A 112,550-nucleotide genomic window follows, 5' to 3' on the forward strand; every position below is an offset into this window, starting at 1 on the left:
AGCCAGAGGAATCGGCCCCTTCCGCGTACGCGGAAGGGGCCGATTCCTCTGGCTCGGCGTCGGGCCCGGTCCCCTTCGGGGCTTCCCGACGACGGCCGGCTCAGCCCGCCGGCCGCGCCACCTCAGCCGTTCTGCCGCATCACCGACCGAAGAGCCTGGCGAAGAAGCCCTTCTGCTCGCCGCCGGCTGCGCGGGCCGCCTCCACCTCGGCGGCGGAGTGCTTGCCGTCGCACCACTGTCCGGCGGGGACGGTGCGCTTGACGGAGTCGATGTGCTGGCCGCAGCCGGCCCAGGTGGTCTTGCCGCAGACCTTGCAGTTCACAGGACGGCACATGGTGGGGATTCCTTCCGATCAGGTGTCACGGCGGCCGGCCGGCCGCCGTGTGAGGTGTTCGGTGGGCGGCGTTGTGGGGGCGCCGCCCGCGTGGCGCCGCAGGGGTCCGGCGGCACCGTGGGCTCGGTCAGGAGAGGGTGAGGAAGAGCTTCTCGAGCTCCTCGACGGTGAGCTTCTCCTCCTTCTCGGCCCTCTCCGGATCGGCGATGCAGTGCTGCATGGCCGAGGAGACGATCGCGAAGCCGGCCCGGTCCAACGCGGTGGAGACGGCGGCGAGCTGGGTGACCACGTCACGGCAGCTGCCCTCGCCCTCGACCTCGCGGATGACGGCGTCGAGCTGCCCGCGGGCGCGCTTGAGGCGGTTGAGGATCTTGCGCTGGGTGGCGTCGTCGGCGGCGCGCATGGCGGCTCCTTGGGTATGTGCGAGATGCGTGCGGGGGGCGGAGGAGACTGATCGGATACCCGGCAGGGTATAACGACGACGGCCGGACGGTCAGCCGAGCAGGGCCAGGCCCTCCCGGACGAGCACGAACGCGCCCATCACCAGGACGAACCAGCCGAAGCCCTTCTTCAGCGCCTGCTGCGGCACCCGGTGGGTGAGCGGGGCACCGACCAGCGCGCCGACCACCGCCGCGCCGGTCACGGGCAGCACCCAGGACCAGTCCAGCGACGTCCCGGTGAGGTGTCCGCCGAGTCCGGCCGCGGAGTTCATGGCGATCACCATGAGGGACGTCGCCACGGCCCGCCCCATGGGCAGCTTCGCCAGCAGCACCAGCGCCGGGACCACCATGAACCCGCCGCCGGCGCCGACGGTGCCGACGGCCACGCCGATTCCCAGACCCTGCAGCAGGGACTGCCGCAGCGGCGTCGGCGCAGTGGCCGGGTCCACCGGCTTCCGTCCGCGGATCATGCCGATCGCGGAGGCCACCATCATCACGGCGAACAGCACCATGAGCAGCGCACCGGGCAGCCGCGCGCCCACCAGGCCGCCGAGCAGCGCACCGGCCATGGAGGACACCCCGAAGACCGCCCCCACACGCCACTGGACGGCGCCGCGCCGGGCGTGCGGCAGCAGCGCCACCGCCGAGGTCACGGCCACCACGAACAGGGATCCGGCGATCGCCTGCTCCGGCGGCAGCCCGGCCACGTAGGCCAGCAGCGGGACGGTGAGGATGGAACCGCCGCCGCCGAGCAGCCCCACGAAGAGGCCGACGACCACCGCGAGGATCAGCACGAGCCACAGCACGGCCGCGGCCTCCTTCCTCCCGGGCTCCGGTCTCCGGCCGACGGCCGGCGTCCACGACGGGCCCCTCCCCCGCCTCCTCCATGATCATCACCTCGGTCAGCCCTCATCCAAAGCCTGCCACGCGGCATAGCTGCCCTCGAGCTCGACCACGTCGAACCCGGCACGGCGCAGGGCCTGGGCGGCCACCACGTTGCGCAGGCCGGACTGGCAGAAGGTCACCAGTCGCCGGCCCTTCGGCAGCCGGTCCCGGTGGAACAGGACCTTGCCGGCGTTCAGCTGCATGGCGTCGGCCACGGTGCCCGCGGAGAACTCAGTCTTGTTGCGCACGTCCACGAGCACGGCGTCCGCCCCCGACTCCGGCCCGCCGACCTGTCCCGCCTCGATTTGCGTCCTCAGCTCGGCGGCGGTCACGGTCGGCACCGGCTCGAGCTCGAGCCCGCCCAGCGACGTCACGAACGCCGCGGCGGCGTCCACGCCCACGCGGATCATGTGGTCGCGCATACCCTCCGCGTCCTCACGGTCCGCGGCGAGCAGCACGATGTCCGCGTCGTCGTCCTCCGGGTCGTACGCCCAGCCGGCGTGGGTGGCGACCTTGCCCCGGGACGGGAAGGCCAGCGCGCCCGGGACGGTGCCGGCGAGGATCTCGTCCACACCGCGGGTGTCCGCGAACACCACCCCGGACGCCAGCGCCTCCTCCACGCCCTCGGCGTCCAGTTCCTCGAGCTCCTTCAGCTCGCCGAGGATGGCCGGGCCGAGCCGGTTCTGGCGCTTCATGCGGGCGAAGTAGGCGTGGGCGTCCGGCTGGCCGTCCAGCAGCTCGTCGATGAAGCCCCGCTCGTCGCCCTCGGCCAGGTACCCGGCCCACCAGGCGTTCCTGCGCTCGTAGCCGACCGTGGTGGACGGCAGCGCGCCGAGGGCCTTGCCGCAGGCGGAGCCGGCGCCGTGGGCCGGGAACACCTGGACGTGGTCCGGGAGGGTCAGGAACTTCTCCTGCAGGGAGCGGAACAGCTGCTCGGCGCCCTCGAAGCGGGTGTCCACGCCACCGGCGGACTCGTCCAGCAGGTCCGGGCGGCCGAGGTCGCCGGCGAACACGAAGTCGCCGGTGAGCATGTAGCCGGGCTCGTCGGCGAAGGCGCCGTCGGTGACCAGGAAGGACAGGTGCTCCGGGGTGTGGCCCGGGGTGTGTACGGCCTGGACGGTGATGTTGCCGAGCTTCACCTGGTCCCCGTCGCGCAGCAGGTTCCCCTCGAAGCCGTAGGTCCAGTCCTCGCCGCCCTCGCCGGAGAGGTGGATCTGGGCGCCGGTGGCGTGGGCCAGCTCCCGGGTGCCGGAGAGGTAGTCGGCGTGGATGTGGGTCTCGGTCACGTGGGTGATCCGCATGCCCTGTCGGGCGGCGAGGTCCAGGTAGACCTGCACGTCCCGGCGGGGGTCGACGACGATCGCCTCCCCCTTCGCCTGACAGCCGATCACGTAGCTCGCCTGGGCGAGGTCCTCGTCGTAGATGCGCTCGAGCAGCATGGCTTCCCCTTTCCGTGGGGTGGTCTCTGGCCGCCGTCTGCGGCCTTGACTGTTCCCCGAGGCTTCCCGACGACGGCTCCTCACCTTTTCGCGATACCCCCGGGGGTATATGGTCGCCACACTACACCCATACCCCCTGGGGTATACAAGGGGCAGTGTCGGAGTTCACACCGAAGGCGACGAGAGGCCCCGAGGAGCGAGCCCAGACGCGACGACGGCCGCCCACCGGAAGGTGAGCGGCCGTCGTCGGGAAGCAGCGCGGGCGGGATCAGCCGCCGGAGCCGAGCGAGATCTCGCGGCCCACGGTCATGGACGCGCCGGTGTTGAGGTTCTGGCAGGTCACGTCCGAGGCGCCTGCGGTGCAGAGGAACTCGTTGAGGCGGGCGGACTGGCCCGGCACGAGGGTATGGGTGTCCAGGCCTTCCGCGCCGCCCATGTAGCCGGACGGCGTGAACAGGGCGGCCGGGCCGCTGTTGAGGACGCGGGCGCGCATGAACTCGCCCTCCGGGGAGGTCTCGCACTCCACGTAGAACTTGTACATGTCGCACAGGACGCCGTCCTGCGTCTCGAAGTACAGGTAGTCGTTGCCGTCGGCCGTGGACGCCTGGATGGTCGGCTCAGAGGTCGTCGGCGGCTCCGGCTCCGCGGCCGGTGCCGTGGTCGGGGCGGGAGCCGACGTGGTCGGGGCGGGAGCCGACGTGGTCGGGTCAGGCGCGGGCTTCGTCGAGGGGGCGGGAGCCTGGGTCGTCGGGGCGGGCTTCGTCGACGGCGCGGGCTTCGTCGTCGGGGCGGGCGCCTTCGAGGTCGGCGCAGGCGCCTGCGTGGTCGGCTCCGGTGCCTGGGTCGAGGGAGCGGGTGCCGCAGAGGACGACGGGGCCGGGGCGGCCGTCGGTGCGGAGGAGGACTGCGGGGCGGCCGTGGACGACGGCGCCGCGGAGGACTCGGCGGCGGACGGCGAGCCGGACTCGGTCTCCTCCGCGGTGGACGACTCCGACTCGGACGGGCTCGGGGAGGACTCCTCGGACGCCGACTCGCTCGGCGTGCCCTCGGTGGACTCGCTCGGCGTCGACCCGGTGGACTCGGACGCCGACGGACTCGAGGAGGCGGACGGGGACGTGGTCTCGGACGGGGTCTGCTCGGCCGCACCGCAGCCGGTGAGCAGCAGTGCGGCGGCGAGGACAGTGCCGCTGGACACGGAGCCGATGGTCGCAGAACGCAGGGTCATGGGGTCCTCACATGGGTCGGGGAAGACGGAACCGGGCGAAGGAGCTGGACGGAGCTGGACGAGGCGGGCGGAGCCGGCGGCGCGGGCGGAGCGGGCGGCAGAACGCAGGGACCGAGTTCAGGGCCCGATCAGCACTGTACGCGGTGGACGCCGGATGCGCCGATGATGCGCAGACGGTGGACAGGACGGCACCGTGCCGACGCACCCATGGCCCTGACCCGCCCGCCGCCGCAGCCCGCCAAGCCGCAGCCCGCCGCCGCAGCCCGCCGGGCCGCAGCATGCGGGCCGCAGCCTGCCGAGCCGCAACCCGCCAAGCCCACCTGCGGCGGTCAGAGCAGCGGCCGCAGCGGGGCGATGAGCGCCTCGACGACCTGGGCTCCCTTGTGGCGCTCGCGCCAGCGGTGCGGGTCCACGACCTCGCAGTGCTGACGGTCCGACTCGAAGATCTCCTCCATGCGGGCGGCGAAGTCCTTGTCCACCACCTCGAGGTTGGTCTCGTAGTTGTACCCCAGGGACAGGCGGTCGATGTTCGCGGTGCCCACCGTGGACCACTGGCCGTCGATCGTCGCGGTCTTCGCGTGGATCATGCCCGCCTTGTAGAGCAGGATCGTGATGCCGGCCTCGAGCATCTCCGCGGTGAACCCGCGCGAGGCCCAGTCCGCCACGATGTGGTTGGAGTCCATCGGCACCATCACCTGCACGTCCGCCCCGCGCTGGGCCGCCGCCTTCAGTGCGGTGAGGACCTGCTGGTCCGGGATGAAGTAGGGAGTGGAGATGCGGATGCGGCTCGTCGCCCGCTCGATGGCGTTCAGGTAGGTGCCGCGGATCGGATAGACCAGCTGGACGGGCAGATTCGAGGCGACGGTGACGCGCTGGTCCCAGGAGCCCGGCGCGAACCACTCCATCTGATCGTCCTCGCCGTGCGCGGCGTTCCACACCGTGGCGATCGAGTGGTCCAGGCCCCAGACGGCGGGACCGACCTCCTTCACGTGGGTGTCTCGCCAGAGGTGGGCGTAGTCGTCTCCGATGTTGAAGCCGCCGATGTAGCCGACTCGCCCGTCGATCACGAGGATCTTCGAGTGGTTGAACCCGGTGTGCCGGACGACGCCACGCCAGTACGGGCGCGTGAACGCCGGCATCCGGAAGACGCGCACGTCCTCGTGGAACTGCTGGTAGAAGGAATGCGGCACCACCAGGTTGGCGAAGCCGTCGTAGATGACCCAGACGTCCACGCCCCGCTCGGCGGCCCGGTTGCAGGCCTCGAGGAACCGCTGGCCGGTCCGGTCTCCCTTCCAGATGAAGGTCTCGAGCTTGACCGAGCGCTCGGCGGCGTCGATCTCCCGGATCATGTCGTCGTAGAGGTCCTCGCCGGAGGTGAAGATCGTCAGCTCCGAGTCGCCGACCGTGGCCGAGAAGGTGCCGGGCCGTTCGGCGGGGCGGGCCTTCCTTCCCGAGCGCTTGACCATGTCCACGGCTGTGAGGCCCGCGGCCACGGCGGTGGGGACCACCGTCACCGCGGCGAGCGCCCCGAGGGCGGCCTTTCGCAGGACCGGACGCAGCCTTTCCGCAGAGCCGAGGACGTCGAGGGGAGAGAGACGAGCCATGGTCCGAGTCTAGTGAGCCGCTTCCCCGCCTCGGCGGCGACATCGCGCAGAGCTGACTGGGGGTATCCGTGCCGGTCAGGCCTCGCGCTGCTGGCCGGAGGTCCAGGTGGCACCGGCCTCGGAGCGGAGCCGCACGAGCTCCACGGCGGCCGCCTCGAGGGAGGCGGACCACTCGGACTCGGGCTCCCACTGGCGGACCGGCTGGGCGCGGCCGTCGCCGGGGACCACCATGACGGCCAACGAGTGGGCCACGATCTTGGGGTCCCGCTCATGGCGTCGGGCCGCGTAGACGCGCAGCGCCACATGCATGGCGCGCGGGGAGGTGTGCACCAGCAGGGCGTCCACGGTGACCACGTTGCCGACCTCGATGTTCTCCAGGAACCGCACGCCGCCGGCGAAGGCGGCCACCACGTTCTCGGACCCGGACCAGCGGGCGGCGCAGATGGCTGCGGCCTCGTCGATCCAGCGCATGATCGCAGAGGCCCGGATGGTGGAGCCGATGGTGGTCTCGTCGGCCCCGGCGATGAAGCAGAGCTTCACGAGCTCGTCGTTCGGGCCGGCCTCCTCCGGGAACGGCAGGGCGTTCATGCCCTGCTCGATGGTGGTGCGCAGGACCTTGGCACTGTTCGCCTGCTCGTCCCGCATCCGCTGCGCCTCGGTCTCCGGGATCCAGGCGGGGGCGTCCACCAGGTGCCCGCCCTCTTCGGCCGCGTAGACCAGGAGGCACTCGGTGCAGACCATCGGTCCGCCGTCCGCGCCGGGCAGGCTGGGCATGATCAGCCGCGCCTGGACGTGGACGTACGGTCCCTCCGTGTGGACCACGCGGGCCTGGACGACGGCGCGGGTGTCCACGGGCACCGGGTTCTCGAACTGCATGTTGCCCACGTAGGAGGCGCGGACATAGGTGCCGGCCCAGCTCGCGGCGACCGCGTAGCCGGCCTTGTCGATCCACGTGATGACGGTGCCGGCGCCCACCGTGCCCGACGGGTGGGTGTACCCCTCCGCTGTGAACTCGAGGGAGAGGGCACCGCGCACTTGCATGCCTGGAAATCTATCACCCCGGCGGCTGAAGCTGTGCTGTACATCACCTTGCCTCAGCGGAGGCGGCTTCCCGACGACGACGGCCCCCCTGCGGCGTCCGGCGCGCCTCGGACACGGGTCGGGTTCGCGGCGCATCCGCGCCACAATGGTGGGCATGACCACCCCCGGAGAGCACCCCAAGTCCCCGATGGAGCCCGTGAACCTTCCGCCCGTCAAGGACACCCCGCTGCGCCGCCTGCAGGCACGCGTGGACGAGGCCGTGGAGGCCCACGGCCCCGGTCCGGTGTCCGCCGCCGCCGTCCGCATGCTCGCCGGTCGCACGACGGTCGAGGACGTGACCTCCGGCCTGGTGGGGACCCTCACCGGGGACGGCGAACACTTCAGCACCGAGGCCACCGGCGCCCTGGTGCTCACCGGCGTGTGGCACCGCACGGCCCTGGCCGCCGTGCGCGAGGCCCTCGGCCACGAGGACGCCGAGGTCCGCGCGGCGGCGCTCACGGTGCTGGGTGTGCGTGCCGAGGAGCTGCGCGCGGACCACGCCGTGGACCGTGCGCTGGTGGGCGAGGTCCATGACCGCTGTGGGGATGCCTCCCCGGAGGTCCGCGCCGCCGCCGCGACGGCCCTGGGCGAGCTGGCCGAGGGCCGGGACCTGGAGCTGGTGGTGCCGACGCTCACCACCCTGGTGATGGACGTGGACCCGGAGCTGGCGAACGCCGGCGAGCTGGCCCTCACCCGGGTGGCCGACCGCCTGGACCGCCCGGACCTGCGCGCCTCCACCGACTACTGAGGCCCCCGTCCGATGCAGTGCCCTCACTTCGACGCCGGCCGGTGCCGCTCGTGCGCCCTGATGGGCGTGCCCTACGCGGACCAGCTGACCCGCGCCGACGCCGAGGTCCGCGGCCTGCTGTCAGCGCACCTGAGGCAGGCCGAGACGGTCGGCGGCGGCGCCCTGCCGGCGACCCGCTGGGAGGCCCCGTTCGCCTCCGCCGAGTCCGGCTTCCGCAACAAGGCCAAGCTCGTGGTGACCGGCACGTCTGCCCGGCCGAGGCTCGGCATCCTGGACCCTGGCCAGCACCCCAGGCACCATGACGGCACCGGTCACGACCTGCGCGACTGCGGCCTCTACGCACCGGGCATGCAGACCGTGTTCGACGCCGTGGCGCGCTCCATCTCCCGGGCCGGCCTGACGCCCTATCACGTGGGCGCCCGCACCGGGGAGCTGAAGAACGTGATCGTCACCCTCTCCCCGGACGCCGAGTGCATGGTCCGCTTCGTCCTGCGCTCCACCGCCGAGCTGGAAGCCCTCCGTGCCGAGGTGCCCACGCTGCGGGGCGAGCTGGCGGCCGCGGGCGTGCCGGCCGTCGTCGTGACGGCGAACCTGCTGCCGGCGCACGTGGCGCTGCCCGAGGGCGAGGAGGAGATCCCCCTCGCCGGAGACCGGACGCTGACCATGCGCCTCAACGGGATCGGCCTGCGCCTGCGCCCGCAGGGGTTCTTCCAGACGAACACCGCCGTGGCCTCCGCGCTCTACGCCGACGCCGCGCAGTGGGTGGACGAGGCCTCCTCCGGCGAGCACGGCGTGGCGGTGCGCCGGGTGTGGGACCTGTACTGCGGCGTGGGCGGGTTCGCGTTCCATCTGGCGAGCGAGGACCGCGAGGTGTGGGGCCAGGAGGTCTCCGCCGAGGCGGTCGCCGCCGCGCAGGAGACGGCCGCGGCCCTCGGCCTGGCCCACCGCGTGACGTTCGACGTCGGCGACGCCACCGCAGCACTTTCGTTCGGGAAACCGTCGAGTCCGGACACGCTTTCGTTCGGGAAAGAGTCGGATTCTGGAGCACTTTCGTTCGGGAAAGAGTCGAGTCCGGACACGCTTTCGCGCACGACGCCGCAGACGGCCCCGGACGAAGCCCCCGACCCCCGCCGAGGCGACGGGCACACGCAGGCGCCGGACGTCGTCGTGGTCAACCCGCCGCGACGCGGGATCGGCGCGGAGCTGTCCGAGGCGCTCGAGGCCTCGGGCGTGCCCCTGGTGCTCTACTCCAGCTGCAACGCGAAGACCCTCGCGCAGGACCTGGCGCGGATGCCGTCCTACCGGCTCGAGCGGGCACGGGTGTTCGACATGTTCCCGCAGACCGCGCACGCCGAGACGCTCGTGCTGCTGCGCCGCCGCTGAGCCCGGTCAGGCAGGACCGGTCCCTCCCTGCCGCCGAACCAGAAGAAACGGCTGCTTCAGGGCCTCGCGAAGGGGCCGATTCTTCTGGTTCGGCGTGGGAGCGGGCGCGGGCGCCGGAGCGAGCTCAGCCCGGTTCGGCACGGGCAGGGGCTCAGCCCAGCAGCCGGCCGATCGCCTGCACGGCCGCCGGCCCGGTCGGCTCGCCGTCCACCCACGGCACCTGCACCAGGGGCACGTGGGGCACCTGCCGCACGAGGTCCGCCACATGCCCGTCCTCCGCTCGCGCCCGGGCCGCCAGCACCTCTCCGACATCCTCCGGCGAGCGCCGGTTCACCACCAGCGCGGCCACGGCGATCCGGTCCTCGGCGAGCCGACGGCACAGCTGCACGGTCTCCAGCACGGGCATTCGCTCGGCGGTCAGCACCGGCACGAACGCGCACCGCCGCCCGTCGGTCAGCAGCGCCTCCATGTCCGCGAAGATCCGGCGCCGCTCGGTGAGGACCTCACGGATCCGCAGGTCGCGGCGCTCCTGCGCAGTCCGGGGCCCCTCGAGGCCGCGTCGACCGTCCAGACCGCGCATCGCGTCCGCGAACCGCTCGGTCCTGTCCCGCCGCGCGAGCAGTCCGTCCGCCCAGGCGCCCATGAGCGTGGGCAGCTCGAGCAGGCGCGCGGTGTGCCCGGTGGGCGCCGTGTCGAACACGACCACGTCGAACCGCTCCCGCGCCTCCAGGGCGATCCGGGAGATCCGCTCCAGCAGCGCCGCCTCATGCGTGCCGGGGGACGCCGCGGCCAGCCGGAAGTAGCGGTCGACCTCCCGGTGCAGGTGCTCAGGCATCAGGCCGCGCACCGTGTCCTTCACCGCGTCCAGGTGCCGCGCCGCAACGGCGTCCGGGGCCACCTCCAGCCCGACGACGGCTCCCCCGCCCTCCGTGGTCAGCAGTTCCGTCTCACTGTCCCCCACCTGGGTGTCCCACAGGTGGCCGAGGTTGTGGGCCGGGTCGGTGGAGACCACCAGCACCCGTCGTCCCGCGGCGGCGAGGGCCGCGGCGGCCGCGGAGGCGACCGTCGTCTTGCCGACGCCTCCCTTGCCGCCGAAGAAGACGACCTCCCGGGAGGCGAGGTGCGCGGACAGGTGGGTGTCCGTCGTCGTGCTTCCCATGCCGGTGCACTCCTTCCCTCCGCCGAGCCAGAAGCTTCGGCTGGTTCACGGCCGCCCGAAGCAGCCGATTCCTCTGGTTCGGCGGATGCCCGGTTCGGCGGATGCTCGGTTCGGCGGACGCTCGGTTCGGCGGATGCCTGGTTCGGCGGACGCTCGGTGCGGCCGCTAGCGCCCGGACCGGTCAGCAGCAGCTCACGGTGTCCAGCGGAGAGCGCTCCATGCCCATCCGCCGGTGCCACTCATGGAAGCGCTCGTAGACCACGGGCAGCAGCTCGACCGTGTAGTAGGCGGCGGGGTTGGGCACGCCGAGGGCGTCCGAGAAGACCATCATCATGAACAGGTCCTCCTCGTCCCTCCTCGCGCGGGCGAAGGTCTGCCGGTACGGACCGGCATAGAACTCCTCCAGCCCGGCCGCGAGGGCCCTCAGGCGTGCCCCGAACCCCAAGCCTGTGCTCCGCCTGCCAGGTCAGTCCCGGCGGGCGCCGGCGGGTTCGAAGGCGTCCTCGGCGTCCACGGCCTCGTCCTCCTCCGGGGTGACCGCCGGGCCCTTGCGGGCGGCGTTCATGGCGCCGAACGCGGTCACCAGCACCCAGAGGGCGCTGACGAGGATGACCACGTCCAGGACCAGCAGCAGCCAGTTCTGCTCGTTCCAGAACTGCACCATCTGCACGAAGAGCGCGTACACGGACACGAACGCCACGAACACCAGCGGGATCAGCACCGGCCACACCGGCCGGCGCAGCCGCAGCAGGATCACGGACACGATGGACAGGGTCAGCGCCGCCATCAGCTGGTTGGTGGTGCCGAACAGCGGCCAGATCACCATGCCGCCGGAGCCGTCCGCACCGGCGCCGAAGGCCAGGCCCATGGTCACGGCCATGACGATCAGGGTGGAGGCCAGCGTGCCGAGCTTCACCCCGGCGATCTGGCCGATCTCCGCCACCACGAAGCGCTGCAGGCGGACACCGGTGTCCATGGTGGTCGCGGCGAAGAGGACGGCCATGGTGGCGAGGATCGTGGAGGACAGGCCGGTGGGGATGCCCAGGCCCGTGTTGAGGATCTGGCCGCCGGCGGTCACGAACGCCCCGACGCCACCCTCGCCGAAGGCCGAGTAGACCTCCTCCCAGTCGGCGAGGGTGCGGAAGCCAGCGGTGACGGCGATGATCGTGCCCAGCGAGAGGAGTCCTTCGCCCACGGCGCCGAAGTAGCCGACGAACCGGGCGTCGGTCTCCTTGTCGATCTGCTTCGAGGAGGTGCCGGAGGAGACGATGCCGTGGAAGCCGGAGATCGCGCCGCACGCGATGGTGACGAACAGCAGCGGCAGGATGCCGGGGGTGCCTTCCGGGACGTTCTCGTTGTAGAACGGGGCGACCACGGTGGGCGAGGAGACGATGATCGCCGCATAGAGGATGCCCAGACCGATGAACAGCTGCAGGCCGTTGATGTAGTCGCGCGGCTGCAGGAGCATCCACACCGGCAGGAGCGAGGCGATGCCGGCGTAGATGAAGAGGACGACGATCCAGAACGCACCCGCGGACAGGCCGAGGATCGTCTCGGGCAGCACGATCGGGAACCGGTCTCCGAGCAGCATGAGGCCGTAGAGGGCGACCACGCCGACCACGGAGACCAGCGGCAGGTTCCACTTGAAGCGGTAGATCGCCTGGCCGATCAGCAGCGCCACCACGATCGCGCCCCAGGTGGGGATCACGGCGGTCGGGGTGGAGACGAGCAGTCCGGAGATCACCACGGCGAACGCGGCGTTCACCATGAGCAGCAGCAGGAAGATCACGACCAGGAACAGGTTGCGGCCGTGCTTGCCGATGTACTTGCCGGAGAGCGTGCCGATCGACTGCGCCTTGTTGCGGCCGGAGGCCCAGAGCGCGCCGAGGTCGTGCATGCCGGCGAAGAAGACCGTGCCGAGGGTGACCCAGAGGAAGGCCGGACCCCATCCCCAGATCACCGCCACCGCCGGTCCGACGATGGGCGCCGCGCCGGCCACGGAGGTGAAGTGGTGCCCCCAGAGGACCAGCTTGTTGGTGGGGACGAAGTCCACGCCGTCCTCATAGCGGTGGGACGGCATGGTGTAGTCCGGGTCGAGCCGGTAGACCTTCTTGGCCAGGAAGCGTGAGTAGAGCAGGTAGCCGGCGACGATCATCGCGATGCCGACCAGGGCCAGGACGAGGGAGTTCATGGCGGGGACTCCTCTTGGTGTGGGGAATGCGAGGACAACGGTGATCGCCACCACAGTACGGGACGACCACCCCCTTCGGGTGACACGTCTCACCGCAGCGCACCGGGAAAGGGGTGACACCGCCCCGTTGCCCCGTTCTACGCTGGTGCGGATGCAGACCGCAGGGCCCGACGACGGCCCCTCCCCTCCGACGTGAAGGCACGCCTGACGCCCATGCAGACCCAGAAGCTCACCCCGGCCCCGATCCAGGACCGCAACGCCCGCCGCCATCGACTGCGCCGCTACCGCGCGGTGATCTTCGACATGGACGGCGTCATCACGGACACCGCCTCGGTCCACGCGAAGGCATGGAAGGAGCTGTTCGACCAGGCCCTGCCGTCCGTGGGCGCCCTGCCGGAGAACGCGGACGCCGTGGCCGCAGACCCGAGCGCGCTGCGCGAGTTCGACCTCAACGACGACTACCTGCACCACGTGGACGGCCGCCCCCGCGAGGACGGCGTCCGCTCCTTCTTCGCCTCCCGCGGCCTGACCGTGCCGGAGGCCGACGCCCCGGACGCCCGCCCGGACCTGACCGTGCAGGCCCTGGCCGAACGCAAGCAGGGCTTCTTCGAGGCCGTGCTGGCCCGGGACGGCGCCCGCGTGTTCCCGGAGGCCGTGGAGCTGCTGGAGAACCTGCACCGCAAGGGTGTGCCGGTGGCGCTGGTGACCTCCTCGAAGAACTCCCGCGCCGTGCTCACCGCCGGCGCGGTGCTGGACCACTTCCCCGTGATCGTGGACGGCCACACCGCCGTGGAGAGGAACCTGCCCGGCAAGCCCCACCCGGCGATGTTCTGGGAGGCCGCCCGCATCCTCGGCGTGGACCCGGCGGACGCCATGGTGCTCGAGGACGCGGTCTCCGGTGTGAAGGCCGCCGCGGACGGCCGCTTCGGCCTGGTGGTCGGTGTGGACCGCGAGCCCGAGCTCGGCAAGGCCCGCCTGAAGGACGCCGGCGCGCACATCGTGGTGGAGGACTTCGGCGCCCTGGAGCTGGAGAAGCGCACCGCGGCCCCGTTCGACGCCGCCTGGGTGCTGCGCTGGGACCACTTCGACCCGGCCTCAGAGGGCACCCGCGAGGTGCTCTGCACCCTGGCCAACGGCTACTGGGGCACGCGCGGCTCCATCCCGGGCACCCGGATCTCCTCCGTGCACTACCCCGGCTCCTACATGGCCGGCGTGTTCAACCGCCTGACCTCCCAGGTGCAGGGCAAGTCCGTGGACACCGAGCACATGGTGAACATCCAGGACTGGACCCCGCTGGTGGTCACCCCGGAGGGCGGCAAGCCGCTGCTCCCGGGCGAGGAGAACCTGGTGGACTTCCTCCAGGAGATGGACCTGCGCCGCGGCGTCCTGTCCCGGACCATGGTGTTCGAGGACGAGCAGGGCCGCCGCACCACCGTGCACACCCGCCAGTTCCAGTCCCTGGCCAACCGCCACATCGCCGCCCTCGAGTTCACCGTGACCGCGGAGAACTGGTCCGGCGAGGTGTGTGTCCGCTCGATGATCGACGGCCGCGTGGCCAACCTGAACGTCTCGGACGACCGCACCCTGGCCAACCGCCACCTGCGCCCTGTCCAGGCCCGCGAGGTGGACGGGGAGACCGTGCTGCTGGAGACCCGCACCAGCCAGTCGGACATCCGCATCGCCATGGCCACCCGCACCCGGCAGGTGGCCCCGGTGGGCCACACCCAGCCGATCCGCCGCGCACTGGACGACTGCTCGGACATGGTGGCCGGCCAGGACATCGAGCTGCACGTGGAGCAGGGCGTCCCGCTGGTGTTGGAGAAGGTCGCCTCCGTGGCCAACACCCATGACCACGCGCAGTCCTCCGCCTCCGAGTCCGCGATCAAGACCCTGCAGCGCTCCCCGGGCTTCCGGAACCTGCTGACGGTGCACGAGCAGCGCTGGGGCCAGAACTGGGACCGCTTCGCCGTGCGCATCGACCTGGCGGAGCAGTACTCCCATCAGCGCCGTTCCACCGCGCAGCTGGCCCCGGGCGAGGAGTTCGTGAACCCGGAGTTCTCCGCTGGCGTCTCCCGTTCGGTCGGCTCCGCCGCGCAGATGGGCAAGGACGGCGCCTCCCTGCGCCAGCAGCTGGCCCTGAACCTGCACACCTTCCACGTGCTGCAGTGCGCCTACGGCAAGCGCCGTGATCTGGACGCCACCGTGGGCGCCCGCGGCCTGCACGGCGAGGGCTACCGGGGCCACATCTTCTGGGACGAGATCTACATCTTCCCCATGCTGACGCTGCGCCGCCCGGAGATCACCCGTGGCCTGCTGATGTACCGCTACCGCCGCCTGAACGAGGCCCGTGCCAACGCCCGCGCCGAGGGCTGGGCCGGTGCCATGTACCCGTGGCAGGGCGGCTCGGACGGCCGCGAGGAGACCCCCACCGAGCTGTGGAACCCCCGGTCCCAGATGTGGATGCCGGACAACTCCCACAACCAGCGGCACGTCTCCCTGGACGTGGCCTACTCGGTGCTGAGGTACATCGAGGTCACCCAGGACCAGTCCTTCATCCAGGACTACGCCGCGGAGATGCTGGTGGAGATCTCCCGCTTCTTCACGTCCATGACGCTGAAGAACGAGGAGACCGGCCGCTATGAGATCCACGGCGTGATGGGCCCGGACGAGTTCCACGACGGCTATCCGGAGACCCCCGGGTCCGGCCTGCGCAACAACGCCTACACCAACGTGCTGACCTCCTGGCTCCTGACCCGCACCGCGGAGCTCGTGCGCTGGCTGGACACCCTGGACGAGCCGCTCACCGAGATGATGGAGATCACCGAGGAGGAGATCGAGCACTGGGAGCACATCGCCTCCCGCCTGACCGTCCCGTTCTTCACCGAGGGCGAGGAGGCCGGCATCCTGGCCCAGTTCGAGGGCTACCAGGACCTGCTCGAGTTCGACTGGGACGGCTACCGCGCCACGTACGGCAACATCGGCCGCATGGACCTGATCCTGCAGGCCGAGGGGGACGCCACCAACCGGTACAAGCTCTCCAAGCAGGCCGACGCCCTCATGCTGACCTACCTGTTCAGCCCCGAGGAGCTGGACGACATCCTCCAGACCATGGGCTACGAGCTGCCGCGGGAGGCCTTCGCCCGAACGGTGGAGTACTACGCGGCCCGCTCCACCCACGGCTCCACGCTGTCCCGCCTGGTGCACGCCTGGGTCACGGCCCGCACGGACCCGGACACCTCCTGGGACCTGTTCACCGAGGCGCTGGAGTCCGACCTCTCGGACACCCAGGGCGGCACCACCCGTGAGGGCATCCACCTGGGGCTGATGGCCGGCACGGTGGACACCGTGATCCGCTGCTATGCGGGCCTGGAGACCCGCGACGAGGTGGTCAAGGTCAACCCGGTGCTGCCGCGTCAGCTGCCGGGCGCCACGTTCACCATCCGCTACCGCGAGCAGCCGATCAAGATCCACATGGCCCAGCAGCAGGTCACGGTCACCGCGCAGCAGGGCATGATCCGCCCGGTGGACATGATCGTGGCCGGCGAGGAGCTCACCCTGCAGCCCGGCGGCGAGGTGACCGTCCCGCTCCACGGCTGAGCCGCGCCGCAGACCTGTGAAGGCTCCCGACGCCCCGGTGCGTCGGGAGCCTTCCGGTGGGGGCCGTCGTCGGGAATCCGGTGGTGCTTCCCGACGACGGCCGCCCGCCTTCCGGGGGAACTCGCCTCAGCGGGTGGGCAGCTCCGCGCTGACCACCCAGCGGAGGCCGAGCTCGGAGTCCAGGTCCGGGCCGGCGGTCAGACGGCCGCCGAAGACGGCGACGCGCTCGTGCATGCCGGCCAGGCCGAAGCCAGAGGGAACGCAGCGGCGAGGGCGACGCCCCGGCTCCCCCTCAGTCCTCTCGCCGGACTCGGCGGACTGGTCCAGCGGGCTGGAGACCTCCAGGTCCAGGTGCCCGTCGTGCAGGGCGGAGTGCAGCACCACCAGGCCGCCGGCGGTGGCGTGCTTGAGGATGTTGGTGGTGGCCTCCTGGACCAGGCGCAGCACCGTGAACTCCAGGGACGGCGGCAGGTCCTCCAGGTCACGCAGGTCCCGCTCCACCCGGAAGCCGGCGTCCTCGAGCCGGCCTGCGAACTCCTCGATCCGCGCGCAGAGGTCCTGGACGCCGTCCGCGCCCACGGTGGCCGCATTGCGGTCCGTGCCGCGCAGCGCGGTGAGCATGCGGCGCAGGTCCACCAGGGACTGGCGGGCGGCGCTCTCGATCGCCTGCTCCGAGCCGCGGCGGCGGTCCGGGTCCTCGGTGGTCTGCAGCATGGCGGCCTGCATGGAGATGATGGTGAGGCCGTGGGCCACCACGTCATGCAGCTCCGCGGCGATGCGCTGGCGCTCCGCCTCGGCGGCCTCGCGCTCCCGCTGGGCCGCGGTCTCGAGGGCGGCCTGCTGTGCGCGGGCGCGCAGGCGAGCCCGGCGGATGATCAGCGCCGGGACGGTGGTGCAGACGGCGAGGCCGGTGAGGATCACCATGTCCACGCCCTCCGGGTCCCACGGGGACACCGCGAGGCCGACCGCCAGCAGGGCCAGGTAGGCGATGCCGATGCCCACGGCGAAGCGCCGGCGAGAATAACGGGCCACCACGGGAGCCACGAACACGGCGCCGGCGATGGGGGCGAAGACGTCCACGAGGTTGTTGTCCAGCCGGGTGGACAGTGCGACGAACAGCGCCATGTAGAGCAGCGTCATCAGGGCGCCGACGCTCGGCTGGAGCATCACCAGGATGGTCAGCAGCGCCGGCGCCCAGTTGACGACCATGTCCGCGTAGGGGCTGATCACCGGCTCCAGATCGGCCGGGTCGACCTCGAGTTCCTTCGCCAGGTCAGTGCTGTCCATGCCGATGCCCCAGACCTCTTCCAGGACGGTGGTCAGCAGGTCGACGCCCATCAGCAGCAGGCACACCGTGATGACGGTGATGCGGATCCAGCGGCGGACCGGCTCGGCCTGCAGCCAGTGGGGCAGCCGGGACGCCGGGGCCGGATCCGCACTCATGCGAAGGAGACGGGACGTGCCGCTGTGGGCGGGTGGGGCGGTCATCCGATCTCGACCAGGCCGGCGCGGGCGGCGCGGATGAGGACCTGCACGCGGTCCCGGACACCCCACTTCTCCATCACATGGCCCAGGTGGGACTTCACGGTGGCCTCGGCGAGGAACAGGGCGGAGGCGATCTCCGCGTTGGAGGAGCCGTGGGCGAGCTCGCGGACCACGTCCAGCTCGCGGGCGGTGAGGCGCTCGAAGTCCTGCAGCGGCTCGGCCGGGTCTGCTGAGGCGGAGGCCTCCGGGCCGGCGGAGGTGACGGCGTCGATGAGGTCCCGTGCCACCCCGGCGGAGAACACGGCGTCCCCGGCATGGGCCTTGCGGACGGCGTCCACCACCTCGGTGGGCGGGGCGTCCTTCACCAGGTAGCCGGCGGCGCCGGCGCGCAGGGCGGGGACCAGGTACTGCTCGGAGGAGAACGTGGTGATGGCCAGGACCTTGGTGTCCGGCAGCTCGGCGGTGACGGCCTCGGTGGCGGCCACGCCGTCCATCACCGGCATCTGCATGTCCATGAGGATCACGTCAGGGCGGTGGGTGCGGGCCGCCTCGAGGCCCGCCTTGCCGTCCGCGGCGCCGGGCACCGTCCGCATGTCCTCCGCGAGCGAGACGAAGTGCTCCAGGGCCGTGCGCATGAGCTCCTGGTCGTCCACCACCATCACCGTGATCATGGGCTCCAGCCTAGGTGGGCTGCGGGCGGGTGCGGCACCGACGAAAGTGGGGAGTCGGCGTGGTCCGGAGCGGCCCGGGGTGTGCAGACGCCCTTCTGTGGCGCAAGCCGTTCACCCCGCGGCCAGCGGCAGCAGCAGCGCGGTGGCGGCGGCCATGACGGCCAGGGTGATCAGCACGGTCGGCCCGGCCACGGCCACCAGGTTCCGGCGCGTCGGCAGCAGGCCCGGAGTGCCCTCGCGGTGCTCGGCGCCCGCCAGGCGTGAGGCCAGCTCGATGCGCGCCGGGCACGTGATGACCGCCCAGCTCGCCGCCGAGGAGTGCATGGCCGTCAGCCACAGCGGCGAGACGCCGATCGCGTGCGCGGTGCTCGCCTGCAGCGGCGCGAACATCGCGTTCGCGCCCGTGGTGGACGCGGTCACGTAGCCGCTCAGGCCCGCCACGAACGGGGACAGCCACAGGAACACCCCGCCCAGGGCGCCGAGCCCGCGGGCCATCTCCTCCGCGAGCCCGCCGCCGGTCAGGGCATAGCCGAAGGCGATGTACAGGGCCGTGGGGATGGCGGTGGCCACCCACAGCCGCACGGTCTCCCGCCCCACCAGCCGTCGCCGGTCCGCGTCCAGGCGCAGCACCGCAACCCCGATCGCTGCGCCCAGCAGCGCCCACGTGGCCGGCGAGCGCAGGAACGGCCCCAGCGCCCCCAGCGGGAGGGCGGCCTTCGCCGCGGTGCCGGCGATCGTGCCGGCCATCAGCACCAGGTAGGGAGTCAGCTCGCGCAGCGGCAGCCCCGGCGTCCCGACGACGGTCTCTCCCCCTCCGTCGCCGTCCTCGCCCGGATGCCCCGCGGCGGTGGAGGCGCCGTTCCGCGCGGCGCGGGCAGACCGCCGCCCGAGCAGGGTCCGCCAGGCCAGCGCCATGACCAGGCCGGCCGTGGCGCCGGCAGGCGGGGTGCCCAGCAGGGCGTTCGCCCCGAGGAGCAGGCCCGCGTAGACCAGGGTGGAGGCCACCGCCACGGGGAGCCACCGCGTCAGGAGGGCGGACAGCGGAAGGAGGGGGCCGTCGTCGTGACGGTCCGCGCGGGAGCCGCGCACGATCAGCGCCGTCACCACGCCTGCGGCCACCGCGGGGATGACGTTGAAGACCGCCGTGGCCATGCCGAACTGCCGGAAGTCCAGGCCCGTGAGCTGCGCACCGAGCAGGGCCCCCGGCGCCATGGAGCCCCACGGGTTCACGGACAGGCCGACCAGGGCCAGGCACGCGGCGCGGAACGGGGTGAAGCCGAGGGTGATCAGCAGTGGAAGGCACACGATCACGCCCACACCGAAGCCGGTCACGGACTCCAGGAACGGCACCACCCCGTGGACCATCATCAGCGCGGTGGCCAGGCCGGGCCCGGTGCCGCCGGAGAGCCATCGGCCGAGCGCCGCGTGCCCGCCTCCGCGCTCCATGACGCGGGCCAGGGTGATGCCGCCGGCCATGATCGCCAGGACCTCCACGAGGATCGGCCAACCGCGGGCGAACGGGGCGGCGAGCTCGGCGGCGGGTGTGCCGAGGGCCGTGGCGCCGAGGACGAGCGCGCTGACCGTGCCGGCTGCAGGGGCCACCCAGCCGGGCAGCGGGCGGGTGAGCAGGATCAGCGTGAGCAGGACGGGCAGGCAGGCCAGCAGGGCGAGCATGGGTGGTCCTCCTCTAAGGTTGCGGGGCGGATGCGGGCGACGATGACGACGAGAAATAGGCAGACCTGCGCCGGCTTCCACGTCAGGCCAGTCTGCCGAGGGTCTGCCGCACCCTCTGTGCGAATTCTGGGCATCCTGCCTTCCGAAGTGCATCGTCAAGCTGGGCGTGCCCGGGCTTCTTCGACCAGTAGTCGAACTGGATCTTGACGAGGGGCAGTGATCCCCAGCGGTCCGTGTTCACCACTGAGGGGTGCGATGCCTGCACCGCACCCCTGCAGGAGGTTCGCGCCTCAGCTCCAATCCTGGTCGCTTTCACGCAGAGCGGTGAACGCCGCACGACGCTCCTTTGCCCGTTCCTCTCGCAGAGCGAAGACGTCACCGCGCTTGAAACGGGTATGGCTCCCCACCTTGAAGCTGGCGATGCGCCCTTCGCCGACCCACTTCATGAGGGTCGGGCGAGATACGCCCAACATCTCCGCGGCAACAGTGCTGGTCAGCTCTTCCGGGACGCGTCCGACCGACGCTTCACCGGTCTCGGCCACGGCGGCGAGCGTCCCCAGCAACATCTTCTGGATGCGGTCCGGAAGTTCGATCTCGCTGCCGTCCGGCCCACGGAGGACCAGAGTGGCCCCTTGGGGTCGAGGAGTCTCCACCGCCAGCTGGACGTCCACGTCGTCAATGGTGATGTTGTCTCGCGTCAGCATGCCGGTCATGCGAGACCTCCTTCCTGCTGTCGGCGCACCACCCTAACGGGTTTTCACTTGTAACTGCAACACGGGCGCGGGTGTCCCGCTCTCCGTCTCGGTCCCTGGACCCTGCTGTCGACGGCGGCCTACCGTGGCGGCATGCGCGAGCCTCAGACTTTCCCTGCACCGGACTCCGGTCTCCCCGCCCTGGCCGCCCTCGCCGCGGCGCCGGTCCCGGTGGTGGCCGCACCGATGGCCGGCGGGCCGTCCACGCCCGAGCTGGTCGCGGCCGTGATCCGTGCCGGCGGTTCCGGCATGCTCGCCGGCGGCATGAAGACGCCGGACGCCGTCCGCGCCGAGGTGGAACAGGCGCGGGCGCTGCTCGGACAGGCGGCGCAGCCGTCGTCAGCAGGGCGGTCTGGGGCGGGCCCTTCCTCCCCTGACATGCGTCCCGACGACGGCGCCGACCTCCGCCTCGGCGTGAACCTCTTCGTCCCGGACGCCGTGAACACCCGTGTGCCCGCCCGGGACGGGCGCGCCGCCGCGGCCCGGCGGCGTGAGGTGGCGGCCTTTGCCGAGCGGCTGCGTCCGGTGGCGGCGAGGCTCGGCGCTGCGGTGCCCACCGCGGAGGAGGCGACCCCGGACCCGGAGTCGGAGCAGGCGCAGTTCGAGCAGTTCCTGGCGCTGGCCGAGGAGCAGGCCTGGCCGTGGGTGACCTTCACCTTCGGTCTGCCCGGCCCGGAGGTCTTCGCGCGGCTCGTCGACGCCGGAGTGGCCCCCGGCGTCACGGTGACGGACGAGGCGGAGGCGCGGGCCGCCGTCGGGAACGGGGCGCGGCTGCTGGTGGTGCAGGGGCCGGACGCCGGCGGGCACCGAGGCACGCTCGACCCGGCAGCCGAGCCGGGGACCGCACCCCTGGAGGAGGTGGTCCGTGAGGTTCGGGCGGCGTGCCCGTCGGTGCCGCTCATCGCGGCCGGAGGGATCGCCGCGGCAGACCAGGCACGGGCGGCTCTGGAGGCCGGGGCGGATGCCGTGCAGGCCGGCACGGCGTTCCTGCGCACCCCGGAGGCGGGGACGTCGGCGGCGCACCGGGCGGGGCTGGCCCGGGCGGCCGAACGCGACGGTCTCCTGCACGGAAGCGATCCAGAACCCGACTCTTTCCCGAACGAAAGCGCTCCGGGGTGGGCGGACACCACAGTGACCCGGGCGTTCACCGGCCGGTGGGCCCGCGGGCTGACCGTGCCCTTCATGGCCGAGTTCGCGGACGCACCGGCGGCCTACCCGGAGGTCAACGTCCTCACCGGCGCCCTGCGCAAGGCCGCCGCGGCGGCGATGGACCTGGACGCCGTGCACCTCTGGGCCGGCACCGGCGCACAGAAGGCACGGCAGGTCCCGGCCGCCGAGGTGGTGCGGTCGCTCGCGCCCTGAGCACGGTGGGGACGGGCCGGTCACCGCGGGCGGACCCGTTCTGCCGGCGAGGGGCCAGTATTCCGACGGTTTCCCGAACGAAAGCGCTCCAGAACTCGACGGTCTCCCGAACGAAAATGCTTCGGAACTCGACGGTTTCGCGAACGAAAGCGCAGTGGGGGTGGGATCAGACCGTGGTCTGACGTGCCGGCCCCGCAGTCGCTCCTACGCTGGACACCATGAACCCGCTGCGCCGCATCGACGCATTCCACCGCGAGCACCCGTTCGCCTCGGATGCGATCGTGGCGTGCACGATGCTGGTGTTCCAGGTGGTCATGCCCTACCTGATGTTCGCGCCCGGCGGCGGCATGTTCGGCGTGCCGGACCCCCCCAGCCCGCTCGTGATGATCGATGCCCTCGTGGACGCCGCGCTCGTGGGCACCTGGGCGTTCCGCCGCCGTGCCCCGGTGGCGGCGATCCGCTGCGCCGTCGCCCTGTGTCTGGTGATGCTGCTGATCGGCCCTGACTTCAGCCTCTCCCTGATCGTGGTGCCCATGTACGTGCACCACGCCGCCGCCACCTTCAGCCGCCGCGGCTCCCTCACCGTCCTGGCCATCGCCCTGGCCGGCGCCGTGGCCCGCGGTGTGAAAACCGGCTGGTTCTCCCGGATGACGGTGATCGGTGGAGTCCAGCCCGGCAGCGAGGCGCCGCTCGTCGCCCTGGCCATGGGCATCCCCTGTGCGGCCGTGGTCCTGGCGGCCTGGGCCTACGGGGACGTGGTCCGCACACGCCTGATCGCCGTGCGCGCCACGGAGGACCGGGCCCACCGGCTGGAGGTGCAGGCCCAGCAGGAACGTGAGCTGGCCGCCGCGGACGAGCGCAACCGCATCGCCCGGGAGATGCATGACATCGTCTCCCACTCGCTGCAGGTGATGATCTCCCAGGCCGACGGCGCCCGCTACGCCGCCGCCACGAAGCCCGAGCTGGCCGTGCAGACCCTGGAGACCATCTCCGGCACAGGCCGTTCCGCCCTGGCGGAGATGCGCTCCCTCCTCGGGGTCCTCCGTGCCCCCTCCCTTCCCGACGACGCCGCCGGCACCTCCGCCGCGGACGGCACCTCCTCGTCCCCCTCACCGCGAGGCGCTGCGCGGCATGTCTTCGCCACGGCCGGGGCCTTCCCGGGCCCCTCCTCCCGCGGCCCCGAGGCGGGCCCGGACGCGGACGGCCAGGGTGAGGGGCCGTCGTCGGGACGCCGCCGCACGGGCGCGCTGCTGCGGCCCCAGCCGACCCTGGCGGACCTGGACGAGCTGGCCGAGACCTTGCGGCTGTCCGGGCTGGAGGTGGCCGTGCGCACCACGGGCGAGTGGCGCCGGGAGCTGCCGGCCGGCGGCGAGCTGGCCGCCTACCGCATCGCGCAGGAGGCCCTGACGAACACCCTGCGCCACGGCGGACCGGACGCCCGCGCCGCCGTCACCCTGGCCTGGACCGCCGAGGGGCTCGAGCTGACCGTGGACGACGACGGCCACGGCGCCGCCGCCTCGCCCGGCACCGCCGGCACAGGCAACGGCCTGCGCGGCATGGCCGAACGGGCCCGCCTCTTCGGCGGCACCCTCGAGGCCGGCCCGCCCTCCACCGGCGTGGGCTGGCGGGTCACCGCGCGCCTGCCCTACGAGGCGCAGTGACGTCGGCGTCTGGCCGCTCTACGAAGATGACCGCGAGGACGGCGCACACCGTGAGAAGTGTGTAAAACTGGCATCGACGACAGAGGGGCCCACGGGAAGTCCCGCTGAGACGACAGAGGGGAGTTTGCCGTGCTCAAGGTGGAGATCGTCCCTTGGGACGTCCATGAGACCCTGACGGGTGCGGTGGAGGCCGGGCGGAGCCTCGACGAGGCAGCCGCCGCCGCCGTCGACGGCGGTGAGGACGTGGCCGGGGCCTTCGGGACGGCCGCTGCAGCGCAGGCGGCTTTCGCCGAGTTCTGGGCCGCGCGCGACCGATTGGGGTCCTTTGCTGCGGAGACGATCTACCACCAGATCGACCAGGTCTCGCGGGCAGCTGCCTCGTTCATCTCGATGGATCAGGACATGTCCACGAAGGCCGAGCAGACCGTCAGCACTGCTGAAGCCGCCTCGATCACCGACAGCTGGGCGCGACGATGAGCATCCCGCCGCTGCACACACTGCCCGAGATCGACGTCGAGACCTCCGCCCTCCGCAACGGTGCCGATGCCATGGACACCGAGAGCCGCCACGTGAAGGAACGGTTCGAGGAGGCACAGGATTCCTGGAAGGGCTTGCACAGTTCCTATCACCACGAAGGTACGCAGGAACAGGTCTGGGTAGGACTGGACCTCCTCGAGGCACCGCTCGATGAATGGCATGCCGCCCTGAAGGATGCAGCAATCGCCACCACGACACTTGCCGACGCCGTGGACGGGCTCCTGGTGCGCCGCACCTTCCTCCTTCTGCAGGCAGGCCCACTCGAGTTGGCACGCACCGCGGCACTGAGCTCCGGCGATCCAGAGCAGATCTCCTCCGTGACGGCCAGGGTCACGGACTACAACGAGGATGTCATCGTCCTGGAGACCGACTGGACCGCAGTCCAGCAGGACTACGCCGCCACTCTGCAGGGCATCTCCGGTGGAGAGAACGCGGACCTGCCTGCCGGCAGGGGGGGGCTTCCGCCAATGTCTGAACTGGTCCGGACTCGCCGATTCTGTCGACGTCGCGATGCGAACGCGGGATCCCGCGTGGATCGCCGCGGAATTGGCCGCGATGAATGCAGCGCAGCTCCGCAGGTGGCTCACTGAGAATCCCGACCTGGCCGAAAAACTCGTGGACAACCGCCTCCCCGAGCACCCCGCTCCCGGTTCGCCCGAGGCACGGATGAAACAGGCCATCGAAGCCCATGATCCCCACCACTTGCGACAGGGCGTTGACGAGGTGGCAGGCGCTTGGGAGTCCCTCTTGGCGGCCGACCGGCAACGACTGCTGCTGACGTACCCCTACGTGTTCGGCAATCTCAACGGGGTCTCCATCGAAGAGCGGGCAATCGTCAACGAGATCACCGTGGCTGGTCTTCGACATAAAGTCGAAGACCAGCTCGAACCATATAAGCATGAGCCCTCGTGGTCGGAGCTGTATCCCGGCCCCGGAAACGTCCACAAGCTTCAATCGCACAAAAGTGAGTGGCACACCGAACGCCTCCGGCTCGAAGCTCAGAAGGATGGCCTCGACGATGCGTGGAGGGCGTATCAGAACGACCGCGACCGTTACGCAGACGACCGCCGAACCACGGGCGATGAATATCGCGTGCTGAGCGCCTCGCTGGAGGGTGAGGGGCAGATCTCCACGATCCGCGGCAGACTCTCCGCAGAGACCAAAAACGTCGTGGCGTTCACCCCGGGAACCCACACCGATATGGGCTCCGTCGGCAACTACAACGAGGTCGTCAACGCCATGGGTCAGGGCCGTCCAGACACGGTGGAAATCTACTGGGCGGATGGCCAGTTCCCCGGGAAAACGGATCCTCACACCGGAGAGGACACCTTCGGCTCCCTCATCTCGGACAACGCCACCCCGGACTTCGCGGAGCGGGACGCGGCAAGCCAGTCGGCCTTCGACCGTGCTATCGACCGCGAGGCCGTCAATGCGACGCAGACGTGGGTTGCGCACTCGGCTGGCGCGTCCAAGCAGGGCACCGCGGAGCGAGAAGGTCTGACGGCGGACAAGGTCCTCTACATGGCACCGGCGGGGACCGGCCACGACGTTGCCTCCACGGCGGATGTAGCCAGCCCCCACGCCCACCGTGCCATGATTCAGTCTCGTACAGACAAGATCGCCATCGCCCAGGACCTGGGCGGAGGAGCCAACGGCGGTGGACTCTTCACCGGCGGGCACCCTGACCGATTGATGGGTGCCGTCCGACTCGAGGCCGGACTCATGGAGGACGGACGACGAGTCCAAGACCAAGAGACCTGGGGGCACAATGCGGTTCTCGCCAAAGAATCAACCGCAGTGAAGAATGCGACTGCTTTCATCTACGGCGAGGATGTCACCCTCTACGCCGGGGACAACGGCCTCTTCCACGATGCCCTCGAGGACCAGGGCATCAAAAACCAGAGTGACTTCAAAAAGGTTCCCTATGACCGCGTTTTCCACTGAGAAACCCTTAGCCTGGATCGGCAGCATCACACTCATCGGAGGACTCGCCATGGGCTGCAGCTCAACAGAACCGCCTACTCCAGCCGACACCGACGGGTCCGCGCCGGCATCGTCGCAGACTCCGGCCCCCTGGCCCCCGCCTGAGGCGGACCGCTCCGAGCAGGAGAATGAAAAGTTCTCCGCCCGGCAGCTGCAGACGGTGGAGAAGGACCTGCCCGACCTGGCCCGTTCCATGGGAGCCAAGACGATCTACACCTTGCGCGAAGAGACGTGCCAGCTCACCGCCGGCCCGCTCCAACGGCCACGACTGACCAGAATCAAGGGCATCGTCGAGGTGGACGTCCGTGACGAGGAGGTCGCGCGCAAGGTAGGCGCCTCCGTCCGCACCCAGGCCGAAAGACAAGGCTGGATCACCCGCCCCGAAGAAGACTGGGGCAGCGGAGCCGGCCCCGCCTTCTACCAGGGCTACCACCCCGACCTCGAACTCACCTTGACCCTCACGTATCGCGACGACGGTGAACGCCCGCGCACAATCTTGCACGCGACCGGCCAGTGCTTGGAGATGCCGAAGGGACACCTGATGACCGTCTCCCGCCTGGACCGCCGGGCTATCGTCCACGCCGACGGCGACGGAGTCGACACCCACCAGGTCCCCGACGCGCAACAGGGCCCAGTCCCACTGCCGGAGTCCACCCAGACCCCGGCGCCCACCGGACCCGAAGGCGTCACCGCGGAAGAGCCCCACGACCCCGACGCCCCCACGCCCTCCCCGACGTCCACCAAGGGCTTCCTCGACGACGCCGTCCGACGCCCCTGAGATACTCGGCACTATGAGCAGCAAAGAGGGGACCATGGCCGCCCCAACACCCCTCCCACCGATCCATGTGGCTCTCGTGGACGACCAGCAGCTGATCCGCTCCGGGCTGGCCATGCTCATCGGCTCGCAGCCGGACCTGGAGGTGGTGGCCGAAGCCTCCACCGGCCGGGAGGCCGTGGGCTCGCCGGCCGTCGCCCGGGCGGATGTGGTGCTCATGGACGTGCGTATGCCGCAGATGGACGGCATCGCGGCCACCGAGGCGCTGCTGGCCAAGCCGGACGCCCCACGGGTGGTGGTGCTGACGACCTTCGACCTGGACGAGTACGCCCTGGACGCCATCCAGGCCGGCGCCTCCGGATTCCTGCTCAAAGACGCGCCGCCGGAGGAACTACTCGCCGCGATCCGGACCGTGCACCGGGGCGACGCCGTGATCGCTCCGTCCACCACCCGCCGGCTGCTGGAGCACATGGCACCGCGGCTGCAGGCCGAGCACGCGGTGGACGAGCACGGGGCCGTGGAGCGGCAGGCGATCGAGACCCTCACCCCGCGCGAGCGCGAGGTTCTCGTGCTCATGGCGCAGGGGGCGTCCAACATGGAGATCGCCGCGGAGCTGGTGCTCTCCGAGGCCACCGTGAAGACCCACGTGGGCCGTGTGCTCGCGAAGCTGCAGGCCCGGGACCGCGTACAGGCCGTGGTCAGCGCCTACCGCGCCGGGCTCGTGCGCCCCTGAGCGCGGCGGCCGCCCCGTCCGTCAGCCGCAGCCGGCGCCGCCTCCTCGCCGCGTCCCGGCTTCCTACTTCAGAACGACCCCCGGCGCGCAGAGTTCATCCTGACGAGGGTGCCGCGCTGCCGGCGCAGCGGAGCAGACTGGTCTGCACGAGCCCGGCACCACGCCGAGAGACCGGCACCGCGCCGGCAGAACCGAAGGAGGACCCATGAGGAGCACCGCGCAGCGGCCCGCACCGCAGGCACCGGCCGATGCGGCAGACCACGGCACCATCGCGTGCTTCACCGGTCTGGTCGCGGCGGCGGTCGCCTTGATGGTGCTGACCTTCGTGGTCCCGGTGCCGGCCACGGCGCGCATGGTGGTGGCCATCGTGCTGGCCGTGGGCGTCGGGGCGGTCACCGCCCGCATCTCCGCCCGGCTCGATGCGCGTCAGGCCGGCGGCCGCAGCCCGCGCAGGTAGGTCCGCAGCATCCAGTCTTCCTGACCCGGCAACAGCCAGCGCTCCTGGGACATCAGCGGCCGGGACACCGTGAGCAGGCCGAGGAAGAACCGCTCCCCCGTGAGGTCCTCGGAGACCTGCCGGTCCGCGCGGGCGCGCGCCAGGGCGTCCTCCATGCGCTGTGTCAGGGTCCGCTCGGCGGCCTCGATCATCTCCTCGCTGGGAAGGTCCTTGCAGTTCAGCGAGTCCAGGGAGGCGGCCGCCACCGACAGGTTCACCTTCACCAGCTCGGTGGCGAAGCGGTGCCACCGCGCCGTGGCGCGGTCGGGGTCCGAGGCGACCGGGCCGTCGTCGGGACGCCCCGACTCCTCCAGGTAGTCCGCCACGATCGCGTCCACCCGCTCGATGATCCGCCCCAGCAGCGCCGTCAACAGGTGCCGGCGGGTGTGGAAGTGCCGGTACAGGGTGCCCACGCCCAGTCCGGCCTCCTGGGCCACCGCACGCAGGGACACCGTGGGGCCGTGCACGTTCAACAGCGCTTCGGCCGCCTCCAACAGGTCCTGACGGTTCGCGCGGGCATCGGATCTCATGCCCACGATTCTCCCAGACTCCGCGCTCCTGCCCCGGTTCCCTGCGGGGTCATCCCAGCGGATGACCCGAACCGGTCCGGAATGCCTCCCCACGGGGGATCCACCCACCGGGGCCGGGGCGCCACAGTGGACACCATGAGCCACTCAAGCACCCTCCCCCGACCCGCCGACGCACCCGCCCGCCCCGCCGTCTCGGCACACGGCCTGACCAAGACCTACGGCCGCGGAGACACCGAGGTCCACGCCCTGCGCGGTGTGGACGTCGAGTTCGCCGCCGGCCAGTTCACCGCCATCATGGGCCCCTCCGGGTCCGGCAAGTCCACCCTCATGCACTGCCTCGCCGGCCTGGACGTGCCGACCTCCGGCACCATCGCCCTCGGGGACACCGTGATCACCGGCCTCGACGACGGCCAGCTCACCCGCCTGCGCCGCGACCGGGTGGGCTTCGTGTTCCAGGCCTTCAACCTCGTCCCCACCCTCACCGCGGAACAGAACATCCTGCTTCCGCTCGAGCTCGCCGGGACCTCCCCGGACCGGGCGTGGATGGAGGAGATCGTGGACACCCTCGGCCTCACCGAACGGCTCAAGCACCGCCCCTCCGAGCTCTCCGGCGGCCAGCAGCAGCGCGTGGCCGTGGCCCGTGCCCTGCTCACCCGCCCGGACGTGGTGTTCGGCGACGAGCCGACCGGCAACCTGGACACCGCCACCGGCACCGAGGTCCTCGCCCTGCTCCGGCGTTCCGTGAGGCAGATGGGACAGACCGTCATCATGGTCACCCACGACCCCGTGGCCGCCTCCTCTGCGGACCGCGTGGTCCTGCTGGCCGACGGCCGCCTCGCCGGCGAGCTGCTCGAGCCGACCCCGGATGCCGTGGCCGCCGCCCTGGCCCAGCTGCAGTGACGAGGTGCCCCCGATGCTGAAGATCGCACTCTCCCAGCTGCGGACCCACCCGCGGCGCTACGTGTCCGTGGTGCTGGCCATCCTGATCGGCACCCTGTTCCTGGCCGCGTCCTTCGTGGTCTCCTCCTCCGCGCAGGCCACCCTGCGCTCCAGCCTCGGCGCCACCTACGCCAACGCGGACCTGGTGGCCGTCCCCGGCGGCACCGGCGTCTCCCATCAGGACTCTCCGGACGTCGCGCTCTCCCGCCTCACCGGCACCGCCGCGAAGCCCGGCGAGCTCGCGAAGGTCGACGGCGTGGCCGAGGCCTACGCCGCCGAGACCGACTACGTGCAGGTCTCCGACACCCCGAAGACCGACGACTCCGGCTCCGTCGCGCCGGACGGCGGGGAGTTCTCCGCCCTGTCCCCGCTGCCCGAGCAGGTCGACCTGGCCGGCATGACTCTGGCCGAGGGCCGCACCCCGGAGGCCGGCACGCGCCAGGTGGTGGTGGACACCACCACGGCGGACCGCCTCGGTCTGACGCTCGGCTCCGAGTTCTCCGTGGAGTCCGGCGGGCCGGAGTCGCAGTCCGTGCAGGTCACCGTGGTGGGCCTGGCCGAGCCCTCGGCCGACCCGCGCCTGTCCGCCCTGCCGCAGACCTGGGGCCCGCAGTCCCTGGTGGAGGAGGTGCGCCACACGGACGCCGAGGGGACCTCCCCTGATCCGTCGGCCTCCGCCGTGCTGTTCCGCCTCGACGACGGCGCGGACGCCGGCGCCGTCCAGCAGCGCCTGCAGTCCCTGCTGGACGGGCAGAAGGTCGACGCCACCGTCTCCACCCCGGACGAGGCCGTACGCGCCCAGCTGGCGGACAGCTCCGGCGGCACGGACGTGTTCGCCTGGGTGCTCGGCGGCTTCGCGGCCCTGGCCCTGCTGGTGACCGCCCTGGTCATCGCCAACACGTTCCAGGTGCTGGTGGCCCAGCGCACCCGTGAGCTGGCCCTGCTGCGCACCCTCGGCGCCTCCACGCGCCAGGTCCGCCTCTCCGTGCTGCTCGAAGGCCTCCTGGTCGGCCTGATCGGCTCCGTGCTGGGCACGCTGCTGGCCGTGGGCCTGGCCGCCGTAGCGATCCCCCTGCTGCGCGGCCCGCTGAACCTTTCGACCCTGACCTTCGGCGCGGACCCCGTCCGCCTGCTGATCGCGGCGGGCGTGGGCGTGCTGGTGGCCGTGCTGGCCTCCCTGACCCCGGCCTTCGCGGCCACCCGGGTCTCCCCGCTGCAGGCGCTGCAGCCGGTCCCGGAGGTCACCGTCCGCTCCCGCGGCGGCGCGGTGCGCACGGTCCTCGGCGCGGTCCTGTTCTTCGGCGGCACGGCCCTGATGCTCTGGGGCGCCTTCGGCCAGTCGCCCGTCCCCGCGATCGGCGGCGGCATGCTGTCCTTCATCGGCATGCTGATGCTCGCCACGGTGTTCGTGCCGCCGGCGGTCTCCGCCGCAGGCCTGCTGGCCCGCCCAGCCGGCGTGCCCGGCCGTCTGGCCGCCGTCAACGCGGTCCGCCACCGCAGCCGGACGGCCTCCACGGCCGCGGCCCTGCTGATCGGCACCACCCTGGTGACCCTGTTCCTGGTGGGCGGTCGCACCGCCCAGGTGTCCACGGACGCCGCCCTGGACACCGAGTACCCCGTGGACCTCTCCGTCACCCTCGCCGCGGACGCGGACGCCGAGGCCGTGGCGAAGCGGGTCGGGGACCTCACCGACGTCCAGGCCGTCACCGTGGCCACCCCGGTGGGCACCACCGAGAACGGCTCCCCCGCCTACGCCGTGGACGCCGACGGCCTGCGCCAGGTGATCTCCGGCCTGCCCGGGGACGGCATGTCCCGCCTCGGAGACGAGGGCACCGTGCTCGCGCCCAGCTGGGTCGAGGACGACGTCACCGTGACGGTCGCCGGCAAGGAGGCCACCCTCCACCCGGTCGGCGCCAACAGCCTCGAGTCCGAGGTCTACATGACCGACACCGAGGCGACGGCCCTGGGCTGGGACGGCAAGGCCGTCACCGGCGAGGCGTCGGACGGCGCCGAGGCCACGATGGCCCCACGCCTGCTGGTCGCCACCGCGGACGACGTCCCGGTCACCGGCCTGCAGGACCTCACCCAGGAGGTCGCCCGCGCCGCGGACGTGGACCCGGGCTCGGTGACCGGCGGCGCCCCGATGCGCGCGCTGTACGCCCAGATCATCGACACCATGCTGTGGATCGTGGTGGCCCTGCTGGCCGTCTCCGTGGTGATCGCGCTGATCGGCGTGGCGAATACGCTGAGCCTCTCGGCGATCGAGCGGACCCGCGAGAACTCCCTGCTGCGCGCCCTCGGCCTGACCAAGGGCGGGCTGCGCACCATGATCGCCCTGGAGGCCGTGCTGATCGCGGCCGTGGCCGCGGCGCTGGGCTGCGCGCTCGGCGTGCTCTACGGCTGGGCCGGCTCGCAGCTGCTGCTCGGGGAGCTGATGGACAACCTCGGCCGCGGCTCCGTGGTGGCGCCGGCCGTGCCGTGGCTCGAGCTGCTGCTGATCGTCGGCGTCGCCGCACTGGCCGGCCTGCTGGCCTCGGTGATGCCGTCCCGCCGGGCCACGCGAATGTCGCCGGTCGAGGGACTGGCCTCCGTCTGACGGGCGGACGGTCGGCGGACGGCGAGGGGCCGTCGTCGGGAAGCGGAATTCCCGACGACGGCCCCTCGCCCGTGTCTGCCCGGGTCAGCCGGCACTGCCGCGGGTGAAGATGGCCTCGCGGATGTCGTCGTCGTCCTCGAGGCCGGCGCCGAGGGCCGAGCCGATCGTGGCCAGGCCGCCGATGAACCAGGCGAGCTTGCAGTACTGCCAGAACGTGGCCGGGTCCCCGGTGACCTCCTCGAAGACCGTGTCGTCCACGAACATCAGCGCGCCGGCCAGAGAGAGCAGCGTCAGGGCGGCATGCAGGACGAGGACGCCGATCAGCACCGTGATGACCGTGGCGATGTTGAAGACCATCACCTGCTCGCGCTCGCCCTTGCGGCGCGGCTTCTCCCACAGCTTCGCGCCCACGATCATCGAGATCGTCACGGACAGGATTGCGAGGCTGCCGACCAGCGCCATCTGGATGCCGCTGTACTCCGCGGACAGCATCCACAGGTCCGTGGTCATCAGGGTCAGCAGGCCCGCGGCGAGCGCGGCGGACAGGGACTTCGAGAGCGTCGCCGCCAGCATCCAGGGGCGGTTCGCGCGGATCGTCTGCCAGAGCAGGCCCAGGTTCGCCGCGCCCACGCGCCAGGCGTAGAGCAGGGGGACCTCGCGGCCGCGGTCCTCCACGTCCGTGGCCAGCTGACGGGCCGCCCGGGACGCCGCGCGCCGCTCGGACTCGGTGGGGGCGTCGTCGTCCTCGTCGTTGTCCAGGCCGAGGATCTTGCCCACCACCCGGGCCACCGCCGCCTCGACCGGCTCCTCCACGAGCTCCAGTGCCAGCACGCCCACCGCGTGCGCCGGGGACACCTGGCTGCGCAGCGTGTGCTTGCCCTGCTCCAGTGGCTCGTTGCGGACCGCCACCGCCAGGTCCCAGCCCTCGTCCAGCATCCGGTCGCGGACGATCTCTAGCAGGTCGAGGGAGTCGCCTTCCTCGTCATCCAGGTGGTGCGGGAGTGCCGAGACCTGCCACTCCAGGTCCGGGTAGGTGGCGTGCAGGTCGGCCTTCAGGACCTCCAGGCCCAGGTCCGGGATCGCCGGGTCCACGAGCACGCCCAGGCTGACCAAGGTGCCCGTCGCCGTACCGGCGGCCGGCCCATCCCCGACGGTCGGCCGCTCCCCGGGCGACGCCGATCCGCCCGCCGCCGCGGAGCCGCCGGAGGCGGCCTGACGGGGCGAGGACGGGGCGGGCCGGGAGCCGGAGGGGCGGGGGCCGTCGTCGGGAAGGGGGTGCTGAGGATGCTCGGTCACGGCGACCATCCTCCCAGGTCCGCAGGTCCACGCACTGACGGCGGACTCCCGAGCAGACGCACTGTGGGCTCCTTCTGGCTGGGCGTTGTCCTTCCAGGCGACGTCTCCCCCTGCAGGCGGAGGTGCCCGGCCCGGCTCCTGCCTAGGGTGGAGGTCATGTCCGTCCCCACCGCAGCCTCCCCGCGACCGGACGACGCCTCCGCCGCGGACAGCACGTCCCCGGCGGCCGCGCCGGCACCCGACCGCCCGACCCGCACCCTGCCGGAGCGCTGGCTGCGCAAGGACATGATCATCGCGGCGGTCCTGGCGATCGCCTCGGTGGAGATGGCCTACCTGGGCCAGTGGGCCGGCATGGACGCCGTGTACCGGTCCTCCGTCCATGTGGTGGCTGCCACCGGCGCCGCCGCCGCGCTGCTGCTGGGGTTCCGCCGCCGCGCCCCCATGACGGTGGCCGTGCTCTACGCGGCCGCCTACATCGCCCTGGCCTCGTCGGTGGGCGTGGAGATGTACGCCTCCCAGGTGCTGCTGTTCATGAGCTTCTACACGGTGGGCGCCTGGTGCCCGGACCGGCGCCGCGCCTTCTGGGTCCGCCTGGCGATCGTGGCGGCGATGGCGTCCTGGCTGCTGATCGCCTCCGTGCTCGGCTTCTCCTCGGGCACGGCCGGCGAGCGCGGCGTCAACGCGTACTTCGCGTTCCTGCTGATCCAGTGGACGATCGATGCCGCGTACTTCTCCGGTGCGTGGATGTTCGGCGACCGCGCCTGGCAGCAGGCGATGGAACGGCAGGAGCTGGAGCGGGCCCACGCGGAGATCCGCGCCCAGCAGGAGCAGCTGGCCGAGCAGGCGGTGTCCCTGGAGCGGGTGCGCATCGCTCGCGAGCTGCACGACGTGGTGGCCCACCACGTCACCGCCATGGGCGTGCAGGCCGGCGCCGCCCGCATGCTCCAGGCGAAGGACCCGGAGGCCGCCGCCGGCCACCTGAAGGGCGTGGAGGACTCCTCCCGCCAGGCGGTGCGGGAGCTCCAGTCCCTCGTCCACACCCTCAGGGACGACGACGGCGCCGTCGCCTCGGTGCCCCGTCTGTCCGACCTCGACACGCTCGCTGAGAAGGCCCGCTCCACGGGCACGCAGCAGGTGGTCCTCGAACGGATCGGGCCGGCCCCTGGTCCCCGGCACCCACCTGGGTCTGCGCGGCATGCGCGAGCGCATGGACTCCGTGGGCGGCACGGTGGACGCCGGCCCCAAGCCCACCGGAGGATGGCTGGTGCGCGCCACCGTGCCGACCGTCGGGGCCGTCACCCCTGCACCCGCCGCACCCGCTGCACCCGCCGCATCCGCTGAGGAGACCCGATGAGCATCCGCGTCCTGCTGGTGGACGACCAGCCCCTGATCCGCCTCGGCTTCGCGGCGATCCTCGGCTCGGAGGACGGCCTCGAGGTGGTCGGCGAGGCCGGCGACGGCCGCGAGGCCCTCGAGAAGGTCGCGGAGCTGGACCCTGACGTGGTCTGCATGGACGTGCAGATGCCGGTGATGGACGGCATCGAGGCCACCCGGGCCCTTGCGGAGTCCGGCGCCCGCGCCGCGATCCTCATCCTCACGACCTTCGACCGGGACGACTTCCTCTTCGACACCCTCACCGCCGGCGCCTCCGGCTTCCTGCTGAAGTCCGCCGGACCGGAGGAGCTGATCGAGGCCGTCCGCGTGCTCGGCCGCGGCGACGCCCTGCTGGACCCCCAGGTCACCCGCCGCGTGCTGAGCCGCCTCGCCACCGGCGCCCAGGGCGCGGGATCCGGCGCCGCCGGCTCGGGAGCGGACGCCGAGCCCCCGGCCCCCGCCACCGTCCCGGCCGATCCGGAGCCGGCCGACGAGCCCGGCGAGGCGACGGCGGAGACGAGTGCCGTCGTCGGGAAGGCGGGGCTGACCGCCCGGGAGACGGAGATCCTGCGACTGATGGCGCGCGGGCTGTCCAACGCGGAGATCGCCGAGGAGCTGTTCGTGGGCGAGTCCACCGTGAAGACCCACGTCTCCAACGTGCTGATGAAGCTGCAGGCCCGGGACCGTGTGCACGCGGTGATCTGGGCGTTCGAGCACGGCCTCGCCGGCTGACCCGGAGCCGCCCCCACAGCCGGGGCGCCGCCCTGCCCTGGCCCGGCTCCTCCCCCGGCAGGAGGAGGCCGCCCCTGCAGGCCGACGCCGTGGATCTCCTCCGCCGGGCGGATCCGTAGGGTGGCCTGCGGCACATAACGTGGCAGACATGATCAGCGTCAGAGACCTCAACAAGTCCTACGGCGGCACCCACGTCCTCCACGACCTGTCCTTCGACATCAAGCCCGGCATGATGACAGGTTTCGTGGGCGGCAACGGTGCCGGCAAGACCACCACCATGCGCATCCTGCTGGGCGTGCTCTCGCACGACTCTGGCGAGATCCTCGTGGACGGCTCCCCCATCACGGCGGCCTACCGCGCCGGCATCGGCTACATGCCGGAGGAGCGCGGCCTCTACCCGAAGATGCCGGTGATCGACCAGCTCGTCTACCTGGGCCGCCTGCACGGCTCCTCCGCGAAGGCCGCCAAAGCCCGCGCCACTGACCTGCTCGAGCGCCTGGACCTGAACCACCGTGCCAAGGACAAGCTCGAGGAGCTCTCCCTCGGCAACCAGCAGCGCGCCCAGGTGGCCGCCGCCCTGGTGCACGAACCGAACGCCCTGGTGCTGGACGAGCCGTTCTCCGGCCTGGACCCGCACGCGGTGGACACCACCCTGCAGGTGCTGCGCGAGACCGCGGACACCGGCGTCCCGGTGCTGTTCTCCTCCCACCAGCTGGACGTGGTGGAGCGGCTCTGCGACGAGCTCGTCATCCTCGCCGACGGCCGCGTGGTGGCCAACGGCACCCGCCAGGAGCTCATCGAGCAGCACGCCGAGACCGAATGGGAGCTGATCGCCGGCACGGACACCGGCTGGGTCCGTTCCCAGCCCGGCGTGGAGGTCACCAGCTTCGACGGCGGCCACGTCCGCTTCCGGGCCGACGACGCGGAGGCCGCCAACGCGGTGCTGCGCGAGGCGAGCGCCCGCGGCACCGTCACCCGCTTCGGCACCGTCCGCCACTCCCTGCACGAGATCTTCACGGAGGTCACCCGATGAACGCCTCGACCCAGAACCAGATCCTCACCCACGACGACCGACCCGCGGCAGGCGGAACCGGCACCTCGGGCGCCGGCACGCAGGCCGGCCGCACCCCCTTCTGGACCGCCGTCGGCCTCGTGGCCGGCCGCGAGATGAAGGTCAAGATGATGTCCAAGGCGTTCGTCGTGACCACCGCGATCATGCTCGGCCTGCTCCTGCTGGCCGTGCTGGTGGCCCCGCGCCTGGGCGAGTTCTTCGGCGGCGACGACGCCGGCGAGAAGGTGGCCGTGACCGCGGAAACCTCGCAGGCGGTGGGCGCCCTCGGCGACGCCTACGACCCGCAGACCGTGGACTCCGTGGACGCCGCGAAGGAGGCCGTGCGCGCCGGCGACGTCGAGGCCGCGGTCATCCCGGACGAGGCCGGACCGGCGGGCATCGCCGTGCTGGGCCTGGACTCGGCGCCGACGGCCCTGGTCGAGGCGCTCTCGGTCTCCCCGTCCGTGGAGCTGCTGGACCCTAACGCCCCGAATCCGGGCCTGCAGTATCTGATCGCCTTCGGCTTCGGGATCGTGTTCTTCATGATCGCCATCACCTACGGCCAGCAGATCGCGGTCTCGGTGATCGAGGAGAAGCAGTCCCGCGTGGTGGAGATCCTGCTCGCGGCGATCCCAGCGAAGGCCATGATGGCCGGCAAGGTGATCGGCAACTCCGCGATGGCCCTGTTCCAGGTGGCGCTGATCGCCGGCGTGCTCCTGCTGGGCATGCAGGTCAACGACGCCGTCCTGCCGCTCGACGGCCTGGGCGCCCCGATCCTGTGGTTCGTGCTGCTGTTCACGATCGGGTTCGTGATGATCGCCTCGCTGTACGCGGCGGCCGCCTCCCTGGTCTCCCGCCAGGAGGACATCGGCTCCACCTCGATGCCCGTGATGATGCTGATCATGCTCCCGTACTTCGCGGTGATCTTCTTCAACGACAACCCCGAGGCCCTGCGGATCATGGCCCTGATCCCGTTCTCCGCCCCGGTGGCCACGCCGCTGCGCGTGTTCATGGACCAGGGCGAGATATGGGAGCACCTGCTCTCCCTCGGCATCCTGATCGCGGCCACCGCCCTGGCGATCTGGTTCGCGGCGAAGATCTACGAGCGCTCCATCCTGCGCACCGGCAAGGCCCTGAAGTGGTCCGAGGCGCTGCGCGCGAAGAAGGACTGATCCCCCGGCGCTGATAATCGACGGTTCGTCACCGGATCGCAGAGATTCTCCGCGATCCGGTGACGAACCGTCGATCCGCGCGCACGGCCGGAGGCGCGGCCCGGACCTACAGTGGTCTGCATGAGCACCGCCACCGCCACCCGCTCGCGAGCCGCGGAGGACCGCTCGGCCCGGCTCGCGGTCAGCGTCTTCCCCCTGCTCGTGCTGGCTGCCGCCGTGATCGGCTTCCTGGCACCGGAGGCCACCAAGCAGCTGATCCCGCAGGTCAACCTGTTCCTGGGGATCATCATGTTCGGCATGGGCCTGACCCTGACCTGGCCGGATTTCGCCCTGGTCTTCAAGCGCCCGCTGCCGATCCTGCTCGGCGTGGTGGCGCAGTACGCGATCATGCCGCTGCTGGGCCTGGGCGTGGCCCTGATCCTGGAGCTGCCGCCGGAACTGGCGGCGGGCGTGATCCTCGTGGGCTCGGCCCCGGGCGGCACCGCCTCGAACGTGGTCGCCTACCTGTCCCGCGCGGACACCGCACTCTCGGTGACCATGACCTCCGTCTCCACGCTCCTGGCGCCCCTGCTGACCCCGCTGCTCACCCTGTGGCTGGCCGGCCAGTACATGGACGTGGACGCCGGCGCCATGGCGATGTCGATCGTGAACATCGTGCTGCTGCCCGTGCTCGGCGGACTGGTCGTCCGCATGCTGCTGCGCCGCGCAGTGGAGATCGTCCTGCCGGCGCTGCCGTGGATCTCGGTCCTCTTCATCTCCCTGGTGGCCGCCGCGGTGGTGGGCAACTCGGCCGAGACGGTGCTCTCCGCCGGCTTCCTGGTGCTGCTCGCGGTGGTCCTGCACAACGGCCTCGGCTACGCACTGGGCTACGCCGGCGCCCACCTCTGCGGCCTGCCGCGCCCCTCGGCCCGCACGGTGTCCATCGAGGTCGGCATGCAGAACTCCGGCCTCGCCGCCGGCCTGGCCGCCCAGTACCTCTCCCCCGCCGCCGCCCTGCCGGCCGCCGTGTTCTCCATCTGGCACAACCTCTCCGGCGCCCTGCTGGCCATGGTGTTCCGCCGCTCGGACCGGCCGGTGCAGGAGGACTGAGCGCTCCCCCACCGACCGCCGCGCCGGTGCCGCCCTCACGACGACGGCACTCGCCCTGGCCCTCTGCCTCGCCTCGTGCACGGCGCCGGCCCCGGAGGAGAACTCCGCGTCCGCCCGCCGGGCTCCGCCGTCCGAGGACCCTGTCAGCCGGAGATGCCGAACCCCTTGAGCAGCTTCCTCGCCTGCTTGGTGCCGGCCTGCTGGAGCTGCAGCAGCTGGGAGTAGATGCCGCCGGACTCGGCGAGCTCGGCCGGGGTGCCGACCTCGTCCACGTGGCCGCCCCGGAGGGTGACGATCCGGTCCACGGAGGCGATGGTGGACAGCCGGTGGGCGACGATCAGGCTGGACCGGCCGACCATCAGCTCGTCCAGGGCGGCCTGCACGAGGCGCTCGGACTTCGTGTCCAGGGAGGACGTCGCCTCGTCCAGGATCAGGATGGGCGCGTCCTTGAGCACCGCGCGGGCCACGGCGATGCGCTGCCGCTGGCCGCCGGACAGCCGGAGCCCGCGCTCGCCGATCAGCTGCTCGTAGCCGTCCGGGAACCGCTCCACGAACCCCTCCGCGAACGCGGCCTTCGCCGCAGCCCGCACCCGCGCGTCGCCCGCCACCGGGTCTGCGTAGGCGATGTTCTCCCGGACGGTGCCGGAGAACAGGCTCGGCTCCTGGAAAACCGCCGCGATCCCGCCGCGCAGCGCGGGCAGTCCGAGCTCGTCCACGCCCTGCCCGAACACCTCGATCCGCCCGGACCGCACCGGGTACAGGCCCATGAGCAGGTGGGTGATGGTGGACTTGCCACCGCCGGACTCGCCGACCAGCGCCACCTTCTCGCCCTGCCGCACCTCGAAGTCGACCCCGGCGAGCACGTCGCGCTCGGCGGAGCCGTCGTAGGAGAAGTGCACGTCCGCGAACCGCACCGCCGGCACGTCCTGCCCGGCCCTCTCGGCGAGATCCCGCAGCGGCCCGGCGCCGGGGTCCTCGGCGTCGCCCGCCCCGCCCTCGGCGGCGGGCCGCTCGGCCACCTGGATCCGTCCGGCCTCCGGCTGCGCCTCCGCCTTCTCCCCGGCCGAGCCCCCGACGACGGACGCCTCACCGGAGGAGGCGACCGGGCCCTCGTCGTGCCCCTCGCCGTCCGCACGGACAGCCGTGCCGTCCCGGCCGTCCTCCCGCTCCTCCGCGAGGACGTCGAAGTAGTCCTTGGAGCCGGCGACGGCGCGCTGGGCGGAGTCGACGAGGTAGGACATGTTCATGATCGGCTGGCGTGCCATGGTCATCAGCTGGATGAGGACGACCATGTCTCCGACGGAGAAGTGGCCCTGTGCGGTGCGCAGGAACACCAGCAGGTAGAGCACGCCGAACACCAGGTTGAGTGCCAGGCGGCGGGCGGCGTCCATGGAGTGCCACCAGTTCGACTGCTTGCGCGTGATGCCGACGGTCGCCCGGAAGCGCTCCGTGAAGCCGGCGAGTTCCGTGCCCTGGCGGTTGTAGGAGCGCACCACGGGCATCTGGGAGACGACCTCGGCGAAGCGGCCGGAGGCGATGTCGATCTCCGTGTTCTTCTCGCCCTCCCAGACCTGCCACTTCTTGGAGGTCTTGGCGGTCAGCCACATGTAGACCGGGAAGACGATCGCCAGCAGCACGGCCAGCGGCCACCAGTAGAACGCGGAGATCGCCAGCACCGCCGCGGTGGTGATGAGCATGGTGAACGCGTTGTTCGCGAAGAAGTTCAGGAACTGCGTCAGCTCCGTGATGGAGCGGTTCAGGCGGCTGGTGACGCGGCCGGTGATGGCGGTGTCGAAGTACTTCTGCGGCAGGTGCAGCAGGTGCTCGAAGTAGCGGGTGGAGAGGATGGTGCGCATGCGGGCGGCCATGACGTCGCCCCAGTAGCCGCCCACGCTGATCACGGCCGTGGTGAGGACCTCCACCGCGAAGAACGCCGCGGCCAGCCAGGCGACCGCCGGCAGGGTCTCCTCCACCGTGGCCCGGCCGGTGACGGCGTCCACGATCTCGTCCGTGGCCGCGCCGATCAGGAACGGGGTGGCCAGGGACAGCACCGCCATGAGCACCGCGGACACCGCGACCCCCAGGTAGAGCGGACGCAGCTGCGGGGCGAAGCGGAGGATGCGCAGGAGGGAGGTCACCGGGCCAGCGTAGTGCCGGCAGGACGACCGCTCAGAACAGCGGGTCCTCCGCGATGCCGCGCAGCACGGACTGCAGCAGCGGGGCCAGGCCGTGGCCGTCCGGAGCCACCAGGGCGGCGGGATCGAGCCAGGTCAGGTCCGCGATCTCGGCGGCCTTCACCGGGACCTCGTGCTCGGCGAGCGGGCGGGCGAGGGCGAAGACGTCGCCCACCACGCGGAAGCCGGCCTCGTTGGCGGCGGCCGCTTCGTGGACGCCCAGGCAGGTCAGTTCGTCCGGGCGCAGGCGGATGCCGGTCTCCTCGGCCACCTCGCGCACGGCGGTGTCCAGGGGCGTCTCGCCCGGCTCGGGCTTGCCGCCGGGGAACATGTACATCCGGGTGCCGTCCTTGCGCACGGAGAGGGCACGGCCGTCCGGGCGCAGGAGCACCACGGCGGAGACGCGGATCGTCTGCACGTCCGGTCCGGCGGGGTCCTGGGTGTCGTTCACGTCAGCGGCGGGCATGCCGTCCATTCAACACCCGCGGGGATCAGAAACGTAGAAGTGGGACGAGGACCGGGCAGCGGGGGTCCATTCAACACCCGCGGGGATCAGAACAGGGTGAAGGTGATCTTCACCGCGATGCCGATCATCAGCACGCCCACCACGGAGTCCACGATCCGCCACATCTTCGGCGAGTTCATGAACGGGGCGATCTTGGTGCCGCCCCAGCCCAACAGGACGATCCACAGCGTGGAGGCGAGGATGGCACCGCCGGCGAACAGCCAGCGGCCGTCTCCGTAGGCCTGGGAGACGGTGCCGAGCATGACGACCATGTCCAGGATCGCGTGCGGGTTCAGCAGGGACACGGACAGGGCGAGCATGATCGCCTTGCCCAGCGGGGTCTGCGGGGTGTCGAGGGCGACCGTCCGGACCTTCGGCGTGGCCTGCACGGCCACCGAGCCGCTGCCGGAGGGCTTGACGACGACGGACGGGCGGGCGGGCTCGGCCGGCTCACCGGAGCGCGGGGCCCGGTGGACGGTGCCGTCCTCGGTGAGGTGTCCGGAGCGGTGGGCGGCGAGCATCTCGCTGTCGATGACCGGCAGCTGGCCCGTCAGGGTGACCACATCGGTGAGGGAGGGCGCGTGCTCCGGGTCGTTCTGCTGGGCCTCGGCGGCCGCGGAGGCGAGGGTGGTCTGTCCCTTCCAGGCCGACCTCAGGGAGGCGAAGGCGAACCAGAGCAGGTAGGCGATGCCGGCCACGGTCATCGCGGGGATGAGCCACGGCACAGCGTCGGCGACGACTCCCACGCCGGCGACTCCGGCGGCGAGCAGGATCATGTCACCGGCCAGGCAGATGCCGAGCGAGAGCAGCACGCGGTCTCGTCGGACGACCTGGCGCAGCAGGAACAGAGTCTGCGCGCCCACGGCGACGACGAGGGCGAGGTTGGTCAGGAACCCGGTGGCGAAGATGGTCACGGGAAGAGAGTAGGAGCGCCTCGGCAACCGCCTCCAGCGCAGAATCCTTCAGGTTCTGAAGCTGTCCTTCAGACCTTGGCGTAGGCTGTGCTCGTGTGAACTCCGACCACCTGCGCGCCCTCGCCGCCGCCGTCGACGAAGGCACCTTCGACGCCGCCGCCGCCTCCCTCCGCATCTCCGGCTCCGCCCTCTCTCAGCGCATCCGCGCCCTGGAGAAGCAGGTCGGCCAGGTCCTGCTGACGCGCACCGTGCCGGTGCAGGCCACCTCGGCCGGCGAGCACATGCTGCGTCTGGCCCGTCAGGTCCTGGCGCTGGAGGACGACGCCCTCAGCACCCTCGGTGTGGGCGAGCAGGGCCGCACCCGTCTGCCGATCGCCGTGAACGCAGACTCTCTGGACACCTGGTTCCTGGGGGTCCTCAAACGGGCCGCCACCTGGGACGACGTGGTCCTCAACATCCACGCCGAGGACCAGGCCCACACGGCCCGGCTGCTGCGCTCCGGCACCGTGATGGCGGTGGTCACGGCGGTCCCGGAGCCGGTCTCCGGCTGCGTGGTGGTCCCGTTGGGCACCATGCGGTACCACGCAGTGACCACCCGATTCCTCGCGGACCTGCACCGGAGGGAGGACGGCACCCCTGACCTCACCACGCTCCCGGCGGTGGACTACGGCGTGCGCGATCTGCTCCAGCACCAGGTGCTCGTCCGCGCCGGCCTCGGCACTCCCCCACACCATCTGATCCCCTCGGTCACCGCCTACTATCGCGCCGTGACCGGCGGCCTGGGCTGGGGCATGATCCCGGATTCCCAGATGCCGGCCGGCGTGCTCGAGGGCACCCACCCGGAACTGACGACCATCCCGGACCTCGGGGACATGGACGTGGAGCTGCACTGGCAGCGCTGGAACTCCGGACCGGACTCGCTGGACCGGTTGACGGAGGCCGTCATCGCAGCGGCCCAGGACATGCGCTGACCGATGCGGTCGGCAGCCGGGGCCGGCTGCGGCACGGCCGGGTCAGCCGCGGAGAGTGCCGTCGTCGTCCACGGCGGGCAGGGTCACCACCATGCGGGTGCGACCCGGCTCGGAGTCCGCCGTGATGGTGCCGCCGTGGGCCTCCACCACGGCCCTGACGATCGCCAGACCCAGGCCGGTGGAGCCCTCCACCGGCTCGCGGGCGGCCGAGGCGCGGATGAAGCGGTCGAAGAGGACGGGCATGATCTGTTCGGGGACTCCGGGGCCGTCGTCCTGCACCACCAGACGCACGCCCCTGCCGGACGGGGCCTCCGGGAACGGGACCACGTCCACGTACACCCAGACCGTGGTGCCGGCAGGGGTGTGCTTGCGGGCATTGGAGAGCAGGTTGCCCACCACGCGCTCGAGCTGGTGCAGGTCACCGCAGACCCTGGGGCCCTGGGAGAGCTTCTCCTCCGAGATCTCCACGTCCCACTCGTGGTCCGGCGCAGCGGCCCGGGCATCCGCGACGGCGTCCACCGCGAGCTCGGCCACGGAGACGAGGCGGCGTTCGGTGTCGCCGGGCCCTCCGGAGGCGAGGCGGCGCTGTTCCTCTCGGTCCATGCGGGCCAGGAAGAGGAGGTCGTCCACGAGCCGGGTCATGCGGTCCGACTGCGCCAGCACCCGGTTCAGCGACTCACGGCCCCGCTCGGACAGCGGCTCGGTGAAGCCGATCATCTCCGAATAGCCGCGGATCGAGGCGAGCGGGGTGCGCAGCTCGTGGGAGGCGTCCGCCACGAAGCGGCGGAGCTTGTCCTCGAGGTGCTGGCGCTCGTCGAGGGATTCGTCCATGGAGGTGAGCATGTGGTTGAACGCAGAGGCCACCACGGCCATCTCGTCCTCGCGGCGGCTGGCCGACTCCGGCACCCGATAGTCCGCCAGATGCACCCCCGGTGTGCCCACCGGCAGCGCGGAGACCGCGTTCGCGCTGGCAGAGATGTCCGCCAGCGGCCCCAGGGATCGGCGCACCCACGCCCAGGAGCCGATGGCCACCACGATGATGACGACCGCAATGCTGCCGAGGGTGCCGACGCGGCTGTCGTTGAGGACCTTGAGCTGGCTGTCGATCGGGACGCCCACCACCAGGAAGCGACCCCCGGAGGCCGCCGCGACGGCGGGGGACAGACGCTTCCCCTGGACCACGTAGGCCGCCCCTTCGAAGTCGACCTCGGTGGCCTCCTCCACCGGGCCGTCTGCGAGGCCATCGATCAGCTCACGCCTCTCCTTCGAGGTGAGCGCACGCTGGCCGCCCACCGCATCCAGGATGTAGCCGTCGACGCTCTGGCCGGAGTGATCGGACAGCCCTTCCTCCGCGGCGATCGTCACCAGCGTGCCGGACTCGAGGCCGGCACCGGTGGGCAGGGGCGTCCCGGCGCCCATGGCGGACAGCGGCGCGCTGAACCCGGCTGTGGGTCCACGGTGCTCCAGCTGCACCCAGGCGCGGTGCAGCGTGGCCCCCAGATCCTCTGCGATCCTGTCCCGGATGGTCTGCTCGGCGACGCTCAGCGTGAAGACCGCGTAGAGGCAGAACACCAGGGTGACGAAGGCGACGAGCCCTGCCGAGATGCGAACCGCCAGGGACTGCGGCCGCCCCGCCTCCCGCCTGCGCTCAGGGGCCGGGGCGGTCGGTGTGCCCGGGACCGGTTCAGGCCGGTCGGATGACATAGCCCGCGCCGCGGACCGTGTGGATCATCGGGTCACGGCCGACGTCGATCTTCTTGCGCAGGTAGGAGATGTAGAGCTCCACGATGTTCGCCCGGCCTCCGAAGTCATAGCCCCAGACGTGGTCGAGGATCTGGGACTTGGAGAGCACGGTGCGCACGTTGAGCATCAGGTACTGCAGCAGGTTGTACTGGGTGGCGGTCAGGTCGATGAGGTCGCCGCCACGGGTCACCTCGTGGGTGCGGGTGTTCATCACCAGGTCGCCGACCACGATCACCTCGTTGGCTGCGGCCATCAGACCGGAGCGCTGCACGAGGCGGTGGAGGCGGATGAGGACCTCCTCCATGGAGAACGGCTTGGTGACGTAGTCGTCGCCGCCGGCTGCCAGGCCGGAGATGCGGTCGTCCGTGGAGTCCTTCGCGGTGAGGAACATGACCGGCAGGTCCGGCCAGAACGCGCGCAGGCGGTCCAGCACCTCGAACCCGTCGAAGTCCGGGAGCATGATGTCCAGCACGGCGACGTCGGGCTGCTTCTCCTTGCTCTTCTCCAGAGCGGTCGCGCCGTCATGGGCCACCACGACCTCCCAGCCGCACAGGGACAGGCCGATGGACATGAGGTCGGCGATCATCGGCTCGTCGTCCACCACCAGGGCGCGCACCGGCGAGCCGTCCGGGTGGGACAGCTTCGGGAGGATCTCCTGCAGCTCGGCCACAGAGGTGGGGGTGCCGACGGTCCGAGGCTCGGTCACTGGAGGCTCCTTCGTATGGGGCAGAGGGCCGCCCTTCGGCGGAGGGGAACGGGGACCCGACGGTGCGGTCACCCTATGACGGAATTGTCTGTGATGAAACCGTTATCTGTCCACGTCGCGACGATCCTACGCCGTGATCACCGAGATCGCCGAGTCGGATCCTGTGCATCTCATCAGACGACCGGCTTCATGGCCCAGTGGACGGCCAGGGTGCCGAAGAGGAAGGTCTCGTGGCCCACGTTCACGAAGCCTGCGTCCTCCAGCAGCGCGGCGATCTGCGCCGGGGACTTGAAGGCACGGCTGGACTCGGAGAGGTAGGCGTAGGCCTCCGGGGTCTTCGTGATCATCTTCGCCACCCGGGGCACCACGTTCCGGATGTAGAAGGTGGAGAAGGGCTTGAAGACGTCGTCGGGCGCCGGAGAGGTCTCGAGCGCCGCCATCCACCCGCCGGGACGCAGCACGCGGAACTGCTCGGCGAGCGTGGTCGGGATGTCAGCGACGTTCCGCAGCAGATAGCCGTGGGTGACGGAGTCGAAGGATTCGTCTTCGAAGGGCAGGTCCATGGCGTCGGCCTCGACCCACTCCACCCTGTCCCCGTTCGGCCGGGCGCGGCCGACCTCCATCATCTCGGGGGCGAAGTCCACGCCGACCACCCGGGCGTCCGGGTCTCGGCGCAGCACCTCGAGGGCGATGTCCCCCGTGCCCGTCGCCAGGTCCAGGACGCGGCCGCCGGCCGGGATGTGCGCGTGGTCCACCGTGCGGCGGACGAAGCGCGGCTCCTGCCCCCACGTCATGACCAGGTTCATCAGGTCGTAGCGGCCTGCGATGCCGTTGAACATGGAGGCGACCCGCGCACCGTGGTCGGCGGGGCGCGGCTGATCGCCGCCGGCGGAGGAGGTGTTCTGCTGACTCACAGGTCCACGGTATCCGTTCGGACGCCGGACGCCTGCCATACGTGCCCCCGGGACCGGCGCCGGGTGCCCGGCGCCCGGCGAGCGCAGCCGGGCCCGCGCAGCCCCTCCCAGGCAACTGCCAGGAGAATCTGCGGTGAGTCCTGGTTGTCCGGAGAACTTAGGGTGGGCTAACCTCCCGCATTAGGGCATATCGATGCTCCGTAATCGAACTCGAGTGCCGCTGGCTCCGTCGGCGGGCTCTCGTCCAGCCGCCGCACAGAGCCGACCCGTGAGCGTCGTCGGCACGTCACGGCCCTACTCCCAGGGGGCCGGGCGTGCCGACGCCGTGTCCGCACCCCCGCCGTCGCCCGACGACGGGGCACCGCCCCAGAGAAAGGCTCTCTCCGTGCCGTCTTCCTCCCAGCTCTCCCGCCGCACCCTCCTGGGCGCGGGCGGATCCAGCCTGGCACTGCTCCTGGCCTCCTGCGCCACGGGCCCGGCCGGCGGCTCGGATTCCTCCACCACCTCCGCGTCGTCCTCGTCCGGTGCAGACGCCGAGACCTTCCCCGTGACGATCGAGCATGTCTACGGCAGCACCGAGATCCCGGCGGCACCGCAGCGCGTTGTCACGGTCTCCTGGGTCAACCAGGACGTCTGCGTCGCCCTCGGCGTGGTGCCGGTGGGCATGGCCGCCGTGGAGTTCGGGGGCAACAGCAACAAGTCCACCGACTGGTTCGACGCCGCCCTGGAGAAGATCGACGGCGCAGAGCGCCCGACCACTTGGTCCGAGGCGGACGGCCTGGACGTGCAGGCGATCGCCGCGGTGAAGCCGGACCTGATCCTGGCGGTCTACTCCGGGATCACGCAGGAGGACTACGACCGTCTGTCCAAGATCGCCCGGACTGTGGCCTATCCGAAGGACGTCCCGGCGTTCGGCACCTCGTGGCAGCAGTCCACGGAGATCATCGGCCGGGCTCTGGGCCGCGCGGAGCAGGCGAGGGAGCTGGTCTCCGACCTGGAGGGACAGATCGCCGAGGCCGGTGCCGAGCATGAGGCGTTGAAGGGCGCCACGTTCGTGTACGGCACGATCGACCCGGCCGCGGCGGACCAGATCAGCATCTACACGGATGTGGACAACCGCCCGAAGTTCCTGGAACTGCTGGGCATGGAGCAGGCAGAGGTGGTGCGAAAGAACTCGCCGAAGGACCAGGAGTTCTTCTTCACCTGGTCCCCTGAGCGGGCCGACGAGCTGGAGTCGGACGTGTTCGTCTCCTGGGCCGCGTCCGAAGACGTGCGGAAGGACATCGAGTCCGACCCCCTGCTCGGAAAGATCCCGGCGGTGGAGTCCGGCGGGCTGGTCCTCCAGGTGGACGAGCAGCAGGTGCTCTCCGTGTCCGCGATCTCGCCCCTGTCCATCCCGTATGCACTGAAGGAGATCGTCCCGCCCCTCGCCGAGGCCGCCGCGGCCTCGAAGGGCTGATACGCCGCCCATGACCCCTGTTTCCGTCGCCCCAACGACAGAGCACCGGAACCGCTCGGCCGTGCCGATGGCTGCCGCCGTCCTGCCCGTGGTGCTCCCGCTCGGCCTGCTGGCGGTGGCGGCGGTCGCCGGGCTGGCGCTCGGCGCCCGCACCGTGGACCCGACGACGGCCCTGCGCACCCTGACGGCGATGCTCTCCGGACAGCCCCTGCCCGGAGGCATCGACGCCGCCGCCGTCGCCTCCCGGGTGCCCCGCACCGTCACCGCAGCGCTGGTCGGGTCCTCCCTGGCCGTGGCCGGTGCCTGCCTGCAGGGCGCCACTCGCAACCCGCTCGGGGACCCGGGGCTGCTCGGCCTGTCCGGCGGAGCCTCTTTGGCGATGGCGATCGGTCTCGCGCTCGGCGTCCCCGCCTCCGCCCCGGCGACGCTGGGTCTCGCCGCGCTGGGGACGGCCGGCGCCGCCGCCCTCGTCTACGCCTGCGCATCCGCGGCGACGCGCATCGGCGGCACGCCGGGGGCACCGTCTCCCATCGCGTTGGTGCTCGCCGGCGCCGCAGTCACCGCCGGGACCACCGCGGTGACGACCGCCCTGCTGGTGCTGTCCCCCGCGGTGCGGGACCGACTCCGGTTCTGGAGCATCGGCACCGTTGCCAGGGCCGAGCTGTCCGAGGCCCTCCTGCTGGCCCCCGTGATCCTCGCCGCCGTGCTGGCCGCGATCGCGGTGGGGTCAGGCCTGGACGCCTTGGCCCTGGGCGAGGACCTCGCCCACGGACTCGGCTCCCGGCCGGGGCACGTGCGCGCCGTGCTGCTCGCCGCCGTCGTGGTGCTGACCGCCGCCGCCGTCGCTCTGGCCGGCCCGGTGGCGTTCGTCGGTCTCGTGGTCCCCCACGCCCTGCGACGCCTCCGTCCGCAGGGCGCGCGGATGCTCCTCTGCGGCAGCGCCCTCTGGGGCGCCGTGCTCGTGATCGTCGCGGATCTGCTCGGCCGCACCGTCGTGGCACCGGGCGAGGTGCATCTGGGCGTCACCACCGTGCTGATCGGTGTGCCGGTGTTGCTGGTCCTGCTCCGTCGGACCGGGGTGGCCGCATGATGCCCCGCTCCTCTGTGACCGCGGCATGCGGAACCGGCGTGTCGGCCCACCGTGCCGTGTCCCGCATGCGGCGGGCGGACCGGCTCCGGCTCGGCTCGGCCGTGGCAGGCCTGAGCGTGACGCTGCTCGTCCTCGCCGCTCTGCGAGTGCTCTGGGGCGCCTATCAGGTGACCCCCGCCGACTTCGTGCGCATCCTGTCCGGCCAGACGATCGCGGGGGCGAGCTTCATCGTGCTCGAGGAGAAGCTCCCTCGCGCCGTGGCCGCCATGCTCGCCGGTGCGGCCCTCGGCGCCTCGGGGGCGCTCTACCGCCGAACCCTGCGCAACCCGCTGGCCTCCCCGGACATCCTGGGCGTCACCACCGGGGCGGCCGCGGCCGTCGTGGCCTGGCTCGCGGCCACTGCCGCCCAGATGGGCGGGGGCTCCGACCTCGCCCGCTCGGCGGCCGCCCTCGTCGGGGCCCTGGCAGCGGGAGCAGCGGTGTTCCTGGCTGCACGGTCGATCGGCGGGGAGCGCTTCATCGTGGCCGGCATCGCCGTCGGCGCGGCCGGGCAGGCGATCGTGGCCGGCACCATGCTATCCCTGTCCCAGCACGACCTGCAGGCGGCGACCGTCTGGCTGGCCGGCTCCCTGAACGGTGTGACCTGGGGGAGGATCGCGCTGCTGGCGGCGGCGACGGCTCTGCTCCTGCCTGCCGCCGGTCTGCTGCACCGCGCCCTCGCTCCGGTCGATCTGGGCCTGCCCACGGCCACAGCCCTGGGGGCGAGGCCTCGGCGGACGGGCGCAGCCGCCCTGATCGTCGGCGCCGGACTCGCGGCGGCCGCCACCGCAGCGGTGGGGCCGCTTGCCTTCGTGGCGCTGCTCGCCGGCCCGGCGGCTCAGTTCCTCACCGGCGGCCGTCCCTCCTTGACCTGCTCTGCGCTGGCCGGTGCCGCCATGGTGGTCCTGGCCGACCTTCTGGCCGCGGAGACGACCGCCCTGCTGTTCGACGGCGCCCGCCTGCCCACCGGAGTGCTCACCGGTGCCGCCGGTGCCCCACTGATGCTCTGGATGCTGCTGCGCCAGGGCCGTGAAAGAGGAGGACGCGCATGACCACCGCCCGCACCGACCCGGACACCCCGACGGTCGGCCTGCGCCTGCGCGGCGTGGAACTCGGCTACGGCCCGGCTTCCGCGCCGCCCGTCGTCGGTCCGATCGACCTGGACCTGCCTGCCGGGGCGACCACCGCGATCATCGGGGCCAACGGCTGCGGCAAGTCCACGCTGCTGCGGGGCCTCACCCGGCAGCTGCCGCTGCGGGCCGGACACATCGAGGTCCTGGGCCAGGACCTGTCCGGGGCCGGAGCACGGGAGTACGCGCGCACGGTGGCCCTCCTCCCCCAGCATCCGGTAGCGCCCGAGGGGATGACGGTCGCCCAACTCGTGGCCCGGGGCCGCCACCCGCATCGCGGCCTTCTCGGGGGCCGCGGGGACGGAGACGATGCGGCGATCGCCGCGGCCCTGGAGAGCACGGCGCTGACCGAGCTCGCCGACCGTGAGGTCACCTCCCTCTCCGGCGGGCAGCGCCAGCGCGCCTGGCTCGCCCTCGTGCTCGCCCAGCAGACCCCAGTGGTGCTGCTCGACGAGCCGACGAGCTACCTCGACCTCGCCCACCAGGTGGACGTGCTGGACCTGGTCCGGCTCCTGCCGGACCCGCGATCCGCGGCACCACCGGAGAGTGCCGGACCCCACGCCAGCAGACCCGCCGACAACGGCCCCGCACAGACCGCCGGAGCCCCACCGGCCGCCGCGCCACGGGCCACGGTGGTGGCCGTCCTGCACGAGCTGAATCTCGCCGCCCGCTGCGCCGACCACCTCGTGGCGATGGTCCGGGGGCAGGTCGTGGCCGCCGGGCGCCCCGCCGAGGTGCTCGTGCCCGAGGTCCTCGCCGACGTCTTCGGGCTGGATGCCGACGTGATGCCGGACCCGCTGCTCGGACACCCGGTGGTGCTGCCTCGAGGCATCGGAGACCGTCTGCCGCCCCGCACCGCCCCCGCTTCCCCCACCGCACAGGAGTACCGATGACCGAAGGCATGACCGTCGCCCACACCCGCGTGGTGTCCGTGGAGCAGCCCTGCCGAGGCTTCCGCCGCATCGTCCTCGCAGGGACGGACCTGGAACGGGCGAGCGCCGAGCTGCTCGGGCTCCTGCCCCCGGGGGCGCCGGACCTCCATCAGCTCTACCGGGGCTCCCGGCCTCGCCGGGACGCCTACGTGAAGGTCCTCGTCCCGCCGCCGGGCGGAGTCTCCGCGGACCCGGACCTGTCCCACGGGTTCCGCAGCGGATTCCTGGCGATCCCCGAAGCCGAGCGCGGCTGGATGCGGACGTACACGGTGCGCTCGGCCGGGCGTGTGCGCCTGGACGGACGCCTTGTCCCCTCGCTCACCCTGGATGTGGTCCTGCACGGCGCCCCCGACGACCCCCACCAGGGGCCCGGACTGCGCTGGGCGCGCTCCGTCTCCGCCGGGGACGAGGTCAATGTCCTCGTGCCCGGCGCGGAGGCACCTGCGTGGACCGGGTGGCGGGATACCGGCGCACGCCGTGTGTTGGCCGTGGGAGACGAGACCGCGGTCCCGGCCCTGCTGTCCGTGGCCGAGGAGCTCGCCGACCCCTTCGGCGGCTTCGACGGCGAGGCCGACCTTGTCCTGGAGCTACCCGCCGGAACCGGCCACACCGATCTGATCGCCGAGCGCCTGGCCGTGCCTGAGCCCTGGGACCGTTCCCGCCCGCTCGCCGTCGCCGAACACGGCCGGGTCCGCCTGCACCTCGGACATCGCGGCGTCGCCGACGGGCGGGGGGACCTCCCCTCCGGCACGGACCTGCCCCAGGGGTCCTGGGCCCACGGGCGCGTGGCGGCGCTGCTGGGACTGCGCGGCCACGGGCACGGCGAGACGGCCGCCGTCATGCCGGAGGCCCCGCCGGCCGAGGGCCGGCAGCGCGAGTGGACGATCGCGGAGGTCGACCCGGTCTCCGGTGCCGAGCGCCCGGACACCTACGTCTTCCTCGCCGGCGAGTCCGCCATGGTGCGCGGCCTCCGCCGTCTGTGTGTGGGCGAGGGCGGGATCCCCAAGACCCACGTCTCCTTCATGGGGTACTGGAGGCACGGTCAGGCGGAGAGCTGAGCCGGCGGGGAATGAAGGGACCGGCAGGCCCGTTGCACGCGGGACACCTGCAATCGACTTCTCAAGGAGGCTTCATCATGGCCGATGTCATCCTGATCGGCGGCCACGGCAAGGTGGCCCTGCTCGCCGCACCCCTGCTCGTGGAGGCCGGGCACACCGTCACCTCCGTGATCCGCAACCCGGACCACGTGGACGAGGTCCGGGCAACCGGCGCCGAGCCGCTGGTGCTGGACGTGGAGCAGGCGGACGAGACCGAGCTGGCCGCCGCCTTCGACGGGAAGGACGCCGTCGTCTGGTCGGCCGGCGCCGGCGGCGGGAACCCCGCCCGCACGACGGCTGTGGACCGGGACGCCGCGATCCGCTCGATGGACGCCGCGCGCACCGCAGGCGTGGACCGCTACGTGATGGTCTCCTACCTGGGTGCCTCCCTGGACCACGGAGTCCCGGAGGACGACGACTTCCACGCCTACGCCCAGGCGAAGGCCGAGGCGGACGAGCACCTGCGCGGCTCCGGCCTGGACTGGACCATCCTCGGCCCGGGAGCCCTCACGCTGGACGAGCCGACCGGCCGGATCGCGGCAAACCCCTCCCGCGAACAGGTGGCGGACTCCTCCGCCACCTCCCGCGGCAATGTGGCCCGCACGATCGTGGCGGCCCTCGCCTCGGGCGAGAGCATCGGCCGCCAGGTCGAGTACGTGGACGGCGACACCCCGATCGAGGACGTCTTCCCGGCCTGACGTTGACGGGGCGGGGGTCCGGCCGCGGCGGCATGCACGCCAGGGGCCGGACCTCCGCCCGGACCCCCGTGCGCACGCCCCGGCCGTGGCCGGCGTTCAGCGGTCCCCGCGGTGCGCGGAGAGGAGCCTGTCCGCCTCGGTGAGGCCCATGAGAAGCCCGGAGAACAGGGTCAGGATGCCGGCGAGCACGCCGGAGACGGCCGTGAGGCCGTAGCGCTTCACGTCCAGGAACGGATACGGATACCAGTCCACGCGCGGGCCACGGGCCATGGTGACCCCGGTCCAGGTGAGAGGCAGGGCGGCGGCGAGGAGCCGGCGTCGGCGGTTGAGCTGGCCGCGGGGGTCGAAGGCCGCCCACACGACCGGGGCGAGCAGCGGGTTCACCACGTGCTGGACGGCGTCGTTGGCACGGTAGAGTAGCGTGTCCTGCCCGTGGCCGCGCAGCACCGTGTTGTAGACCAGCCCCGTGACCATCACCGAGCCGAGTCCGGCGGCGCGGACGGCCCAGAAGGCGTCCGAGCGGGGAGCGCGCCGGGCTGCGGCCAGGACCAGGGAGGTCACCGCGACCACCGCGTTCGAGCACCACGTGAAGTAGGCGGGCTGGTTGAGGACGTTGCCCCAGCCGGCCTCGAAGCCGCCCCGGTAGGAGGTCCCCTCGAACACCGGGGTGCCCTTGGACGCGCCGATCACGAAGGAGCTGGCGCAGCCGGCCAGCGGCAGCAGCCCGGCGCCGAGCCAGGCCGTGCGCGCCAGACGGGTCGGGGCAGGGTCCCTGCGGCGGCCGCGCAGCAGGGCGCGCAGGCTCACCGTGGACGTCCTCTTCGGCGGCCGCGCCCAGCGCACGCCTGAGGCCACAGTGGGCTGCGCGAACCAGCGCGTCAGGGGCCCGGCCGAGGCACGGCGGCGTGGCACGGCGTGGTTCAGGGTGAGCTGCATCGTGGTTCTCGCAGGGTCGGGGACAGCGATGGCCCCCCCATCCTGACATGAACGGCAGGTGAACAACACCCCTCGCGTGCGAGAACACAGAGGGTCGTGAGGGTGGTCTCAGAAGAGCTGGTCCGGATCCTCCACATCCACGGTGAGGCCGTCCTCGCGCAGGCGACGGATGCCCTCCTGCACCATGCGGCGGCCGACGTCCGTCACACGGTCCACGCGTTCGAAGCTGACCACCACACGCTCCGGGCGCTCCTGGCTGATCTCCACGAGCGCCGCCTGCACGGCCTCGGCACCGCCGAAGCGGATCACGCCCTGCAGGTGGAGGCGGACGGCGTCGTCCTCACGGCGGACGAAACGCACCACGGTGGCGCCGAGCGGGTCGGCCTCCATCAGGTGCAGGTTCAGGTCCTCGGAGAGGCGGCGGAAGAACTCCATGCCGCGCACCGAGTTGCCGTGCTCGTCCAGGCGGGGCGAGTACACGCCGATGCCGACCTGCCCGGGCAGGGCTCCCATGACGCCGCCGGCCACGCCGGACTTGGCCGGGATGCCCACGTCCGTCAGCCACTCGCCCGCGGCGTCGTACATGCCGGAGGCGGACATCACGGAGAGCACCTGACGCGTGACGAGGGAGCCCAGGACGCGCTCACCGGTGAGGGGGTGCACACCGCCGGCGGCGAGGCAGGCACCCATCACGGCCAGGTCCCGCACGGTGACCCTCACGGAGCACTGCGCCACATAGCCGGCCACGATGTCCTCGGCGCGGTCGTGCAGGATGCCGTGGCTGCGGAGCATGTGGGCCAGCGCCAGGTTGCGGTCCGCGCAGTTCATCTCCGATTCGAAGGTCGCGTGGTCGATGCTCAGCTGCCGGCCGGCCAGCGTGGACATCAGCGAGACGACACGGTCGATGCGCTCCTGACGCCCGGCGTACGGTCCCACGAGCAGCTGGTGGGTGGCCAGCGCGCCGGCGTTGATCATCGCATTGTCCGGCCGCTTGGACTCCGCCTCCAGGGACAGCTCGTTGAAGGCCTCGCCGGAGGGGTTGAGGCCCACGAAGCGGTCCACGGTCTCCACACCCCGGTCCGCGAGGGCGGCGGCGTAGGCGAACGGCTTCGCGATGGACTGGATGGTGAACTCGGTCCGGTCGTCACCGGCGGAGTGGAGCCGGCCGGTGACGGTGGCCACGGCCGCACCCAGGGGACGGGGGTCCGCCTGCGCGAGCTCCGGGATGTACTGCGCGACCTCTCCGTGCTCCAGGTGGCGGATGGACTCCAGGACCCCACGCAGGTAGTCGGGGACGGGATGCTGCATGCGTCTCAGTCCTTCTGCCACATGGCGGTCAGGTCGTTCGTGCCCTTGGTCCCGATCGTCTCGACCTCCTCGAACCCGAGCTTCTCGTAGAAGGGCACGTTGTCCCGGGTGGAGGACTCGAGGTACACGCCCACCCCCTGCTGCCGTGCGTGGGCGATGCGGTGCTTGACCAGCCCGGAACCGACCCCGCGGCCCCGGGCGGCCGGGGTGGTGCCGAGCTCGGTCAGGTACCAGTGGTCCTCGGACGGGCGGGCGCGGTCGCAGGCGGCGGTGGTGCGCAGCGCGTCCCAGGCTCTGGCGCCGTGGGTGCGCACGTAGGTGGGCACACGGCTGAGCTGGTCCCGCCAGGTGGGGTCCGAGTGTCCGGGGCGTTCCCAGAGGGCGACGCCCAGGACGGAGCCGTCGGCCGGATCCACGGCCACGTCCACAGCGCCGCACGGCAGGCCGTCAGAGCCTTCGGCGAGCATGGACCTGATCATCCGGACGAACTTCACGGACAGGCGGGCTGCGTGGCCGTCCGAGTCGCCGGGCAGCAGCCCCGTGGTGAACGGGTCCGTGGCGAAGGCCTCGGCGAGCACGCCGGCGACGTGCTCCACGGTGGTGCGCGAGGCGTCCTGGGCCGTGAGCGTCTCGATCTCGAAGGAGGAACGGTGGGCAGGGCTGGGCGGGGCGGCGTTCGTGGGGGTCATCGTCTCCATCATACGAAGCCGCCCGCCGCGCCCCGGGGCGGGGCCTCCGCACAGGCGGAGAGCGGAAGGGGCGACGACGGCACGCACCGGGCATGCCGTCGTCGCCCCTTCCGGACGGGGTCGGGTCGCGGCGGCGGCCCTGCCCCGTGCGCCGGTCGGTCAGCTCTCCTGGAGAGCGTCCACGTCCTCGTCGATCCAGCCGCGGGTGCGGTCGACGGCCTTCTTCCAGAGGCGCAGGCGCCGCTCGGCCTCCTCCTCGTCCATCTGCGGCTCCCAGCGCGTGTCCTCGGACCAGTTCTCCGCGAGCTCCTGCTGGGACTCCCAGAATCCGACGGCCAGGCCGGCGGCGTAGGCGGCGCCGAGGGCGGTGGTCTCGATGACCTTCGGCCGGACGACGGGCACGCCCAGCAGGTCCGCCTGGAACTGCATCAGCAGCTCGTTCTTGACCATGCCGCCGTCCACCTTGAGCTCGGTGAGGTCCACCCCGGAGTCCGCGTTCATGGCGTCCATGACCTCGCGGGTCTGGAAGGCGGTGGCCTCGAGCACGGCGCGGGCGATGTGACCCTTGTTCACGTAGCGGGTCATGCCGACCATCGCACCGCGGGCCGAGGAGTCCCAGTACGGGGCGAACAGGCCGGAGAAGGCGGGGACCAGGTAGACGCCGCCGTTGTCCTCGACCTCCTCGGCGAGCCTCTCGATCTCGGGGGCGTCCTTGATGAGGCCGAGGTTGTCCCGCAGCCACTGGACGAGCGAGCCGGTGACCGCGATCGAGCCCTCGAGGGCATAGACCGGCTTCTGGTCCCCGATCCGGTAGCAGACCGTGGTCAGCAGGCCGTTCTCCGAGTGCACGAGCTCCTCGCCCGTGTTGATCAGCATGAAGTTGCCGGTGCCGTAGGTGTTCTTCGCCTGGCCCTCCTCGAAGCAGGCCTGACCGAAGGTCGCCGCCTGCTGGTCGCCGAGGATGCCGGAGATCGGCACTCCCTTGATCAGCGTGTGCGGGCCTCCCGTGCCGATCTGGTCCGACGAGGAGCTGACGATCTTCGGGAGCATGGACATCGGGATACCCATGTCCGCGGCGATGTCCTCGTTCCAGTCGAGGGTGTCGATGTTCATCAGCAGGGTGCGGGAGGCGTTGGTGACGTCCGTGACGTGCTCACCGCCGTTCCTGCCGCCGGTGAGGTTCCAGACGACCCAGGAGTCCGTGGTGCCGAAGAGCAGGTCGCCGTTCTCCGCGGCCTCCTTCGCACCGTCCACGTTCTCCAGGATCCAGGTGACCTTGGGCCCGGAGAAGTAGGTGGCCAGAGGCAGGCCGACCCGCTCCTTGTACTTGTCGTCGCCGTCGTCTCCGGCAAGGCGGTCGCAGATCTTCTGGGTGCGGGTGTCCTGCCAGACGATCGCGTTGTAGACGGGCTTGCCGGTCTTCCTGTTCCACACCACCGCGGTCTCGCGCTGGTTGGTGATGCCGACGGCTGCGAGGTCGTCGCGGGTGATGTCCGCGCGGGACAGGGCCTGGCCGATCACCTCGCGGGTGTTCTTCCAGATCTCCATGGGGTCATGCTCGACCCAGCCCGCCCTGGGGAAGATCTGCCTGTGCTCCATCTGCCCCAGGGACACGATGGTGCCGTCGTGGTCGAACACGATCGCCCGGGACGAGGTGGTCCCCTGGTCGATCGCCAGGACGTACTTGTCGGTCTTGTCAGCGGACATGGGCTTCTCCTTCGAAGCTCGGGGTCGGTTTCAGGCGTGCGGGGCCCTCAGGCGGCGAAGGCCATGGAGGCCAGGCCGGCCAGAACGGCGCCGACGAGGGGGCCGACGATCGGCACCCAGGCGTAGCCCCAGTCCGAGCCGCCCTTGTTCGGGATGGGTGCGACGGCATGGAACATGCGCGGGCCGAGGTCACGGGCCGGGTTGATGGCGTAGCCGGTGGGGCCGCCGAGGGAGGCGCCGATGCTCAGCACCAGCAGCGCCACCGCGAGGGGGCCGAGGCCGGAGGGGGTGTTGCCGAACATGAGGATCACGAACACCAGCACGAAGGTGGCGATCACCTCCGTGATCATGTTCCACACGGGGTTGCGGATCTCCGGGCCGGTGGCGAAGGTGCCGAGGATCGTGGCCGGGTCCTCCTCCTGCGCGTAGTGGTCGCGGTAGGCCAGCCAGGCCAGGGCGGCTCCGAGGAAGCCGCCGATCATCTGGGCCACCAGGTAGGCCACGGTGTGCCCGAAGGTCACGGCGATGCCGGGGGCGTACTCCGCGGCACCGCTGGCGAGCAGGCCGACGGTGACGGCCGGGTTCAGGTGGGCGCCGGTGGAGAAGGCGACGTAGACACCGGCGAAGACACCGAGGCCCCAGCCGAAGTTGATCAGCAGCCAGCCGCCGCCGTGACCCTTCGTCTTCGTCAGCGTCACATTGGCCACGACGCCGACGCCGAGCAGCAGCAGCATGGCCGTGCCCGCGATCTCGTGGAGGAAGATCGTTCCCATATGTTCAGTCCTTGTGTCGGTTCGGGAGTGTTGCGGCGACGCGGCGGTCCGCCGCGGCACCACTGGCCCCGCCTCCCCACTTGAGGGAGCGGGCCGAGGTCAGTCGGTGGGGTCCGCGTCCGCAGCCGCGAGCGCCTGGGCGGCCGCCGCGTCCGAGTCCGTCTGCTCGCCGCGCCGGCGGGCGTCCATGAGTCCCCGGTAGCGCTCCACCTCGGCGGCCCGGCGGGCCTCGTCCCAGCCGAGTTCGGCTGCCACGATCGCGGCGACCTCATCGGCGGCGGCCACGCCGCGGTCCGGGACCTCGGTGGACAGGCGCGTGCGGCGCTCGAGCACGTCGTCCAGTCGGACCACGCCCTCCGCGCGGGCCGCGTAGACGATCTCGGCACGCAGATAGCGCGGCGCCGCCTCGAGCGGCCGGCCCAGATCGGGGTCCGCGTCGATCAGTGCGAGCACGTCCCGCAGGACGGTGCCATAGCGGGACAGCAGGCGGTCCGTGCGCACCTCGTCGAAGCCGTAGTCCTCGGCGATCTGCTCCGCCTGCTCGGCGATCTCGGCGTAGCCGAGGCCGCCCAGCACCGGAATGTGCTCGGTGAGGCTGGGGCGCGTCGGATGGGTCTCGCGGGTGACGAAGTCCATGACGTCCTCGGCCATGGCGCGGTAGGTGGTCCACTTGCCGCCGGCCACCGCGGTGAGCCCGGGAGCCACCTCGGTGACGGTGTGCTCGCGGGAGATCTTGGTGGAGCCGCCGTCGTCGGCCGTCTTCACCGGCTGCAGCAGCGGCCGCAGCCCGGCGTAGGTGGCGATCACGTCTTCCCGGGTCAGGTGCTCCTTGAGGATCTCGTTGGCGTGCTCGATCACGTAGTCGATGTCGTCCGCAGTGGCAGCCGGATGCCGCACGTCCTCCTTCCACGGGGTGTCCGTGGTGCCGATGACCCAGTATTCGTCCCACGGGATCAGGAAGAGCACGGACTTCTCCGTCTTGGTGATGACGCCGGTGTGCGGGTCGGCCTCGATCCGGTCCTTGGGCACGATGATGTGGACACCCTTGGAGGCGAGCACCTCCAGTCCCTCCTCGGCCTCGGCCAGATCCTGCTGCTCCTGGGTCCAGACACCACCGGCCAGGACCGTGGCGCGGGCGTGGACGTCGAACTCCTCGCCCGTGATCTCCTCGCGCAGGCGGGCGCCGCAGACGCGGCCGTCCCCGTCCCGGAGGTAGGAGACGACCTTCGTGTAGTTCGCGGCGAGCGCCCCGTGGTCCACGGCCGAGCGGACGAGCATCATCGCCAGGCGGGCGTCGTCGAACTGCGCATCGGCGTACTCGACGGCACCGACGATCTTCTGATCGTCCAGCGCGGGGATGGTGGCCGCCATGGAGCGGCGGGTGAGGTGGCGGTGGCCGGCCACCGCGCGCTTGCGGCCCAGGGATTGCATCGCGTCGTACATCGTGACGCCGGCGCCGATGAAGCCGCGGTCGATCACCTTGTGGAAGAACGGGAAGACGAAGCGCAGCGGCCGCACCAGGTGCGGGGCCGTCTTGGTCAGCAGCAGGTCCCGCTCGCGCAGCGCCTCGTAGACGAGCTTCACGTCCAGCATCTCGAGGTAGCGCAGGCCGCCGTGCATGAGGCGGGAGGAGCGCGAGGAGGTGCCGGACGCCCAGTCGCGGGCCTCCACGATGCCCACGTCCAGGCCGCGGGTGGCGGCGTCGAACGCCGCGCCGACTCCGGAGGACCCGCCGCCGACGATCAGCACGTCCAGCGGCGCGTCCGGACCGGCGCCCTTCAGGCGGGCGAGGTGGTCGGCGCGGAGGTCTGCGGAGAGGTCGGTGGTGCGCAGCGTGGGCAAGAGCGGCTCCCTCGGATCAGTGGTCGGTGCTCGGGCGTCGGGGCGGGGTGCTCCTCGACGGCCTGACATGTAGCCGCCATTCAAGGCGAACACTGTGACCTGCGCAATACCCCCCAGCCGACGACTCGGTGTCGGAGCCCTCGCCCGCGCAAGTCAAAGCCATGTCATGGGTCACACTGGACCCATGCAGACCGACCGCCGCTCCCCCGACGACGTCCTGACCCGCCTCTCCGAGTCCCTGCCCGGCCGCGTGGACACGGCCGCCGAGGTCCTCGCCGCCGCGCGGACCGACCGCTCCGGCCACCGCTCCGGCGCGGACCCGCTGGCCGTGGTGCACGCGCAGTCCGTGGAGGACGTGCAGGCGGTGTGCCGCATCGCGGACGAGACCCGGACCCCGCTGGTCGTCCGTGCAGCGGGGTCCGGGCTGGCCGGCGGGGCCGTGGCCGGCGCCGGCGAGCTCGTGCTGGACCTGACCGGCATGGACCGGATCCTCGAGGTGTCCCCCGCGGACCGTCTGGCCGTGGTCGAGCCGGGCATCCTCAACGGCGACCTCAACCGCGCGCTGGCCGAGCACGGCCTGTGGTGGGCCCCGGACCCGGCCTCCAAGGACATCTCCACGGTGGGCGGCAACATCGCGATGAACGCCGGCGGCCTGCTCTGCGCCAAGTACGGCGTGACCCGCGAGGCCGTGCTGGGCCTGAAGGTGGTCCTGGCGGACGGTTCGCTGATCGAGATGGGCCACCGCAGCGTCAAGGGCGTCACGGGCTATGACCTGACGGCCCTGATGATCGGCTCGGAGGGAACGCTCGGCGTGATCGTCGAGGCCACCCTTGCACTGCGCCCGGCGGTCCCCGGCGAGGTGGTCACACTCGGCGCGTTCTTCCCGGACGTCGTGGCCGGCGCCGCCACCGCCGCCGCGATCACCACGGCAGGCCTGGTGCCGGCGATCATGGAGCTCGCGGACGAGGCCACCCTCGCCGCGATCAAGGACTACGCCGGCCCGGACGGCGCCGACCTGCCCGAGGAGGGCGCGTTCCTGCTGATCCAGGCCGACGGCCCCGGCGCAGCGGCCGAGGGCGCGCGCATGCTCGAGTTGGTTGTGGCCAACGGCGGCACCGGACGCATCGCCGAGACCCCCGAGGAGGCCGAGCGCCTGGTCGCCCTGCGCCGCAGCGCCTTCCCCGCCCTGGAGCGGCTCGGGACCCCGCTGGTGGAGGACGTGGCGGTGCCGCGCACCACGATGGTCGAGATGTTCGCGCAGATCCGTGAGATCGAGGCCCGCACCGGCGTCCGGATCCCCACTGCGGCCCACGCCGGGGACGGCAACCTGCATCCGATCCTCGTGTTCGGCGAGGCCGATGGGGTGGGCGGCTCCGGCGAGATCCCGCAGCACGTGTGGGACGCCGCCGGCGAGGTCTTCCGGGCCGCCCTGGACCTGGGCGGCACCCTCACCGGCGAGCACGGCGTCGGCCTGCTCAAGCGCGACTTCCTCGCCGCCGAGCTCGGCGAGGTCCAGGACGGGCTGCAGCGCCGCATCAAGGCCGTGTTCGACCCGCACGGGATCATGAACCCCGGCAAGGTCTTCGTCTGAGCCGGCCGAGCGCCCACGGCGGGCCGGACGCGGAGGGCGAGCCGCCGTCGTCGTGGACCGCCCCGGTTCTCCACAGGCGACGCCCACCTCCAGCGACAGCGCAGACTCGATCAGTACCCTCGAGACCATGCCCTCTCCCGTACCGCAGCCGGACGAGCCCCCGGCCGGCGACGCCGCTGCCCCCGGCTCCACCCTGGTGCCGCTGAGCGGCACGCCGGTCTCGGATCTGACGCGGCTGCCGCCGGCGGTGGCCCAGGCGCTGGACACGATGCGTTCCGAGTTCGAGCGCTTCGACCTCGAGTACCGCTCCGCCCTGAACCAGGTGGAGTCCCGCCTGGAGGTGCTGCAGGACGAGTTCACACACCTGCACGACTACAACCCGATCGAGCACATCGCCACCCGGGTGAAGTCGGCCCAGTCGATCCTGCGCAAGGCCACGGCCCGCGGGCTGACCTTCGACCTGGACGAGCTGCGCACGGAGATCACGGACATCGCCGGCGCCCGCGTGGTCGTCTCCTTCAGCGCGGACGTCTACCGGGTGTTCGAGCTGTTCACCGCCCAGCCGGACATCGAGCTGCTGCAGGTGAAGGACTACATCGCCGAGCCCAAGGCGAACGGCTACCGCTCCCTGCACTGCATCGTGCACGTGCCGGTGCACTTCTCCACGGGGGTGAAGCTCGTGGTGGTGGAGGTGCAGTTCCGCACGAGCGCCATGGACTTCTGGGCGTCCCTGGAGCACAAGATCAACTACAAGTTCGACGGGGACATCCCGCCGCACATCGTCACCGAGCTCACGGCGGCCGCGGACGTCGCCAACGAGCTCGATGCCCGCATGGAGCACCTGCACCGGCAGGTCCGGATGCACGAGGCGGACGCGGAGGACGAGGGGCTCTTCCCGGCCGACATGCTGTTCACACCGTCCGAGGAGGAGTAGAACCGGGCCCGGATGGGGGAGGATGACGTGCTGTGAGCACCCCGCACCCCTCCTCCGGCCCCGACGTACAGTCGGTGCTGCGTGCCGTCCTGCTCGTGGCGGTGGCGGCCGTGTTCCTGTGGCTGGCCCTGACGGTGCGCCTGCCGGAGCTGGACGAGCTGCGCGAGACCCTCGACGGCTACGGGGCGTGGTCCGGGCTCGTGTTCGTCGGGGCCTACGCCGTGGTGGCACTGACGCCCATCCCGGTGACGATCATGGCCGTGGCCGGCGGCCTGCTCTTCGGTCCCCTCGCAGGGTCGCTGCTGTCCGTGGCGGGGGCCTCCGCAGGCGCGGTCGGGGCGTACGGCATCGCCCGGCTCGCCGGCCACCAGGTGGTCATGAAGGGTCTGGGTCGGCACGCGCACCGGATCGAAAAGGCCCTCGAAGAGCGCGGGTTCCTGGCGATCATGGCCCTGCGCTGCGCACCCGGCCTGCCCTACTGGCCGGTGAACTACGGTGCGGGCGCCGTGGGCGTTCCCTTGGGCACGTTCGCACTCGCCTCCACGCTCGGCTCGATCCCCGGCCAGGTGTCGCTGGTGGCGATCGGCGCGTTCATCGCGAAGCCGGGCGTGGTCAACGGCGTGATCGTGGCCCTGGCCTGGGTCGCCGTCCTCGCGCTGACCTGGTGGTCCGCACGCCGCTGGAAGCGGCAGCGGGACGAGGCCCGCGAGGGGCACGACGACGGCCGCTCACCCTCCGAGGGCTCCTCGCCGTCCCGTCCGGCTGGGTCGGCCGACGGGGACGGCTGAGACCCCGCCGGACGTCAGCCCTCGGCGGGGACGGCCTCCGGGACGAGCTCGTAGATCCAGGCGGTGACGGTCTCCTCCTCCACCGGCACCTCGACCTGCACGGGGACGCGGCGGTAGCCGGGGCCCTCGAAGTCGTCGAGGCGGTCCCACTGCTCCGGCAGGTCCGCGGAGGCGAACAGCTGCACGGGCACCGGGTCCGCGGCGGGGTCGAGCACGACGCCGGGGTAGCCCTCGGCACGGCCGACGCCCGAGGGGTAGAGCCGGGCACGGATCAGCGCCGGCGTCCAGGTGCCGTCCATGCCCTCCATGATGTGCTCGTTCGGCTCGCCGGGGCGGAGCGTGCCGTAGGCGGCGAGCAGGTGGTCCTGCGGTGGGACGCTCACGCGTGGTCCTCCGCGGTCAGGCCCTCCCCGGCGAGGATCTGGGAGACGGTGCGGGCCATGCGCAGGTCGCGGGAGGTGAGGCCGGAGACGTCGTGGCTGACCAGGGACACGGCCACGCGGCCCCAGCCGAACTCGAGGTCAGGGTGGTGGTCCGCGGCCTCGGCGGCGGCGGCGATCTGGTTCACGGTCATCAGTGCGGAGGCGAAGTCCGGGGTCTGGCAGGCGGTGTGCAGGCGACCCTCGCGGACGGTCCAGCCGGCCAGGGACTCGTCCTGGGACAGGGCGGCGGCCACGGCGTCCTCGGCGTGGACCTCCTTGGCCGGGGCGGACAGCAGGGCGTTCAGGTCTGCGGCGGAGTTCTCGCTCATGGACGCCATTGTGTCCGTCGGGCCGGAGGATGCGCGACCCCTCAGCCGAAGGAGAGCACCTCGCGCAGGGGTGCGAAGGCCTCCGGCACCACGGTGTAGTGCGCCCAGCGCCCCCGCTTCTCGCGCGTGACCAGGCCGGCGTCCACCAGGCGCTTGATGTGGTGGCTGACCGTGGGCTGGGAGATGCCCAGCCGGTCCACGAGGTCGCAGGAGCAGACGGCGGCGCAGTCCTGGGCGGCGAGGTGGGAGAGCAGGCGCAGGCGCATGGGGTCAGCCAGGGCCTTGAGCACGGCGGCGTGCGCCTCGGCCTGCTCGGCCGAGAGCTCACGGACGGCGGGTCGGCAGCAGGTCATGCGGGCCACAATACATCGACGCTCATCGATGTGTACTGTGGGTGCGTCACCACCGCCCCGTCACCGAAGGATCCCCGATGACCTCCACTCCGGATCGCTCCGCGCCGGACCGGGCCCCGCTCCGGCACTCCGGCGGCACGCCGAGTGCGGCCGCCGAGGTCCCGCGCCTGTCCTTCCTCGACCGCTGGCTGCCCGCCTGGATCCTGCTGGCCATGGCCGCCGGGCTGCTGCTGGGCCGGCTCGTCCCGGGCCTGGACGAGGCCCTGGACTCCCTGAAGGTCGGCAACGTGTCCCTGCCGATCGCCCTCGGCCTGCTCGTGATGATGTACCCGGTGCTGGCCAAGGTCCGGTATGACGAGACCGCCCGCATCACCGCGGACCGCAGGCTCATGGGGCTGTCGATCCTGTTGAACTGGGTGGTCGGTCCGGCGCTGATGTTCGTGCTGGCCTGGATCTTCCTGGCGGACCTGCCGGAGTACCGGACGGGCCTGATCATCGTGGGCCTGGCCCGCTGCATCGCCATGGTGCTGATCTGGAACGACCTCGCGTGCGGCGACCGCGAGGCCGCCGCCGTGCTGGTGGCCGTGAACTCGGTGTTCCAGGTGCTCGCCTTCGGCCTGCTGGGCTGGTTCTACCTGCAGGTCCTGCCCGGCTGGCTGGGCCTGGAGACGACGACGGCCGGGTTCTCCTTCTGGGCGATCGTCGCCTCCGTCCTGGTGTTCCTGGGCATCCCCCTGCTGGCCGGCTTCCTCACCCGGCTGATCGGCGAGCGCGCCCGCGGCCGCCAGTGGTACGAGGACACGTTCCTGCCGAAGATCGGCCCCTGGGCGCTCTACGGCCTGCTGTTCACGATCGTGCTGCTGTTCGCCCTCCAGGGCGAGGCCATCACCACGCGCCCGTGGGACGTCGCCCGGATCGCCCTGCCGCTGCTCGCGTACTTCGTGGTGATGTTCGGCGGCTCGCTGCTGGCCGCCAAGGCGGCCGGCTTCGACTACGCCCGCTCGGCCACGGTGGCCTTCACCGCCGCCGGCAACAACTTCGAGCTGGCGATCGCCGTGGCGATCGGCACCTTCGGCGTGACCTCCGGTCAGGCGCTGGCCGGCGTGGTCGGCCCGCTCATCGAGGTCCCCGTGCTGGTGGCCCTGGTGTACGTCTCGATGTGGGCGGGGCGCTGCCTCTTCCCCGCCGATCCCACCGTCCCCAGGAGGGTCTCCCGATGACCGCCGACACCGCCCGCCCGTCCGTCCTCTTCGTCTGCGTCCACAACGCCGGCCGCTCCCAGATGGCCGCCGCCTGGCTCGAGCACCTGTCCCGGGGCCGGATCGAGGTCCGCTCCGCCGGCTCCGCGCCGAGGGACAGCGTGAACCCCGCGGCCGTGGAGGCCATGGCCGAGGAGGGCATCGACATCTCCGCGAACACCCCGAAGGTCCTCACCCCGGAGGCCGTGCAGGCCTCGGACGTGGTGGTCACCATGGGCTGCGGGGACACCTGCCCGTTCTTCCCGGGTAAGCGCTACGAGGACTGGGTGCTGGAGGACCCGGCCGGCCTCGGCGTCGAGGCCGTCCGTCCGATCCGGGACGAGATCCGCCGGCGCGTGGAGGCCCTGGTGCAGGAGCTGCTCCCCGGCGCCTGACGCCCGCCCCGGACCACCGGCCGGACACGGTCGGCTCGAACGGCCGCGGGCTCCGCATGCTCTGGATAGCCTGAGGACGGCCCCTCGGCTCCGGACCGACGGGCAGGACAACCGGCGCCGGACCGACAGGCGGGAGAGCACATGGACAGGCAGAAGCAGGCGACCGCGCCGAGCGCGACGGCCCGAGTGCCGCGCGTGCTGTTCGTGTGCGTTCAGAACGCCGGCCGCTCCCAGCTGGCCGCCATGTTCCTCCAGCAGCTCGGCGGTCGCCTCGTCCACGTCGACTCCGCCGGGTCCCGCCCGGCCGAGGCCGTCCACGAGAACGTCGCGCAGGTGATGTCCGAACACGGCGCCGAGGTCGAGGGCCTGAAGCCCCGTGCGCTCACGGACGAGAAGGTCCGCAGTGCCGACTACGTGATCACCATGGGCTGCGGGGACGACTGCCCCGTGTTCGAGCACGTGCACTACGAGGACTGGCCCGTGGGAGACCCGGACGAGGCGGACTGGCAGGCCCTCGAGCGGATCGTCGAGGACATCGAGCGTCGCGTCGCGGACTTCTGGGACCGCATCCGCCGCTGACCGGCGCACGCTGTCGTCCCAGGCCGGGCGGACCCGACCCCGAGACGGACGACGGCCGCCTACCGGAAGGCGGGCGGCCGTCGTCGTGAAGAGGGAGGGGTCAGGCCCTGCGGCCCATGCGGGCGAGCAGCCTCTCCTGACGGGAGGCGTCCTCGGCCACCTGCACCGGCTCCGCGAGGATGCCGGGCGTGTAGGCGCGGTCCCCGAACGCGTCCAGGGTGGCCTCGAGGCGGTCCATCTCGACGTCCGTGAACTGCACGTCGATGCCCTGGGAGCGGCCCAGGTCCCAGCGGTGCACCACCAGGTCGAAGCCGTGGAAGCGCAGCAGGGCGTCGCCCACCGTGGACTGGCCCAGGGCCGTGGACATGGTCTGGTTGACGAAGCTCTTGTCCCCCGCCAGGGCCTGAATGGCGGCGGAGTGCTTGATCCACTGGACGCGGCGGTCCATGGAGCGGGAGCCGTCGAAGATCGGCACCTCACGGCCGTTGCGGGCCGCGAAGTCGCGCTGCGTGGTCACCATGTGCTCCAGCAGCTGCGCGGCGTCCCACTCGGCGCAGGGCGTCTGCGCGTGCCAGTCGGTCACCTGGTCCACCACGGCGGTGAAGTCCTTGGCGTACGCGGTCCAGCGCGCCTCGATGTCGGTCTGTGCGGTCATGCAGCCATTCTCCCCGGTCAGTGCCCGGTTCGCCATAGGGAACGACGGGGCGAATCGTCACATCGCCGCCTCGCTGCAGGGAGGAAGCGCGCCCTCCCGTGCCGGGACCCGGCTCAGCGCAGCAGGTCCCCGAACCGCTCCCGCAGGCGACGGCTCGCCGGGTCCATGCCGACGATCTCGACGGCGGTCCCGCGCCGGTCGTACTTCTCCAGCACCGAATCCAGGGCGGCCACGGTGGAGGCGTCCCAGAGCTGCGCGCCGGTGAGGTCGATCTGCACGTGCGCCGGGTCTTCCGCGTAGTGGAACTGCGTGTAGAGGTCGTTGGAGGAGGCGAAGAACAGCTGCCCGGTGACGGTGTAGGCGGCGGTGGAGCGGCCGTCGTCGTCCTTCAGGACCCGCTCCACTCGGACGAGGTGGGCCACACGGCGGGCGAAGGCGACCATGGCCACGAGCACGCCGGCGCCCACGCCGAGGGCGAGGTTGTGGGTGGCCACCGTGACGACCACCGTGGTGACCATGACGACCGTCTCGGACAGCGGCATGCGGCGCAGCGTGGATGGGCGGACGGAGTGCCAGTCGAAGGCGGTGACGGACACGTAGACCATCACGGCCACCAGCGCGGCCATGGGCATGCGGGCCACCCACTCCCCGAGCAGCAGGATCAGCGCGAGCAGGAAGACCCCGGCCAGGAACGTGGACACACGCGTGCGGGCACCGGAGGCCTTCACGTTCATGAGGGTCTGCCCGACGACGGCGCAGCCGCCCATCGCACCGAACAGGCCTGAGATGCCGTTGGCCACACCCTGCGCCCAGGACTCGCGGGTCTTGTCCGAGCGGGTGTCTGTGATGTCGTCCACCAGCTTGGCGCTCAGCAGCGACTCGATCAGCCCGACCAGGGCCATCGTGAGGGCAGACGGGGCGATGGTCCGCAGCGTCTCCGCGGTGAGCGGAACGTCCGGGAGGACGAAGAACGGCAAGGACCGCGGCAGCTCGCCCTTGTCGCCGACCGCCGGGATCTGGATGCCGCCGAGCACCGCGACGGCCGTGACTACCACGATCGCGATGAGCGGCGCCGGGACGTTCGGGCCGAGGCGGGAAAGCCCGACGACCACCGCCAAGCCGAGCGCGGTGAGCGGATAGACCGCCCAGGGGACGCCGATGAGCTCCGGGAGCTGGGCGGAGAACACGAAGATCGCCAGCGCGTTGACGAACCCGACCATCACAGACCGGGGGATGAAGCGCATCAGCTTCGCGATGCCCGCGAGGGCGAAGAGGATCTGGAAGACGCCGGCCAGGACCACCGCGGCGAGCATGTACTCCACGCCGTGGGAGGCCACGAGCGGGGCCAGGACCAGCGCGGTGGCACCGGTGGCCGCGGAGACCATGGCCGGGCGCCCGCCCAGCACGGACGTGGTGACCGCCATGATGAAGCTCGCGAACAGTCCGTAGCGAGGGTCGACACCGGCGATCACCGCGAAGGCGAGCGCCTCCGGGATGAGGGCCAGCGCCACGATGAGACCCGCGAGGACCTCCGTGCGCAGCCAGCCGGGGCGGCGCAGGGTGGCCAGCACGGACTGGCGGAGCTCGGGGGCAGGCTCTGGGACGTCGCTCACTCCGCGGACCTCTCTCGCAGCAGGTGTGGGGCGGAATCAACCTAGCGGCCCGGCGCCCTCCCCTGGTCCGCGAGTCAGTCCTTGAACGGGGCAGGGTCTGTGCTGTCCAGCTGGGTGGACCGGAACAGCTCGGCCATCTCGTCCTCGTCGTAGGCGTCCGCGGGGCAGGCGTACTGGAGCGAGACCCAGGACTGCTGCTCCGGGATGACGCGGGCGAGGAAGGTGGTCTCGAACTCCTGGCCCTGGGAGTTGGCGTAGGTGCCGGACAGGCTGACCGCGTCCGTGGTGCCGGCGTCCATGAACAGGTGGATCTCTGCCTCGCCATAGGTGAAGTCGGTCTCGGCGGCCTGCCTGGACAGCCCCTGCTCGAACTCCTCGGCAAGGTCCTGGCTGGCGTCCCGTGGGCTCTGGTCCGGGTCCGGCTGCACGCGGTTCTGGGAGGACGTGAACCGGCAGCCCTGGGAGTTCTGCAGCTGGTTGATGCCGTTCTTGTCGATCACGGAGGTCTCCCAGCCCTCCACGTTCAGGGGGAAGGACCAGCGCGGAGGATCCTCCGAAAGGCTCGGACCGGCCTCGGTAGAGGAGGCGTCGGTAGACGAAGCGTCGGCGGAGCCTGTTTCCGAGGTGGACGGCGAGGCGGATTCAGAGGCGTTGTCGGACGCCTCGGACGCCTCGGTGGCCGAAGCGGACTCGTCCCCGGTGGGCTCGGTCCCGTCGGACTCGTCCCCTGCGGATTCTCCTTCGCTCTGGCTGGGCGAGGCGGCAGACGGCGAGGCCTCGGTGGCGGTTCCCTCATCCGGGTCCGACTCGTCGGCTCCGCCACAAGCGGTGAGCGCGAGGGCTCCGGCGGCGAGCAGGGCGGTCAGTGATGTGGTCCTGGACGCACGCATCGGCTTTTCCTCCATGGTCCGCGGTGACTGTGATATACCTCTCACGCTAGCCGGATACACCTGTGAGGACCAGGGCCGGGGCGTCTCGAGGGCGCGGCGTGCCAGACGAAACGGACGGGCCGAGCGCGACGATCACTCCCGGGCCGTGTTCAGCCGACGAGTTCTCCCACACCTCGAACGACCGCCAGCACGCCGCCGGCGGAGGCGATGCAGAGCGCCAGGACACGTGCCTTGGCCGGGTCCACCCGTCGGGCGACGCGCGAGCCGATGAGGATGCCGAGCGGCGCGCCGAGGAGGACGGCGCCCCAGACCGGCCAGGGAACGTGCACGTCCCCGGGGACGGCGGCGCCGAAGAGGGCCTTGGTGCCGATCGAGGTGAGGTTGGCGAGCAGGAAGATCGGCTGGAGGGTGGCTGCCCAGGACCGCTGCTCCCACTTGGCGGCCACCGCATAGACGGCGAGCGCGGGCCCGGCGACCCCGGCGGTGGTGTTCATGAACCCGGCGACCGCTCCGGACCCGTAGACCGCGCTGTTGCCGGTGAGGGTGAACCGCTGCTGCAGACCGAGGGCTGCGGCGATAGCGATGAGGATGCAGGTGCCGAGCAGGATCTCGAGCCATCCGTGGTCCAGGGAGGCGACCGCCCATGCGCCGAGGAAGGAGCCGGCGATCAGCAGCGGCGCCAGCCGCAGGAACCTGGGCCAGTCCACGTGCCGGCGGAGCATGAGGAACAGGATCAGTGCGGCGACCGAGGCGGCCACGTTGGAGAGGGTGACGCCGGCGATCGGGCCGACGAGCAGGGACAGCGTGGGCGCGGCGATCATGCCGACGCCCATGCCGGCGACCCGCTGCAGCACGGCGCCGAGAGCGATGAAGCCCAGGGCGATCAGGGCATGCAGCAGGTCCATGGGGTGAAGTATGCCGACGCGGCCTGTGGACTGATCGCAGGTGTCCTGGTGGGTCTGCCTACACTGTGAGCCGAGTCACCGCCGACCACGGGGGTCGGGGGACGTTGGGGATCAGCGGACCTGCCGGTGGCGTCACCTGTCGAACGAGACATCTGGAGGGGTTTCTCATGCGCTTTCGCGCATCTTCCCGCGGGCTCGCCCTGTCCGCGGCGCTTCTGCTCGGCCTGACGGCCTGCACCGGCGGTGACCCGGAGGAGGAGGCCACCTCCTCACCCACGACGACGGCACCCGCCTCCGCCTCGGACGGCACCGCCTCGGAGGGGTCGAGTTCAGAGGGGTCCGAGTCCGACGGGCCCGAGGAGGGCCCCGCAGAGCCGAGTGGGGCCGGGCCCGGCGAGGCGAGCGACGCCACGTCCAGCGATGCGGACTCGACCGAGGCCGGCGGCAGCGGCGACGGCGGTGAGTATGTCCCCGCTTCCGAGGACGGCCCGGCGCAGAACGTGCCGAAGCCGCAGATGCCGGAGGAGATGAAGGAGGAGACTCACGAAGGAGGCACTGCTGCCGTTGCCTATTGGTGGGACACGCTCTACTACCTGCAGCAAACTGGTGATGCGGGCCCAATGCTCGAAGTCTCGTCTGAGGACTGCGCATACTGCCACCGGTACGCGTCGGAGCTTGAGGCGCTCTACGCAGAAGGTCAGTGGCATACAGGGTCTAAGCCGCAAGTGGTCTCCTCGCAGGTTGGCGGTGACAATCCACAGAAACGCGCCTTGGCGCTTACCTCCTTGATCACCCTGGGAGAGAGCACTCACTTCGATGAGAATGGTGGGATCGTCAAGGACGGGTCCACGCCGGAGTTCAAAGATGACCCCTGGTACAACGATGTTCGCTTCAACCCAGAGAAGGGGCACTGGGATGTGACCTACACTGCGCCGGGCGGTCCAGAAAATGAGTAAGCCCTTCGCTGCTACGACTCTCACTCTCGTCGCACTGACCGCATCCATGGCATTGATGACGGCCGCCCCCTCTGCGTTCGCCGAGACCAATTTTCCGAAGTGCCAGAAGGGAGAGATTGACGCAAAGGTCCACAACAAGAAGTTCCTCGTGGGACAAGACTGCAAGAGCGACGGTCGAGCCGATTTTTCGAACGGACCAGCTCGAAACGGCTACGCCAAGAAGTCTCAGAGCAAGAAGAAGCCCAGTCACATCCAGGTCTCCTACGTCGACGGGTGCTACCAGGACCAGCTGATGACACCTGACCTCCGGGACTGCAACTACCAGTTGAAGACGTTCTGTGGCGAAGGCCGGCGCTGGATCCGACGCATGGAGGTGAACACCAGGATCGAGGAGAACAAGGCAGGGTCGATCGTCTACGGACCCCGCGTCTGTGTCGACGAAGACGGCAACGTGGTCCCCGGTGCGGGGCAGGAGTCCTTCGACCTGAACGACGTCGCGGGGCTGATCACCGTGCCGCCCCGCCTGCACGCCGACAACGGCGGGCGCGGCATCCGTCACGCCCACACGAACTTCTACACGGATGCGATCTACATCTTGCAGAACTCGACCTTGAACGGTGAGCCTGCACTGATTCGTGCCACGCCCATCGAGTACCACTGGGACTACGGCGACGGAACGACCCGCACGACCGAGGTGGCCGGGTCGAGCCAGTCCGAGTTCAACGTAGAGACGGCGACGAGCCACCAGTACGAGGAGACCGGCACCTACACGGTGACCCTCAGCACCGTGTACATGGGCGAATACTCCCTGGACGGTGGCCAAACATGGATACCGATCGATGGGACGATCACCCGCGAGTCGGACCCGCTCCAGGCCGACATCTTCCGCACGGTCACCCGGAACGTCGCCGACGACTGCGTGGAGAACCCCAGCGCCTGGGGCTGCGGAGCCCCTGGCGAGGACAGCGACCCCGCCGGATGACCGGCGTCCGCGCTGTCCCTTGACCTTTCGCCGAAACCCGTGACAGCCGAAGGCCCCGTCACCGAGCCGCTCTCGGTGACGGGGCCTTCCGCCGTCCGACGCACACGCGCCGGATCGAAGGCTCACGCCCGCAACGACTCGGCCACTGCGGCCAGCCGCTCCACGGAGGCCATGAGTTTGTCAGAGGTCGTGGCACGGGCACGCGCCTGACGCTTCGGGTCATCCACCAGCCCGGTCCAGTCATAGGTATGGATCACGCGGCACCGGTCGTCGCCCTCCGCGATGACCTCCCAGCGCCACAGGTGGCCCAGCTGAGGCTCTCCCACGAGTGAGGGCTTCCAGGCGATCAGCCGGCCCTCCTCGAACTCCACCACCTCGTTGGCACGGTCCTGCCCGTTCGTGAGTGTCATGACGAACACATCGCCGACCTCGTGGACCCGCTGGTCCGGGCCGGCCTCCTGCAGGTTGTCGTTCCCGTCCCACTCCGGCTGCTTCGCCGGGTCCGCGATCAGACCGAAGACGTCGGCCGCCGGCGCGGCGACCTCCCGCTCGGCCCGCACGACCTTCTGCTCACCCTCCGGCGCTGAGGTGGTGTTCTGCGTTGTCTCCATGGGCTCAATGTAGGACCGGCTCTACGCCAGCACCAGACGCCGCACCCCGCCTGGGCCCGGCCGAGGGCAGGCCCCGCACGGAGACCCGCCCGCGGCTGCTGGCCGAACTTCAGGTCAGAGACCCACGGCGTTCACTCCAGCAGTCGCCTGTTCGGCCGTGTAGCCCTCGAACATCAGCTGATCGATCAGTCCGGAGCGGGAGAACGCCGTCAGCTCCAGGTACTCCTGGGCCTTCTTCGCGGCCTGCGCGTTGTAGTCCACGGTCAGGCTGTCCACGCCGTGGGTGGCCTGAGCCGTGGTAAACCCCTCGAACGCCAGCTGCTCGATCAGTCCGGAGCGGGAGAACGCCGTCAGGCTCAGGTAGTCCTGCGCCTTCCTCACGGCCTGGGCGTTCCAGTCGACACCCAGGGAGTCCACGGCAGCCGTGGCCTCAGACGTAGAAAACCCCTCGAACGCCAGCTGCTCGATCAGGCCCGACCGGGAGAAGGCAATCAGGTCGATGTACTCCTTGGCCTTCCGGGCCGCCTGCGTTCCGGAGACGGACTGTGCCGGGGCCTGAGCAGCCGGCGCAGCAGCCTTCTCGGCCGCCGCCTGCTCCTGCTCAGCCTTCTCGGCAGCGGCCTTCTCCGCGGCGGCCTCGGCCTCAGCGGCGGCCTGCTCCTCAGCCTCCTTCTTGGCCTGCTCCTCCGCCGCTGCCTTGGCGGCGGCCTCCTCCTCGGCCTTCTTCTTCACAGCCTCCTCCTCGGCGGCCTTCTGGGCAGCGGCCTCCTCCTCGGCCTTCTTCTTCGCGGCCTCCTCTTCGGCTGCCTTGGCGGCGGCGGACTCCTCCGCCTGGCGCGACGCCTCGGCGGCGGCGCTGGACTCGGCGGCGGCCTTCTCCTCCGCCTCCTTCTCGGCACGGCGGGACTCCTCCGCCGCAGACTCGCTTGCGGCCGATTCGCTGGCCGCGGCCTTCTTCGACTCGTCGGCCTCCTTGGACGTGTCGACCTTGGACTTGTCAGCGTCGTCCGAGGACTCGGAGGCAGAGGCGGAGGCGGGCTGGGACGAGGAGGAGGCGGCCGCCGTCGGGGTGGAATCCGCGGCGGCGGTGGTGTCCGCATCGGCGCAGCCGGTCAGCAGGGCGAGGGCGGCCAGGCCCCCGGTCAGGACGAAGAGGGGCGAACGGGTAACGGTCATTGTCACTCCAGGACGGGAAGCACACCAGGATGCTGGTGAGTCAGCGGACACAGGGTTTGTGTCCATGCCGCGCACAGTACGGCCGGGGCCGGACACGATAAGCCCATGCCCTCACCCACAGCCCGCCGACCTGCCCCGCAGGTGACGATCCGGTGAAGATCTCCCCCGCCCGCCAGTCCTCGCTGGCCTGCGCCCCAGTGAACGGCCAGTGTGGGCGGCACGGGTGCCGGCTCAGGCCCGCGCCACCATCCCCGAACAGCTGCCCGCGCCGGGCAGGACAGGAGTGATCTTCCATGACCCACATGCCGTTCGCAGACCGCGTCGCCCTCGTGACGGGAGCCGGTTCCGGCATCGGCGCCGCGATCGCCCACGAGCTGGCTGTCAAGGGCGCGAAGGTCGTGGTGTCGGACATCGACGAGAAGAACGCGCAGAAGGTCGTCCAGGAGATCACGGACGCCCGCGGCACCGCGGTCGCTTTCGTGGCGGACGTGTCCTCCCGTGAGGACAATGAGAACCTCGTCCGGTTCGCCGTGCACACCTACGGCAAGCTGAACTACGCCGTGAACAACGCGGGCGTCGGCGGCCCGCCGGCACCGGTGGGAGAGACCGAGCTGGACGCCTGGGACAAGGTCATCGGCATCAACCTCAACGGCGTCCTGTACGGCATGCGCTACCAGATCCCCGCCATGCTGGAGGCCGGTGCCGAGGAGTCGGGCATCGTGAACATGGCCTCCGTGCACGGCATGGTCGCCGCACCGAACAGTGCCGCCTATACCGCGGCCAAGCACGGCGTGGTCGGCATGACCCGCAACGCCGCCGCCGAGTACGGCCCGCAGCAGCTGCGCATCAATGCTGTGGGACCGGGCTACATCCGCACTCCCCTGCTCGAGGCCAACCTGGACGCCGAGGCCATGGAGGCCATCGCCGCCAAGCACCCGATGCAGCGCCTGGGCACCTCCGCGGAGGTCTCCGCCCTGACCTGCTTCCTCCTCTCGGACGACGCCTCCTTCATCACCGGCGGCTACTACCTCGTGGACGGCGGCTACACGGTCGTCTGACCGCTCTCCCTGGGCCTACGGCCGGGCTCCTTCCCCGCGGAAGGCGCCCGGCCGTCGTCGTGGTTCCGCCATACTCATGGCATGCCCCTCCTGCTTCCCGACGACGGCACCCGACTCCCCCTCGACCCCTCCCGGGTCCTGGTGGCAGGCCCCTCCGGAGCCGGGAAGTCCACGCTCGCCGCTGAGATCCACGCGGAGCTCGACCTGCCCTACACAGAGACGGACTCCCTGTACTGGGGCTGGAACTGGACGCCCCGGGAATGCTTCCTCGAGGACATGCGGGCCTTGGCAGCCCGTCAACGGTGGGTGGCCGAGTGGCAGTACAGGGGCGCCCGGCCGATCCTGCTGGAGCGGGCCACGGTGATGATCTGGCTGGACCTGCCCGTGCGCACCGTGATGCGTCAGGTGATCCACCGGACGCTGCGGCGAAGGAGGACGCGTGAGCGGATCTGGGGCACCTCGGTCGAGCCGCCGCTTTCCACGTTCTTCACGGACCGGGACCACATCGTCCGCTATGCCTGGCGGACACGACACACGGCCGCTGGACTGGTGGAGGCGGCTCTGGAGCAACGGCCCGGCCTTCCGGTGCTGCGGGCACGCTCCCATGTCGAGGCCCGGCGGGCGGTGCGACGACTCGCGGAGAGCAGCGCAGGCTGAGCCCGGACGACGGCAGACCCGACCGCCCCGCACCGCGGGCGCGGCTCAGCGACCGACCGCGTCCAGATCCTCGATCAGCTGCTCGGCGAGCGGCTGCGCCGAGGCCGGGTTCTGGCCGGTGTAGAGGTTCCCGTCCACCACCACGTGCGGACGCATGGGGACGGCGGCCTTCTCATAGACGACGCCGTTGTGCTTCAGCTGGGACTCGAGGGTCCACTTGGCCTTGCGGGCGGCGGGCACGAGCTTCTCCTCGGCGTTCGAGAAGCCGGTCATGGTGCGGCCGCGCACGGCGATGGTCCCGTCCTGTGCCTTGGACGCGAACACGGCGGCCGGGCCGTGGCAGAGGAAGGCGATCGGGGCGCCGGCGTCCATGCGTCGGGCGATCAGCAGGCCGGAGGCGGGATCGTGCGCGAGATCCTCCATGGGGCCGTGGCCGCCGGTGTAGAAGACGAGGTCGTACTCCGCCTCGTCCACGTCCTCCAGGCGCAACGGTCGGTCGAGCTCGGCGCCGATCTGCGTCAGATACGCCGTCGTCTGCTCGCGCTGGGACGGTGTGCCGCCCATGACGCCCAGGGACGCCTCGTCCACGGTGGGGGTGACGCCGCCCGGCGTGGCGATCGAGACGTCCCATCCGGCCTCACGGAACAGACGGTGCGGGGTGGCGAGCTCATCCGCCCAGTAGCCGGTCGGGTGGACGGAGCCGTCCTTCAGGGTCCAGCCGTCCGCGGCGGAGACGACGAAGAGGACAGAGGTCATGGCGTGAGGATCCTTCCTTCGGTTCTTCCCGACGACGGCACCCGGGCCGGGTGCCCGACGTCGCCTGGGGTGCCCCACTCTTCCCACGTCAGCGGTGTGCAGGGAAGGGGTGAGGGGTGCCCGGAAACGGATGCCGAGGGCATTCTCAGGCAGTGAGAAGGACCCAGTCAGGCGACCTCCTCCGGAAGGCGACGGGCGAGGCGGGGATGCGTGCCGTCGTCGGGAGGGGCCGCGGATAGGCTCGAGGGCATGACCACGCCGTTCCAGAAGCAGAAGCTGCGCTCGCTCATCGCCGACCTCGCCGAGCAGGACCAGTGGCCGGAGGACCTGGCCGAGCAGGCCTCCGCGCTGACTGCCGACGACCCGGTGTACCCGGAGATGGCGAAGGTGGCCGACGGGCTGGTGGCGGCGATCGGCGCCGGCATCCACCTCGGCCCCGAAGAGGTGTGGCCCGGCGTGAAGGAGCGGTTCCTGCAGGTGGTGCCCAAGGGTGAGGACGGTCAGCCCGGCCAGCTCGAGCTGCTGACCTACCAGTGCCTGCACGCCCTGAGCGAGGGCGCCGGGTCCGCGTACTTCCGGTCCCGGCTCGACGCGTTCCCCGGCCCCTATGCGGCGCGCGGGTTCTCCAGCGCGATCGACTACCTCGTGTACTCCGTGGCCGTGGAGCTCGACGAGTCCCCCGAGTCCGTCTACGCCGGCGTGCGAGCCGGGCAGTACTCGGAGGCGGCCCAGGGCTGAGGCACGGACCTGCCCGACACGTGAGGGCACACGCGCGGGCACCCGGGCGGCTTATCGGGCTAGCCTTCGCCCCATGTCCTCCCGCAGCCCGCTGGGCTTGATCCTGATGACCGCGATCGTGCCGGTCCTCTGGGGCTCCACCTACGTGGTCACGCGCCAGTGGCTGCCGGCGGACATGCCGCTCACCGGGGCGGCGATCCGCGCGCTGCCCGCGGGCCTGCTGCTGCTCGCGATCACCCGGCGGCTGCCGGAGGGCCAGTGGTGGTGGCGCTCCACCGTGCTGTCCTTCATCACGATGGGCCTGTTCTTCGTCCTCGTGTACCTCTCCGGCGCCCGCCTGCCCTCCGGCGTCGCGGCGACACTCATGGCCTCGGGCCCGCTCGTCATGGTGGTCCTCGGCCGCCTGCTGCTCCGCGAGAAGGCGCCGGTCATGGCGTACGTGGGGGCCGTCGTCGGGATCCTGGGGGTGGGCCTGCTGGCGGGGTCCGCGATCGCCACCCTGGACGTGATCGGAGTCATCGCGGCGTTGGTGGCGGTCCTCATCTCCTCGCTCGGCTACGTGCTGGCGAAGAAGTGGCGGCCGCCGGTGTCCTCGCTGACGTTCGCCTCCTGGCAGCTCACCATCGCCGGCGTCATGCTCACGCCCACGGCGCTGATCGTCGAGGGCCCTCCGCCGGCCCTCGACCTCCCCGCGATCCTGGGCTTCGGGTACCTCGGCCTGATCTGCACCGGGCTGGCCTACGTCCTGTGGTTCCGCGGCCTCGCGGGGCTGCCGGCGCAGACGGTCGGCATCCTCGGCCTGCTCAACCCGCTGGCCGGAACGATCCTCGGAGCCCTCGTGGCCGGTGAGCTGCTCTCGCCCGTGCAGGCGCTCGGGGCGGCGACCATCCTCCTCGGAGTGGGGCTCGGTCTGCTCACCACGCCGAAGCGACGCCTCAGGCGCTGACCCGGCCCACGACGGCGACCGGCCCCTCCCGCCTGCCCTGCAACGACTCCAGGAGCGAGGCGGAAGGGGCCGAGGGCGTCAGAGGGTCGCGGAGGGACGGGCCTCAGCGGTCAGACGACGGCGCTTCTCGATCAGGGCCTCCCACGGATGGGCGACGCCCTTGAGGTTCAGCGGCGGCTCCAGCTCATCGACCACCTCGCCGACGACCGCGTGCACATCCCCGGCGTCGACGGCCACGGTGGAGACGGTCAGGTGCTCCTTCATCCAGGCGGTGAGACGGTCCTCGGCGTCCGGGGTCAGGGCGAACTTCACGGTGCGGGAGCCCGGCGACCTCGGGACCAAGGCCAGGTCCAGCTCGTCGAAGAGCAGCGCGGCGAGGCTGCGGCGCAGGGTCGAGCTCTCCGTGCGGCCCGAGTGGAAGTGCCCGCGGACGTCACGTCCGAGCAGGGACGTCGGGGCGGCGCCCACGTAGAGGAGGTTGTCCTCGAAGGCCACGGCGTCCAGGCCGAGCTGGGCGATCGCGGCGTCGTCAGCGGCCACGGCGAAGATGCCCGGGACGGCGTCCACGCCGGTCAGGTACTCCTCATAGGACACCCCAGCCGCGGTGAGCGCGGCGGCGGCATCCGTGGCCTGCGGGGTCATGGTGGCGGTTGCTGCGGTGTTCATGCCTCCCATAGTGGGACGGGCGACCTTCCCACCCGCACGGGAGTCCATATTATGGACATCATGGCCGCATGGTGAGATGGTCTCCGTGCCCGCCGCAGGTCCATACTGGTCCGCATGGCCCCCAGTTCCAGCCCCTCCGCGCCGCCGCCCGGGTCCTCCGCGCCGCGCTCGGTCCATCTCGGTGTCTCCGGGGAGCTCGCGCGCATCCTCCCGGACGAGCACGGCAGCGGCCACGTCCTTCAGATCGGCGGGCACATCCAGTCCCACGTGGACCTCGCCCGCCCCGGCCACATCCGGTACGAGTACCTGCGCCGCATGGCCAACGTGCTGGACGTCCTGGCCCCGCCCGGGGAACCGATCGACGTCCTTCACCTGGGCGCCGGCGCCCTCACGCTCCCCCGCTACGTGCAGACCACCCGCCCGGGCTCCGCCCAGACCGTGGTGGACATCGACCGCGAGCTCGTCTCCTTCGTCACCGCCGAACTGCCCCTGCCCGAGGGCACCGTGCTGACCTCCCTGGTGGCCGACGCCCGCGACGCCGCACCGTGCCTGGCCGGCCGCGACTTCGACGCCGTGGTCCTGGACATCGACGCCGGCGCCGACACCGCACCCCACCGGGCCGGCCGCGGCTTCTACACCGACCTGCTGGGCCTGCTCTCCCCCGCCGGCGTCCTGCTGGTCAACATCGGGGACGAGACCGGCCTGCACCTCCTCGCCGACCAGGCCCGCGAGCTCGAGGCCGCCTGCCTGGACGCCCGGCTCACGGGCGTATGGACCCTCGCCGACGCGACCATGCTCGAACGGCTGTCCTACGGCAACGCGGTCCTCGCCGCCGGCGGCCTGCTCGGGGGACGCCTCAGCGCCGACGGACGCACCTGGGAGGGGGCCGTCGTCGAGAGCCGGGAGCTGACCGCGCGGCTCACCGCCGCCGGACCGCACCCGGCGGCCGTGCTGGATCCGGCGGGGACCGCCGGCCTGGTGAGGAGGATCGGCCTTGCCTGAGCAGACCACGACGACGGCGCGCGCCTCCGCCTCGCCCCGCACCCTCATGGCTGTCCTGTTCGCCCTCTCCCTGGTGGCCGGCGCCGTCACTCCGCTGCAGGGGCGGGTGAACTCGGCCCTCTCCAGCGCCGTGGCGGACCCGATCCTGGCCGCGCTGATGTCCTTCTCCTCCGGCTTGGCGGCCATGGTGCTGGTGACCCTGCTGGTGCCCTCCGGGCGGCGGGCGGCGAGCGAGGTGCTCCCGGCCCTGCGCCGCGGGCAGGTGAGGTGGTGGTACTACTCCGCGGGGTTCATCGGTGCGTGTCTGGTCTTCACACAGTCGCTGACGATCCCGGTGATCGGGGTGGCGGTGTTCACGGTGGCGATGGTGACCGGGCAGGTGGTCGGCGGCATGGGCGTGGACCGGCTCGGCCTGACCCCGGCGGGTGTGCAGCGGATCGGCCCGCGCCGGCTGGCGGGTGCGGCCCTGGCGCTGGCGGCCGTGCTGGTGGTGGTGTGGCCGCAGCTCGGTGAGGCGCTCGGCGGCGCAGCGAGCACGGGCGGAGCGGGTGCGGACGCAGGTGCCGCGGAGGGAGCCGGCGTCCTGTGGCTGCTCATGGCCGCGATCCCGGTGGTGGCCGGCTTCGGCACGAGCGTGCAGCAGGTGTTCAACGGCCGGCAGTCCGCCGCCTACGGCTCGCCGATTCCGGTCACCCTGATCAACTTCCTGGCCGGCACTGCGCTGCTGGGGCTGATCTACCTGGGCAAGGCCGTGGTGGCCGGAGCGTCCGGGCCGCTGCCGGCGGTGTGGTGGATGTACATGGGCGGCCCGCTGGGGTGCGTGTTCATCGGGGTCTCGGCACTGCTGGTCCCGCAGATCGGCGCGTTCCTCACCACGCTGGGCCTGGTGGCCGGGCAGCTGCTCGGCTCGCTGCTGCTGGACACCGTGGCCCCCGTGGACGGCGCGGCGGTGTCCGCGTGGACCGTGGTGGGCACGCTCGGCGCGCTGGCCGCCGTGGTGCTCGCGTCCTGGAGCGGAGGGGTGAAGAGGGTGCCGCGGGCCTGAGGGTCAGCCGAGGTCGCGACACTGCTCGGCGCGGCGGCCGGCACGAGCCAGGCCGAGGAGGCTCGTGCCTACGGCAGCACCGAGCCCGGTCAGGAACGAAGGGCCGAACCACGGCGCCCTCCCCTGCGCGGCCACGCGGCCCACGGTGGTCATGGCGGCAGCCGCGGCGGCGGCGGTGCCGGAGGCGAGCAGACCGGCACGCCGTCCGCCGTGGCTCGTGGAGAGCCCTCCACAGAGGGCGAGACCGGCGCCCGTGGTGGCGGTGACGATGTCGATGACCGCGGCGACCGGCCTCGACACCGTGCCGTCCACCTCCCCGACGAGGTTCCAATGGTTGGGCAGCGTCTCGGGCAGCGAGCGGCCGCGGACCGCGTAGTGGGCCAGCACCGCGGCGGCGAGCACGGCCGGGCCGACCGCGGCTGCCCGGAAGGCCGCGTCCGGGGTGGCGGCAAACGGCACATCCTCCGCATCCGGTTCGATCACGCCGAGCTTCACCGCGAGCGCGCCGAAGTTCACAGCCCATCCGGCGCCGACGGCTCGGGGAACGAGGACCTTCTCCGAGGCAGGGTCCCACCAGGTCGCCTTGAGGCGCTCGGCCGTGGGGCGACGGAGGTCGTAGGGCATGCCGAGCACGGTGCCCGTGCCGCGGACGGGCTCGGGCGAGCGGCCGTCGTCGTGGTTCCGGGCGTCCAGCTCCAGGAGGAGGTCCACGTCCTCGGCGACGGCCCGTAGGTCGGCGGAGGCGGGGCTGTCATGGCGGGCGTGCGTGTTCATCGCTTCTCCTTCAGGATCTGGTCGACGCCGTCGCGGACGAGGCGCCAGGCGGCGGTGAGGTCGGACAGGCGCTCGATGCCGGCGTCCGTGAGGTGGTAGACCTTGCGCGGCGGACCTGCCGGTGACTCCTGCCAGGTGGAGGCGATGAGGCCGTCCTTGAGCAGGCGGGAGACCAGCGGGTAGACGGTGCCCGAGGTCAGCGCGAGCGCGGGGTGCTCGGCGAGCTCGTCCACGATCTGCTGGCCGTAGCGGGGGTCGTCCGCCAGCAGGCCGAGGAGCGCGAGCTCCACGACGCCGCGGCGGATGCCGGGGACCGATTTGTTGCGGGACATGGTTCTAGGTTAGACCTAAGTACATTGTGGAGCAAGTGTCTTGCCGGGCAAGCCCCTGCCCTGCCTCCGGTCAGGCCGCCAGCCCGTGCGCCGTCAGACTGCGGCGCAACGCCGGACGGGTGACCTCCACGCCGCCGCGGACCAGCAGCACGCCGGCCACCAGGCAGGCGCCGGCGGTGACCAGGGACACCGGAGCGAACACCGCGGCCGCGCCGATCACCGGAGCCGCCGAGATGAGCGCCGCAGCCAGGCTGAACACCAGCACCGTGCCGAGGGCGGACATCACGGCGCGGCGGCGCATCGCATGGACGGTGTGCACGTCCATGCCGGCCATCACCAGGCCGCTGTGCAGGTCCGCGCGGTCCAGCAGCTGGGCCGCCTGCGAGATCGCCACCGAGCAGGCGGCCAGCAGGAAGGAGACCACCATGGTCACGAGCACACCGGTGCCCAGGTCTGCGGTCAGGTGCCGCTCGCTCGCGGTCAACGCGGCGCCGTCAGCCTGGAACGCATTCGCCATGCCGAAGCCGGCGGCACCCACCGTGCCGATGTAGACCGTGAGCGCCACGCCACCCACCTGACGCCAGGCCAGGCGCGGGTCCTCCAGCACCAGCCGGGCGGCCACCAGGCGTTCGGCGCTCTTCGCGCGGCGCACGCGACGGCGGGCGGTCACGCCCAGCACCCACGGTCCGATCGCATGGACGGCCAGCATCGGTGCCGCCATCGCGGCGATCGCCAGCGCCACCGCGACGGCGACCTCCTGCGCGGCGCCCATCACCGTGGCGGCGACCTGCGCGGCGACCAGTACGCCGACCGCCACCAGCACGCGCACCCACACCACCCGGCGCGGGCGCTGCCGGGTGCGCACGCCCAGCGGGGTGACGGCCACCCGGCGCAGGCCGAGCAGTGCGGAGAGCGCGCCGAGCAGGACCACGCCGGCCAGCACCAGCAGGGTGAGCGGGACGCCGATCCACTGGCTCGCCATCCCCACCTGACCGCCGGCGAACGGCAGCAGGGCGATCAGCGGCACCAGCACCGCCCACCCGGCCAGCCCGACGACGGCACCGGCCGCCGCCAGGACCGTCGCCTCCGCAACGGCCAGGCCCGTGATGGTGGCGCTCGACGCGCCGAGCAGGCGCAGGGAGGACAGTCGCTCATCCCTGCGCCGGGCCAGCAGTCGGGCGGCGGAACCGGCCAGGGAGGTCAGGGGGAACAGCAGCAGCACGAGCGCGAACCCGGAGAGCATCCGGTATATGCCGGCGACCCCGTCCTCGGGCAGCTGGAGGGTGAAGAAGAAGTGGACGCCGCCGGCCACGCCCAGGGTCAGGGCCGTGACCACCGCGAACGCGGCCACCGGCAGGGCCCAGACGCTGCGGTCGGCGAAGAGGCGGGACAGGAACAGGGACAGCACGGCGCGGTTCATCGGGTGGCCTCCTCGTGGGCGGCGGCGTCCGGGCGGCGGACGTCGTCGAGGATCCGGCCGTCCCGGACGCGGACGAGGCGGCCGCAGCGGACCGCGACGTCGTCGTCATGGGTGACCACCACGAGCGTGCGGCCGCGGGAGACGGTGGAGTCGATCAGGGCGTCCATGACGGAGGACGAGGTGTCCGAGTCCAGGGCGCCGGTCGGCTCGTCTGCGAAGACCACGTCCGGTTCGCCGGCCTGGGCGCGGGCGATCGCCACCCGCTGCCGCTGCCCGCCGGAGAGCTCGCCGGGGCGGCGCTCCTCCATGCCGGCCAGACCCAGTGCGGACAGCCAGGACGCGGCCACCTGCTGGGCCTCGGCACGGGCGCTGCCGCGCAGCATCAGCGGCATGGCCACGTTCTCGACGGCGGTGAGCTCGGGCAGCAGGAGGCCGTCCTGGAACACGAAGCCCAGGCGCTCCCGGCGCAGACGGGCCCGCTCGCCCTCGCCGAGGGAGGTGATCTCCAGCGGCTCGCCGCCGTGCAGGCGGACGCTGCCGGCGTCCGGCGCGATGATGCCGGACAGCACATGGAGCAGGGTGGTCTTGCCGGAGCCCGAGGGCCCCATGACGGCCACGGACTCGCCGCGGCCGATCTCCAGGTCCACGCCTGCCAGGGCGTGGACGGAGCCGTAGGACTTCGTCAGACCACGGGCGGTGAGGACCGGCGCCGTGGACGTGGAGGGGGTGATGGTCGGACTGGTGCGGGAGTGCGTCGAACTCATGACTCCAGCATCCTCACCGGGAAACGCGGCGGCATCGGCACCAGGGGCGAACCTCGGTGGGCCCGGATCAGACCAGAGGATGAGTGGCGGGTCGGTCCGCCGACGCAGACGAAGGTGCCGCGGTTGTGGTCTGATCACGTCGGAGGCAGCAACGGCTGCACCCGCGTCGGGCATGAAGCGCCCGGTGTGTGGCGCGCGGCCGGGCCGAGACGGAGCCTGCTCAGATCAGGCCGAGCTCCTCGAGCTTGGCGGCGGTCTCCTCATTGCGCGGCTCCACCTGGTGGGTGCCGTCCGGGAAGACGACCACCGGGATGTTGGTGCGGCCGGAGATCTGATGGGCCTCGTCGGCGCGGGACGGGTCGGCCACGAGGTCGATGTACTCGTAGGACACCCCGAGCTCGTCCAGCTGGCGCTTGGTGCGGAGGCAGTCCCGGCACCAGTCGGCGCCGTACACGGTGAGGGCGGTCTTCTCGCTCATGCCACCAGGTTAGCTGTGGCGGCCCATGAGGTTCCGAGCGCGGCGGCGAGCATGCGGGGAACCGGCCCGGCATGCACCAGAGCAGAGCAGTGCCGCGCGGCGGGCCCTCACCAGAACTGGGTGATCACGTGCCGCATCTCATCCACCTGGACCCGGGCGCGGGCTCCGTTGAGCAGTGGCAGGTGCGGGGGCACGTGGCCGATCTCCACGTCGAACACGACCGGCACAGGCCCGCCGTCCGCGCCGGTCACCCCGGCGAGCGCGTCCAGGACCGCCTCGCGCTGGGTCATCCCCTCCGTCCCCGAGCCGGAGTCCGGGGCCAGGGTCCTGCCCACCAGCACGGCCGCGGCCTGCTCGAACCAGCCGTGCAGGCGCAGGGTGTGCAGCTGCCGGCACACGGTGGAGGCATCCGCCTCGGCGGCCTCCACGTAGACCACCAGCGGACCGTGCTCCCGGGCGAAGGCGCGCACGTCCGCGTACGGCGTTCCGGCGATGGCGGAGAGCACTTCGATGCACCCGCCGAGCAGCGTGCCGGTGACGTCCAGGCGGGGGCTGGCGCCGTCGTCGGGAAGCCGTTCCCCGGACGCGGCACACGGTGCCCACAGCTCCCAGGACGCCGCCCGCTGGTCCCGCCACGCGTGGGCGTGGGCGTCCTCCAGGGGCGCCCAGAAGCCCTGGACGCCGCTGTCGCGCTGGACGATCCGCCGCCCACCCGGGCCGCCCTCGGCCGTGGCCAGCCGTGTCCAGTGCGCCAGGCCGGCGGGGACCTCGTAGGGGGTGTCCATGAGGTTGTCCCCGTGGAGGGTGGGCAGTCCGGCGTACAGGGTCAGCGGCACCATGAGCGCCACGCAGTCCGAGTAGCCGACCACCCAGGTGGGCTCGGCGGCGCCGATCGCGTCCCAGTCGAGCTCGTCCAGCAGGTCGAGCGCGGTGCCGGGACCGCCCCACGGCGGGACGACGGCCCGGATCTGCGGGTCGCAGAGCATGGCCGTGAACTCGGCGGCCCGCTGCCCCCTGGGGGCGGAGACCCACCGGTCCACGCCGAGGCAGTCGCCGAGGACCACCTCGAAGCCCCGGGCGGTGAGCCAGGAGACGGCCACCTCGAACCGCCGCCGGGCGCCCTCTCCCACGCCGGCCGAAGGCGCCGTGACGCCGATCCGGTCACCGGGACGCAGCGGGGCGGGGAAGCGCAGGGGGCTCATGCGCCCAGGCTATGCGCCCACGTGCGCGCCGCGTGGCCGCCCGTCCCAGCCGGCGGCGGTAGAGTCCATCCCAGACGGGGACCCCGCCCCGCCGGACGACGACGCCCCGGTCAGCGCAGAGACGGTCGCCGACCGGAGACGACGAGGGGAGGGCATGCCATGAGGATCGCAGTGGTGGGGGCCGGCATCGGGGGCCTGGCCCTGGCGGCCGGCCTGCAGGCACGTGGCGCGGACGTGGTCGTCCTCGAGTCCTCCCCCACGCTGCGCTCGGGCGGCACCGCCATCACCATGGCCCCGAACGCCCTGCGCGCCCTCGAGTCCCTCGGCTACGCAGACGCCCTCGCCCAGCACCCCTACACCGTGAGCTCGGACGTGGCGGCACAGCGTTCCCCGGACGGCCGGACCCTGACGCTGCTGCCCTCCGAGATCGTGTCCCGCGTCCGCGTGATGCCGCGCGAGGAGCTGCACCTGATGCTCGCCTCCCAGGTGACCGCCGGGCGGATCCGCCTGGGCTGCCGGGTGGATTCCGTGTCCACGGCGGGCACCGTCCGCTTCACCGACGGGAACGGGGCGGCCCGCACCTGGGCGTTCGACCTGGTGGTCGGCGCGGACGGGTCCCGTTCCGCCGTGCGCCGGGCCTGGCCCAACGATCCCGGCCTGCAGGACGCCGGCTACTCCGCCTGGCGTGCCATCACCCGCGAGCCGGTGGACCTCACCGGCCCGGACGGCCTCGCGGCGGCCGGCGAGACCTGGGGTGACGGCACCCGCTTCGGCTTCGCCCCGCTCGCGGACGGCCGCGCCTACTGGTTCGCCGTGCAGACCAACTCGGTGGTGCACCGCCATGACGACGAACGGCACCTGCCCTCAACCCAGCTGCTGTCCCGCCTGGCCGACCGCTTCGCGCACTGGCACGCGCCCATCCCGCAGCTGATCTCCGCCACCGACCCGGAGGACATGCACTTCACGCGCGCCACCGAGCTGGCCGCGGACCTGCCGACCTTCTCCCAGGGCCGCCTCGTTTTGATCGGGGACGCCGCGCACGCCATGACCCCGAACCTCGGCCAGGGCGGCGCGCAGGCCCTCGAGGACGCCGCGACCCTCGCGATCTGCCTGGACCACCTGCTCACCGACCCGCCCGGCCTGGTGAACTCGGATCGGCTGCGCCGCGCCCTCGAACGGTACGACACCCTGCGCCAGCCCCGCGTCCGCGACGTCGCGCGCCTGGCCCGCACCCTCGGGACCGTCGCGCACCTGCGCATGCCCGGCGCCGCGGCCCTGAGGAACCTGACGTTGCGCATGCTCCCCGATTCCCGCGTGGAGGAGCCGCTGCGCAGGATCATGGACTGGCGCCCGCCGCCGCCCACCGGCCGCTGAGGGCTGCGGCCGTCCCTCAGCTTTGTGGTGAGGACACACCCTCTGCCTCCCCTGATTCGGCGCCGGTGACGGTGTGTCCTCACCAGTTCCCACAACGTCCCCAACGACGACGGCCGCGATGTCCTCGGCCTCGGCGATGCCGAGGTTCCCGTTGACGTCTGCCTCGCGAGGGTCGACGAGCCCGCCCCACGCCTGACAGAGTCAGAGGATGACTTCCGACCAGGACCTCACCGCGCAGATCCCGACGCAGACCCGGCAGATCGTGCTGGCCTCCCGCCCGCACGGCGCCCCGACGCCTGAGGACTTCCGGCTCGAGACCGTGGACGTACCGGCCCTCGAGGACGGCCAGGTCCTCGTGGCCAACGACGTGATGTCCGTGGATCCGTACATGCGCGGCCGCATGGACGACGTGAAGTCCTATGTGCCGCCCTTTCGGATCGACGACCCGCTCGACGGCGGCGCCGTGGGCACCGTGGTGGACTCCCGGAGCGACGACGTGCCGGTGGGCACCCGGGTACTGCACCAGCTCGGCTGGCGCGAGGACGCGGTGGTGGAGGCCGGGCGCGTGCAGGCCGTGGACACCCGGGACGTCCCGGACTCGGCCTACCTCGGCGTGCTCGGCATGCCCGGCCTGACCGCCTACGTGGGCCTGACGAAGATCGCGCAGTTCCAGGCCGGGGACACCGTGTTCGTCTCCGGCGCCGCCGGGGCCGTGGGCTCGGCCGTCGGGCAGATCGCGAAGGCCCTCGGCGCCGAGCGGGTCATCGGCTCCGCAGGCTCCGCCGAGAAGGTGGAGCGCCTGAACGAACTGGGCTTCGACGCGGCGTTCGACTACAAGTCCGGAAACGTTCGGCAGATGCTGCAGGAGGCGGCGCCGGAGGGCATCGACGTGTACTTCGACAACGTCGGCGGAGACCACCTCGAGGCCGCGATCGGCGCGCTCACGGTGGGCGGCCGCGTCGCCATGTGCGGCGCCGTCTCCCAGTACAACGCCACCGAAGCGGCTCCGGGACCGCGGAACCTCGTGCAGGCGGTGGGCAAGCGGCTGCGGCTGCAGGGGTTCATCGTGGCCGACCACCTGGACGTGGCCGAGGAGTGGCTCGGCCAGGCCGTCGGCTGGCTGCAGGACGGCACCCTGCGGTTCGACGAGACCGTCCGCGAGGGCCTCGAGAACGCCCCGCAGGCGTTCATCGACCTGCTGGAGGGTGCCAACACCGGCAAGATGGTCATCCGGCTGCGCTGAGCGGCGTGCGGTCCGCCTGCACTGTGGGGAGGCAGGCGGACCGGCACGGAGAGAAGGGCCACGGCAGTGAGGGCCGCCAACAGGGTGGCCGGCGGGAAGGGCCGTGCAGCACCCATCGAACGGTTGATGTGCGCGGGCACCCATCGAACGGTTGATGTGCGCCAGCAGGCCGCGGCCTAGCGTGGAGGCATGATGAAGTCCTTCTACGCCGCCGCCACCTGGCTGACGCTGGGGCTGGCTGCGGGCGTCTTCTACCGCGAGTTCACCAAGCTGACCGGCAACCTCGGCGTGGAGTCCGAGCTGAGCCTGATGCACACCCACATCCTGGCCCTGGGCATGATGATGTTCCTGATCGTCCTGGCCCTGGACGCCGTGTTGACGCTCCACACGCGCCGGTCCTTCACCGTCTTCTTCTGGGTGTACAACGCCGGCCTGGCGGTCACGATCGTCATGATGCTCATCCGCGGCCTGCTGACTCTGGACGGCAAGTCCCCGGCGGACACCTCCGCCGCCATTCCGGGCATCGCGGGCCTGGGCCACATCCTGCTCACCGTCGGCCTGATCGCGCTGTTCATGGCGATCCGCGAGGGCCTCGGCGAGCGCCAGGAGCGACTCGCGGCCCGGCAGGCGCGGCTGCAGTCCACGCGTGAGGCGACCGCCTCAGAGGGCTGAGCCGACCGGCGGAGGCGAGGGCCGTCGTCGTCAGGCCCCGAGCCCCTCGTTGAGGCAAGCCCCCTCGTTTACTGGTGAGGACACACCCTCATCAGCTCGTTTACTGGTGAGGACACACCCTCATCACCTCGTTTACTGGTGAGGACACACCCCCTCACCCCCGCATCTCGCGGCTCATGACGGTGTGTTCTCACCACTTGGCCACAGCGCAGGCCACAGCGCAGGACGTCTCAGCCCCGCCGCCGGCCCCGCACCGGCAGCGGCCGGGCACGGAACGCCAGGACGGTCGCGGCGAGGAAGCAGGCGACCGCCGTCAGCACCAGGACCTGGCCGAGCGTGCGCGAGTCCGCGACGAGGTCCATGCTCATCACCCACGCCATGAGCGCGAAGCCGAGCACGCCCGCCGCCCCGGACCACCGCAGTCCCGGTCGGAGCAGGCTGACGAGCGTGGCGGCTGCGGCGAGGAGTGCGGCCACCGGGACCAGGAACACTCCGATCCACAGCGCGGGCGGACCGTTGGTGCCCGGCTGACCAGGTTCGGGTGGCGGGGCGGCGGTGCCGACGAACATGGAGCCCAGCGCGCCGGCGAAGACCAGCAGGGCCGCCAGCCACACCCAGGCCACCGGCCGCGCAGGGCGGCGGGTCCCGGGGCCTTCGGAATCGACAGGGCCAGCGGGGCCGGCAGGGCCAGCAGGGCCGGCGACAGACTCCGACGGTGACCCCGACTCCGACCGCGACCCCGGCTCCGGCTGCTGCCTGCCGGTGCTCGACGGCGGCTCATGCCCTGACATGACGCTCTCCTCTCGATACCCGTTCGCTCAGGCTACGCGTCGCCGCGCAGCCCCCGGCCCACCCGGCACCCCGGACACCCGAACGTCCCGGGCCACCCTGTGAGACACATTCGTCCCATATTCCGCGCAGCCGCCGGGTCAGGAGTAGATTCACTGCCATGCAGACGCAGCAGCAGTGGTGGACCGCCTGAGGGCGGCACTCTCCCCTGCGCAAGCACCGAAGCCGCCCGTCCCCTCGGGCGGCTTCTTCCATGTCCGGCCCGGGTGGACCGCACACGAAGGAGCACCGACGATGACCGTCACCGATCCCTGCACTGCCGACCAGCAGCCCGAGCCCACCACCCTCGCCGAGGCCTGCGACCTCGTCCACACCCCGGACCTCGACATCTCGGAAGACGGGATGTTCGGCACCTACGGCGGCGCCCACCTGCCGCCGCAACTGGCCGGCCCCATGCGCGAGGTCGCCGAGGCCTACGCCGAGGCCCGCCAGGACCCGGAGTTCTACGCCGAGTACGCCCGCCTGCTGCGCGACTTCGTCGGCCGCCCCTCGCCCCTCACCCCGCTCGAGCGCCTCTCGGACGAGCTGGGCGGCGCACGGATCGTGCTCAAGCGCGAGGACCTGAACCACACCGGGGCGCACAAGATCAACCACTGCGTGGGCGAGGCGCTGCTGGCCAAGCGCATGGGCAAGACGTCCCTGATCGCGGAGACCGGCGCCGGCCAGCACGGCGTCGCCCTGGCCACCGCCGCCGCGCTCGTGGGCCTGGACTGTGAGATCCACATGGGCGCCGTCGACATCGCCAAGCAGCACCCGAACGTGGTGCGCATGCGCCTGCTGGGCACGAAGGTGGTCTCCGTGGAGCGGGAGGGCCGCTCCCTGAAGGAGGCCGTGGACTCGGCCTTCGCCGTCTACGCCGCGAACCCTGAGAAGTACCTGTTCGCCATCGGCTCCGTGGTGGGACCGCACCCGTTCCCGACCATCGTCCGGGACTTCCAGGCCGTGGTGGGCCGCGAGTCCCGCCGCCAGATCGTCGAGCGCTACGGTCGGCTGCCGGACGCCGTGATCGCCTGCGTGGGCGGCGGCTCCAACGCCATGGGCGCCTTCACCGCCTACCTGGACGACTCAGACGTCCGCCTGATCGGCGTCGAGCCCGGCGGCCGCTCCCAGGCCAAGGGCGAGCACGCCATGACCATGGGCAAGGGCGTGCCCGGCATGCTCCACGGCATGTCCACCCTGGTGCTCCAGGACGAGGAGGGCACCCCGGACCCGGTGCACTCGATCGCCTCCGGCCTGGACTACCCGGGTGTGGGCCCGCAGCACGCCCGCTTCAAGGAGCTCGGCCGCGTGGAGTACGTGGCCGAGGACGACGCCGCCGTGCTCGATGCCTTCCAGCGCCTGTCCCGCACCGAGGGGATCGTCCCGGCCCTGGAGTCCTCGCACGCCGTGGCGCACGCCCTGCGCATCGCCCCGCGGCTGCCGAAGGAGCAGATGCTCCTGGTCAACCTCTCCGGCCGTGGGGACAAGGACGTGGACTACGTGGCCGAGAAGCTCGGCATCACCGAGGACGCGGACGAGGTCGTGCACTGACTCCACCTGCGGACTTCCAGGATCCGCACAGCCGTCCTCCTCGACGCCACCGTGCCCATCGCCATCGCCCTCGCCCTCGCCGAACGCGAACACCGTGACCCCGGATCATCGACGGTTCGTCACCAGACCTGCGAGAATCTCCGCGACCCGGTGACGAACCGTCGATTATCAGCAGACCCCACCCGGCCGCCGCTCAGCCGCGGTGGGGGTCGTCCTCCGGGCGCAGCATGTCCAGGCCGAGGCCGGGGCCGCCGAGCAGGCGCAGGCGGCCGTCGTCCACCATGCCGCCGGCCGGCAGCGCGGAGGCGAACCAGGCCGGCGGGTCCAGGTCCACCATGGTGATGGACGGGCTGGCGAACGCCAGGTGGGCGGCGGCGGTGATGCCGATCTTCGGCTCCATCATGGCGCCCACCATGCAGGTGACGCCTGCGTCCTGCGCCAGCTGCGCGATCTTCAGCCCCTCGCCGAGGGACCCGGTCTTGGCGAGCTTGATGTTCAGCATGTCCGCGGCCTCGGCGGCCAGGACTCGCTGCGCGTCCGCGGCGGTCCACACGGACTCGTCCGCCATGATCGGGAACGGCGACTCGCGGCGCACCAGGGCCATGCCCTGAAGGTCCGCCTTCGCCACCGGCTGCTCCACGACCTCGATCGGCAACCCCTCGTCGTGCATGGTCTGGAGCATGGTGACGGCACCCTCCGGGGACCACCCCTGGTTGGCGTCGATGCGCAGCCGCACCTCCGGCTCCGCGGCCACGACCGCGTGCAGGCGCTCCACGTCCTCGGCGGTGTCCCCGCCGAGCTTGACCTTGAGGATCCGGTAGCCGTCCGCGACCGCCTCGCGGGCGTGGCGTGCCATGGTCTCCGGGTCCTCCAGGGACACGGTCATGTCCGAGTCGAACGCGGCCTCCGGGTCGAACGAGCCGCCGAGCAGCTCCACCACGGCACGGCCCTCGGCCTTGCCGATCGCGTCCCAGACGGCCACGTCCAGGGCCCCGCGGGCCGAGGACGCGCCGTCCACGACACGCCGGGCGAGCTGCGCGAACTCGTCCGGCGTGCCGGTGACGCCCTCCACCGCCGCACGCAGCGGGCCGGTGAGGTTCGCGACGACGGACTCCGCACTCTCGCCGGTGACCGCCACCGTCTCCGCGGCGGTGCCCTGGCCCACGGTGCCGTCCGCGAGCTGGACCTCGCAGACCGCGTAGGCCACGGCCTCGGTGCGACGCTGTGCCGTCACGAACGGACGCAGCAGGGGGCAGGCGTGCAGCCGGGCGGTGACCCGGACGATCCTGTGGGAACCCGTCGTCGCCATGGTCAGAGCCCCATCATGACCTGGGCGCCGCCGTAGCCGATCCAGGTGCCCAGGATCGAGCCGAGCAGTGCGAAGAGCACACCGACCGGGACCAGGTGACGGGAGAACGTGCCGGCGACCACGGGGGCCGAGGCCATGCCGCCCACGTTCGCCACGGAGGCGACGACCACGGAGAACAGGTCGGTCTTGGTGAGCTTCGCGTAGATCAGCATGAGCACGGCGTGGATCAGCAGGACCACGGCGCCGGCCAGCAGGAACCAGCCGCCCTCGGCGATCGCGGCGAAGTCGGAGCCCGAGGCGAGCTGGCCGATCACCATGAACAGCATCAGGGTGCCGACCTCATGCGAGCCGGCGATCTTGCCCAGCCTGGTCTGGGCGATGATCAGGCCCAGCACCGAGACGATGATGATGGTCCACGAGGTCGCGTTCACGGCGTCGGCGATGGAGGGGATGGCCTCCTCGAGCCAGGAGCCCAGGCGCAGGGCGACCGCGGAGACCAGGAGGCTGCCGAAGGTCAGACCCGCCAGGTTGGTGAGGTTGATGGCGCCCTTCTCCACCTGGGCGTTCTGGATGTGCCGGTCCAGGTAGGCGGTGTCCGCCTTGGTGAAGCGGTTGAACGCGCCGGAGAACACCACGGCGGAGAACATCAGCATCAGCCAGACCGAGTACATGACGGTGTCCGTGATCAGCGCGATGCCGAACGCGGACTCCGGCACGCCGACCATCCCCTGCACGGCGGCCATGTTCGCCGAGCCGCCGGTCCAGGAGCCCAGCAGGGCGCCGAGCGCCTTGTCCGAGCCCTCCGGCAGCAGCGGCTGGAAGATCAGGAAGGACAGGATGAACGCCGCGAAGATGGACACCGCGGTGACGAAGAAGGTGATCAGCAGCTTCGGGCCGAGCTGGATGATCTTCTTGATGTCGCACTGCAGCAGGAACAGGAAGACCATCGCCGGCAGCAGGAAGACGCGCAGCTCCTTGAGCGCGTCGCGCGCCTCGTTGTCCGCTTCGCCGAACACGCCGAGCGTGTTGAGCAGGGTGATGGTCAGGTACATCAGGACCATGGCCGGGACGTACTTGAAGAACTTCCAGCCGGTGGTCTTCTCGAGGACGATCAGCAGTCCGGCGACGCCGGCGACCACACCGATCATGAGCAGCCCGTCGGTGATCACGGGGGCCTCCTAGGTGACAGCCGCACGGTCCGGCCGCCCTTCCTGCTCGGAAGGCGCCGGACGTCCGTGCGGACGGGATACGAGTGGTGGCCACGCCCTCCCCGCCCGCACGCAGCGGGCCGGGGGCGGTGCTCACGGCCCGGGCCTGTGCAGGACCCGCGGCCCCGGACCGGCCGGGCGGAGAAACGTGACGCCGAACACTGTATACGCATGCCGGCCGGACGCGGACCGCGCACGGCTCAGCCCCGAGGCGTGTCAGCAGGTCTAGGCTCGGCCCATGGCACAGATCGAGCAGGTGCAGGCCGAGGTGGACCGGCGCTGGTCCGGCATGGACATGCCGTCCTGGCCGGACCCGCACCCCGGCGCACGGGAGCCTGCGCCCGAGCGGTACTCGCAGGTGACGGACCCTGAGCGCTACGGGATCGTCCACGCGCGCGCCCGCCTCTGGGCGCAGGTGCTGGTGGAGCATGGGGCCCGGGCCGAGCAGCTCACGCCCCGGCCGGTCCCCGACTGGCCCGAGGGCCCGCCTGCCCCGGTGGACCGCCTGATGCGCGTCGATCCCCCGTCGGGCGCCGCCGGCGCCCTCCCCCTGTACCTCTGCGAGACGGACGGGTCCGAGGCGGAGGCGAGTTCCGGCGTCGGGAATCAGCAGGAGGACGACGACGGCCGCTCACCGGACACTGCCGTCCCGCCGTCCCTGCGGATCGCCTGGGGGACGACGGACGTGGTGCTTGACGTGCAGCCGGACTGCGGGTGCGATGCCTGCGACAGCGGCTCCGCCGACCTGCTGGAGGCCGTGGACGACACCGTCCGCAGCGCGCTGGTGGACACCGTGCGGCTGGTCGGCGTCAGGCGCGGACCGGGGCGGAGCGCGCAGCGGGACTGGCAGCTGACCTGGCACGCGGACGGCAACGCCCAGGGGTCCGGGACGTTTCCGGGCGGACGCGGCCTGCGCCGGCACCAGCGGGACCGGGACGCCTGGCGGCGGATGAACGCGGCGTGCGAGCGGATCGCCCGCGGCGAGGAGCCCGACCTGCCGCGCGGCACGCAGGTGACGGTCGGACGGGCCTGGTTCCCTCAGGCGTGACCCCGGCGGCCCGGTCGGGCGGGACGGCGGCTCAGAGCCCGCCGTGCACCCAGACCCCGCCGACGGCGGTGGCGACGACCTCGATGTCCCCGATCTGCTCGGCCGGCACCTCCAGGGGGCTGGCGCCGAGCAGCACGAAGTCGGCGAGCTGGCCGGGGCGGATCTGGCCCTTGCGGCCGCCCCAGCCGGTGGCCACGGCCGAGCCCACGGTGTAGGCGTGCAGGGCCTCGGCGGCGGTGATGCGGTCGGCCGGGGAGAACTCACGGCCTGCGAAGGACCGGCGGAGCACGAAGTCCTGCATCACGCGCAGCGGGGCACCGTGGGTGACGGGGCGGTCGGAGGAGCCGGGCAGGACCATGCCGGCGTCCAGCAGGCGCTTGGCCGGGTAGGACAGCCTCGCCCGCTCCGCGCCGAGTCGCTCCTCCTCGCCCTCGCCGAATGCGGCGATGAAGTTCGGCTGGGTGGCCAGCACGATCCCCAGCCGGGCCATGTCCCGGATCTGGTCGTCCCGGACCACGCCGCCGTGCTCGATCCGGTGCGGTATGCGGGGACGGCCGTAGGACAGCTGCGCCTCCTCGATCGTCTCGATCGCGAAGTCCACGGCGGCGTCCCCCAGGGCGTGCAGCGCCAGGGACCAGCCGGCCGCGGCGGCCGCCAGTGTGGAAGCCCGCATGTGCGCGGCGTCCTGCTGCAGGTAGCCGTACACGTGGTGGCAGTGCTCGTACTCCTGCGTCATGGCGGCGGTGCGGCTCATGATCGAGCCGTCCGCGAAGACCTTCGCCGGGCCGACCTGCAGCCACTCGTCGCCCAGGCCCGTGCGCAGGCCGGCGTCCAGGGTGACGCGTTCGCCGTCGTCGGCATGGCCGGCCACCGGGTGCAGGGCATCCAGCGTGACCATGGCCTGGAAGCGGGTCTTGAGCATGCCGGCGTCCCTGGCCCGCTGGTAGGCCCCGAACTCCAGGGGGCTGTGGCCGATCCAGCCGCCGGCCACACCGGCGTCCGTGACGGAGGTGAGCCCGTCGGCCGCATACGCCGCGGACGCCCGTTCGAGCGCGTCGGCGATCGACGTGTCCGATTCCGGCTGGAGCAGCCGGTTCACGGAGGACATGGCGGTCTCCTTGAGCACGCCGGTGGGCCGTCCGCCCGCGTCCGTGACGATCTCGCCGCCCTCGGGCTGCCGATGGATCCCCTCGGGGATGCCGGCCATGAACAGCACGGCGGAGTTGACGGTGTAGGCGTGGCCGTGGCTGTGGCGCAGCAGCACCGGACGACCCTTCGCCGCCGCGTCCAGGCCGTCGCGCTCCGGCTCGGGACCGGTCAGCTCGTCCGGGTTGTAGCCGGTGCACACCACCCACAGGCCCGGATCCAGCTGCGCGGCCCGCTCCTCGATGGCCGCGTAGACGGCGTCCGCGCTCTGAAGGCCCTCGAGGTCCAGCTCCAGCAGGGACTGGCCGAACCAGACGGAGTGTGCGTGGGCGTCGTTGAACCCGGGGGTGATGACCTGTCCGCCCGCGTCCACGCGGACCGCCGCGTCCAGGCCCTCGATGCGCTCGTCCACGCCCACGAACACGCCGTTCCACACGCCGAGCCTCGTGGCGGTGGGGCGGTGGAAGTCGCCGGTGATGATCCGGGCGTTCTCCACGATCAGGTCCAGCTGCATGCCTCGGCGGTCCCTTCCGTGTCCGTGCTGTCGGGTGAGCCACCAGTGTCCCCCATGCGTGCGCGCCACGCCTCCCGGCCCGCGTCGGCCGCTTCCCGACGACGGCCGCGCACCGCAGCCTGGGACGTCGCCCTGGCGGCGCCCCCGTACGCTCGAGCCATGACCTCTCCGCGGATCCTGCCTGCCGACCATCCCGACGTCGCCGCCCTGACCGCCGAGGGCTGGACGGTGGCGCAGGAGTCCTGGGCCGCCCGGGCGGAGGCCACGGACGAGGCGCGGCGACGCTGGGAGGAGGCGGCCGCCGTCGTGAAGGAGTTGGGCGCGTTCCGGCAGCTGACCTCGGACGACGTGCCCGCGGCCCTGGCCCTGGACGCCGCCACCGCCGGTGACTATCCGGGCGGGCCGGCCACCGCGCATGCCCCCATGACCGCCGAGTCGGCCCGGCCGACCGATGTCCGCCGCGCGTTCGGTCTCTTCGCCGCGGACGGGGCGCTGACGGCCATGACCTACGTGGACCTCGAGGGGCCGGTGGCGGAGGTCGACTTCACCGTGGTCCGTGCGGACCTGCGCGGGCACGGGCTCGGCACGGCCCTCAAGGCCGCCTCGATGCTCGCCCTCGCCTTCCCCGCGTCCCCCGACGAGGGCCCCTCGCCTGCCGTGACCGTCTTCCGCACCGGAGGGGCAGCCGAGAACGCCGCGATCCGGCGCGCCTCCGAGCGGCTCGGGTTCCTGGTGGACGAGCGGTGGCTGACGCTGGCGGCGCCCACCGGGGACCCGGGCTGAGGGCCCGGCCGCCCTGGCGTCAGTGCTGGAGCGCCGGGTGCAGGTCCTTCATGCGGAACCTGCGGCGCCGGTGGACCACCAGCATGTCCAGGGCCAGGGCGGCGGCCCCGATCACCAGCAGCACGGTCCACGCCGTCCAGAAGTGCTGCTCGGATCCGCCGGAGATCGCGACCCGGAACGCCTCGATCGAGTAGGTCATGGGCATGAACGGGTGCAGCGCCTGGAAGAAGCCCGGCAGCACCGCCGACGGATAGGTTCCGCCGGTGGAGGCCAGCTGCAGGATCAGCAGGACCAGCAGCACAGCGGAACCGGGCGTGCCCAGCGCGTTCTGGATCAGATGCGCGATGAGGGAGAACGTCGCGGCCACCAGGAGCGTGAGCGCCACCGCCCGCACGGGATGCACCGGCTCCAGGCCCAGGGGCATCGTGGCGCCCAGCATCACCAGGCTGCCGACCATCGCCACCAGGCCCACCGGCAGCCACGCCGCGAGCGTCAGGGCCAGCGGGTTCCGGCGTCCGGCCAGCAGCCGGGCGCTCACCGGACGCATGATGTTGAAGGCGGCGATGCCGAACACCCACAGGGCGATGGAGAAGAACATCGGCGCCATGCCGCGGCCGTACACCTCGGCGGAGTGCTCCACATCCATGTTCGCCTTGACCGGACGGGACATCACGAGCGACGCTTCGTCCCGCTCGGCCTCGGTCAGCGCAGGGATCTGCTCGACGCCGTCCTTGAGCTCTGTGGCGAGCTGACCGGCACCGTCCTCGAGCTCGTTCAGCCCCGAACGCAGTGACGAGGAGCCGTCCTTGAGCTCGCCGATGCCGCTGTCCAGCTCCGTGGCTCCGGACTGCAGCTGCGTGGCGCCGTCCTCCAGCTGATGGGCGCCGTCGGCCAACGAGGCGTTGCCCTCGACGAGTTCGTCCGCACCGCCCTTGAGCTCGCCGAGCCCACTCTGCAGCGACCCGGCACCGTCCTGGAGGGCCCCCAGGCCCTGGTCGAGCTCGGTGGCACCCGCGCCGAGCTGCTCGAGGCCGTCCGCGAACCGTCCGGCCCCGTCCGCCAGGGTGTCGGCGCCGGTCTTGGCCTCTCCGATGCCGCCCTGCAGGGTCTGTGCGCCGTCGGCCACGGCGTGGGCGCCGTTGTTGAGGTCCGTGAGGTCCTTCTTGGCCTGCGCGGCCGCATTCTCGCCGACGAGGGTCTGCACACGCTCGTCGGCGGCCGCGGACAGGCCCGCGACCTCCTGCACCCGGTCATTGACCTCGGTGACGCGCTCGTCTGCGCCCACGAGCGCCTTCTGCAGCGCGGCGTACTGCTCCGACTCCGCGAGGTCGGGGTCCTCCTCGCCGAGCTCGGCCAGGGCGGCCTGGGCCTCGGCGATGCGCGCCGACGCGCCCTCCTCGCCCTTCCCGGAGGCCGCGCCCACGCGCTGCACGCCCTCGTCCACGGCCGCGACATCGGCGGCCACGGCCTCCTGGCGCTCGATCACGGTGTTCAGGCGGGGCACCACGGTGTCATGGAGCTTCTGGGTGCCGTCGGCCACCTGGGAGGCGCCGTCGGCGAGCTCGGCCGAACCGGTCTGCAGCTGGCCCAGGCCGTCAGACAGGTCCTGGGCTCCCGACCGCAGGGTGGGGGCCTTCTCGGCGAGCTCACCGGCACCGGAGGCCAGCTTCTGGGAGCCTTCCCGGGCCTCGCCCAGACCGGAGCTCAGCTGCGTGGCACCGTCCTGGGCCTGGGAGACTCCGTCCGAGAGCTGGACCGCGCCGGCGGAGGCCTGGTCGGCACCGTCGGCGAGCTCCCCGGCGCCCGAGGCCAGCTCTCCGGCGCCCGAGGCCAGCTGGGACGAGCCGTCCTTGGCGTCGGCGAGGCCTTCGTCGAGCTGGGCGGCACCCTGCCGTGCCGAGGTGGTGCCCTCCTTCAGCTCCCCGGCACCGTCGGCGGCCTCGGACATGCCGCCGCGCAGCTCGTTCAGGTTGTCGAACACGGCTTCGAAGTACGCCTCGATCGCGGACCGGTTCACCGCCGCCTCCACCTTCGCCTCACTCGACGCGGTGACGGAGCCGATCACGAAGCCGTTCGCATCGTCACGGCGCAGGGTGATCTCGGCCTGCTGCGGCGTCCCGCCCCCGTCGGGGCTGATGAGGTTGCTGCTGAGGTCGGAGGGGATCTCGAGGATGAGGTAGTAGCGCCCGTCGCGCAGGCCCTCCTCGGCCTCCTCACGGGTGGTCTCATGCCAGTCGAAGTCGTTGTCCTCCACCAGCTTCTCGGTCATGTCCGCGCCGGTGGTGAGGGTGGTGTCCTCGTGCTTGACCGGCTTGTCCTCGTTCACGATGGCCACCGGAAGACGGTCCAGCTTCCCGTAGGGGTCCCAGTTCGCGGACAGGTAGAGGGCGCCGTAGAGCGCGGGCACGAGGACGACGAAGATCAGGGCGAGCAGCGGCAGGCCGCGGCGGAATCGACGGAGTTCGTAGCGGAACAGCATCAGTTCTCCCGGAAAGAGTGCAGGGTGAGGATCACGGCGTCGCGCGGGGTGGGCGCGGAGCCCACGGCACTCACGGCGAACGAGTGCCCGTGGTCCTTGAGGATGTCCATGGCGGAGTAGAGGTGGGTCAGCTCGTCCACGGTCAGGGACGCGTCCACGTCGTCGAAGGTGACGAGCCGGGACGGGCGCAGACAGGCCAGCAGCGCGGCGATCAGCGCCCGGGTCAGCGCAGAGAGCTCCCCCACCTCTGCGTCGGAGTCCACTCCCAGCCCGACGGCCTCGGCGAGGAGGGCGAAACGCTCCCTGCCTGCCCGACGCCGGACGCCGTCCAGCAGGCAGCGCTCGTCCACCGCCTCGCGCACGGTGAGTGCCGGCTCGAGCTCCACCAGGTCCGTGACACGGGCGACGGCGGTGAGGGCGCGCAGCGCGTGGGGATGCCGGGACGCGTCGATCTCCGGCCGGTAGGCCCGTGCGGCGGGACGCTCCGCGCTGTCCAGCGCGACGTCCACGGGACCTCCGGTGAGGACGAGGTCCCCGCTCACGCCGTCGAGTCGGCCGGTCAGGGCCAGCAGCAGGGCCGAGCGGCCGGTGCCCTGTGAGCCGAGCACGGCCAGATGGGTCTGCGGCGGCAGCACCAGGTCCACCGGGCCGAAGACGGGCCCCCGGACGGTGCGCAGGGTCAGCTCCTGGGCCACCAGGGTGGACAGGGGCAGATCGTCTCGAGAGGAGTCGGAGGGCGGGGAGCCGGCGGCTGTCTCGGTGTCAGTGTGCATGGGGACGGGATCCTCTTTGCCAGGTCGAGGCAGATTCAATACCATCGGCATTCAGTACCAACGGTATTCAATACCATCGGAATCGAAAGGCTAGCATGGCCACCCGACCCCGCCGTGAAGACGTCCGCGCGGCCATCCTGGAGCAGGCTGCACGGTCGTTCGAGCAGGACGGCTACGCCCGGTCCTCCCTCGCCCGCATCGCCGCGCAGGCCGGGTACACCAAGGGGGCCGTGTACTCCAGCTTCACAGGGAAGCCGGACCTGTTCGCCTCGGCCTGTGCATCCCAGTTCGAGAATGTCACGGTGAAGGCCATGGCGGGAATGGCCGACGCCCTGGACGACCCCGGCATGCCTCGTGACGCGCTGGTGGAGCGCATGGCGGACGCCCTGACGGACATCGTGCTGACGACCTCCGGAGCCTGGGCCTCGCTCCTCCACGAGTTCCAGGCGGCGGGTCTGCGGGAACCCACCGTGGGCGCCGCCTACCGGGACCTGACCACCCGGCGCCGTGACTTCCTCGCCGACCTGATCCGCAGGCACCGCGCCCTCGAGAACGTCCCCGCCGCCCAGATCACGCACTCGGCGGGCCTGCTGCTGATGCTCATGCACACCCTGACGGTGGAGCGCCGTCTCGCGCCGGACAGTCTGCAGCCGGAGGACGTGCGGCACGCCCTGGCGGCAGCCGTGGACTTCCTGCTCCCCTGAGCGAGGCGGACGGAGAGTCGGCCGCCGCATGGTGCGCGGCCGTCGTCGGGAACCCGCGCCCCCGGCGCAAGGGTTCAGCGTGCCGACGGCCGGCATGCGCTCACCTGCCAGGGCCGCCGTCCGGTCCGGCAGCAACGGCGGGACGGTCTCGTCCCGTCGGACGCTGCTGCAGCGGACCCGCCTGCGGCGCGCGGGTCCTCCCGGGTCCGGCGAGCGCGGCGGCGGCCACGGCACCGCACGTGCCGACCACGGTGAGGACGGTGATCTGCGCCCCGCCGGTCGGAGCGAGGGCGTCCACCACCACAGAGCCGAGCAGATTGCCGGAGACCAGCCCGAGGGTGGCGGTGAAGACACCGACCCGGGGCACGAGGATCGCACTCAAGCCGATGAACACGCACCCCAGCGGCCCGCCGAGGTAGAGCCACCACTGGGGGACCAACCCGCCGTGGACGCCTGCGGCCGCCGCCTGCACAACGAGCACCAGGCCGATCACGCCCGCGCCGACCAGGAAGTTGATCAGTGTGGCCGGCAGCACGGATCCGTAGGCGGCGGCCTGCCGGGCGTTGAGGACCTGCTGCCCGCTGGTGGCGAGGCCGATCAGCAGGGGGATCGCAGCGAGCAGGAGCCAGCCGGGGCCGAGCCTGCCGGCCTCCCCCAGCCGGGGCCAGACCACCAGCACAACGGCGGCCACGGCCAGCGCCGCCCCCAGCACCCGGCGGGCGGTGAGCGGCCGGACGCCGGCAGGGCTCCACCCCAGCCGGTCCACGAGGATCCCGCCGATCAGCTGGCCGGTGACCAGGGCGACCGTGAACACGGCGACGCCGATGGTCCCGATGGACCCGGACTGTGCCAGAACCACGCAGGCGCCTGCCGTCCCGGCCACGAAGTGCCAGGGGCGCACCTGCCCGGACCGCAGCGCCGCAGGCACCCGGGCCAGAGCGCGCCGGCCGCGTCCGGTGAGGACGGTGACGGCCAGGATCACCAGGAAGCCTGCGGTGAAGGAGGCGAAGGAGGCCAACACCGGCTCCCCCGACTCCGCCGCGAACTGCGCGTTGAGCCGCCCCTGCACGGGCATCGTCCCCCCGGCCACGACCGCCGTCGCGAAGAACAGCGCCAGTCGCGCGGCGGGGGTCGGGCGGGTCATGGGTCACAGGGTAGGACCCTCCGCCACGAGCTGTCAGGCGGCGTCCTCCGGCCGCAGGTCAGTCCCGGGCGCGGGCCTGCTCCACGATCCCGCGCAACAGGCTGCGGTTCGCGCTGCCGGAGAAGACCGTGGCGGCCGCGCCGGCGATCCGGCCCATACGCCCGATGCCGCGCACGCCGCGGGTCAGGGTGAGCAGGGTGCCCCCGTCGGCCGGGGTGATCAGCACGTGCAGGTAGGAGCCGCGCTCGTCCGTGTCCCCCTGGTCGGGCTTGGCGCCGCCGGGCCAGAACATCTGCCAGGCGACCTCCCGGGCCTCACCGACCTGTGCGTCGCGGACGCGGCGGTACTCGTGTTCACGCCCCTTGCGCGTGACGCTGAGCAGCCCCGGCGCCACGAGGACATCGTCCATCCCCGGCATCAGCAGCGGCTTCATGGACTCCTCTGCCACGACGACGTCCCGCACCCGCTCCGGGGACAGCGGCACCCAGCGCTCGGCTCCGCGGGTGGTCTCCTCCAGGCCGTCGAGCAGGCCCGGGATCGGGGCGGCCGGAAAGTTGTCCTCGGCCTGGTCCTCGCCGACCGGCGGGAGCGCGGCACGCAGGGCGTGCAGGTCCGCCCCGGCAGCGCGCAGCGCGGCGGCCGGGCGGCGTGAGGGGTGGTCCATGAGGTCGGCGAACATCCCGGCCGGGGTGCCGGCGGCCTTCTCCAGGAAGCGTGCGGTCTCCGCGTCCAGCCGGAAGGAGCGCTTCGGGTCCAGGCGGCCGGGGACGGCCACCGGTTCACCGGCCGGCGGCAGGGTGATGCCCAAGGCAGACAGGTCCGCAGCGTCGCGGTCGCGGATGCCGGCACGCAGGGACTCGGCGGTCAGCCCCTGGGCGGCGAGCGCCTGCCCCACGGGCCCGCCGATCTGCGCGAAGGCCACGAGCAGGTCGTCCAGGGAGACGGCGCCCCGGCCGGCGGCGTCGGCCTCGAGGTGGGCGGAGCCGGCGATGTCCTGCGCGGCCGCAAGGGTGCGGGCGATCGCGGCGGGCTTCGCGGCGAGGTGTTCGGTCAGGGTGCTGACGGCGTCGGTCACACGGGTCATCGGGTCTCCGTCCTTCGGGGTCGGCGCAGCTCGGTGCTGACGCGGCGGCTGAACTTCTTGTGGGCTGCCTGGCGGGTGACCCCGAGCGCGGCGGCGATCTCGGGCCAGCCGAGGCCGGCGGCGAGCGCCGCCTCGACCTGCTTGAGTTCGAGCTCGTCTGCGAGGCGGCGCAGGGCGGCCACTGCCCGCAGTCCCCGCTGCGGGTCGGCCACATCGGCGGCCACGGCGGCCAGGTCCGTCCGGCTGACGGGGTCCGCCGGTGTGGGGTCGGGGTGTCCTGAGGTGGGCATGCGTCAACTATGGTTGACGTGCGGGCGAGTTGTCAACCTCGGTTGCTCGATGGCCCTGCCTCCCTGCACGGACCGCCCTCGCACGTCCCTCCCCCTTGCGCCGAGCCATGCGCCCCCCGCGCCGAACCAGAAGAATCGGCCCCTTCGCGCACCCCTGAAGGGGCCGAAGTCTCTGGTTCGGCACTCGGGGGTGGGCTGACACGTCCGCCGCCACCACCGGGCGAGTGGAAGACTGGACCCGTCCTTCACCGTCCATCCGAAAGGGTCCACCGATGCCCGTCTCCCTGTCACACCGCGCCCTGGCCGGCACCGCCGCCGCACTGCTCGCCGCCGTCGGGATCGGACTCGGCCTCCACTCGGTGACCTCGGACCTGCAGGGCAACCCGGGCTCGGTGCGGGCCGCCGCCGGCGCCACGGAGGACACCTCCCCGAACTTCATCGAGCGCCGGGACCCGAAGGACCCGCTCGCCCTGGGCCGCGTGGACGCCCCCGTGGTGCTCGTGGCGTTCGGCGACTACCAGTGCGGCCACTGCGCCTCGTGGTCCACGGACACCATGACGGCGCTGCAGAAGCACGTGGAGGACGGCACCCTGCGCATCGAGTGGCGTGACCTCAACATCTTCGGGAAGGACTCCGCCCGCGCCGCTCGCGCCGCCTGGGCCGCAGGCCGGCAGGACCGCTTCCTGGACTACCACCACGCCCTGTTCGCGGACGGCCACCCGCGCTCTGCCGATCAGCTCAGCGAGGAGGCACTCGTGGACCTCGCCGACGAGCTCGGCCTGGACACCGAGCGGTTCTCCGCGGACATGGACTCCGCGGACGCGAAGGAGGCCATCGCCCAGAACCAGCAGCTCGGCTACGCCCTCGGCGCCTCCTCCACTCCCGCCTTCATGCTGGACCGCAAGCCGATGCTCGGCGACCAGCCGGCGGAGGTGTTCGAGCGCGGCATCCAGCGGGCCCTGGCCGGGCAGGAGTCCGAGGACTCGGCCGACGGCGACGGCGCCGGTGAGGACGCGCCCCGCGAGGGGACCACCTCAGACCCCACCGGCTCGACCATCTGAGGCCTGCGGCCCGGAACCCGGCGAACACCACCCCCCACCACACAGGAGGGCGGGCGCCCCGACGATCCCCATGGATCCTCGGGACGCCCGCCCTCGCCCTGCGTCGGCATGCGGCGCCTGCGCACCGCCGCCGGCGTGTCAGCCGTTGAGGCGATCGCCCGTCTCGGCGTGGAACAGGTGCACGCGCTCCATCTGCGGGGCCACGCGGATGCGGGCGCCCTTCTCCGGGGCGGTGTAGCCGACGGTGCGCAGGGTGATGATGCGCTCCTCGCCGTCGATGTCCGTGTGGCCGTAGACGTAGGCGTCGGCGCCGAGCTCCTCCACGGTGTCCACCTCGACCTCGAGGCCCGCGCCGTCGGTGATCTCGAGGTTCTCGGGGCGCACGCCGAGGTCCAGGCTCTCGCCCGCCTTCGCCAGCACGTCGCGCTCCACGGGCAGCACGGTGTTGCCCACGTGCAGGCCGTCGGCGGAGGTCTTCACGCGGAAGATGTTCATGGCCGGGGAGCCGATGAACCCGGCGACGAACACGTTCCTCGGCTTCTCGTAGAGGTTGCGCGGGGTGTCCACCTGCTGCAGCAGGCCGTCCTTGAGCACGGCCACGCGGTCGCCCATGGTCATGGCCTCGGTCTGGTCGTGGGTGACGTACACGGTGGTGGTGCCGAGGCGGCGGGTGAGCTGGGCGATCTGGGCGCGGGTCTGCACGCGGAGCTTGGCGTCCAGGTTGGACAGCGGCTCGTCCATGAGGAAGACCTGCGGGTTGCGGACGATCGCGCGGCCCATGGCCACGCGCTGGCGCTGGCCGCCGGAGAGGGCCTTGGGCTTGCGGTCGAGGAACTGCTCGAGGTCGAGGAGCTTGGCGGCCTCCTCCACGCGCTGGCGACGCTCGGCGGCGGGGACGCCGGCGATCTTGAGGGCAAAGCCCATGTTGTCCGCCACGGTCATGTGCGGGTAGAGCGCGTAGTTCTGGAACACCATCGCGATGTCGCGATCCTTGGGCTCCACGTCGGTGACGTCGCGGTCGCCGATGAACACGCGGCCCTTGGTGAGCGGCTCGAGGCCGGCGAGCATGCGCAGGGAGGTGGACTTGCCGCAGCCGGAGGGGCCGACGAGCACGAGGAACTCGCCGTCGGCGATCTCGAGGTCGAGCCCGTCCACGGAGGGGCGCGGGGCGTTGGGGTACTGGCAGGTGGCGGACTTGAACGTCACGGAGGCCATGGTGGGTGTCCTTTCACGGGCAGGCACGTGCCCGACGATCCGTAGTGAAAGAGGGGGGTGGTTCCGCTGTGCGCGTCGGCGTCAGCCGGCGGCGGAGATCCTTCCCGACGACGGCACGTCCGTCCTCGGGACGCCCGGCGGTGCCGCTGTGCTCGCCCGGGGTCGGACGGCGAGGTGCTGCAGGATCTGCCGGGGTGCGGGGTTGCCCTTGCGGGCCTCGACGATGAGCCGGACCGCGCGGCGGCCCTGCTCTCGCGGAGACTGGTCGACGGTGGAGATGCCCAGGCGGGCGCCGTCGGGGTGGCCGTCGATGCCCATGACGGAGACGTCGCCGGGCACGGAGAGGCCGAGGGAGAGCGCGGCGGTGTAGGCGCCGATCGCCATCTCGTCCGAGATGCAGAGGATGGCGGTGGGGCGCGGGCCTGGCCGGGAGAGGAGCTCGCGGACGGTGTGGAAGGCGCCGCCGGTGGTGAAGTCGGCCTCCACCATCCACTCGTCCGGGACCTGCACGCCGACCGCGGCCATGGCCTGCAGGAAGCCGCGGGTGCGCTCGGTGGAGACCTGGAACTCGACGTCCTCGGGCACGCGGCCGAGGTAGGCGACGTCCCGGTGGCCGAGGGCGGTGAGGTGCTCGGTGGCCAGGGTGGCTGCCCGGAAGTGGTCCACCTGGAGGGCGGTGAACCACTCGGGCAGCTGGGCGCGGGACTCCACGCGGCCGCCGAGAGCCACCACGGGCCGGCCCATGCGCTCCATGCCGGCGAGCTCGAAGGGGCTGAGCTTGAAGGAGATGGTCACCAGCCCGTCCAGGCGGCCGCGGCGGAGCAGGTCCGTGAAGATCGTGGAGCGGCGCTCGGCGGACAGGCCGGCGTCGTAGAGGGTGAGGTCCAGGCCGTGGGCCATGAGCTCCTGGGCGGCGCCCTCGAGGGCGGCGGAGAAGAACCAGCGGTCCACGGTGGGGACCACGAGCCCGATGCTGCGGGTGCGGCCGGAAGCCAGCGACGCGGCGGAGGCGTGGGCGACGTACCCGAGGGACTCGGCGGCGGCCAGGACCTTGACGCGCGTGGAGTCGGCGACCGGCCCGGAGCCGCTGAGGGCGCGCGAGGCGGTCGCAGTGGAGACGCCGGCCATGCGCGCGACGTCCTTGATGCCGGCCATGGTGGTCTCTGTTCTGCAGCGGGCGCCGCTGCTCATCGGCGTGATGGGGACGAGCGACATCCTAGGCGCACCGCATGAGATTATGAAAGCGGTTCCACCGGCCGTTTCAGTGCCCGACATACCGCATCACCCACGGAGAGGCCCGCGTTCATGCCGATTCCAGCGAATGTGTGGAATATCTCAGTGGAAGCGTTTACACTCAGTGACGCCGAGGTCCTCGTCCGACCGCACCCGCACTGTGCAGCAGGCCTGACGCGGACCCGGCGGACCACGGCTGCAACGGCGCAGCGGCCCCATGGCCGCCCACCCGGGCAGCACCCCCCCACGAGGTCCCCCTGAACCCCGAAAGGCAGGCCATGGCCGCGAACAGCTCCCGCGACGTCTCCCGTCGCGCATTCACCCTCTCCATGTCGGGCGCGATCGCCGCGTTCGCCCTCACCGCCTGCGGCGGCTCCGGCTCGAACTCCGGTTCGTCGTCCTCCGCCACCGGCTCGGCCGGCGGCTCGTCCTCCTCCGAGGACCTGACCAAGGGCGGCGCCACCACCATCACCATGTGGGTGGACCAGAACCGCCAGAAGCCGCTCGAGGCCGTGGCGAAGAAGTTCAAGGAGGAGAAGGGCATCACCGTCAAGCTCGTCGTGAAGGACAACTCCTCCATGCGCGACGACTTCATCACCCAGGCCCCCACCGGCAAGGGCCCGGACGTGATCGTCGGCGCCCACGACTGGATCGGCGCCCTCGTTCAGAACGGCGTCGTGGAGCCGCTCGAGCTCGGCGACAAGTCCGGCGACTTCTCCGAGGCCGCCGTGGCCGCGGTGACCTACGACGGCAAGACCTGGGGCGTGCCCTACTCCGTCGAGAACATCGCCCTGCTGCGCAACACCGAGCTCGTGGACTCCACCCCGGAGAAGTTCGACGACATGGTCAAGAAGGGCCAGGAGGTCGTGGACTCCGGCAAGGCCAAGTACGGCTTCGTCGTGGGCCTGGACCCGGTGGCCGGCGACCCGTACCACCTGTACCCGTTCCAGACCTCCATGGGCGCTCCGGTGTTCGAGCAGAAGGAGGACGGCTCCTACGACGCCTCCCAGGTCGCCATGGGCGGCGAGAAGGGCGAGGCCTTCGCCAAGAAGCTCGCCGAGCACGGCCCGAAGGGCACCGGCGCCTTCAACCCGAACATGACCGGCGACATCGCCAAGGAGCAGTTCTTCAAGGGCCAGGCCGCCTACTTCCTGACCGGCCCGTGGAACGTCGAGGACGCCGAGAAGGCGGGCATCGACTTCGCCGTGGAGCCGATCCCGGCCATGGGCGACCAGGACGCGCAGCCGTTCATCGGCGTCAACGCCTTCTTCGTCTCCTCCGAGTCGAAGAACAAGCTCGCCGCCAACGAGTTCGTCATCAACTACCTGTCCTCCGAGCAGGCCCAGGACGCCCTCTACACCGAGGGCAAGCGCGCCCCGGCCCTCACCGCCTCCTTCGACAAGGCGGCGAAGGACGAAGTCGTGAAGGCCTTCGGCGAGATCGGCAAGAACGGCGTCCCCATGCCGGCCGACCCGGAGATGGGCGCGGTCTGGGAGTTCTGGGGCGGCACCGAGATGCGCGTCATCAAGGGCGAGGCCGACCCGGCCGCCGACTGGAAGAAGATGGTGTCCAACATCGAGGGCAAGATCAAGAAGTGATCTGAGCCGTCCGCACCGTGCGCCGTCCGGATCCGTCCGGGCGGCGCACGGTGCCACCGACGCAGCCCCGCGGCACAGCGGGGACCACCGCACCATGAGGCAGGCCTTCGGGCCGGATGAGGGACCATGAGCTCGTCTTCCACCGCGCCGGAGACCACCGGCGCGCAGGCCGGGGACACCGGCACCGCACCACGCCGCCGTCGCGGCCTCGGCGGAGAGCGCCGCGGGCCGGACGGCCTGCTCGGCACGCTGTCCAAGATCGTCCTCCTCGGACTGGTGGACGCGTTCGCCGTCTACGTGATGTTCCAGCTGGTCGCGATGGGCGACTGGCTGGTCTTCGGCGTCACGCTGGCCGTGACCGTCCTGATCAACTGGATCTACCTGCGCCGCGGCGGCCTGCCCGCCAAGTACCTGGCGCCGGGCGTCTTCTTCCTGGCGCTGTTCCAGGTGTTCGTGGTCGTGTACTCCTCCTACATCGCGTTCACCAACTACGGCGGCGGCCACATCTCGGACAAGGACCACGCGATCGCCGCGATCCAGCGCGAGGAGTCCACCCGCGTGGAGGGCTCTCCGACCTACCCGGTCACCGTCCTGGAGAAGGACGGCGAGCTGTACATGCTCACCGAGCGCAACGGCGAGGCCGTGGTCGGCAACGCGGAGCACCCGCTCGAGTCGGTCGACGCCGCGATGGAGGGCGACCGCCCGATCTCCGTGGACGGCTACCAGACCCTGCAGTTCGCGGACCTGCTCTCCCGCCAGGACGAGATGTCCTCCCTGAAGGTCCCGGTCTCTGACAACCCGGAGGACGGCACCCTGGAGACCAGCGACGGCTCGGTCGCCTACGCCTACATCCCCACCTACGACTACGACGAGGCCGCGGACACCTTCACGAACCGGGAGACCGGGGACGTGTTCCGGGACAACGGCCAGGGCAAGTACGCCAACGACTCCGGCGAGGAGCTGCGCAACGGCTGGCGCGTGTTCGTGGGCTTCGACAACTTCGCGAAGACCGTCACGGACCCGGACCTGCGCGACCCGCTGATCCGCGTCACCGTCTGGACCTTCGCGTTCGCCTTCCTGTCCGTGCTCACCACGTTCGTGCTGGGCCTGCTGCTGGCGATCACCTTCAACAAGGCGTCGCTGCGCGGCAAGAAGGTCTACCGCGTGATGATGATCCTGCCGTACGCGTTCCCGGCGTTCCTGTCCGGCCTCGTGTGGTCCGGCCTGCTGAACCCGGAGTTCGGCTTCGTCAACGCGACCCTCTTCGGCGGGGCGCACATCGAGTGGCTCACGGACCCGTGGCTCGCGAAGTTCTCGGTGCTCCTGGTGAACCTCTGGCTCGGCTTCCCGTACATGTTCCTGGTGACCACCGGCGCGCTGCAGTCCCTGCCGGAGGACGTGGACGAGGCCGCGAAGATGGACGGCGCCGGCGCCTGGCGCATCTTCCGCTCGATCAAGCTGCCGCTGCTGCTCGTCTCGGTGGCCCCGCTGCTGATCTCGTCCTTCGCGTTCAACTTCAACAACTTCAACATCATCTACATGCTGACCGGCGGCGGCCCGCAGTTCCCGGACGCGTCCGGCAACATCGGCGCCACGGACATCCTCATCACGGTGGTCTACAAGACGGCGTTCTCCGGCACGGGCATCGACTACGGCCTGGCCTCGGCACTGTCGATCGTGATCTTCCTGATCGTGGCCACCATCTCGGCGATCAGCTTCAACCGCACCAAGGCCCTGGAGGAGATCGACTCGTGAGCACCGCATCGACCCCTCAGGGGACCCCGCGCCCGGGCGAGCCGACCGTGCCCGCCGGCCCGTCGCCGTCGGGAATGGCCGCGGCCCTGGCCGCGCAGGAGAAGGATCCGATCCGCTGGGAGGAGACGGACGGCCCCTCGGGCTCGCGCCGCTCCTTCGGCAAGTGGTTCAAGGAGAACGGCTGGCGCCACATCGTGGGCGTCCTGGCCTCCGCGTTCTCCCTGTTCCCGCTGCTCTACGTGCTCTCGGCGTCCTTCGACCCGACCGGCACCATGGCGTCCTCGAACAGCCTGTTCAGCTCGTTCTCCCTGCAGAACTACGTGGACCTGTTCAACGACGAGGCCCGCCCCTACGCCAAGTGGTTCATGAACACGATGATCATCGGCATCGTGACCTCGGTGTCCACCGTGTTCCTCGGCGCCCTGGCCGCCTACGCGTTCTCCCGCATGCGCTTCGCCGGCCGTCGCGTGGGCCTGCTGACGCTGCTGCTGGTGCAGATGTTCCCGCAGCTGCTGGCCGTGGTGGCGATCTTCCTGCTGCTGACCTACATCGGGGACATCGTCCCGGTGCTGGGCATCGGCTCCCAGCTCGGCCTGATCCTGGTGTACCTGGGCGGCGCGCTGGGCGTGAACACGTATCTGATGTACGGCTTCTTCAACACCA

General features: G+C 71.8%; 106 protein-coding genes (1 of these 106 running past the window's edge). 50 read left to right on the forward strand and 56 right to left on the reverse strand.

Features of this window, described 5'->3' with window-relative positions; genetic code table 11:
* Positions 1-139: 139 nt before the first annotated feature.
* The 7 genes from FM125_RS08935 to FM125_RS08965 form a co-directional block, all read right to left on the reverse strand.
* Positions 140-334 carry a hypothetical protein gene (locus FM125_RS08935; protein WP_087134363.1) on the reverse strand — a complete coding sequence of 65 codons (195 nt, stop codon included), beginning with the start codon at positions 332-334 and terminating at the stop codon, positions 140-142.
* A gap of 127 nt (positions 335-461) precedes the next feature.
* Positions 462-737 (reverse strand): metal-sensitive transcriptional regulator, encoded by a 276-nt coding sequence (locus FM125_RS08940; protein WP_067190382.1) that lies wholly within the window; start codon positions 735-737, stop codon positions 462-464.
* Between the two features lie 90 nt (positions 738-827).
* Positions 828-1,580: a sulfite exporter TauE/SafE family protein gene (locus FM125_RS08945; protein WP_219337041.1), complete on the reverse strand. Its 753-nt coding sequence runs from the start codon at positions 1,578-1,580 to the stop codon at positions 828-830.
* A 96-nt stretch (positions 1,581-1,676) separates the two neighbouring features.
* Positions 1,677-3,098 (reverse strand): MBL fold metallo-hydrolase, encoded by a 1,422-nt coding sequence (locus FM125_RS08950; RefSeq protein ID WP_087134364.1) that lies wholly within the window; start codon positions 3,096-3,098, stop codon positions 1,677-1,679.
* Positions 3,099-3,366: 268 nt separating this feature from the next.
* Entirely contained in the window at positions 3,367-4,323 is a 957-nt protein-coding gene (locus tag FM125_RS08955; protein WP_087134365.1) for a hypothetical protein, read from the reverse strand.
* 329 nt (positions 4,324-4,652) lie between these two features.
* On the reverse strand, positions 4,653-5,927 hold the full coding sequence (locus tag FM125_RS08960; RefSeq protein ID WP_067190392.1) for a phospholipase D-like domain-containing protein: 1,275 nt from the start codon (positions 5,925-5,927) through the stop codon (positions 4,653-4,655).
* A gap of 75 nt (positions 5,928-6,002) precedes the next feature.
* Positions 6,003-6,968, reverse strand: coding sequence for an acyl-CoA thioesterase (locus FM125_RS08965; RefSeq protein WP_067190394.1), 966 nt, complete (start codon positions 6,966-6,968; stop codon positions 6,003-6,005).
* Between the two features lie 154 nt (positions 6,969-7,122).
* On the opposite strand from FM125_RS08965, the gene FM125_RS08970 reads away from it, so the two are divergent.
* Both FM125_RS08970 and FM125_RS08975 read left to right on the forward strand, forming a co-directional pair.
* On the forward strand, positions 7,123-7,755 hold the full coding sequence (locus FM125_RS08970) for a HEAT repeat domain-containing protein (RefSeq protein ID WP_245232132.1): 633 nt from the start codon (positions 7,123-7,125) through the stop codon (positions 7,753-7,755).
* 12 nt (positions 7,756-7,767) lie between these two features.
* Positions 7,768-9,138: a methyltransferase domain-containing protein gene (locus tag FM125_RS08975; protein WP_087134366.1), complete on the forward strand. Its 1,371-nt coding sequence runs from the start codon at positions 7,768-7,770 to the stop codon at positions 9,136-9,138.
* A 151-nt stretch (positions 9,139-9,289) separates the two neighbouring features.
* Here FM125_RS08975 and FM125_RS08980 read toward each other — a convergent pair whose 3' ends face one another.
* The 3 genes from FM125_RS08980 to FM125_RS08990 all read right to left on the reverse strand — a co-directional run bounded on the left by FM125_RS08980 (position 9,290) and on the right by FM125_RS08990 (position 12,488).
* Complete coding sequence (locus FM125_RS08980) at positions 9,290-10,297, reverse strand: ArsA family ATPase (RefSeq protein ID WP_087134367.1); 1,008 nt, start codon at positions 10,295-10,297, stop codon at positions 9,290-9,292.
* 181 nt (positions 10,298-10,478) lie between these two features.
* Positions 10,479-10,742, reverse strand: coding sequence for a cory-CC-star protein (locus tag FM125_RS08985; protein ID WP_070639412.1), 264 nt, complete (start codon positions 10,740-10,742; stop codon positions 10,479-10,481).
* Between the two features lie 21 nt (positions 10,743-10,763).
* The gene (locus FM125_RS08990; RefSeq protein WP_070639414.1) at positions 10,764-12,488 is read right to left on the reverse strand and encodes a carbon starvation CstA family protein; all 1,725 of its coding nucleotides are present in this window, start codon (positions 12,486-12,488) and stop codon (positions 10,764-10,766) included.
* 213 nt (positions 12,489-12,701) lie between these two features.
* On the opposite strand from FM125_RS08990, the gene FM125_RS08995 reads away from it, so the two are divergent.
* Entirely contained in the window at positions 12,702-16,085 is a 3,384-nt protein-coding gene (locus FM125_RS08995; RefSeq protein WP_087134368.1) for a beta-phosphoglucomutase family hydrolase, read from the forward strand.
* 126 nt (positions 16,086-16,211) lie between these two features.
* Here the strand turns inward: FM125_RS08995 and FM125_RS09000 are convergent, their stop codons facing one another.
* The 4 genes from FM125_RS09000 to FM125_RS09015 form a co-directional block, all read right to left on the reverse strand.
* Entirely contained in the window at positions 16,212-17,528 is a 1,317-nt protein-coding gene (locus tag FM125_RS09000; RefSeq protein ID WP_180525467.1) for a sensor histidine kinase, read from the reverse strand.
* 41 nt (positions 17,529-17,569) lie between these two features.
* Positions 17,570-18,241 carry a response regulator gene (locus FM125_RS09005; RefSeq protein WP_070639420.1) on the reverse strand — a complete coding sequence of 224 codons (672 nt, stop codon included), beginning with the start codon at positions 18,239-18,241 and terminating at the stop codon, positions 17,570-17,572.
* Between the two features lie 111 nt (positions 18,242-18,352).
* Positions 18,353-19,915: an L-lactate permease gene (locus FM125_RS09010; RefSeq protein WP_087134370.1), complete on the reverse strand. Its 1,563-nt coding sequence runs from the start codon at positions 19,913-19,915 to the stop codon at positions 18,353-18,355.
* A gap of 290 nt (positions 19,916-20,205) precedes the next feature.
* Complete coding sequence (locus tag FM125_RS09015; RefSeq protein ID WP_067190413.1) at positions 20,206-20,628, reverse strand: helix-turn-helix domain-containing protein; 423 nt, start codon at positions 20,626-20,628, stop codon at positions 20,206-20,208.
* Between the two features lie 132 nt (positions 20,629-20,760).
* Here FM125_RS09015 and FM125_RS09020 point away from each other — a divergent pair, with 132 nt between their 5' ends.
* The 8 genes from FM125_RS09020 (at position 20,761) to FM125_RS09055 (ending at position 28,175) form a co-directional block, all read left to right on the forward strand.
* The gene (locus tag FM125_RS09020) at positions 20,761-22,029 is read left to right on the forward strand and encodes an NAD(P)H-dependent flavin oxidoreductase (protein ID WP_087134371.1); all 1,269 of its coding nucleotides are present in this window, start codon (positions 20,761-20,763) and stop codon (positions 22,027-22,029) included.
* 218 nt (positions 22,030-22,247) lie between these two features.
* Positions 22,248-23,690: a sensor histidine kinase gene (locus FM125_RS09025; RefSeq protein WP_087134372.1), complete on the forward strand. Its 1,443-nt coding sequence runs from the start codon at positions 22,248-22,250 to the stop codon at positions 23,688-23,690.
* Positions 23,691-23,819: 129 nt separating this feature from the next.
* Entirely contained in the window at positions 23,820-24,167 is a 348-nt protein-coding gene (locus FM125_RS09030; protein ID WP_087134373.1) for a hypothetical protein, read from the forward strand.
* Positions 24,164-24,817 carry a hypothetical protein gene (locus FM125_RS09035; RefSeq protein WP_087134374.1) on the forward strand — a complete coding sequence of 218 codons (654 nt, stop codon included), beginning with the start codon at positions 24,164-24,166 and terminating at the stop codon, positions 24,815-24,817. The genes FM125_RS09030 and FM125_RS09035 overlap by 4 nt, the downstream gene beginning before the upstream one ends.
* A complete protein-coding gene (locus FM125_RS09040) occupies positions 24,783-26,171 on the forward strand; it encodes a hypothetical protein (protein ID WP_143745322.1) in 1,389 nt (462 codons plus the stop codon). The genes FM125_RS09035 and FM125_RS09040 overlap by 35 nt, the downstream gene beginning before the upstream one ends.
* A gap of 49 nt (positions 26,172-26,220) precedes the next feature.
* On the forward strand, positions 26,221-26,988 hold the full coding sequence (locus FM125_RS09045; protein ID WP_067190421.1) for a hypothetical protein: 768 nt from the start codon (positions 26,221-26,223) through the stop codon (positions 26,986-26,988).
* 13 nt (positions 26,989-27,001) lie between these two features.
* Positions 27,002-27,718 (forward strand): response regulator, encoded by a 717-nt coding sequence (locus FM125_RS09050; protein ID WP_070639428.1) that lies wholly within the window; start codon positions 27,002-27,004, stop codon positions 27,716-27,718.
* A gap of 205 nt (positions 27,719-27,923) precedes the next feature.
* Positions 27,924-28,175, forward strand: coding sequence for a hypothetical protein (locus FM125_RS09055; RefSeq protein ID WP_087134377.1), 252 nt, complete (start codon positions 27,924-27,926; stop codon positions 28,173-28,175).
* On the opposite strand, the gene FM125_RS09060 is transcribed toward FM125_RS09055, so the two are convergent.
* Entirely contained in the window at positions 28,145-28,744 is a 600-nt protein-coding gene (locus FM125_RS09060) for a TetR/AcrR family transcriptional regulator (protein ID WP_087134378.1), read from the reverse strand. The two genes, FM125_RS09055 and FM125_RS09060, sit on opposite strands and share 31 nt — an antisense overlap.
* A gap of 135 nt (positions 28,745-28,879) precedes the next feature.
* On the opposite strand from FM125_RS09060, the gene FM125_RS09065 reads away from it, so the two are divergent.
* Together FM125_RS09065 and FM125_RS09070 are read left to right on the forward strand one after the other, a co-directional pair.
* Positions 28,880-29,644 carry an ABC transporter ATP-binding protein gene (locus tag FM125_RS09065; protein ID WP_180525470.1) on the forward strand — a complete coding sequence of 255 codons (765 nt, stop codon included), beginning with the start codon at positions 28,880-28,882 and terminating at the stop codon, positions 29,642-29,644.
* Positions 29,645-29,657: 13 nt separating this feature from the next.
* A complete protein-coding gene (locus FM125_RS09070; protein ID WP_087134380.1) occupies positions 29,658-32,279 on the forward strand; it encodes an ABC transporter permease in 2,622 nt (873 codons plus the stop codon).
* 84 nt (positions 32,280-32,363) lie between these two features.
* Here FM125_RS09070 and FM125_RS09075 read toward each other — a convergent pair whose 3' ends face one another.
* Entirely contained in the window at positions 32,364-33,575 is a 1,212-nt protein-coding gene (locus FM125_RS09075) for a hypothetical protein (protein ID WP_245829935.1), read from the reverse strand.
* Between the two features lie 156 nt (positions 33,576-33,731).
* On the opposite strand from FM125_RS09075, the gene FM125_RS09080 reads away from it, so the two are divergent.
* From FM125_RS09080 to FM125_RS09100, 5 genes are all read left to right on the forward strand, one after another.
* Positions 33,732-34,916 (forward strand): sensor histidine kinase, encoded by a 1,185-nt coding sequence (locus FM125_RS09080; RefSeq protein WP_180525473.1) that lies wholly within the window; start codon positions 33,732-33,734, stop codon positions 34,914-34,916.
* 9 nt (positions 34,917-34,925) lie between these two features.
* Positions 34,926-35,681, forward strand: a complete 756-nt coding sequence (locus FM125_RS09085) for a response regulator (RefSeq protein WP_087134383.1) — start codon at positions 34,926-34,928, stop codon at positions 35,679-35,681.
* Between the two features lie 148 nt (positions 35,682-35,829).
* Positions 35,830-36,714, forward strand: a complete 885-nt coding sequence (locus FM125_RS09090) for an ABC transporter ATP-binding protein (protein WP_087134384.1) — start codon at positions 35,830-35,832, stop codon at positions 36,712-36,714.
* A complete protein-coding gene (locus FM125_RS09095) occupies positions 36,711-37,904 on the forward strand; it encodes an ABC transporter permease (protein WP_087134385.1) in 1,194 nt (397 codons plus the stop codon). Before FM125_RS09090 ends, FM125_RS09095 begins: the two co-directional genes overlap by 4 nt.
* Positions 37,905-38,024: 120 nt before the next feature.
* Entirely contained in the window at positions 38,025-38,993 is a 969-nt protein-coding gene (locus tag FM125_RS09100; RefSeq protein WP_087134386.1) for a bile acid:sodium symporter family protein, read from the forward strand.
* Between the two features lie 143 nt (positions 38,994-39,136).
* Here the strand turns inward: FM125_RS09100 and FM125_RS09105 are convergent, their stop codons facing one another.
* The 3 genes from FM125_RS09105 to FM125_RS09115 form a co-directional block, all read right to left on the reverse strand.
* Positions 39,137-41,131, reverse strand: a complete 1,995-nt coding sequence (locus tag FM125_RS09105) for an ABC transporter ATP-binding protein (RefSeq protein WP_087134387.1) — start codon at positions 41,129-41,131, stop codon at positions 39,137-39,139.
* Between the two features lie 31 nt (positions 41,132-41,162).
* Positions 41,163-41,633 (reverse strand): NUDIX hydrolase, encoded by a 471-nt coding sequence (locus FM125_RS09110; RefSeq protein ID WP_087134388.1) that lies wholly within the window; start codon positions 41,631-41,633, stop codon positions 41,163-41,165.
* 86 nt (positions 41,634-41,719) lie between these two features.
* Positions 41,720-42,586: a LysE/ArgO family amino acid transporter gene (locus FM125_RS09115; protein WP_083315334.1), complete on the reverse strand. Its 867-nt coding sequence runs from the start codon at positions 42,584-42,586 to the stop codon at positions 41,720-41,722.
* 95 nt (positions 42,587-42,681) lie between these two features.
* Here FM125_RS09115 and FM125_RS09120 point away from each other — a divergent pair, with 95 nt between their 5' ends.
* On the forward strand, positions 42,682-43,557 hold the full coding sequence (locus FM125_RS09120; protein ID WP_067190015.1) for an ArgP/LysG family DNA-binding transcriptional regulator: 876 nt from the start codon (positions 42,682-42,684) through the stop codon (positions 43,555-43,557).
* Between the two features lie 42 nt (positions 43,558-43,599).
* On the opposite strand, the gene FM125_RS09125 is transcribed toward FM125_RS09120, so the two are convergent.
* The 3 genes from FM125_RS09125 to FM125_RS09135 all read right to left on the reverse strand — a co-directional run bounded on the left by FM125_RS09125 (position 43,600) and on the right by FM125_RS09135 (position 46,920).
* Positions 43,600-45,261 (reverse strand): sensor histidine kinase, encoded by a 1,662-nt coding sequence (locus FM125_RS09125; protein WP_067190013.1) that lies wholly within the window; start codon positions 45,259-45,261, stop codon positions 43,600-43,602.
* Positions 45,242-46,006, reverse strand: a complete 765-nt coding sequence (locus tag FM125_RS09130; protein WP_067190011.1) for a response regulator transcription factor — start codon at positions 46,004-46,006, stop codon at positions 45,242-45,244. Before FM125_RS09130 ends, FM125_RS09125 begins: the two co-directional genes overlap by 20 nt.
* 173 nt (positions 46,007-46,179) lie before the next feature.
* Positions 46,180-46,920, reverse strand: coding sequence for a ubiquinone/menaquinone biosynthesis methyltransferase (locus FM125_RS09135; protein WP_067190009.1), 741 nt, complete (start codon positions 46,918-46,920; stop codon positions 46,180-46,182).
* A gap of 385 nt (positions 46,921-47,305) precedes the next feature.
* On the opposite strand from FM125_RS09135, the gene FM125_RS09140 reads away from it, so the two are divergent.
* The 6 genes from FM125_RS09140 (at position 47,306) to FM125_RS09165 (ending at position 53,365) form a co-directional block, all read left to right on the forward strand.
* The gene (locus FM125_RS09140) at positions 47,306-48,379 is read left to right on the forward strand and encodes an iron-siderophore ABC transporter substrate-binding protein (protein WP_067190007.1); all 1,074 of its coding nucleotides are present in this window, start codon (positions 47,306-47,308) and stop codon (positions 48,377-48,379) included.
* A gap of 67 nt (positions 48,380-48,446) precedes the next feature.
* Positions 48,447-49,469, forward strand: a complete 1,023-nt coding sequence (locus tag FM125_RS09145) for a FecCD family ABC transporter permease (RefSeq protein ID WP_087134434.1) — start codon at positions 48,447-48,449, stop codon at positions 49,467-49,469.
* Positions 49,470-49,507: 38 nt separating this feature from the next.
* Positions 49,508-50,560 carry an iron chelate uptake ABC transporter family permease subunit gene (locus tag FM125_RS09150; protein WP_245232130.1) on the forward strand — a complete coding sequence of 351 codons (1,053 nt, stop codon included), beginning with the start codon at positions 49,508-49,510 and terminating at the stop codon, positions 50,558-50,560.
* Positions 50,557-51,531: an ABC transporter ATP-binding protein gene (locus FM125_RS09155; RefSeq protein ID WP_070639454.1), complete on the forward strand. Its 975-nt coding sequence runs from the start codon at positions 50,557-50,559 to the stop codon at positions 51,529-51,531. Before FM125_RS09150 ends, FM125_RS09155 begins: the two co-directional genes overlap by 4 nt.
* Positions 51,528-52,628: a siderophore-interacting protein gene (locus FM125_RS09160; protein ID WP_067189999.1), complete on the forward strand. Its 1,101-nt coding sequence runs from the start codon at positions 51,528-51,530 to the stop codon at positions 52,626-52,628. Before FM125_RS09155 ends, FM125_RS09160 begins: the two co-directional genes overlap by 4 nt.
* A gap of 77 nt (positions 52,629-52,705) precedes the next feature.
* Positions 52,706-53,365, forward strand: coding sequence for an SDR family oxidoreductase (locus FM125_RS09165; RefSeq protein ID WP_067189997.1), 660 nt, complete (start codon positions 52,706-52,708; stop codon positions 53,363-53,365).
* 96 nt (positions 53,366-53,461) lie between these two features.
* Here the strand turns inward: FM125_RS09165 and FM125_RS09170 are convergent, their stop codons facing one another.
* From FM125_RS09170 to FM125_RS09195, 6 genes are all read right to left on the reverse strand, one after another.
* Entirely contained in the window at positions 53,462-54,301 is an 840-nt protein-coding gene (locus tag FM125_RS09170) for a Pr6Pr family membrane protein (protein WP_067189995.1), read from the reverse strand.
* Positions 54,302-54,409: 108 nt separating this feature from the next.
* The gene (locus tag FM125_RS09175) at positions 54,410-55,609 is read right to left on the reverse strand and encodes a glutaminase (protein WP_067189994.1); all 1,200 of its coding nucleotides are present in this window, start codon (positions 55,607-55,609) and stop codon (positions 54,410-54,412) included.
* 5 nt (positions 55,610-55,614) lie between these two features.
* Positions 55,615-56,298, reverse strand: a complete 684-nt coding sequence (locus FM125_RS09180) for a GNAT family N-acetyltransferase (RefSeq protein WP_067189992.1) — start codon at positions 56,296-56,298, stop codon at positions 55,615-55,617.
* Between the two features lie 159 nt (positions 56,299-56,457).
* Positions 56,458-58,005 carry a glycerol kinase GlpK gene (gene glpK, locus FM125_RS09185; protein WP_087134391.1) on the reverse strand — a complete coding sequence of 516 codons (1,548 nt, stop codon included), beginning with the start codon at positions 58,003-58,005 and terminating at the stop codon, positions 56,458-56,460.
* Positions 58,006-58,052: 47 nt separating this feature from the next.
* Positions 58,053-58,778 (reverse strand): MIP/aquaporin family protein, encoded by a 726-nt coding sequence (locus tag FM125_RS09190; protein WP_067189988.1) that lies wholly within the window; start codon positions 58,776-58,778, stop codon positions 58,053-58,055.
* Positions 58,779-58,877: 99 nt separating this feature from the next.
* Positions 58,878-60,620, reverse strand: coding sequence for a glycerol-3-phosphate dehydrogenase/oxidase (locus FM125_RS09195; protein ID WP_070639463.1), 1,743 nt, complete (start codon positions 60,618-60,620; stop codon positions 58,878-58,880).
* Positions 60,621-60,804: 184 nt separating this feature from the next.
* Here FM125_RS09195 and FM125_RS09200 point away from each other — a divergent pair, with 184 nt between their 5' ends.
* The 3 genes from FM125_RS09200 to FM125_RS09210 all read left to right on the forward strand — a co-directional run bounded on the left by FM125_RS09200 (position 60,805) and on the right by FM125_RS09210 (position 63,933).
* Complete coding sequence (locus FM125_RS09200; RefSeq protein ID WP_070639465.1) at positions 60,805-62,211, forward strand: FAD-binding oxidoreductase; 1,407 nt, start codon at positions 60,805-60,807, stop codon at positions 62,209-62,211.
* Positions 62,212-62,338: 127 nt separating this feature from the next.
* Positions 62,339-63,145, forward strand: a complete 807-nt coding sequence (locus FM125_RS09205; protein ID WP_083315336.1) for a GTP pyrophosphokinase — start codon at positions 62,339-62,341, stop codon at positions 63,143-63,145.
* Between the two features lie 32 nt (positions 63,146-63,177).
* A complete protein-coding gene (locus FM125_RS09210; RefSeq protein WP_087134392.1) occupies positions 63,178-63,933 on the forward strand; it encodes a TVP38/TMEM64 family protein in 756 nt (251 codons plus the stop codon).
* Positions 63,934-63,947: 14 nt separating this feature from the next.
* Here the strand turns inward: FM125_RS09210 and FM125_RS09215 are convergent, their stop codons facing one another.
* The 3 genes from FM125_RS09215 to FM125_RS09225 are packed head-to-tail and all read right to left on the reverse strand — an operon-like array spanning position 63,948 to position 65,037.
* Positions 63,948-64,316: a gamma-glutamylcyclotransferase family protein gene (locus FM125_RS09215; protein ID WP_210386727.1), complete on the reverse strand. Its 369-nt coding sequence runs from the start codon at positions 64,314-64,316 to the stop codon at positions 63,948-63,950.
* Entirely contained in the window at positions 64,313-64,684 is a 372-nt protein-coding gene (locus tag FM125_RS09220) for a 4a-hydroxytetrahydrobiopterin dehydratase (protein WP_167635502.1), read from the reverse strand. Before FM125_RS09220 ends, FM125_RS09215 begins: the two co-directional genes overlap by 4 nt.
* A gap of 41 nt (positions 64,685-64,725) precedes the next feature.
* Positions 64,726-65,037 (reverse strand): ArsR/SmtB family transcription factor, encoded by a 312-nt coding sequence (locus tag FM125_RS09225; protein ID WP_070639651.1) that lies wholly within the window; start codon positions 65,035-65,037, stop codon positions 64,726-64,728.
* A 77-nt stretch (positions 65,038-65,114) separates the two neighbouring features.
* On the opposite strand from FM125_RS09225, the gene arsB reads away from it, so the two are divergent.
* The 3 genes from arsB to FM125_RS09240 all read left to right on the forward strand — a co-directional run bounded on the left by arsB (position 65,115) and on the right by FM125_RS09240 (position 67,249).
* Positions 65,115-66,257: an ACR3 family arsenite efflux transporter gene (gene arsB, locus FM125_RS09230; RefSeq protein ID WP_082739736.1), complete on the forward strand. Its 1,143-nt coding sequence runs from the start codon at positions 65,115-65,117 to the stop codon at positions 66,255-66,257.
* On the forward strand, positions 66,254-66,670 hold the full coding sequence (locus FM125_RS09235) for an arsenate reductase ArsC (protein ID WP_067189979.1): 417 nt from the start codon (positions 66,254-66,256) through the stop codon (positions 66,668-66,670). The genes arsB and FM125_RS09235 overlap by 4 nt, the downstream gene beginning before the upstream one ends.
* A 141-nt stretch (positions 66,671-66,811) precedes the next feature.
* Entirely contained in the window at positions 66,812-67,249 is a 438-nt protein-coding gene (locus FM125_RS09240) for an arsenate-mycothiol transferase ArsC (RefSeq protein ID WP_087134393.1), read from the forward strand.
* Between the two features lie 100 nt (positions 67,250-67,349).
* Here FM125_RS09240 and FM125_RS09245 read toward each other — a convergent pair whose 3' ends face one another.
* The 4 genes from FM125_RS09245 to FM125_RS09260 form a co-directional block, all read right to left on the reverse strand.
* The gene (locus tag FM125_RS09245; protein WP_087134394.1) at positions 67,350-67,904 is read right to left on the reverse strand and encodes a maleylpyruvate isomerase N-terminal domain-containing protein; all 555 of its coding nucleotides are present in this window, start codon (positions 67,902-67,904) and stop codon (positions 67,350-67,352) included.
* A gap of 113 nt (positions 67,905-68,017) precedes the next feature.
* Positions 68,018-69,517 (reverse strand): SulP family inorganic anion transporter, encoded by a 1,500-nt coding sequence (locus FM125_RS09250; protein WP_245829936.1) that lies wholly within the window; start codon positions 69,515-69,517, stop codon positions 68,018-68,020.
* A gap of 74 nt (positions 69,518-69,591) precedes the next feature.
* Positions 69,592-70,407: a hypothetical protein gene (locus FM125_RS09255; protein ID WP_087134395.1), complete on the reverse strand. Its 816-nt coding sequence runs from the start codon at positions 70,405-70,407 to the stop codon at positions 69,592-69,594.
* A gap of 149 nt (positions 70,408-70,556) precedes the next feature.
* Entirely contained in the window at positions 70,557-71,312 is a 756-nt protein-coding gene (locus FM125_RS09260; RefSeq protein WP_067189965.1) for a sulfite exporter TauE/SafE family protein, read from the reverse strand.
* A gap of 167 nt (positions 71,313-71,479) precedes the next feature.
* Here FM125_RS09260 and FM125_RS09265 point away from each other — a divergent pair, with 167 nt between their 5' ends.
* Positions 71,480-72,268: a DUF6318 family protein gene (locus FM125_RS09265; protein ID WP_087134396.1), complete on the forward strand. Its 789-nt coding sequence runs from the start codon at positions 71,480-71,482 to the stop codon at positions 72,266-72,268.
* Positions 72,261-73,250, forward strand: coding sequence for a PKD domain-containing protein (locus tag FM125_RS12315; RefSeq protein WP_245829937.1), 990 nt, complete (start codon positions 72,261-72,263; stop codon positions 73,248-73,250). The genes FM125_RS09265 and FM125_RS12315 overlap by 8 nt, the downstream gene beginning before the upstream one ends.
* A 122-nt stretch (positions 73,251-73,372) precedes the next feature.
* On the opposite strand, the gene FM125_RS09275 is transcribed toward FM125_RS12315, so the two are convergent.
* Together FM125_RS09275 and FM125_RS09280 are read right to left on the reverse strand one after the other, a co-directional pair.
* A complete protein-coding gene (locus tag FM125_RS09275) occupies positions 73,373-73,861 on the reverse strand; it encodes an SRPBCC family protein (protein ID WP_087134398.1) in 489 nt (162 codons plus the stop codon).
* A 114-nt stretch (positions 73,862-73,975) separates the two neighbouring features.
* The gene (locus tag FM125_RS09280; RefSeq protein ID WP_087134399.1) at positions 73,976-75,037 is read right to left on the reverse strand and encodes an Ltp family lipoprotein; all 1,062 of its coding nucleotides are present in this window, start codon (positions 75,035-75,037) and stop codon (positions 73,976-73,978) included.
* 302 nt (positions 75,038-75,339) lie between these two features.
* Between FM125_RS09280 and FM125_RS09285 the strand changes: the two genes are divergently transcribed.
* Entirely contained in the window at positions 75,340-76,095 is a 756-nt protein-coding gene (locus tag FM125_RS09285; protein WP_087134436.1) for an SDR family NAD(P)-dependent oxidoreductase, read from the forward strand.
* 81 nt (positions 76,096-76,176) lie between these two features.
* Positions 76,177-76,752 carry a P-loop NTPase family protein gene (locus tag FM125_RS09290; RefSeq protein ID WP_067189957.1) on the forward strand — a complete coding sequence of 192 codons (576 nt, stop codon included), beginning with the start codon at positions 76,177-76,179 and terminating at the stop codon, positions 76,750-76,752.
* A 45-nt stretch (positions 76,753-76,797) separates the two neighbouring features.
* Here the strand turns inward: FM125_RS09290 and FM125_RS09295 are convergent, their stop codons facing one another.
* Positions 76,798-77,508, reverse strand: a complete 711-nt coding sequence (locus tag FM125_RS09295; protein ID WP_087134400.1) for a type 1 glutamine amidotransferase domain-containing protein — start codon at positions 77,506-77,508, stop codon at positions 76,798-76,800.
* 249 nt (positions 77,509-77,757) lie between these two features.
* Between FM125_RS09295 and FM125_RS09300 the strand changes: the two genes are divergently transcribed.
* Both FM125_RS09300 and FM125_RS09305 read left to right on the forward strand, forming a co-directional pair.
* Entirely contained in the window at positions 77,758-78,246 is a 489-nt protein-coding gene (locus tag FM125_RS09300) for a hypothetical protein (protein ID WP_087134401.1), read from the forward strand.
* 73 nt (positions 78,247-78,319) lie between these two features.
* A complete protein-coding gene (locus FM125_RS09305; RefSeq protein WP_245829939.1) occupies positions 78,320-79,192 on the forward strand; it encodes an EamA family transporter in 873 nt (290 codons plus the stop codon).
* Positions 79,193-79,270: 78 nt separating this feature from the next.
* Here FM125_RS09305 and FM125_RS09310 read toward each other — a convergent pair whose 3' ends face one another.
* On the reverse strand, positions 79,271-79,858 hold the full coding sequence (locus FM125_RS09310) for a GIY-YIG nuclease family protein (protein WP_070639655.1): 588 nt from the start codon (positions 79,856-79,858) through the stop codon (positions 79,271-79,273).
* 114 nt (positions 79,859-79,972) lie between these two features.
* Here FM125_RS09310 and FM125_RS09315 point away from each other — a divergent pair, with 114 nt between their 5' ends.
* Both FM125_RS09315 and FM125_RS09320 read left to right on the forward strand, forming a co-directional pair.
* Positions 79,973-80,860 carry a spermidine synthase gene (locus FM125_RS09315; protein ID WP_087134403.1) on the forward strand — a complete coding sequence of 296 codons (888 nt, stop codon included), beginning with the start codon at positions 79,973-79,975 and terminating at the stop codon, positions 80,858-80,860.
* The gene (locus tag FM125_RS09320) at positions 80,853-81,905 is read left to right on the forward strand and encodes a DMT family transporter (RefSeq protein WP_245829941.1); all 1,053 of its coding nucleotides are present in this window, start codon (positions 80,853-80,855) and stop codon (positions 81,903-81,905) included. The genes FM125_RS09315 and FM125_RS09320 overlap by 8 nt, the downstream gene beginning before the upstream one ends.
* Positions 81,906-81,908: 3 nt before the next feature.
* Here the strand turns inward: FM125_RS09320 and FM125_RS09325 are convergent, their stop codons facing one another.
* The 6 genes from FM125_RS09325 to FM125_RS09350 form a co-directional block, all read right to left on the reverse strand.
* Positions 81,909-82,679: a DUF1648 domain-containing protein gene (locus tag FM125_RS09325; RefSeq protein ID WP_067191190.1), complete on the reverse strand. Its 771-nt coding sequence runs from the start codon at positions 82,677-82,679 to the stop codon at positions 81,909-81,911.
* Positions 82,676-83,011: a PadR family transcriptional regulator gene (locus FM125_RS09330; RefSeq protein ID WP_067191192.1), complete on the reverse strand. Its 336-nt coding sequence runs from the start codon at positions 83,009-83,011 to the stop codon at positions 82,676-82,678. Before FM125_RS09330 ends, FM125_RS09325 begins: the two co-directional genes overlap by 4 nt.
* Before the next feature lie 70 nt (positions 83,012-83,081).
* Positions 83,082-84,431, reverse strand: a complete 1,350-nt coding sequence (locus FM125_RS09335) for a hypothetical protein (protein ID WP_067191194.1) — start codon at positions 84,429-84,431, stop codon at positions 83,082-83,084.
* Complete coding sequence (locus tag FM125_RS09340; RefSeq protein WP_087134404.1) at positions 84,428-85,195, reverse strand: ABC transporter ATP-binding protein; 768 nt, start codon at positions 85,193-85,195, stop codon at positions 84,428-84,430. Before FM125_RS09340 ends, FM125_RS09335 begins: the two co-directional genes overlap by 4 nt.
* Before the next feature lie 220 nt (positions 85,196-85,415).
* Complete coding sequence (locus tag FM125_RS09345; protein WP_067191198.1) at positions 85,416-85,673, reverse strand: glutaredoxin family protein; 258 nt, start codon at positions 85,671-85,673, stop codon at positions 85,416-85,418.
* A 107-nt stretch (positions 85,674-85,780) separates the two neighbouring features.
* Entirely contained in the window at positions 85,781-86,875 is a 1,095-nt protein-coding gene (locus FM125_RS09350; protein WP_087134405.1) for an LD-carboxypeptidase, read from the reverse strand.
* Positions 86,876-87,034: 159 nt separating this feature from the next.
* Between FM125_RS09350 and FM125_RS09355 the strand changes: the two genes are divergently transcribed.
* The 3 genes from FM125_RS09355 to FM125_RS09365 all read left to right on the forward strand — a co-directional run bounded on the left by FM125_RS09355 (position 87,035) and on the right by FM125_RS09365 (position 90,164).
* On the forward strand, positions 87,035-88,249 hold the full coding sequence (locus tag FM125_RS09355) for an FAD-dependent monooxygenase (protein WP_087134406.1): 1,215 nt from the start codon (positions 87,035-87,037) through the stop codon (positions 88,247-88,249).
* A 208-nt stretch (positions 88,250-88,457) separates the two neighbouring features.
* A complete protein-coding gene (locus FM125_RS09360) occupies positions 88,458-89,492 on the forward strand; it encodes an NADP-dependent oxidoreductase (protein WP_087134407.1) in 1,035 nt (344 codons plus the stop codon).
* A 189-nt stretch (positions 89,493-89,681) separates the two neighbouring features.
* Complete coding sequence (locus FM125_RS09365; RefSeq protein ID WP_087134408.1) at positions 89,682-90,164, forward strand: DUF2871 domain-containing protein; 483 nt, start codon at positions 89,682-89,684, stop codon at positions 90,162-90,164.
* 230 nt (positions 90,165-90,394) lie between these two features.
* On the opposite strand, the gene FM125_RS09370 is transcribed toward FM125_RS09365, so the two are convergent.
* The gene (locus FM125_RS09370) at positions 90,395-90,787 is read right to left on the reverse strand and encodes a hypothetical protein (RefSeq protein WP_143745324.1); all 393 of its coding nucleotides are present in this window, start codon (positions 90,785-90,787) and stop codon (positions 90,395-90,397) included.
* A gap of 460 nt (positions 90,788-91,247) precedes the next feature.
* Here FM125_RS09370 and trpB point away from each other — a divergent pair, with 460 nt between their 5' ends.
* The gene (gene trpB / locus FM125_RS09375) at positions 91,248-92,543 is read left to right on the forward strand and encodes a tryptophan synthase subunit beta (RefSeq protein ID WP_087134410.1); all 1,296 of its coding nucleotides are present in this window, start codon (positions 91,248-91,250) and stop codon (positions 92,541-92,543) included.
* Positions 92,544-92,736: 193 nt separating this feature from the next.
* Here trpB and FM125_RS09380 read toward each other — a convergent pair whose 3' ends face one another.
* Together FM125_RS09380 and FM125_RS09385 are read right to left on the reverse strand one after the other, a co-directional pair.
* Positions 92,737-93,852 (reverse strand): dipeptide epimerase, encoded by a 1,116-nt coding sequence (locus tag FM125_RS09380; protein WP_067191210.1) that lies wholly within the window; start codon positions 93,850-93,852, stop codon positions 92,737-92,739.
* Between the two features lie 2 nt (positions 93,853-93,854).
* Positions 93,855-95,021, reverse strand: a complete 1,167-nt coding sequence (locus tag FM125_RS09385; protein ID WP_067191212.1) for a DUF819 family protein — start codon at positions 95,019-95,021, stop codon at positions 93,855-93,857.
* A 277-nt stretch (positions 95,022-95,298) separates the two neighbouring features.
* Here FM125_RS09385 and FM125_RS09390 point away from each other — a divergent pair, with 277 nt between their 5' ends.
* A complete protein-coding gene (locus FM125_RS09390; protein WP_067191214.1) occupies positions 95,299-96,108 on the forward strand; it encodes a DUF6226 family protein in 810 nt (269 codons plus the stop codon).
* A 31-nt stretch (positions 96,109-96,139) separates the two neighbouring features.
* Here the strand turns inward: FM125_RS09390 and FM125_RS09395 are convergent, their stop codons facing one another.
* Positions 96,140-97,768, reverse strand: a complete 1,629-nt coding sequence (locus FM125_RS09395) for an amidohydrolase (RefSeq protein ID WP_087134411.1) — start codon at positions 97,766-97,768, stop codon at positions 96,140-96,142.
* Positions 97,769-97,927: 159 nt separating this feature from the next.
* Between FM125_RS09395 and FM125_RS09400 the strand changes: the two genes are divergently transcribed.
* Positions 97,928-98,551, forward strand: coding sequence for a hypothetical protein (locus FM125_RS09400; protein ID WP_087134412.1), 624 nt, complete (start codon positions 97,928-97,930; stop codon positions 98,549-98,551).
* 19 nt (positions 98,552-98,570) lie between these two features.
* Here FM125_RS09400 and FM125_RS09405 read toward each other — a convergent pair whose 3' ends face one another.
* Together FM125_RS09405 and FM125_RS09410 are read right to left on the reverse strand one after the other, a co-directional pair.
* Positions 98,571-101,030, reverse strand: a complete 2,460-nt coding sequence (locus FM125_RS09405) for a YhgE/Pip family protein (RefSeq protein ID WP_087134413.1) — start codon at positions 101,028-101,030, stop codon at positions 98,571-98,573.
* Positions 101,030-101,803 (reverse strand): ATP-binding cassette domain-containing protein, encoded by a 774-nt coding sequence (locus FM125_RS09410; RefSeq protein WP_087134414.1) that lies wholly within the window; start codon positions 101,801-101,803, stop codon positions 101,030-101,032. The genes FM125_RS09405 and FM125_RS09410 overlap by 1 nt, the downstream gene beginning before the upstream one ends.
* Positions 101,804-101,898: 95 nt before the next feature.
* Between FM125_RS09410 and FM125_RS09415 the strand changes: the two genes are divergently transcribed.
* On the forward strand, positions 101,899-102,507 hold the full coding sequence (locus tag FM125_RS09415; protein WP_087134415.1) for a TetR/AcrR family transcriptional regulator: 609 nt from the start codon (positions 101,899-101,901) through the stop codon (positions 102,505-102,507).
* 100 nt (positions 102,508-102,607) lie between these two features.
* On the opposite strand, the gene FM125_RS09420 is transcribed toward FM125_RS09415, so the two are convergent.
* The 3 genes from FM125_RS09420 to FM125_RS09430 are packed head-to-tail and all read right to left on the reverse strand — an operon-like array spanning position 102,608 to position 105,025.
* Positions 102,608-103,651 (reverse strand): DMT family transporter, encoded by a 1,044-nt coding sequence (locus FM125_RS09420; protein ID WP_087134416.1) that lies wholly within the window; start codon positions 103,649-103,651, stop codon positions 102,608-102,610.
* Positions 103,652-103,709: 58 nt separating this feature from the next.
* Positions 103,710-104,735 (reverse strand): Clp protease N-terminal domain-containing protein, encoded by a 1,026-nt coding sequence (locus tag FM125_RS09425; RefSeq protein WP_087134417.1) that lies wholly within the window; start codon positions 104,733-104,735, stop codon positions 103,710-103,712.
* Entirely contained in the window at positions 104,732-105,025 is a 294-nt protein-coding gene (locus FM125_RS09430) for a hypothetical protein (protein WP_180525476.1), read from the reverse strand. The genes FM125_RS09425 and FM125_RS09430 overlap by 4 nt, the downstream gene beginning before the upstream one ends.
* 272 nt (positions 105,026-105,297) lie before the next feature.
* Here FM125_RS09430 and FM125_RS09435 point away from each other — a divergent pair, with 272 nt between their 5' ends.
* Positions 105,298-106,086 (forward strand): DsbA family protein, encoded by a 789-nt coding sequence (locus tag FM125_RS09435; protein ID WP_087134418.1) that lies wholly within the window; start codon positions 105,298-105,300, stop codon positions 106,084-106,086.
* 138 nt (positions 106,087-106,224) lie between these two features.
* Here the strand turns inward: FM125_RS09435 and FM125_RS09440 are convergent, their stop codons facing one another.
* Complete coding sequence (locus FM125_RS09440; protein ID WP_087134419.1) at positions 106,225-107,301, reverse strand: ABC transporter ATP-binding protein; 1,077 nt, start codon at positions 107,299-107,301, stop codon at positions 106,225-106,227.
* 81 nt (positions 107,302-107,382) lie between these two features.
* Positions 107,383-108,492 (reverse strand): LacI family DNA-binding transcriptional regulator, encoded by a 1,110-nt coding sequence (locus FM125_RS09445; protein ID WP_245232151.1) that lies wholly within the window; start codon positions 108,490-108,492, stop codon positions 107,383-107,385.
* Positions 108,493-108,812: 320 nt separating this feature from the next.
* Here FM125_RS09445 and FM125_RS09450 point away from each other — a divergent pair, with 320 nt between their 5' ends.
* The 3 genes from FM125_RS09450 to FM125_RS09460 all read left to right on the forward strand — a co-directional run.
* Positions 108,813-110,132, forward strand: a complete 1,320-nt coding sequence (locus FM125_RS09450; protein WP_067190491.1) for a sugar ABC transporter substrate-binding protein — start codon at positions 108,813-108,815, stop codon at positions 110,130-110,132.
* Between the two features lie 126 nt (positions 110,133-110,258).
* Positions 110,259-111,887 (forward strand): ABC transporter permease subunit, encoded by a 1,629-nt coding sequence (locus FM125_RS09455; protein ID WP_087134420.1) that lies wholly within the window; start codon positions 110,259-110,261, stop codon positions 111,885-111,887.
* Positions 111,884-112,550 carry the 5' portion of a sugar ABC transporter permease gene (locus tag FM125_RS09460; RefSeq protein ID WP_245232152.1) on the forward strand. It continues 344 nt past the right edge of the window, so only the first 667 of its 1,011 coding nucleotides appear in the window; it begins with the start codon at positions 111,884-111,886; the stop codon falls past the right edge of the window. The genes FM125_RS09455 and FM125_RS09460 overlap by 4 nt, the downstream gene beginning before the upstream one ends.

Source organism: Micrococcus lylae, from assembly GCF_900163825.1.
Classification (GTDB): domain Bacteria; phylum Actinomycetota; class Actinomycetes; order Actinomycetales; family Micrococcaceae; genus Micrococcus; species Micrococcus lylae.

Bases quoted from the DNA above. Each gene is read 5' to 3' on its own strand.
- FM125_RS08935 (WP_087134363.1), bottom strand. From the start codon at position 334: ATGTGCCGTCCTGTGAACTGCAAGGTCTGCGGCAAGACCACCTGGGCC.
- FM125_RS08940 (WP_067190382.1), bottom strand. From the start codon at position 737: ATGCGCGCCGCCGACGACGCCACCCAGCGCAAGATCCTCAACCGCCTC.
- FM125_RS08950 (WP_087134364.1), bottom strand. From the start codon at position 3,098: ATGCTGCTCGAGCGCATCTACGACGAGGACCTCGCCCAGGCGAGCTAC.
- FM125_RS08955 (WP_087134365.1), bottom strand. From the start codon at position 4,323: ATGACCCTGCGTTCTGCGACCATCGGCTCCGTGTCCAGCGGCACTGTC.
- FM125_RS08960 (WP_067190392.1), bottom strand. From the start codon at position 5,927: ATGGCTCGTCTCTCTCCCCTCGACGTCCTCGGCTCTGCGGAAAGGCTG.
- FM125_RS08965 (WP_067190394.1), bottom strand. From the start codon at position 6,968: ATGCAAGTGCGCGGTGCCCTCTCCCTCGAGTTCACAGCGGAGGGGTAC.
- FM125_RS08970 (WP_245232132.1), top strand. From the start codon at position 7,123: ATGACCACCCCCGGAGAGCACCCCAAGTCCCCGATGGAGCCCGTGAAC.
- FM125_RS08975 (WP_087134366.1), top strand. From the start codon at position 7,768: ATGCAGTGCCCTCACTTCGACGCCGGCCGGTGCCGCTCGTGCGCCCTG.
- FM125_RS08980 (WP_087134367.1), bottom strand. From the start codon at position 10,297: ATGGGAAGCACGACGACGGACACCCACCTGTCCGCGCACCTCGCCTCC.
- FM125_RS08990 (WP_070639414.1), bottom strand. From the start codon at position 12,488: ATGAACTCCCTCGTCCTGGCCCTGGTCGGCATCGCGATGATCGTCGCC.
- FM125_RS08995 (WP_087134368.1), top strand. From the start codon at position 12,702: ATGCAGACCCAGAAGCTCACCCCGGCCCCGATCCAGGACCGCAACGCC.
- FM125_RS09000 (WP_180525467.1), bottom strand. From the start codon at position 17,528: ATGAGTGCGGATCCGGCCCCGGCGTCCCGGCTGCCCCACTGGCTGCAG.
- FM125_RS09005 (WP_070639420.1), bottom strand. From the start codon at position 18,241: ATGATCACGGTGATGGTGGTGGACGACCAGGAGCTCATGCGCACGGCC.
- FM125_RS09010 (WP_087134370.1), bottom strand. From the start codon at position 19,915: ATGCTCGCCCTGCTGGCCTGCCTGCCCGTCCTGCTCACGCTGATCCTG.
- FM125_RS09015 (WP_067190413.1), bottom strand. From the start codon at position 20,628: ATGACCGGCATGCTGACGCGAGACAACATCACCATTGACGACGTGGAC.
- FM125_RS09020 (WP_087134371.1), top strand. From the start codon at position 20,761: ATGCGCGAGCCTCAGACTTTCCCTGCACCGGACTCCGGTCTCCCCGCC.
- FM125_RS09025 (WP_087134372.1), top strand. From the start codon at position 22,248: ATGAACCCGCTGCGCCGCATCGACGCATTCCACCGCGAGCACCCGTTC.
- FM125_RS09035 (WP_087134374.1), top strand. From the start codon at position 24,164: ATGAGCATCCCGCCGCTGCACACACTGCCCGAGATCGACGTCGAGACC.
- FM125_RS09040 (WP_143745322.1), top strand. From the start codon at position 24,783: ATGAATGCAGCGCAGCTCCGCAGGTGGCTCACTGAGAATCCCGACCTG.
- FM125_RS09045 (WP_067190421.1), top strand. From the start codon at position 26,221: ATGGGCTGCAGCTCAACAGAACCGCCTACTCCAGCCGACACCGACGGG.
- FM125_RS09050 (WP_070639428.1), top strand. From the start codon at position 27,002: ATGAGCAGCAAAGAGGGGACCATGGCCGCCCCAACACCCCTCCCACCG.
- FM125_RS09055 (WP_087134377.1), top strand. From the start codon at position 27,924: ATGAGGAGCACCGCGCAGCGGCCCGCACCGCAGGCACCGGCCGATGCG.
- FM125_RS09060 (WP_087134378.1), bottom strand. From the start codon at position 28,744: ATGAGATCCGATGCCCGCGCGAACCGTCAGGACCTGTTGGAGGCGGCC.
- FM125_RS09065 (WP_180525470.1), top strand. From the start codon at position 28,880: ATGAGCCACTCAAGCACCCTCCCCCGACCCGCCGACGCACCCGCCCGC.
- FM125_RS09070 (WP_087134380.1), top strand. From the start codon at position 29,658: ATGCTGAAGATCGCACTCTCCCAGCTGCGGACCCACCCGCGGCGCTAC.
- FM125_RS09080 (WP_180525473.1), top strand. From the start codon at position 33,732: ATGTCCGTCCCCACCGCAGCCTCCCCGCGACCGGACGACGCCTCCGCC.
- FM125_RS09085 (WP_087134383.1), top strand. From the start codon at position 34,926: ATGAGCATCCGCGTCCTGCTGGTGGACGACCAGCCCCTGATCCGCCTC.
- FM125_RS09090 (WP_087134384.1), top strand. From the start codon at position 35,830: ATGATCAGCGTCAGAGACCTCAACAAGTCCTACGGCGGCACCCACGTC.
- FM125_RS09095 (WP_087134385.1), top strand. From the start codon at position 36,711: ATGAACGCCTCGACCCAGAACCAGATCCTCACCCACGACGACCGACCC.
- FM125_RS09100 (WP_087134386.1), top strand. From the start codon at position 38,025: ATGAGCACCGCCACCGCCACCCGCTCGCGAGCCGCGGAGGACCGCTCG.
- FM125_RS09110 (WP_087134388.1), bottom strand. From the start codon at position 41,633: ATGCCCGCCGCTGACGTGAACGACACCCAGGACCCCGCCGGACCGGAC.
- FM125_RS09125 (WP_067190013.1), bottom strand. From the start codon at position 45,261: ATGTCATCCGACCGGCCTGAACCGGTCCCGGGCACACCGACCGCCCCG.
- FM125_RS09145 (WP_087134434.1), top strand. From the start codon at position 48,447: ATGGCTGCCGCCGTCCTGCCCGTGGTGCTCCCGCTCGGCCTGCTGGCG.
- FM125_RS09155 (WP_070639454.1), top strand. From the start codon at position 50,557: ATGACCACCGCCCGCACCGACCCGGACACCCCGACGGTCGGCCTGCGC.
- FM125_RS09160 (WP_067189999.1), top strand. From the start codon at position 51,528: ATGACCGAAGGCATGACCGTCGCCCACACCCGCGTGGTGTCCGTGGAG.
- FM125_RS09165 (WP_067189997.1), top strand. From the start codon at position 52,706: ATGGCCGATGTCATCCTGATCGGCGGCCACGGCAAGGTGGCCCTGCTC.
- FM125_RS09170 (WP_067189995.1), bottom strand. From the start codon at position 54,301: ATGCAGCTCACCCTGAACCACGCCGTGCCACGCCGCCGTGCCTCGGCC.
- FM125_RS09175 (WP_067189994.1), bottom strand. From the start codon at position 55,609: ATGCAGCATCCCGTCCCCGACTACCTGCGTGGGGTCCTGGAGTCCATC.
- FM125_RS09180 (WP_067189992.1), bottom strand. From the start codon at position 56,298: ATGACCCCCACGAACGCCGCCCCGCCCAGCCCTGCCCACCGTTCCTCC.
- glpK (WP_087134391.1), bottom strand. From the start codon at position 58,005: ATGTCCGCTGACAAGACCGACAAGTACGTCCTGGCGATCGACCAGGGG.
- FM125_RS09190 (WP_067189988.1), bottom strand. From the start codon at position 58,778: ATGGGAACGATCTTCCTCCACGAGATCGCGGGCACGGCCATGCTGCTG.
- FM125_RS09200 (WP_070639465.1), top strand. From the start codon at position 60,805: ATGCAGACCGACCGCCGCTCCCCCGACGACGTCCTGACCCGCCTCTCC.
- FM125_RS09205 (WP_083315336.1), top strand. From the start codon at position 62,339: ATGCCCTCTCCCGTACCGCAGCCGGACGAGCCCCCGGCCGGCGACGCC.
- FM125_RS09220 (WP_167635502.1), bottom strand. From the start codon at position 64,684: ATGAGCGAGAACTCCGCCGCAGACCTGAACGCCCTGCTGTCCGCCCCG.
- FM125_RS09225 (WP_070639651.1), bottom strand. From the start codon at position 65,037: ATGACCTGCTGCCGACCCGCCGTCCGTGAGCTCTCGGCCGAGCAGGCC.
- arsB (WP_082739736.1), top strand. From the start codon at position 65,115: ATGACCTCCACTCCGGATCGCTCCGCGCCGGACCGGGCCCCGCTCCGG.
- FM125_RS09235 (WP_067189979.1), top strand. From the start codon at position 66,254: ATGACCGCCGACACCGCCCGCCCGTCCGTCCTCTTCGTCTGCGTCCAC.
- FM125_RS09240 (WP_087134393.1), top strand. From the start codon at position 66,812: ATGGACAGGCAGAAGCAGGCGACCGCGCCGAGCGCGACGGCCCGAGTG.
- FM125_RS09245 (WP_087134394.1), bottom strand. From the start codon at position 67,904: ATGACCGCACAGACCGACATCGAGGCGCGCTGGACCGCGTACGCCAAG.
- FM125_RS09255 (WP_087134395.1), bottom strand. From the start codon at position 70,407: ATGCGTGCGTCCAGGACCACATCACTGACCGCCCTGCTCGCCGCCGGA.
- FM125_RS09260 (WP_067189965.1), bottom strand. From the start codon at position 71,312: ATGGACCTGCTGCATGCCCTGATCGCCCTGGGCTTCATCGCTCTCGGC.
- FM125_RS09265 (WP_087134396.1), top strand. From the start codon at position 71,480: ATGCGCTTTCGCGCATCTTCCCGCGGGCTCGCCCTGTCCGCGGCGCTT.
- FM125_RS12315 (WP_245829937.1), top strand. From the start codon at position 72,261: ATGAGTAAGCCCTTCGCTGCTACGACTCTCACTCTCGTCGCACTGACC.
- FM125_RS09275 (WP_087134398.1), bottom strand. From the start codon at position 73,861: ATGGAGACAACGCAGAACACCACCTCAGCGCCGGAGGGTGAGCAGAAG.
- FM125_RS09280 (WP_087134399.1), bottom strand. From the start codon at position 75,037: ATGACCGTTACCCGTTCGCCCCTCTTCGTCCTGACCGGGGGCCTGGCC.
- FM125_RS09285 (WP_087134436.1), top strand. From the start codon at position 75,340: ATGCCGTTCGCAGACCGCGTCGCCCTCGTGACGGGAGCCGGTTCCGGC.
- FM125_RS09290 (WP_067189957.1), top strand. From the start codon at position 76,177: ATGCCCCTCCTGCTTCCCGACGACGGCACCCGACTCCCCCTCGACCCC.
- FM125_RS09295 (WP_087134400.1), bottom strand. From the start codon at position 77,508: ATGACCTCTGTCCTCTTCGTCGTCTCCGCCGCGGACGGCTGGACCCTG.
- FM125_RS09300 (WP_087134401.1), top strand. From the start codon at position 77,758: ATGACCACGCCGTTCCAGAAGCAGAAGCTGCGCTCGCTCATCGCCGAC.
- FM125_RS09305 (WP_245829939.1), top strand. From the start codon at position 78,320: ATGTCCTCCCGCAGCCCGCTGGGCTTGATCCTGATGACCGCGATCGTG.
- FM125_RS09310 (WP_070639655.1), bottom strand. From the start codon at position 79,858: ATGAACACCGCAGCAACCGCCACCATGACCCCGCAGGCCACGGATGCC.
- FM125_RS09315 (WP_087134403.1), top strand. From the start codon at position 79,973: ATGGCCCCCAGTTCCAGCCCCTCCGCGCCGCCGCCCGGGTCCTCCGCG.
- FM125_RS09325 (WP_067191190.1), bottom strand. From the start codon at position 82,679: ATGAACACGCACGCCCGCCATGACAGCCCCGCCTCCGCCGACCTACGG.
- FM125_RS09330 (WP_067191192.1), bottom strand. From the start codon at position 83,011: ATGTCCCGCAACAAATCGGTCCCCGGCATCCGCCGCGGCGTCGTGGAG.
- FM125_RS09335 (WP_067191194.1), bottom strand. From the start codon at position 84,431: ATGAACCGCGCCGTGCTGTCCCTGTTCCTGTCCCGCCTCTTCGCCGAC.
- FM125_RS09340 (WP_087134404.1), bottom strand. From the start codon at position 85,195: ATGAGTTCGACGCACTCCCGCACCAGTCCGACCATCACCCCCTCCACG.
- FM125_RS09345 (WP_067191198.1), bottom strand. From the start codon at position 85,673: ATGAGCGAGAAGACCGCCCTCACCGTGTACGGCGCCGACTGGTGCCGG.
- FM125_RS09350 (WP_087134405.1), bottom strand. From the start codon at position 86,875: ATGAGCCCCCTGCGCTTCCCCGCCCCGCTGCGTCCCGGTGACCGGATC.
- FM125_RS09355 (WP_087134406.1), top strand. From the start codon at position 87,035: ATGAGGATCGCAGTGGTGGGGGCCGGCATCGGGGGCCTGGCCCTGGCG.
- FM125_RS09360 (WP_087134407.1), top strand. From the start codon at position 88,458: ATGACTTCCGACCAGGACCTCACCGCGCAGATCCCGACGCAGACCCGG.
- FM125_RS09365 (WP_087134408.1), top strand. From the start codon at position 89,682: ATGATGAAGTCCTTCTACGCCGCCGCCACCTGGCTGACGCTGGGGCTG.
- trpB (WP_087134410.1), top strand. From the start codon at position 91,248: ATGACCGTCACCGATCCCTGCACTGCCGACCAGCAGCCCGAGCCCACC.
- FM125_RS09380 (WP_067191210.1), bottom strand. From the start codon at position 93,852: ATGGCGACGACGGGTTCCCACAGGATCGTCCGGGTCACCGCCCGGCTG.
- FM125_RS09390 (WP_067191214.1), top strand. From the start codon at position 95,299: ATGGCACAGATCGAGCAGGTGCAGGCCGAGGTGGACCGGCGCTGGTCC.
- FM125_RS09395 (WP_087134411.1), bottom strand. From the start codon at position 97,768: ATGCAGCTGGACCTGATCGTGGAGAACGCCCGGATCATCACCGGCGAC.
- FM125_RS09400 (WP_087134412.1), top strand. From the start codon at position 97,928: ATGACCTCTCCGCGGATCCTGCCTGCCGACCATCCCGACGTCGCCGCC.
- FM125_RS09405 (WP_087134413.1), bottom strand. From the start codon at position 101,030: ATGCTGTTCCGCTACGAACTCCGTCGATTCCGCCGCGGCCTGCCGCTG.
- FM125_RS09410 (WP_087134414.1), bottom strand. From the start codon at position 101,803: ATGCACACTGACACCGAGACAGCCGCCGGCTCCCCGCCCTCCGACTCC.
- FM125_RS09415 (WP_087134415.1), top strand. From the start codon at position 101,899: ATGGCCACCCGACCCCGCCGTGAAGACGTCCGCGCGGCCATCCTGGAG.
- FM125_RS09420 (WP_087134416.1), bottom strand. From the start codon at position 103,651: ATGACCCGCCCGACCCCCGCCGCGCGACTGGCGCTGTTCTTCGCGACG.
- FM125_RS09425 (WP_087134417.1), bottom strand. From the start codon at position 104,735: ATGACCCGTGTGACCGACGCCGTCAGCACCCTGACCGAACACCTCGCC.
- FM125_RS09430 (WP_180525476.1), bottom strand. From the start codon at position 105,025: ATGCCCACCTCAGGACACCCCGACCCCACACCGGCGGACCCCGTCAGC.
- FM125_RS09435 (WP_087134418.1), top strand. From the start codon at position 105,298: ATGCCCGTCTCCCTGTCACACCGCGCCCTGGCCGGCACCGCCGCCGCA.
- FM125_RS09440 (WP_087134419.1), bottom strand. From the start codon at position 107,301: ATGGCCTCCGTGACGTTCAAGTCCGCCACCTGCCAGTACCCCAACGCC.
- FM125_RS09445 (WP_245232151.1), bottom strand. From the start codon at position 108,492: ATGAGCAGCGGCGCCCGCTGCAGAACAGAGACCACCATGGCCGGCATC.
- FM125_RS09450 (WP_067190491.1), top strand. From the start codon at position 108,813: ATGGCCGCGAACAGCTCCCGCGACGTCTCCCGTCGCGCATTCACCCTC.
- FM125_RS09455 (WP_087134420.1), top strand. From the start codon at position 110,259: ATGAGCTCGTCTTCCACCGCGCCGGAGACCACCGGCGCGCAGGCCGGG.